The sequence below is a fragment of the Streptomyces sp. NPDC014861 genome (assembly GCF_043081625.1).
Classification (GTDB): Bacteria; Actinomycetota; Actinomycetes; order Streptomycetales; family Streptomycetaceae; genus Streptomyces.
In genome coordinates this window covers 492,933-607,785 of the sequence record NZ_JBIBWV010000001.1, presented here as the reverse complement: position 1 = coordinate 607,785, position 114,853 = coordinate 492,933, and the positions used below count along the sequence as shown (strand labels likewise).

The following is a 114,853-nucleotide window of genomic DNA, read 5'->3' as shown; positions in this document are numbered from 1 at the left end:
CGCGGCGAGCACACCCACGGCGAGACCCCCCTCCCCTTCCCCGGCGACGGCCCCCGCGCCGTGCGCCGGCACTCCGTCCGCGGCCAGATCCTTGACGCCCTGCGCACCGCCCTCGTCGCCGGCGAGCTGCGCCCCGGAGAGGTGTACTCCGCGCCCGCCCTCGGCGAGCGCTTCGGCGTCTCCGCCACCCCCGTCCGCGAGGCCATGCAGCGCCTCGCCGTCGAGGGCGCCGTCGAGGTCGTCCCCAACCGGGGCTTCCGCGTCGTCGTCCGCACCCCCCGCGAGCTCGCCGAGCTGGCCGAGGTCCGGGCGCTGATCGAGGTCCCCGTCATGCTCCGGCTGGCCCGCACCGTCCCGGCCGCCCGCTGGGCCGGGCTCCGCCCGCTCGCCGAGGCCACCGGCGCCGCCGCCGCCCGCGGCGACCGCGCCCACTACGCCGAGACCGACCGCGCCTTCCACCGCGCCGTCCTCGCCCTCGCCGGCAACGAGCAGCTCCTGGCCGTCGCCGACGACCTCCACCGCCGCTCCCAGTGGCCCCTCCTCAGCGCCCCGGTCCCGCGCCACGCGGACCTCGTCGCGGACGCCGCCGAGCACAGCGCCCTCCTGGACGCCCTCGCCGCGCAGGACCTCCCGGTCGTCGAGGCCCTCGTGCGCGAGCACTTCACGGGCGCGAACGGAGAGGTGTGAGCCTCCGCTAGGCTGGGTTGATCATGTCAATCCACCGAGTCACAGGGGGACTTCGGATGAGGACAGGTTTACGTGCCACGGCCGTCGCGGCGGCGCTGCTGATCGGCCTGACGGGATGCGCGGGCGACGCCCTCGACGCCCTCGACGAGGCCACGGGCGAGGGCGACAACATCTCGCTCGACGCGACCGGGCTGTCCCGCGCGCTGCCGCGCGACACCGACGTAGGTGACGCGTTCCAGGGCAGCGCGCCGGTCACGGCCCAGGGCGCCGAGGCGGTCGAGCTCTGCACCGGGCGGACGGACGCGCCCTGCGAGGGCGTCACGCTCGGCGGACTGCGGGAGACCGTGGCGGGCGGCTCCTCCGACCAGCGGATCGACTACCTGCTCTTCGTCTTCGGTTCGCAGGAGCAGGCCACCACCCACGTGGAGAAGATGACGGCCGGCTGGAAGAAGGCCGACGTCCAGAAGAAGCGCTCCGTGAAGCCGCTGACCTTCGACAGCGGCGCCGACACCACCGAGGCGTTCACCTACAGCGATCCGGAGGGGACCAACGTCTACATGCGTGTCGGCTCGGTCGTCTCCTACGTCGCGGGCAGCCGCGTCTCCGCCGAGAAGGCGCAGGAGGCGGCGAAGATGCAGGCCGACCGGATCAGGACCATCGCGGCGGGCCACGACCCGAAGAAGTGACCCCCGTCCCGGGGGGACCGGACCCGTGACGGGACGGTCTCCCCGGGCTCCGCGCCCACTAAGGTCGTGGTCGACAGTCGCCCGTACCGCGCCGCCGTGAGGTTGCCCCATGCCGTCCGCGACCCCGTCCCCGGCGGACGGACGCCGACCTTCCCCCACGGGTACGCATCCCGGGGCCGCCGCCCTGCTCGGCTGGCTCACCGACCCCGACGCCCCCCGCCTGTGCCTGGTCACCGGCGCCCCGGGCAGCGGCAAGACCGCCCTGCTCGGCTGGCTCGCCGCCCACGGGACCCGGGCCCGGCGCGGCCGGCGGCGCACCGACCGGATCCTCGTCCCGCTCGCCGGGCAGAGCGCCCTCGGCACGGCCTGGACGCTGGCGAACCGGCTGGGCGTGGTCGCCAGGACACCGGCCGACCTCGGCCACGCGCTCGCCACCAGCGAGGCCCGCCGCACCGGCCGGACCGTGCTGCTCCTCACCGATCTGCACGCCGCCGCCGAACCGGACGCCGTCACCGAGCTGCTCGCCGGACTCGCCGAGGTCGGGCGGATCCGGCTCGTCGTGGAGACCCGTACCGGCACCCGGCCGCCGCGCGCCGCCCGTACCACCGTGGTCGACCTCGACGGGGAGGGGAGCCCGGAGCCCGCGCGGGCGGTCCCGCCGCTCCCCGACCTCTCCGATCCCGTCGCCGTCTGCGCCGCCGACCCCCTCCTCGTCACCACCGGCTACACCACCGCCTCCGCCGACGACCACGGCGGGCTGCGCGACGCCTGGCTGCGGGCCGGGCAGGCGCTGTGCGCGGCGGACGGACCGGCTGACCGGGCGCTGGTGCTGCTCACTGCGCTCGGCGACGGGGCCGACCCCCGGCTGCGGCCCGCCCTCACCGCACGGGCGGCGCCGGCGGCGTGGCGGGTGCGGTGGGCCCGGCACCGGGGCGACGTCTCCCCACCGTGGCCCGGCCCGGTCGCCGTGCTCGGCGCCACGGCCGGCGGGCCCTCGGCCGAGCTCGTGCTCGTCGGCGACCGCACGGGCACGGTCCGGCTGCTGCGGGAGGCGGACGCCTCCGGCGAGGGGCGGCTCGCCCACCGGGTCGGCGGCCGGATCACCGCCCTCGCGCCCACCGCCGACGGGACGGTGCTGCTGCTCGACGAGCGCGGCCGGCTGCACACCGTACGGGGCACGGCGCCCCGCCCGCCGTATCTGGAGCGGCTCACCGAGGCTGTCTCCACCACCCTCTCCCGGCACCCCGGCACGGCGCTCGCGGCCATCGCGGGCTCCGTGGTGGTGGGGGACCGGCTCGGCTCGGTCCACGCCTTCGGCGTCAACGGCCTCCACCAGGCCGCCTCGCACAGCGGCCGGGTCACCGCCGTGACAGCCGTCGAGTCGGAGGCGCCGTTCGTCTGCTCGGGCGGCGCCGACGGGACCGTACGGCTCTGGACACCGGGGCGGGCGCCGGTCCCCGAACCGCTGGCGGAGCGCCCGTCGCCCGTCGTCGCCCTGCACGCCGCCCCGGCCCCCGGCGGCCCGCTGGTCGCGGCCGCCTGGGCCGACGGACGGGTCGAGCTGATCCCGGCCGAGGGAGGCCGGCGGCTCGCCTTCCGGCCGGGCCCGGCGGTCCGCGCCGTCGCGGTCACGGCCACCGGTGCCCTCCTCGTCGGAACGGACGAGAGCCTCATCTGCCTGGAGCCGAGGGGCGAGTGAGGGTGCGTCATCCCTCGATCGGCAGGTGACCGAGCGTCACCGTGGCCTGCGGGGGCGCCTGTCGGTCACATGGCCGTCCGGGGTGTCAACTGCCCCGCCAGCCACGTCGGTACGCCGCCGAGGAGGCGGAAGAGGCGCCGGGCCTCGGCGCGCAGCCGGCCCGCCTCCGGCTCCGTCTCTGTGTCGGCCAGGGCCGTGAGCGCCGGGGCCGTCCCCACCAGATAGCCCAACTCCTCCCGGATCCGGAGCGATTCGGCGAAGCCGTGCCGGGCCTCCGCCAGCTCGCCCTCGCGCAGCGCGAGACCGGCGAGATGGCGCCAGGTGGAGGAGAGCAGCAGCGAGTCGCCCTGCGCGGTGGCACCGGCGTGCGCGCGGCGGTACGCGGCCCGGGCCGCCTGCGGGGAGTCGCCCAGGTTCTGGGCGATCAGCCCGCGCCGGTAGTCCAGGAGCGGCCGGCCCGCCTCCGAGGGGGCGATGAGGGCGGCCGCGCGGCCCAGCGCCATCCGGGCCTCGTCGGCGCGGTCCCTGACCCCCAACAGGGTGGAGGCGTAAGCGAGATAGCCACGTTCGCAGGCCGCCGCCCCGCGCTCCTCGTCGCTGCTCGCGACCGCCTCGGCGGCGCGCAGCGCCTCCTCGGCCTCGGCCCAGCCCTGTTCGGTGTAGAGGCAGCGCTCGATCAGCAGCGCGGCCCGTTCGAGCGCGGCGGCCGGTTCGTGGGCCCGGGGGGCGAGCAGCGCCGCCGCGTCGGCCCAGCAGCCGCGTGAGCGGAGCCGCCACACGGCGGTCTCCACCGGAGTCTCCTTGCCGTGGGCGGGGGACGGGCTTCCGCCGCCCCCTGATTCGGAACCAGACATGGCGGTGTCCGCCACATTGCCCTCCCCGAGCGCGCCATCGAGCTGTTGAGTAGGACGGCATCTCAGCACGAACGGCCGCACCCGGCCAAGGGGTCGGGTGAAAAATTTCACAAAGCCGCGGGACGCGCGTGACGCCCCGCCGGGACCGGGTCCGACGGGGCGTCAGGGGGCGCCGAGGCCCGTGATCACGGGGGTGATCAGGGAGAGGCGTGGTGCGGCGGCCCCCGCCGGAGGGGCGGACCCGGGGGCCCGCCGCCACTCCTCCGGACTCAACCGAAGGAGTGAATTCCGCACCGGGGGGCGGCCGCGTCAGCTCATCCGCAGGGCCAGGAAGAAGTCGAGCTTGTCCTCCAGACGGGACAGATCGCGGCCCGTCAGCTGCTCGATCCGGCCCACCCGGTAACGCAGCGTGTTCACGTGCAGGTGCAGCCGCGTCGCACAGCGCGTCCAGGAGCCGTCGCAGTCCAGGAACGCCTCCAGGGTCGGGATCAGCTCCGCCCGGTGGCGCCGGTCGTAGTCCCGCAGCGGGTCGAGCAGCCGGGCCGTGAAGGCGCGCCGCACGTCGTCCGGGACGAACGGCAGCAGCAGGACGTGCGAGGCCAGCTCGTGGTGCCCGGCCGCGCAGACCCGGCCCGGGCGGGCGGCGGCGACCCGGCGGGCGTGCCGGGCCTCCTCCAGGGCGCCGCGCAGCCCCTCGGCCGAGTGCACGGCGGCGCTGACGCCCAGCGTGAGCCGCCCGTCGTCGGCGAGGCCGGCCGAGAGCGGAGCGCGTACCGCCGCGAGCAGGGCGTCGGCGTGCAGGCCCAGGGCGGTCGCCGGGCCGTCGTCCTCGCTCTCCGGCAGCGGCCCGGCCGCCAGCGGCACCAGGGCGATGGCCTCGTCGCCGGTGTGGGCCACCGCGATGCGGTCGGCGGACTCGGCGCCGACGGTCGACGGGTCGACCAGGATCTCCTCCAGGAGCGCCTGGGTGACCGGTCCCGGCTCCACCGGAGACTGCCCGCCCTCCTGGTCCCACTCGACGCGGGCGACGACGACCTGCCAGTGCGGGGCGGCGCCGAGGCCGGGCAGCAGCACCGGGGCGGCGACCCGGAGGCGGGCCGCGATCTCGGCGGGAGCAGCGCCCGTCTGGACCAGCTCCAGGACCTCCTGGGCGAGCCGGCGCCGGACCGTGCGGGCCGCGTCGCGCCGGTCGCGCTCGACGGAGATCAGCTGGGTGACGCCCTGGAGCAGGTCGAGACGGGCGGCGGGCCAGTCCCCGGCGTCCGCCTCGACGGCGAGCAGCCAGTCGGACAGGACGGTCTCGCGGACGTCCCGGGAGGCGGGGGCCGCGGCCCGGCCGGTGTTCCGGATCGGGAAGAGCGAGTACGCGGTGCCCTGGGCGGTCAGCCGGTGCGGGCCGCGCCGGCCGGTCCGGGTGGCCGCCAGGTGCTCGCCCGCCAGTCCGGCCGCGAGGGCCGGGTCCAGCGGGTCGCCGGCGCCCGCGATCTGCCGCCCGGTGGGGGAGAGGACCCAGGCGCGCAGGTCCAGGTCGGAGCCGAGCAGGTCGAGCACGGCCTCCGGGCCGCCACCCGCCGGTCCGGAGGTCATCAGACGCCTGTGGCGATCGACGACGGCCGCCAGGTCGCCGGCGCGCTCGCCGGACACCTGTCGAACGACATGTTCCGTGATCGTCGCGAACGCAACGGATTCGTTGACCGCGAACAGCGGCAGCCGGTGGCGTGAACACGCCTGTACGAGATCGTCGGGGATGTCGCCCAGCTCGGCCTCCCCGGCCGCGAGCGCGGCGACCCCGGCCTGGCTGAGGATCCGGACGAAAGGCTCCGCCTCCGCCGAGTCCCCCAGCCAGGCCAGCCCGGTGAGGACCAGCTCGCCGCCGGAGAGGTAACGGCTGGGATCCTTGAGGTCTGTGGTCATCACGCCACGGACCGTGCGGTCCAGCTCGTCCTCGCCGCCCAGCAGGCGCAGCCCGAGCGCGTCGTTCTCCAGCAGTGCGCGCAGCCGCATGGTGTCGCCGCCGTTCCTTCAAGTGGGTGGTGGGGTTGTCGCGTATTCGACGGGTGGGGTCGATCAGGTGGTCACGCCGTTTCCAGGGGGAAACGGCGAGGTGTCCGCCGACCGTCTTTCGTTCGAATCTACAAGACGTGCCGGGGCACCGGCCAACTCCTTCATGTTTTCGGTTACTGCACACGGGCCGGGCTGGCTTGTGTACTAGGCCACACACCGCGTGAACAGGACATGAACACCGAAGTCGAGGGCCGAACGTCCCCCAGGGCCCAGACGTCCGACCCCCGATCACCAGAATCACTAGAAGAGAGCCACCATGGACTTCCTTCGCCCCGCCAGCTGGGAGGAGGCGCTCGCCGCCAAGGCAGAGCACCCCACGGCCGTGCCCATCGCCGGCGGTACCGACGTCATGGTCGAGATCAACTTCGACCACCGGCGCCCCGAGTACCTGCTGGACCTGAACCGCATCGAGCTGCTGCGCGAGTGGGAGGTCGGCGAGGAGAACGTCCGACTCGGCGCTTCCGTTCCGTACACGCAGATCATGGAGAACCTGCGGACCGAGCTGCCCGGCCTGGCGCTCGCGTCCCACACGGTCGCCTCCCCCCAGATCCGCAACCGGGGCGGCGTCGGCGGCAACCTCGGCACCGCCTCCCCGGCCGGTGACGCCCACCCCGCCCTCCTCGCCGCCGGCGCCGAGGTCGAGGTCGAGTCGGTCCGAGGCAGCCGCTTCATCCCGATCGACGAGTTCTACACCGGCGTGAAGCGCAACGCGCTCCAGCCCGACGAGCTCATCAAGACCGTCCACATCAAGAAGGCGGACGGCCCCCAGCAGTACTCCAAGGTCGGCACCCGCAACGCGATGGTCATCGCCGTCTGCGCCTTCGGCCTGGCGCTCCACCCGGAGACCCGGACCGTGCGCACCGGCATCGGCTCCGCCGCGCCGACCCCGATCCGCGCCAAGGAGGCCGAGGCCTTCCTGAACGCGGCTCTGGAGGAGGGCGGCTTCTGGGACAACGGCAAGATCATCACCCCCGCGATCGCCAAGCAGTTCGCCGACCTCTGCTCGGCCGCCGCCAACCCGATCGACGACGTCCGCGGCACCGCCAAGTACCGCCGCCACGCCGTCGGCATCATGGCTCGCCGCCAGCTCGGCTGGACGTGGGAGCAGTACCGCGGCGCCGGCCGCACGCTTGAGGGAGCTGCATAACCATGCGCGTGAATTTCACGGTCAACGGTCGTCCGCAGGAAGCCGACGACGTCTGGGAGGGCGAGTCCCTTCTCTACGTGCTCCGCGAGCGCATGGGCCTGCCGGGCTCCAAGAACGCCTGCGAGCAGGGCGAGTGCGGCTCCTGCACCGTCCGTCTCGACGGCGTGCCGGTCTGCTCCTGTCTGGTCGCCGCCGGCCAGGTCGAGGGCCGCGAGGTCGTCACGGTCGAGGGCCTCGCCGAGTTCGCCAAGGACCGCGCCGAGCACGGCGGTTGCGCCTCCGGCGCCTGCGGCACCACGCTCGACCAGGCCAAGCGCTGGGAGGCGAAGCCCACCCAGGACTCGCAGACCGGCGAGGGCGTCGAACTGAGCCCGATCCAGCAGGCGTTCATCGACGCCGGCGCCGTCCAGTGCGGCTTCTGCACCCCGGGTCTGCTGATCGCCGCGGACGAGCTCCTGGAGCGCCAGAGCGACCCGTCCGACCAGGACATCCGTGAGGCCCTCTCCGGCAACCTGTGCCGCTGCACGGGCTACGAGAAGATCCTCGACGCGGTCCGCCTCGCGGCCGCCCGTCAGGGAGAGGCGGTCTGACCATGGCTCAGAACACGCGCACCGCTCCGGCGGGCACGCCGACCAACGTCACCCAGAAGCACACCAAGGGCGGCATCGGCGAGTCCACCCTCCGCCCCGACGGCACCCTCAAGGTCACCGGCGAGTTCGCGTACTCCTCGGACATGTGGCACGAGGACATGCTCTGGGGCCAGACGCTCCGCTCCACCGTCGCGCACGCCGAGATCGTCTCCATCGACATCTCCGAGGCGCTCGCGATGTCCGGCGTGTACGCCGTCCTCACGTACGACGACCTGCCGACCGAGGTGAAGAACTACGGTCTGGAGATCCAGGACACCCCCGTCCTGGCCCACGGCCGGGTCCGCCACCACGGCGAGCCGGTGGCCCTGATCGCCGCCGACCACCCGGAGACCGCCCGCCGGGCGGCCGCCAAGGTCAAGATCGAGTACAGGGAACTGCCGGTCGTCACCGACGAGGCCTCCGCCCTCGCCCCCGACGCCCCGCTGATCCACGAGGGCCGCGACGACCACCACTCCGGTCACGTCCCGCACCCGAACATCGTGCACCGCCAGCCGATCATCCGCGGCGACGTGGCGGAGGCCCGCAAGCGCGCCGACGTCATCGTCGAGGGCGAGTACGTCTTCGGCATGCAGGACCAGGCCTTCCTCGGCCCGGAGTCCGGCCTCGCCGTGCCGTCCGAGGACGGCGGTGTCGACCTGTACGTCGCCACCCAGTGGCTGCACTCGGACCTCAAGCAGATCGCCCCGGTCCTCGGCCTGCCCGAGGAGAAGGTCCGCATGACGCTCTCCGGCGTCGGCGGTGCCTTCGGCGGCCGCGAGGACCTGTCGATGCAGATCCACGCCTGCCTCCTGGCGCTCCGCACCGGCAAGCCGGTCAAGATCGTCTACAACCGCTTCGAGTCCTTCTTCGGCCACGTGCACCGCCACCCGGCGAAGCTGCACTACGAGCACGGCGCCACCAAGGACGGCAAGCTCACCCACCTCAAGGCCCGGATCGTCCTCGACGGCGGCGCCTACGCCTCGGCCTCCCCGGCCGTGGTCGGCAACGCTTCCTCGCTCGGCGCCGGCCCGTACGTGATCGACGACGTCGAGATCGAGGCCGTCGCGCTGTACACCAACAACCCGCCCTGCGGCGCCATGCGCGGCTTCGGCGCGGTCCAGGCGTGCTTCGCCTACGAGGCCCAGATGGACAAGCTCGCGGCCAAGCTCGGCATGGACCCGGTGGAGTTCCGCCGGCTCAACGCCATGGAGCAGGGCACGATCATGCCGACCGGCCAGGTCGTGGACTCCCCGGCCCCGGTCTCCGAGCTGCTGCGCCGGGTCAAGGCCCGCCCGCTCCCGCCGGAGCAGCAGTGGCTCGCCGCAGGTGAGCAGGCGGACGTCCGGGCGCTCCCGGGCGGTCTGTCCAACACCACGCACGGCGAGGGCGTCGTCCGCGGTGTCGGCTACGCCGTCGGCATCAAGAACGTCGGCTTCTCCGAGGGCTTCGACGACTACTCCACCGCCCGCGTGCGCCTGGAGGTCATCAACGGCGAGACCGTCGCGATGGTCCACACGGCCATGGCCGAGGTCGGCCAGGGCGGTGTCACCGTCCACGCCCAGATCGCCCGTACGGAGCTGGGCGTCACCCAGGTGACCATCCACCCTGCCGACACCCAGGTCGGCTCCGCCGGCTCGACGTCCGCCTCCCGGCAGACGTACATGACCGGTGGCGCGGTGAAGAACACCTGCGAGAAGGTGCGCGAGGCCGTCCTGGAGATCGGCCGCCGCAAGTTCGGCTCGTACCACCCCGCGTGGGCCACCGCCGAACTGCTCCTGGAGAACGGCAAGGTCGTCACCGACGGCGGCGAGGTCCTCGCGGACCTGGCCGACGTCCTGGAGGGCGAGGCCGTGGACCAGGAGCACGAGTTCCGGCACCGCCCGACCGTCCCGTTCGACCTGGTCACCGGCCAGGGCGACGGCCACGTCCAGTACACCTTCGCCGCGCACCGCGCGGTGGTGGAGGTGGACACCGAGCTCGGCCTCGTGAAGGTCATCGAGCTCGCGACCGCCCAGGACGTGGGCACGGCGCTCAACATGCTCTCCGTCGTCGGCCAGATCCAGGGTGGCACCACCCAGGGCCTGGGCGTCGCGGTGATGGAAGAGATCATCGTGGACCCGAAGACCGCGAAGGTGCGCAACCCCTCCTTCACGGACTACCTGATCCCGACGATCCTCGACACGCCGACCATCCCGGTCGACGTACTCGAACTGGCCGACCCCAACGCGCCGTACGGCCTGCGGGGACTCGGCGAGGCCCCGACCCTGTCGTCCACCCCGGCCGTCCTCGCGGCGATCCGGAACGCGACCGGCCTGGAGCTGAACAAGACGCCGGTCCGCCCCGAGGCGCTCACCGGCACCCTGTAGGACCCTCCGGGCGGTGTGTGCCTTCCCAGGAACGTCACACCTTCCCCGCCCGCACCGCCCGGAGTCGTACCCCCCCCGCAGTACCGAAGTACCCGCAGTACCGAAGTACCCGCAGTACCCCGCAGTACCGAAGTACCTGCAGTACCGCACCACCCCGTTCGTCTCGGGCCGTCCCCCGGGTCGTGCAGCCAACGCAATATCCCAAATCCCGCAGCTTCAACGTCAGAGCTTCCGAAGTCTGATGCGGGTGCCCCTTTGAACCTTGGGAGTAGGCCCCATGACCCAGTCGTCTGTGGAGCCCAAGACCGCCGCGGAAGACGCGGGCTCCGGCTCGCGCAACCCCGCCGGACGTTCTTGGCTCGACCGGTACTTTCACATCTCGGAGAGAGGATCCTCCGTCAGCACGGAGATCCGCGGTGGCGTCACCACCTTCATGGCGATGGCGTACATCCTCCTGCTCAACCCGATCCTCCTCGGGGGGCCGGACGTCGACAAGAACGTCCTCGCCTCCTCGGCCGTCATCACCGCGACCGCCCTCGCGGCGGCGGTGACCACCCTGCTGATGGGCTTCGTCGGCAAGGTGCCGCTCGTCCTCGCGGCCGGCCTCAGCGTCTCCGGTGTGCTCGCCACCCAGGTGGTGCCGCAGATGACCTGGGCACAGGCCATGGGCATGTGCGTGGTCTACGGTCTGGTGATCTGTCTCCTGGTCGTCACCGGCCTCCGCGAGATGATCATGAACGCCATCCCGCTGCCGCTCAAGCACGGCATCACCATCGGCATCGGCCTCTTCATCGCGCTCATCGGCTTCAACAAGGCCGGCTTCGTCGGCGCCGGCCCGCAGTTCGGCCCGCCCGTCACCATGGGCTCCGGCGGCGAACTCGTCGGCTGGCCCGTCCTGATCTTCGCGGTCACCCTGCTCGCGATCTTCGCCCTCCAGGCCCGCAAGGTCCCGGGCGCGATCCTCATCGGCATCGTCGGCGGCACGATCATCTCGCTGATCGTCAACGCGGTCGCGGACATCCCGGCCAAGGGCGCGGGCGCCTGGGCCAACGGCGCGCCCGAGCTCAAGGGCGGCGCGGTCTCCGCCCCCGACTTCTCGATCTTCGGCGACGTCGACTTCGGCGGCTGGGGCGACGTCGGCTACATCACCGTCGGCGTGATCGTCTTCACCCTGGTGCTCGCCGGCTTCTTCGACGCCATGGCCACCATCATCGGCGTCGGCACCGAGGCCAACCTGGCCGACGACAAGGGCCGCATGCCCGGTCTGTCCAAGGCCCTCTTCATCGACGGCGCGGGCGGCGCGATCGGCGGCGTCTCCGGCGCCTCCGGCCAGACCGTCTTCGTGGAGTCCGCCACCGGCGTCGGCGAGGGTGCCCGTACCGGCTTCTCCTCGGTGATCACCGGCCTGTTCTTCGCGGCCTGCCTCTTCTTCACCCCGATCACCCAGATCGTGCCCCGCGAGGTCGGCTCCGCCGCCCTGGTCGTCATCGGCGCGATGATGATGATGAACGCCAAGCACGTGAACTGGGGCGACAGCTCCGTCGCCATCCCGGTCTTCCTGACCGTGGTGCTGATGCCGTTCACCTACAGCATCACCCCGGGCGTCGCGGCCGGCGTCATCGCCTACACCGTCATCAAGGTGGCGCAGGGCAAGGCCCGCGAGGTCGGCGCGTTCATGTGGTGCCTGACCGCGATCTTCATCGTGTTCTTCGCCCTTCACCCGATCGAGGGATGGCTGGGAGTCAGCTGACGCCCGACCGCCCTCCCCTCACACCGCCTAGGAGACCGACATGCTGGACATCGCCGAAGAGCTGCACCGGTGGGTCGAGCAGGGACGCGACTTCGCCGTGGCCACCGTGGTGGCCGTCGGCGGCAGCGCGCCCCGCCAGCCCGGCGCCGCCCTCGCCGTCGACAGCGAGGGCACCGCGATCGGCTCGGTCTCCGGCGGGTGCGTGGAGGGCGCGGTGTACGAGCTGTGCCAGACGGCGCTCGACGACGGCGAGGTCGTCGTCGAACGCTTCGGCTACAGCGACGAGGACGCCTTCGCGGTCGGCCTGACCTGCGGCGGCATCATCGACATCCTCGTCACGCCGGTCCGCGGCGGGGTCTTCCCCGCCGCCCTGGCCGCCGCCGTCTCGGGGGAGGCGGCGGCCCTCGCCCGGATCGTCTCCGGCCCCGGCGAGCTGCTCGGCCAGGCGCTCCTGGTCCACCCGGACGGCTCGTACGAGGGCAAGCTCGGCGGCCACCCCGAGCTGGACCGCACCGCGGCCGCCGAGGCCCGCGCCCTGCTGGACGCAGGCCGCACCGGCACGGTGGAGATCGGCGAGGACGGCAGCCGCTGCGGACAGCCGCTGACCCTGCTCGTGGAGTCCTCCGTCCCCGCCCCCCGCATGATCGTCTTCGGTGCCATCGACTTCGCCTCCGCCCTCGTCCGGGTCGGCAAGTTCCTCGGCTACCACGTCACCGTCTGCGACGCCCGGCCCGTCTTCGCGACGAAGCTCCGCTTCCCCGAGGCCGACGAGATCGTCGTCGAGTGGCCCCACCGCTACCTGGAGTCGACCGAGGTCGACGCCCGGACCGTGCTCTGCGTCCTCACCCACGACGCCAAGTTCGACGTCCCCCTCCTCCGGGCCGCGCTGCGGCTCCCCGTCGCCTACATCGGCGCGATGGGCTCCCGCCGCACCCACGAGGACCGCAACAAGCGCCTCCGCGAGGTCGGCGTCACCGAACTCGAACTCGCCCGGCTGCGCTCCCCGATCGGCCTCGACCTCGGCGCCCGCACGCCGGAGGAGACGGCCCTGTCGATCGGCGCGGAGATCGTCGCCAACCGGCGGGGCGGCAGCGGCGCCTCGCTCACCGGCGCCCACACGCCCATCCACCACGACGGCCCGGACAGCCCGCTCGCGGGCCGCATCGGCTCCGTGGCCTGACCCCGGCCGGTCCCTCCACGGCGACGGCCCCCACGTCCTGGAGGACGTGGGGGCCGTCGCCGTCGCCGTCCCGGTCAGTGGGCCGTGCGGTCCCGGACCGTCTCCGTCCAGGCGGGGGGCTCCTCGGCGGGCGCCGGGTCCTCGCGGCGCCCGCCGCGGGCGAAGAAGTCGGCCAGCGGGAGGATCGCCGCGCCGACCGTGACCGCGTCGGGTCCCAGCGTGCCGAGGCCCAGGGTGACGCGCGCGGCGGGGTACGCCAGGGCGTACGCGCGCGCGTGGCGCTCGACCTCCGCCAGGAAGCGGGTGCCGAGGAGGAGTCCGGCCCAGCCGCCGACGAGGATCCGCTCCGGCTGGAAGAGGTTGATCAGGTCCGCGAAACCGGCGCCCAGGTACTCGGCGGTCTCCGCCAGGACGGCGACCGCCGCCGCGTCCGGCTCCCCGCCGTCGGAGGGGTGCGCGGCGGCCGTCATCGCCGCGAGGGCCGCCTCCTCGCCCGCGCCGGCCGGCGGCTCGCCGCCCGCCTCCCGCCACCGTTCGAGCAGCGCCTCGGCACCGGCGTACGCCTCCAGGCAGCCCAGGGCGCCGCAGCGGCACCGCCGCCCCCGGACCTGCACCTTCAGATGGCCCCATTCGAGCGCCCGGCCGGGCGCGGGCGGATCGGTGGTGACACAGGCGCCGACGCCGGAGCCGAAGAGGACCACGACCGCGCTGCTCGCGCCCCGGCCCGCGCCGAACCACATCTCGGCCTGGCCGAGCGTCTTGGCGCCGTTGTCGATCCGGTACGGGACCTCCGCCGGCAGCTCGACCGCCTCGCGCAGCAGCCGCTCCAGCGGCACCGCGTCCCAGCCGACCGTCTGGCCGTGCACCAGGGCGCCGCCCCCGGCCGGGTGCTCGACGATGCCGGGGACGCCCACGCCCACGCCGAGCAGGGCCTCCGCAGGGACGTCCGCCGTGCGCAGCACCTCCGCGATGCCCTCGCGGATGTGGTCGACGACGATCCCGACCTCGTACCGCTCGGCGCCCTCCGCGGCGGGGGCCAGCGGGCGCTCGGTGCGGGCGAGCTCGGTGAGGGTGAGGTCGAAGAGCTCGATCCGGATCCGGGTCTCCCCGACGTCCACCCCGATCATGCGGCCGCTGGCGGGGGCGACGCGCAGCAGGATCCGGGGGCGGCCGCCGGCCGAGTCGACGCTGCCGGCCTCCTCGACCAGGCCCTCGGCGACCAGCTCCGCGACCACGTTGCTGATGGAACCGGAGCTGAGCCCGGTCGCCGGACCGAGCGAGAAGCGGCTCATGGGGCCGTCGAAGTAGAGCCGCCGGAGGACCGCGGTGCGGTTCTCGCGCCGCAGGTCCCGCACGGTCCGGCCGTTCGGTCTGGTCACTGGGGCCCCTCGCGGTAGTGGTCCATCGGGCGGAGGTGGGTCATTCCGGGGCCGCCTCAGACCCGGCGGAGCCCGCTGAGCAGCAGCTCGGCCAGCTGGTCGTACGCCTCGGCGTCCGCGAGGCCGGTGGCCGACGCCACCTGCCGCCGCTGGATGCGGACCATGACGGAGGCGATGACGTCGGCGGCGAAGGCCACGTGGACCTCCCGGAAGACGCCCGCGCTGACGCCCTCCTCGATGATCTCCTTCACCCGTCCGGCGGCGGCCCGGGTGTTCCGCTCGTACACCTCGGCGGCCGGCTCGAAGGCGGCCACGTCGTCGAAGAACTGCGGCGAGACCGGCGCCAGCTCGGCGGAGACGGCCCGCAGATAGGCGGAGAGCCGCTCGGCGGGCCCGCTCGCGGCGGCGAGGACCGCCTCGACCCGGGCGGTGGCGCGCCGGAAGAAGTGCACGACGGCCGCCCGGACCAGCTGCTCCTTGCTGTCGGCCAGGCCGTACAGGGTGCGCTTGGAGCAGTGCAGCCGCGCGGCGAGGTCGTCCAGGGTCAGCCGGGCGAAGCCCTCGCCGACGAGCAGGGCGACCAGGTCCTCGAAGAGGGCGGAGCGGCGCGCCGCGCCCCGGCCCGTGAGCTTCGGGGCGTCGGCGGCGGAGGTCTCGATCACCCGCACAGTATGCCGGGCCGTCCGCGCGGAGGGAGGACGTCCGTTCGTGAGTGCGCTATTTTTAGCGGTACTGGAGTACCCGTCCAAGTACCACTTTGCGCGCCGATGGAGTCGCCATGGATGTCGACCGCCTGCTTCCCACCCCCGAGGCGGCGGACCTCATCGCCCTCACCCGCGAGATCGCCGACAACGAGCTCTCGACGCGGGTGGACGAGCACGAGGCCGCCGAGACCTATCCCGAGGGTCTCTTCGCCACGCTCGGCCGGGCCGGCCTCCTCGGCCTCGCCTACCCCGAGGAGTACGGCGGCGGAGGCCAGCCGTACGAGGTCTACCTCCAGGTCCTGGAGGAGCTGGCGGCCCGCTGGGCGGCCGTCGCGGTCGCCACCAGCGTCCACACGCTGGCCTGCCACCCGCTGTACGCCTTCGGCACCGACGCGCAGAAGGAGCGCTGGCTCCCGTCGATGCTGGAGGGCCGGCTCGTCGGCGGCTACAGCCTCTCCGAGCCGCAGGCCGGCTCGGACGCGGCCGCCCTCGCCTGCAAGGCGGAGCGCCAGGAGGACGGCGGCGGCTACCGGATCACCGGCACCAAGGCGTGGATCACCCACGGCGGCAAGGCCGGCTTCTACGCCCTCTTCGCCCGCACCGCCCCCGGCGGCCACGGCATCTCCTGCTTCCTCGCCCCCGGCGAGACCGACGGCCTCTCCTTCGGCGCCCCCGAGCGCAAGATGGGCCTCCAGGCGGTCCCCACCACCTCCGCCTACTGGGACGGCGCCCTCCTCGGGGAGGACCGGCTCATCGGCACCGAGGGCCAGGGCCTCCAGATCGCCTTCAGCGCCCTCGACAACGGCCGCCTCGGCATCGCCGCCTGCGCCACCGGCCTCGCCCAGGCCGCCCTGGACGCCGCCGTCGACTACGCCAACGAGCGCACCACCTTCGGCCGCCGGATCGTCGACCACCAGGGCCTCGGCTTCCTCCTCGCCGACATGGCCGCCGCCGTCGACGCGGCCCGCGCCACCTACCTGGACGCGGCCCGCCGCCGCGACCTCGGCCGCCCCTTCAGCCGCCAGGCCAGCGCCGCGAAGCTGATCGCCACGGACACGGCCATGAAGGTCACCACGGACGCCGTCCAGGTCCTCGGCGGCTACGGCTACACCCGCGACTTCCCCGTCGAGCGCTACATGCGCGAGGCGAAGATCATGCAGATCTTCGAGGGCACGAACCAGATCCAGCGGCTGGTGATCAGCCGGGGGCTCGCGCGTCCGGAGGCGTAGCGGGCGGGGAGGCGGCGGTCAGGAGCCGTTCAGGTAGGCGGTGAGGGCAGGGTCGGGGGAGTAGCGCACCCCGGCGTACCGGCGCAGGCCCTCGTCCAGGCGGCGGAGGGCCGGGCGGGGATCCTCCGAGGCGTCGAAGTCGAGCCTCATGAGACCGTCCCGCTCGCTCTTCCCGGTGAAGCCGACGGGGACGGCCAGGCCCGCGCGGGGGCGGACGGTCGCGGCCAGCTGCCAGCGACGCCCCTCCCGGGAACCAGCCTTCTCGGGCCGGATCGTGACGTGGGTGACGTCCGGCCACCGCAAGGACCAGCGCCGGTCCTGGAACCGGCAGTGAAGGTGATCGGCGGTCAGCACGACGGTCCGCCGCAGGGGCGGCACGCCGGACAGGACGGCGCCCGCGAGCAGGAAGACGAGCGCGCCGATCGCGGCGGTGAGGGCGGTGGTGGGCCAGGGGACGAAGAAGGCCAGGAGGATCGCGCCGGGCACGGCGGCGAGCGCGCCGGCGCCCGCGAGGCAGCCGCCCGTGTTCTCCCGGCGGCTCGGCGTCTCCAGCAGGCCCGAGCTCACCACCACCGTCTGGAGAGCCGCCGCCTTCGGGACCCGGGCCGGATCGGGGGCCTTCGCCGTCTTCGGGACCCTCGCCGCCGCTGCCGCGCGATCGACGGCGCGGGGCCGGGGCCGGGGCTCGGGTGTCGCGGTGCCCGGGCTGAGCAGGTCCAGGATCCGGGAGGCGGACGGGCGGCGCTGCGGAGCCTTCTCCAGGCACGCGGCGACGAGTCCCCTGAGGCCCGGGGGAACGCCGTCGAGCGCCGGGCGGTCATGGACGACCCGGTAGAGCAGCGCGGGCGCGGAGCCCTCGCCGAAGGGGGCACGGCCGGTGGCCGCGTACACCAGGACCGCGCCCAGCGCGAAGACGTCGCTCGGCGGGCCCACGTGTTTGCCCGAGGCCTGCTCCGGGCTCATGTAGCCAGGGGTCCCGACCACCAGGCCGGTGCCCGTGAGGGCGGTGGCGCCCTCGACCGCCTTCGAGATGCCGAAGTCGATCACGCGCGGGCCCGTGCCGGTGACCAGGATGTTCGACGGCTTCAGGTCGCGGTGGACCAGACCGGCCCGGTGGACCGCCTCCAGCGCCTCCGCGAGACCGGCCGCCAGGGAGCGCACCTCCGGCTCGGGAAGCGCACCCCGGCCGCGTACGAGCACCGCCAGGTCGGGCGCGTCGATGTAGTCGCTGGCCACCCAGGGGACGGCCCCCTCCGGATCGGCGTCCACGATCGGGGCCGTCCAGAAGCCGCCGATCGTCCTGGCCGCCGCCACCTCGCGGCGGAACCGCTCCCGGAAGCCCGGGTCGGCGGCGATCTGGGGGCGGATCACCTTGACGGCGAGCCGCCGACCGCTGCGGGACACGGCGAGGAAGACCTGTCCCATCCCGCCCTCGCCGAGCCGCGCCGAGAGGCGGTACGGGCCGATCGACGTGGGATCCTCCGGCTGCAACTCCTGCACGGTGCCCCCGAATTCGTGTGCCTGAAGGGGTGATCCTTCCAGAGGGGCGCGGGCTCGGGCCAGTCCGGGCCGGACCTCCGTGCGCGGGGGCGCCGGGGGATCCCGAGGTGATTTCGTTTTGAACAAGTTGGGGCGTATGCTCGAGGAGCCACCCCGGTTCGCCTGTGTTCCCCCGTTTCAGGCGGACCGGGGTCCGGCGTTCTCGGAGGCTACTTCTCCAGGGCCGCCACGCCCGCGCGGGCGAACTTCTCGTCGAGGTCGCCCGAGGGCGCGCCCGCCACGCCGATGCCCGCGACCGGGGCGCCCGCCGCGGTGACCGGGGTGCCGCCGCCGAGGAAGAGGGTGCCGGGGATGTCCTTCAGGTTCGGGGCCCGGTCCAGGCGCCCGGCGAGGACCGAGGTCGGGGCGTTCCACGCCACGGCCGTGAACGCCTTCCGCTCCGCCGACCCGTAGGACTGCGGGCCCGCGCCGTCGCCGCGGAGGGTGACGAGCGTGTTGCCGTCGCGGTCGACGACGGCGACGGTGACGCGCTGGTGCTCCGCCTCGGCCGCGTCCAGCGCCGCCCTGGCCGCCTTCGTCGCCGCGGCGATCGTCAGACGGTCGGCGGAGGCCGTGTGCACGGTCGCGGCCTCGGTGACGGCCGCCGGGGCGGCGGCCCGCTCACCGCCGGCGCTCGCGGAGTAGGCGCCGACCCCCGCCACGCCGAGGGCGACGATCGCGCCGCCGGTCGCCAGACGGGTCCGGTGGGCCTTCTTCACGTGCTTCATAGGGCTGTCGCTCCAGGGGTCGGGGGGCGAAGATCGACTGACGCCCCATCCTCCGGCCGGTACCGGGCGCGGACCGTCGGCGCACCGGCTGCGGGCCGCGGGCGGATCGGCGGACGCCGGGGTCCACCGATCGGATGACCCCCGTCCCTCCACCGGCTCGTAGCGGGTTCTATGGTGAGCGGCGCAGACCGCGCGGACCGCGTGGTCCCCCGCGGGGACGCGCCCCCGGCCCGGCGGCCAACCCGCCGGCAGGGTCACCCGCACGACACGAACGAGGAGTTCCATGGACATCGCCGGCTCCGCCGCTCTCGTCACCGGCGCCGCTTCCGGGCTCGGCGCCGCCACCGCCGCCGCGCTCGCCGCCCGGGGCGCCACGGTCTACGGGCTCGACCTGGAGAAGGCCGTCGCCGCCGCCGGGGAACTCCCCGAGGGCGTGCGGCTGATCGCCGCCGACGTGACCGACGAGGACCAGGTCCGCGCCGCGCTCGCGGAGGCCGACGCCGACGGCGCCGAGCTGCGGCTCGCCGTGAACTGCGCGGGCATCGCCCCCTCGGCACGCGTCCTGGGCCGCAAGGGCCCGCACGACCTGGACCTGTTCCGCGCCGTCGTGGACGTCAATCTCATCGGGACGTTCAACGTGATGCGGCTCGCCGCCGAGGCCATCGCCCGGCACGAGCCCGACGCGCACGGGCAGCGCGGTCTCGTCGTCAACACCGCCTCGATCGCCGCCTTCGAGGGCCAGGTCGGGCAGATCGCCTACGCCGCCTCCAAGGCGGGCGTGGCCGGCATGACCATCACGGCCGCCCGCGACCTCGCCCAGTTCGGCATCCGGGTCGTCACCGTGGCCCCCGGCATCGTGGACACCCCGATGATGGCCGGCTTCAGCGAGGAGATCCGGGCCGGGCTCGCCGCGAGCGTGACCTTCCCGCAGCGCCTCGCCCGGCCGGAGGAGTACGCCCGCCTGATCACGATGGTCGCCGAGCACGACTACCTCAACGGCGAGACGATCCGGATGGACGGCGCCCTGCGGATGGCAGCCCGCTGACCCCCGCCCCCGGGGCCGTTCGCCGACCCCCGCCCCCGGGGCCGCCCGCTGACCCTCGGGGCCGGCCGCTGCCCCCCGGGGCGCCTGGGGCCCGTCGTAGCGCACTCGGTGCCGGAGAATTCCGGCACCGAGTGCCGCGCGAGGGCGCCACCGGTGTTAGGTTCGTGCCATGGCAGCAGCGGCGACGAACCCCCGGACCACCCCGAAGCCCGCGATGCGGGACTCCCTCATCGCCGCGGCCTTCCAGCTCTTCCTGGAGCGGGGCTACGAGCAGACCACCGTCGACGACATCGTCACGCTCGCCGGCGTCGGACGGCGCTCCTTCTTCCGCTACTTCCCGTCGAAGGAGGACGTGGTCTTCCCCGACCACGAGCAGTGCCTCGACGACATGACCCGCTTCCTCGCCGCGAGCGCCGACACCGACGACCCCATGGCCCGGGTCTGCGACGCCGCCCGCCTGGTCCTGCGGATGTACGCGGAGAACCCGACCTTCTCCGTCCAGCGCTACCGGCTCACCCGTGAGGTCGCCGGACTGCGCACGTACGAGCTCTCCGTCGTCTGGCGGTACGAGAAGACCCTCGGCGACCACCTGCGCGCCCGCTGGGCCGACCGCAGGGACGGCACCCTGCGCGCCAACGTGGCCGCCGCGGCCGTCGTCGCCGCCCACAACCACGCCCTGCGGCACTGGCTGCGCTCGGGGGGCGAGGGCGACCCGCTGGAGGAGGTCGACCGCGCCCTGGAGTTCGTCCGGGCCGCCTGGAGCCCCGACGCGGTCCCGGGCGTCCCCGGCGAGGCCGTCGCCGACGAGGTCGACGACGTGGTCGTGGTCATCACCAAGCGGTCCACGCCGATGTGGCGCGTGGTGCGCGAGGTCGAGTCGAGCCTCGGCGAGAGCTGAGGGGCGGGAGGACACTCCCGGAACACGAAGGGTTCTCAGTATCTCGATTTGAGGGAACTCAGGTCTTTCTTTGCTGGCACTGAGTGCCATATCTTGGGCTCCATGCACGGTCGAGCCGCCGAGTGCGAGGAGAAGGCATCGTGTTCCACACGGGACTGAGGAACCCCGGCGCCGTCCGGACCGAGGAATCGGCCGAGGGCACCGATCTCTACTTCCAGCGCTGCGCCTGGTGCCACACCACCACCTTCCAGCGCCTGCTCTGTCCGACCTGCGGGTCGACCGAGCTGGCGCCCCAGCTCAGCGAGGGCGAGGGTGTGATCACCGTCCGCCGCGCCCACACCGCCGCGGATGCGGACCTCTGGCCGGTGCACATGGCCGAGGGCTTCGTCGTCCGCTGCCGGGTCGACGGGCCGCCGCACGCCGTGCGCCCGGGCGTCCGGGTCAGGCTCGCGAGCGCCGCGGACACCGGGCGCAGGCCGGTCGTCCGGCTCTGCGAGGAGGTCGCGCTGGACGGCTGGATCTGAGCCGCGAGGGAAGGCCGAAAGGGGGTGGCACAGAGTGCCACCCCCTTCGCCGTGTCCGGATGTCCGGCCGCGTCAGCGGGTGCCGATCTCCTCGGTGAGCTGCGGCAGCACCTCGAAGAGGTCGCCGACCACGCCGTAGTCGACCAGGTCGAAGATCGGGGCCTCGGGGTCCTTGTTGACCGCGACGATCGTCTTCGACGTCTGCATGCCGGCCCGGTGCTGGATCGCGCCGGAGATGCCCGCCGCGACGTACAGCTGCGGCGAGACCTGCTTGCCGGTCTGGCCGACCTGGTTGGAGTGCGGGTACCAGCCGGCGTCGACGGCGGCGCGGGAGGCGCCGACGGCCGCGCCGAGCGAGTCGGCCAGCTTCTCGACGACCTCGAAGCCCTCGGCGGCGCCGACACCGCGCCCGCCGGAGACCACGATCGCGGACTCGGTCAGCTCCGGGCGGCCGGTGGAGACGCGCGCGGTGCGGGAGACGACCTTCGCCGCGTTGCCGGTGAAGGCGACGGTGACGTTCTCGACCGTGCCGGCGGCCGGGGCGGCCTCCGGGGCGGCGGAGTTCGGCTTGACGGTGATGACCGGAACGCCGTGCGAGACGCGGGACCGCACCTGGTACGAGGCGGCGAAGACCGACTGCGTGGCGATCGGGCCCTCGGCGCCGGCCTCCAGCTCGACGGCGTCGGTGATGAGGCCGGAGCCGAGGCGGAGCGCGACGCGGGCCGCGATCTCCTTGCCCTCGCCGGAGGAGGTCACCAGGACGGCGGCCACCTCCTTCTCCCGCGCGATCTGCGCGAGCGCGTCGACCTTGGGGACGACGAGCTGCTCGGTGAACTCGGCGCCGTCCGCCACGTAGACGGTGGCCGCGCCGTACTCGGCGGCGGTGGCGGCGACGGAGGCGGCGGCCTCGCCGGCTCCGAGGACGACCGCGGTCGGCTCGCCCAGCCGGCGGGCCAGGGTGAGCAGTTCGAGGGCCGGCTTGCGGACCGCACCGTCGGCGTGGTCCACGAGGACCAGGATCTCAGCCATGGTTCCTTGCTCCTGAAGTGGGGTGACGGACGGTCAGATGAACTTCTGCGAGGCGAGGAAGGCGGCCAGCTGCTTACCGCCGTCACCGTCCTCGTTCGTGACGATCGTGCCCTGGGTGCGGGCCGGGCGGGCGTCCGCCGACTCGACCAGGGTCCAGGAGCCGGCCAGGCCGACCTCGTCCTCGTCGAGCTCCAGGTCGTCGAGCTCCAGCTCCTCGACCGGCTTCTTCTTGGCGGCCATGATCCCCTTGAAGGAGGGGTAACGGGCCTCGCCGGACTGGTCGGTGACCGAGACGACGGCCGGCAGCGGGGCCTGAACGAGCTCGGTGGCGGCGTCGCCGTCCCGGCGGCCCTTCACGAGCTCGCCCTCCACCGAGACCTCGGAGAGCAGCGTCGCCTGGGGCAGGTTCAGCCGCTCGGCCAGCAGCGCGGGCAGCACGCCCATGGTGCCGTCGGTCGAGGCCATGCCGCAGACGACCAGGTCGAAGCCGGTCTTCTCCAGCGCCTTGGCGAGGATCGCGGAGGTGGCGATGACGTCGGAGCCGTGGATGGCCTCGTCGTTGACGTGGACGGCCTTGTCGGCGCCCATCGACAGCGCCTTGCGCAGGGCGTCCTTGGCGTCGTCCGGGCCGACGGTGACGACGGTCACCTCGGCGTCGTCGGCCTCCTCGGAGATCCGCAGGGCCTGCTCGACCGCGTACTCGTCGAGCTCCGACAGCAGCCCGTCGACCTCGTCGCGGTCCACGGTCAGGTCGTCGGCGAAACCGCGGTCGCCGGTCGCGTCGGGCACGTACTTCACACAGACGGCGATCCTCAGGGTCACGGCCTGTCTCCTTTCGGTGAAAGCGGTCGGTTACGGGAGGTTGCGGGCCATGACGATGCGCTGGATCTGGTTGGTGCCTTCGTAGATCTGGGTGATCTTGGCGTCGCGCATCATGCGTTCGACGGGGTAGTCGCGGGTGTAGCCGTAGCCGCCGAGGAGCTGGACGGCGTCGATGGTGACCTCCATGGCGATGTCGGAGGCGAAGCACTTGGCGGCGGCGCCGAAGAAGGTGAGGTCCTGCTTGTCGGCTCCGGCGGTGACGCGTTCGGAGCGGGCGGCGGCGGCGTAGGTGAGCTGGCGGGCGGCCTCCAGCTTCATCGCCATGTCGGCGAGCATGAACTGCACGCCCTGGAAGTCGGCGATCGGCTTGCCGAACTGCTTGCGCTCGGTGACGTAGCCCTTGGCGTAGTCCAGGGCGCCCTGGGCGATGCCGAGGGCCTGGGCGGCGATGGTGACGCGGGTGTGGTCGAGGGTCTTCATCGCGGTGGCGAAGCCGGTGCCCTCGGCGCCGATCATGCGGCTCGCGGGGATGCGGACGTTGTCGAGGTAGACCTCGCGGGTGGGGGAGCCCTTGATGCCGAGCTTCTTCTCCGGGGCGCCGAAGGAGACGCCCTCGTCGGACTTCTCCACGACGAAGGCGCTGATGCCCCTGGAGCGCTTGTCGGGGTCGGTGACGGCCATGACCGTGTAGTACTCGGAGACGCCGGCGTTGGTGATCCACCGCTTGACACCGTCGAGGACCCAGAAGTCGCCGTCGCGGACCGCGCGGGTCTTCATGCCGGCCGCGTCGGAGCCGGCGTCGGGCTCGGACAGGGCGTAGGAGAACATCGCCTGGCCGGCGGCGAGCGGGGCGAGGTACTTCGCCTTCAGCTCCTCCGAGCCGGACAGGACCACCGGGAGCGAGCCCAGCTTGTTGACGGCCGGGATCAGCGAGGACGCGCCGCAGACCCGGGCGACCTCCTCGATCACGATCACGGTGGCCAGCGCGTCCGCGCCCGCGCCGCCATAGGCCTCCGGGACGTGGACCGCGTGCAGGTCGTTGGCGACCAGCGCGTCCAGGGCCTCCTGCGGGAAACGCCCCTCCTCGTCCACCGCCGCCGCGAACGGGGCGATCTTCGCCTCCGCCAGCGCACGCACCGACTCCCGGAGCATCTCGTGCTCCTCGGAGGTCCGGTACAGGTCGAAGTCCTTGCCCATGGTCTTGAGCTCCCTGGAAATGCTGGTGGCACCGGGCGTACGGGGCCTGGCTTGTGGCACCCGGAATCGGCTACGGCACCGCGTATGGCACTGAGTACCCTCAGCAAAACACACTCAGTGCCATGACGCCAGAGCGCCCCGACGGCAGACTGCCGTCGGGGCGCTCAACAAGACCGCGCGGTTGGTTTCCGCTAACTCTCCGCGTCCGCGGCGTCGGCCTCCTCGTGACGCCGCCGGGCCTCCTCGTACTCGACCGCCAGGAGCTTCGCGCGCTGCTGGGACATGTCGAGGCCGGTCAGGACCGCGGGCGTGCTGATGCTCGGCAGGACGTGCTGGAGCAGGACGACGACACGGCGCGTGAGGTCTTCCCGCCCGCAAACCACCTGGGACATGGTCTGGATGCCGGCGAACGCGCCGGAGAAGAGCTCGGCGGTGTCCACCACGTTGACGTGCGGCAGGATCTCGCCCCGCGCCTTGGCCGCCGTGAGGGCCTCGGCGACCTGATCCACCCACGCCTGGAACGGCGCCGCCCGGTCCACGCCCGTGGCGCCGCTGTCGAGGGCGAGCGCCACGCTCGCCTGGACCAGGGGGTCGCTCTGGAGACGGTGGGCCAGGAGGAAGCCCTGGTCCACCAGCTCCTGGAGCTTCATGTCCTGCGGGGTCAGGGGCTCGTCGAGCAGTTGGGCGTTCAGGACGCCGAGGGCAAGATCTTCCTTGGAAGCAAAGTGGAAATAGAGGGCCCCTTTGGTCACTCCGGCGCGCGTGAGGATTTCTCCGATCGTCGCCCGCTCGTAACCGCGCTCCGCGAAGACGGCCGCGGCCGAATCGAGAATGATCCGCCGGGTCCTGATCGCACGCGCTTGCTGCGCCAAAGTGACTCCTGCTGTCTCGCTGTCCGTGCTCACCCTGTGACGTGAAGCATTGAAAAGAAAACCGTACTGTACGTATTCTACGCGCGACCTAACTCGGCGGACCTCGACGGGCAATGCAAGGGGAGTCATGGATCGGAACGTTCAAGGGTTGTCAACTCCGGTCCCCGCACAGTTCGTTCACCGAGCCGACCCCGCCGACATTCTTCCCACCGGTTGGAGCCGAACCGCGGAGAACCGATTCTCCGTGACGGCCCGCTGGCCTGCCGCACACCCCTTCTTCGTACCGCAGACGGGCGAACTGCACGACCCCCTGCTCGTCGCCGAGACCATGAGACAGGCAACCATGCTGGTCTGCCATGCGGAATTCGGGGTACCCGAGGACGATCAGTTCGTCATGTGGGACCTTTCCTACGACGCCGTGGCCGAGGAACTGACCCGTGACGAGCGTCCGGCCGAGATATCCGTCGACCTCCTCTGCTCGGACATACGGACCCGGGGACGCGGCCTGCGCGAGATGCGCACCTCGCTCGTCCTCAGCCGCGACGGCCACCGGCTCGCCACCGGCGGCGGCGGCATCAACTGCACCTCCGCCCCCGCGTACCGCCGGATGCGGGGCGCCCGCATCGCCGGGATCGGCAACCCGGTGCCCCTCCTGCCCGCCCTGCCGCCGCACCTCGTCGGCCGCGAGCGCGAGAAGGACGTCGTGCTCGCCCCCGGCGACGCGCCGGGACGCTGGCGGCTCCGGGTGGACACCACCCACCCCACCCTCTTCCGGCGCGCCAACGACCACGTCCCCGGGATGCTGCTCCTCGAAGCCGCCCGCCAGGCCGCGGTGGCCGCGGCGGGCGACGACGCGCTGCTGCCCGTCAGCCTCGACGCCCGCTTCCACCGCTACGTGGAGCTGGACGAACCCTGCTGGATCGAGGCCGAGGTCCTGACCGGCTTCGACCGGGACGCCTCCACCGTGCAGATCCTCGCCCACCAGGGCGGTGAAGCGGTCCTCGACTGCACCCTCACCTCGCCGCGGCGCGTCAGGGCAGGGGTCGCCGCCGCCTACGCCCTCCGCGCCGGCTGACCTCGCGGCCCCGCCCGCCCCGCCGCGCCCCACCCGCACGAACCGGAAGAACCCATGGGAACCCGCATCCTCGTCACCGGCGCCACCGGCTTCATCGGCGGCCGGGTCGCCGCCGCGGCCGCCGCGCACCCGGACCTCGACCACGTCCGCCTGCTCGTCCGCCGCGCCGACACGCCCGACACGGTCCACCCCGGCGGCGCGTCCGCCGGGCCCGTCGTCGAGACCGTCCGCGGTGACCTCCGGGATCCCGACGCGCTGCGCCGGGCCTGCGACGGGGTCGACGCCGTGATCCACTGCGCCTCCGCGATCGGCGGCGCCGAGGACCTGCTCCAGGCCGTCAACGAACATGGCGCCCGCGACCTCGTCGACGCCGCCCGGCGCGCCGGCGCCACCAGGATCGTCTCCCTCAGCACCGCCTCCGTCCACGGCCGCGGCCCCTTCCGCGCCGCCGACCCCGACCGCCTCCCGCTCGCGCCCGGGTCGGCGACCAGCAGGACCCGGGCCGCCGGCGAGCGGTACGTCCTGGACGCCGGCGGCACCGTGCTGCGCCCCCACCTCGTCTACGGCACGGGCGACCGGATGGTCGTCCCCGGCGTGCTGACCCTGCTCGCCGCCCTGCCGGGACCGCTCACCGGCGACGGCTCGCTGCACTCGATGGTCGAGGTGGAGAGCCTGGCCGGCGCCCTGCTGGGCGCCGCGCTCTCCCCGTCGACCAGGCCGGGCGCGTACTGCGTCGCCCACCCCGACCCGGTCTCCGACGCCGAACTCCTCGCCGCCGTCGAGCCGCTGCTCCCGCCGTCGGTACGCGACTCCCGGGGCCCCGCCGTGGAGCTCGCCGAGGCCCGCGCGCTGCTCGCCGGGAACCCGGTCGCCGCCCACCACCTGGAGTTGTTCGGCGTCGACCACTGGTTCGCCGACGACCGGCCCTGGACCGACTTCGGCCGCGGCCCGGGCCCCGGTTTCACCGCGGCGTTCCCCCGCCATCTCCCCTGGTACCGGGAGCTGCTCGCCGTACGCGGCTGAGCCCCGACACCCCACCATCCCCACCCGCGGCACGAGGCAGGACGCACCACCATGGCAGGACTGGCAGGCAGGACGGCGATCGTCACCGGCGCGAGCCGCGGCATCGGACGGGGGATCGCCGAGCGGCTGGGCCGCGACGGCGCCCTCGTCGCCGTCCACTACGGTAGCGACGCCACCGCCGCCGCCGCGACCGTCGCCGCCGTCGAGCGGGAGGGCGGCCGGGCCTTCGCCTTCCGCGCGGAACTGGACCGCCCCGACGCCGTCGACCTCTTCTACGCCGCACTCGACCGGGGCCTCGCGGCCGCCGGCGCGGGGCCGGAGGTCGACATCCTGGTCAACAACGCGGGCGCCAGCGGCTCCGGCCGGCTCCACCAGCTCACCCCCGAGGTCTTCGACCGGCTCTTCGCGGTCAACGTGAAAGCCCCGCTCTTCCTCGTCCAGCGGGGACTCGACCGCTTCCGCGACGGCGGCCGGATCGTCAACATCTCCTCGCTGACCTCCCGGAACGCCTACCCGGAGTCCGTCACGTACGCCATGACCAAGGGCGCCGTCGACACCATGACCCTGGCCCTCGCCAAGGAGCTCGGGCCGCGCGGGATCACCGTGAACACCGTCGCTCCCGGCTTCGTCGCCACCGACATGAACGCCCGCCTCCGGACCACCCCCGAGGCGGCCGCCGCGCTCGCCGCGCACGCCGTCCTCGGCCGGATCGGCACCCCCGGGGACATCGCCGACGTCGTCGCCTTCCTCGTCTCCGACGACGCCCGCTGGATCACCGGCCAGTACCTGGAGGCCGGCGGAGGAGCGGGTCTGTGAGGCGGCGCCCCGCCCACCGGGCCTGATCGGGCGGACCCCTCCCGCGCGGGCGGTCGGTCGTCGCGCTACAGCCAGCCGTTGCGGCGGAAGCCCCGGTGGATGACGAAGCAGGCCACCGCGATCACGCCGAGGACCAGCGGATAGCCGTAGGTCCACCGCAACTCCGGCATGTGGTCGAAGTTCATGCCGTACATCCCGCACACCATGGTCGGCACCGCGACGATCGCCGCCCACGCGGTGATCTTCCGCATGTCCTCGTTCTGCGCGACCGTGACCTGTGCCAGATGCGCCTGGAGCACCGAGTCCAGCAGGGCGTCGTACGAGGCGACCTGCTCGGTCACCCGGGCGAGGTGGTCGGTGACGTCCCGGAAGTACGTCCGGATCTCCGGGTCGACCAGCGGCATGGGCCGGGTGGCGAGCGCCGTGAGGGGACGGGCGAGCGGGGCGACCGCCCGGCGCAGTTCGAGCAGTTCCCGCTTGAGCTGGTAGATCCGGCCGGCGTCGCCGCGGCCCGCCTGCCCGGAGAAGACCGTGTTCTCGATCGAGTCGAGGTCGGTCTGCACCGCGTCCGCGACCGCCAGGTAGTCGTCCACCACGTGGTCCGCCATCGCGTGCAGCACGGCCGACGGGCCCTTGGCCAGCTGCTCGGGCAGCGCCTCCAGCGCCTCGCGCAGCGGTCCGAGGGAGCCGTGCCCGCCGTGCCGGATGGTGATCACGAAGTCGGGCCCGACGAAGGCCATCAGCTCGCCGGTGTCCACCACCTCGCTGGTCGCGGTCAGCTCCTCGTGCTCGACGTACCGGACCGTCTTCAGGACGGCGAACAGCACCCCGTCGTACTCCTCGACCTTGGGCCGCTGATGGGCGTGGACGGCGTCCTCGACGGCCAGCGGGTGCAGCCCGAAGAGCTCGGCCAGGACCGTCAGCTCCTTCTCCGCCGGCTCGTGCAGCCCGATCCACACGAAGCCGTCCCCGCTCCGGCGCACGTGCCGCAGGGCGTCCTCGGCGCTCGTGCCCCGGACCGTCCGCCGCACCCCGTCGCCGTACACGACGCAGTTCACGACCGCGCTGCCGAGCGGTGAGCGGGCCGGGTGGCTCAGGTCCACCCTCCGCCGGTAGGTCCGGCGGACGGCGGTGCGCAGGCGCTGCATGACGGACACGGTGGTACTCCTTCGGCAGACCGGGAGCCAGTGTGCCACCCGCCCCGGGCCGGAGGTCAGTCCCCGGGGCGGGGGTCAGCGGGCCGCCGGGGGCGCGCCGAGGACCCGGTCCAGGTACGGGTTGGAGAGGACGCCGGAGGGGTCGAGGCGGTCCCGGAGGGCCACGAAGTCGTCGAAGCGCTCGTAGCGGGGGCGCAGCTCGGCCGCGCCGAGGTCGTGCATCTTGCCCCAGTGCGGACGGCCGCCGTAGGAGCCGAGGATCCTCTGGCAGGCGTCGAAGTACCGGCGGTACGGCATCCGGTGGTACTGGTGGAAGGCGATGTAGCAGCTCTCCCGGCCCTGCGCGGTGGAGAGCCAGATGTCGTCGGCGGCCGTGAAGCGGACCTCCAGCGGGAAGGACACCGGCTCGCCCTGGGCGTCGATCCAGGCCCGCAGCTCCCGCAGCGCCTCGGCCGCGTGCGCGCGGGGGATCGCGAACTCGCCCTCGTGGAAACGGACATCGCGCACCGAGGCGAAGATCCGGTACGCGTGGTCGGTCCAGGTCCTGGACGACATGGCGCGCGCGGCGAAGCGGGTGATCGGCGGCACCAGGCGCGGTACGCGGGTGCCGAGCCGGTTCAGGGCCTCGAAGCCCGGTCCGCTGACGGCCTCGTCGAGCCGCCGGGAGAGGGCGCCGATGGGGGAGAGGGGCGCGTCACCGGGCAGCCGGCGGAAGCGGCGGGTGAGGGTGGTCTCGCTGTGCGGGAACCAGAAGAACTCGAAGTGATCGTTCTCCGCGACGAGTTCGTCGATGCGGGCGAGGGTCTCGGCGACGGGCGCCGAGGTGTCCCGGGCGTGCAGGGCGTAGAGCGGGACGGTCTGGAGGGTGACCTTGGTGATGACGCCGAGCGCCCCGAGACCGACCCGGGCCGCGGCGAACAGCTCGGGCCGCTCGGTCGGCGAACAGACCGTCACCGAGCCGTCGGCCAGGACGAGTTCGAGTGCCCGCACCTGTGTGGCGATGCCGCCGAAGCGGACGCCGGAGCCGTGGGTGCCGGTGGAGATCGCGCCGGAGATCGTCTGCCGGTCGATGTCGCCCATGTTCTCCAGGGCGAGGCCGTACGAGGCGAGCAGCGGGTTCAGCTTCCACAGCGGCATGCCGGCGCCGACGGTGACGAGCCCGGTCTCCGGGTCCACCGCGTCCACGGCGTCGAGCCGGTCGAGGCGGAGCTGGACGTCCGGGGCGACCGCGACGCCGCTGAAGGAGTGCCCGGAACCGACCGCCTTGACCCGCAGGCCGTCCCGAACCGCGTCCTTCACGGCCGCGGCGACGTCCTCGGTCCGCGCCGGGCGCAGCACCCGGCGGGGGCGGGCCTCCTCGTTGCCGGCCCAGTTGCGCCACACGCCGCCGTTCTCGCTGCCGCTCATGCCGGGCGTCCCTTCGGGCCGGTGTTCCTGTACGTCGGAGGGGGAGAGGGGCGGTTACCGCCGGTTCTCGCTGTCCGGAAGGGTGGACTTGGTCAACCGTCCAAGTCAAGGGTCCTGGAGTCTTGACTTGGACGGACGACCAAGAGACGGTGACGGCGTCGCCACCGGTCCCCGCGGGGTCCGCGTCCGCACCCGGCGCGGCCACCGGATCCGGGGCGGCCACGGTTCCGGCGGGGCCCTGAGTTCCGGCAGGGCCCACGGTTCCGGCGGGGCCCACGGTTCCGGCGGGTTCCGTGGCTCCACCGAGGTCCGCTCTCGGCACAGGTCCGCTCTGTGCGAAGGTCCGCTCCCCGCGCGGGTCCACGTCCCGTACAGGTCCCCCTCCCGGAGGCCGCGTCCCGGAGGGCCGCGTCCCGCAGAGGTCCACGAAAGGCCGCCCACCATGGCAAGCGCCCGCCCCGACGCCGCAGCCGTCGTGTCCACCGCGTCCGCCCCGCGCCCCGCGGGCTTCGCCGACCTGGAGAAGGCGACGGCCGGCCTCCAGCCGCCCTTCGCCGTCGTGGACCTCGGCGCGCTGCGCGCCAACGCCGCGCAGATGGCCCGCCGCGCCGGCGGCAAGCCGATCCGGCTCGCCAGCAAGTCGCTTCGCTGCCGCGCCCTCATCGACGACGTCCTGGCCCGCCCGGGCTTCGCCGGCGTCCTCGCCTTCACCCTCCCCGAGGCGCTCTGGCTCGCCTCCCACGACCCCCGCGCGGACGTCCTCGTCGGCTACCCGACCGCCGACACCGACGCGCTCCGCCGCCTCGCCGCCGACGAGGACGCGGCCGCCCGCGTCACCGTGATGATCGACTCCCTCGAACAGCTCGACCTGCTCCGTGCGGCCATCGGCGCCTCGGGCCCTCCGGTCCGCGTCTGCCTCGACCTCGACGCGTCCCTCCGCCTGCTCGGCGGCCGCGTCCACCTCGGCATGCGCCGCTCGCCCCTGCACGCCCCCGCCGAGGCGGCGGCGCTGGCCCGCGCCGTCGTCGCCCGCCCCCGGCTGCGGCTGGTCGGCGTGATGGCGTACGAGGGGCAGATCGCCGGCGTCGGCGACGACCAGCCGACCCAGGCACGCCCGATGCGCACCGCCGTCCGCGCGGTCCAGCGGCTCTCGGCCCGCGAGCTGCGCGCCCGCCGGGCCGCCGTGGTCGGCGCCGTCCGCGAGGTCGCCCCGCTGGAGTTCGTCAACGGCGGCGGCACCGGCAGTCTGGAGACCACCTCCGCCGAGCCCGCCGTCACCGAGCTCGGCGCGGGATCAGGGCTCTACGCCCCCGCCCTCTTCGACCACTACCGGGGCTTCAGCCCGCTGCCCGCCGCCTTCTTCGCGCTCGCGGTGGTCCGCCGCCCCGCTCCTGGCCATGTCACCGTCCTCGGCGGCGGCTGGACCGCGTCCGGGGCCCCCGGCCAGGACCGGCTGCCCGTGCCCGTCCATCCGGCGGGGCTGCGGATGCTCGGCTCCGAGGGGGCGGGCGAGGTCCAGACCCCGCTCGTGGGACCCGCCGCCGACACCCTCCGCTTCGGCGACCGCGTCTGGTTCCGGCACGCCAAGGCCGGAGAGCTCTGCGAGCGCGTCGACACCCTCCACCTCGTCGAGCACGACCGGGTGGTGGACGAGGTCCCCACCTACCGGGGCGAGGGCATGGCCTTCCTGTGACCGCCGACCGCCCTGCGATACGTTGCCCCGGCCCGCCGTCCGCCCGTCCGGCCCGCAGCCCGCCCCGACGGGTCCGCCACCCGCCCCGACCGGTCCCCGCACGCCGGACCGTTCCGCTCAGCCCGCTCAGCCCGCCCGACCGGTCCCGCCCGACGTACGGGTCCCGCCCGTCCCGTCCGCCCCGCACGTCCGTCCCGTCCGCCCGGTCCGGCCCCGCCCGCCGACCGGTCCCGCCCCCGAGGAGCCCGTCCCATGCCCCGACTCTCCGCCGGTGAGCGCCGCGAGCAGCTGGCCGAGGCGGCGATCCGGGTCATGATCCGCGACGGCGTCGCCGAGACCACCACCCGGGCCGTGGTCGCCGAGGCGGGGGTGCCGCTCGGCGCCTTCCACTACTGCTTCCGCTCCAAGGAGGAGCTGTTCCAGACCGTCATCGAGCGGATCATGGAGCGGAACCTCCCGCCGGCCGACCTCGCCCACCCCGAGGGCGCCACCCCCTTCGAGAAGGTCCGCGCGATCCTCCACGCGTACTGGGAGCAGGTCCGCGCCCGCCCGGACGAGCATCTGGTGACGTACGAGGTCACCCAGTACGCGCTCCGCCGGCCCGGCCTCGCTGACCTGGCCCGCCGCCAGTACCGGCACTACCTGGACGTGAACCGCGCCCACCTGGAGTCGATGGCCCGGGCGGCCGGCCTCGCCTGGACCGTGGACCTCGCGGTCCTCGCCCGCCACGGCCTCGGCGTCCTCGACGGCCTCACCCTCACCTGGCTGATCGACCGCGACGACGCGCAGGCCCTGGCCGCCCTGGACGAGTACGCCCGCTACCTCGCCTCGGTCGCCGAGCCCCTGCCCACCCCGTAGCCCACCGCGCCGTCGGCGCAGAGGTGGGCCTGTACGGACGTGCCAGGCCGAGGCCGAGGCCTGGTACGGCACCTGGCAGCACGATCCGTCCGGCCCGTTCGTCATGGTGCTCCGCCTCCACGGCCCCGACCCGGCCGTCCTCGACGGCCGCTGGAGCCTCCCGCCGCTCAGCGTCGGCACCGGGACGGACGGCTGAGGGGAAGGGGCGAGGGGGCAGGGGCCGGCGGCCCCCGGTGGAGGGGGCGGGGCAAGGGCCGACGGTCCCTGGTGGAGGGGGCCGGGCAAGGGCCGACGGCCCCCGGTGGAGGGGGCCGGGCAGGGTCAGCGGTTCTCGGCGGAGGGCCGGGTCTCCTTGACGGTGTAGGTGACCGCCGGCTCGCGAGGCGCGTCGCCCGCCTTCATCTCGCGTGCCTCCGCCTTGAGGATGCGGGCGGCCTTGCCGGCGTTGCGGGCCAGCTCCGGCAGCTTCCTCGCGCCGACCACCAGGGCGACGACGACCAGCAGGATCGCGATCTCGCTCATACCGAACACGGGGACTCTCCTGGCGGGGGACGGGACGGTGGTCCGACCCGCGTCAATCTACAGGGGCGTAGAAGGACCGGGTAGGGTCACCCCCCGAACGATGAACGACGTCCGGACGGTCCGGGCGAGCGGCCGGGAACGGCGAGGGGGACGACGGATGAAGAAGCGGGACGGCGGGGAGCCGGAGCCCACCGGGGCCGCCGCGCGCCGGCGCGGCCAGGGCGAGCTGGAGACCCAGGTCCTCGCGGCGGTGCGGGCCGCGGGCCGGCCGGTCACCGCCGGCGCGGTGCGGGAGGGGCTCGGCGGCGGGCTCGCGTACACCACCGTCATCACCATCCTCACCCGCCTCCACGCCAAGGGGGCCGTCGCCCGCGAACGTGCCGGCCGGTCCTTCGAGTGGACCGCCGTGGCCGACGAGGCCGGACTCGCCGCCCTCCGGATGCGCAGGCTGCTCGACGGCGAGGGCGACCGGGAGGCCGTCCTCACCCGCTTCGTCACCACCCTCCCTGCCTCCGACGAGCAACTCCTCCGGGAGCTGCTGGCCCGCGCCGAGGAAGGGGCGGAAGACGGGGAAGAGGGAGAGAACCGGGCGGGGGAGGGCTGACACCGTGGGCGTCCTCGTCTTCCTGCCGCTCGTCCTGCCGCTGACCGCGTGGCCCGTCGCCCGGCTCGCCGAGCACCACCTGCACCCGCGCACCGCGACCCGGCTGCTCACCGCCGTCGCCGCCCTGCTCGCCGTGTGCAGCACCCTCTGCCTCGCTCTCCTCATGGTCGTCGGCACCGCCCAGCTGCCCGGCAACCCGCTCCCGGACGGCTGGTCGGACCCGGAGGTGCGGGCCGCCGTGCCGTACGACGAGTTCGCGGGCCGGGCGGCGATCCCCGCGCTCCTCGCGGTGGTCGGGGTCTGCGGCCGGGTGCTGCTGCGCCACCGGAGCGTCCGCAGGCGGGCCGCCCGCGCGCTCGCCGGGCTGCCGGACCGCCCGGTCGCGGTGCTGCCGGACCCGGTCCCGTACGCGTACGCCCTCCCGGTCCCGGCCGGGCGCGACCGGGGGAAGGTCGTGGTCAGCCGGGGCATGCTCGCCCGGCTGGGCTCCGCGGAACGGCGGGCGCTCTTCGCCCACGAGCGGGCGCATCTGACGGGCCGGCACGACCGGCTGCTGCTCGCCGCCCGGCTGGCCGCCGCCGCCAATCCGTTCCTGCGGCCGCTGCGTACGGCCGTCACGTACTCGGCCGAGCGGTGGGCGGACGAGGAGGCGGCGGTACGGGTCGGCAGCCGGCGCGTGGTCGCGCGGGCCATCGGACGGGCGGCGCTGGCCTCCGGCGGCGCGGGCCCCGCGACCCTGCCGGCCTTCGCCGTCGCCGGTCCGGTGCCGCGTCGGGTGGCCGCCCTCCTCGCACCGCCGCCCCCGGCGCCGCGCGCCTGGCCGCCGGTCTTCACCGCCGTCGGTCTGGCCCTGTGGGGCGCCGTGATGGGCGCCGCCGCCTCGGCCCTCGCCTCGGCGAACTCGGCGGTGACGCTCTTCGCGGTACTCAGGGCGGCGACGCCGCTCTAGGCGAGGGCGGCCCCCCTGGGGGTCGGACCCGAAGCGTCTCGGGGGTCGGATCCGGCCGGGCCCGGGGGACGGATCCGTGTCTCGAAGGCCGGGTCCCGGGTGCCTCGGGGTCGGACCCGGAGTGCCTCGGGTCCGGATCCGGCCGGGCCCGGCGGGCGGGTTCGCCCCCCGCCTGTCGGATCCGGGGCGTCTCAGACGTCGAACTCGTGCGGGGGCAGGCCCAGGGCGAAGCACGCCTCGCGGACGACGGCCCGCTCGGTCGCGTCGAAGTGCCCGTCGGCGCCGCCGATGACGATGCCGATCTGGACGACGGCGCGGGCCTCGGCCGGCTTCTTCTTCGCCTTCGCGATCTCCTGGAGGACGGCGACCTTCCCGAAGTCGAAGTCGGTGGCGAGCCGGTCGAGCTGGGTGTCGAAGCGCCGCTGGAGGTCGGCCGCGTCGAAGTTCCGCAGCACCTCGTTGGCGGCGATCAGCTGGGCCACGCGGCTCCGCTCGGCCGGGTCCACGGTGCCGTCCGCCGCCGCGACCAGCGCGCACATCGCCATGCTCGCGTCCCGGAAGGCGCCGCTGGTCAGTTCGTTCTTCCGTGCGGTCAGCTGGGTCTGCATGGTCGAGGCGGACTCCCTGATCCGGTCCCACAGCGCCATCGTCGGCTCACACTCCCTCGGCCGGACTACTCCGGTATCGAACTTCTACAGTGCTGTAGAAGTTACCAGCCCGAAAAGGGAAGGCGAGGGCCGGGGGAGCGCTGTTAGGGTCGGCCGCATGTGCTCCGTCATCCAGAACTTCCGGGCGATCCGGCTCCGTTCCGCGCGCTGACCGCGGTTCCGGCCCTTCACACACCGCGGCGCGCCCGTATCCACGCGCGCCCGCCTCACCACGCGCCCGCGCCCCTGCGCGCCGTCGCGTCCGCCGGTCCCGAGGTCCCCCGCGTCCACCGTTCGCCTCAGGATGACGAGGATCTCTCCCATGCGCTCAGACCAGCGCCAGCGCCCCACGTTCGTGTTCGTGCACGGCGGCTCCAGCAACGCCCGTGCCTGGACCCCGCTCCGCAACGAGCTGGCCCTGCGCGGCCACCGCTCGTACGCCGTCGACCTCCCCGGCCACGGCGACGCGGCCGGCGGCCCCGCCGCCTACCACCACCAGACCCAGGACCGCACGGCCCTGCTCCACGAGACCTCCCCGATGCACGGGGTCACCCTCGCCGACAACGCCGAGCACGTCGTGGGCGTCCTCCGGCGGCTCGCCGGGCACGGCCCGGTCGTCCTCGCCGGCAACAGCCTCGGCGGCCTCACCCTCACCGCCGTCGTCAACGCCGCCCCGGACCTCGTCCACCGGGTCGTCTACCTCTCCGCGCTCTGCCTCGCCGACCCCGCCCAGCTCACCGAGCCGTGGGACGTCGTCGACGACGGCCTGCTCGAAGCCGCGGTGGCCAGGATCGCCGTCCCCTACGAGGCGCCCGGCGACCCCGGCGTCGTCCGGCTCGACTGGCGGCGCGCCCACACCGACCCGGAGGCGTTCGCCGTGCTGAAGGAGGCCGTCATGGCCGACGCCTCCGACGCCCTCTTCCGCCACTTCCTCGACTCGCTCGACGCGGACGAGAACCACGGCGTCATGGAACCGGCCGCGCTCGTCCGCCCCGAGGCGTGGCGCCGGGTGCCCCACACCTACGTCCGCCTCGCCGCCGACCGCAGCCTGACCCCGGCGGTCCAGGACTTCATGATCCGCAAGGCGGACGAACTCACCCCCGACCACCCCTTCGACGTCCACACCCTGCCCACCTCGCACGTCGGGTACGTGAGCCGGCCCGCACTCTTCGCCGACCTCCTCACCCGACTGACCTGACCCGACCCGACCCGACCCGCCCAGATCAGACCCGCCCCACCCCGCCCCGACCAGATCAGACCTGACCCGATCCGACCCGATCCGGCCTCTTCGCTCGTGGACCGGTCCGGGGCGACCCGCGCCGAGGCCGAGCGATCGGACGCGGGCCGGCCCGGCGGGGCCTGATCCGGGGCCTGGTCCGGGGCCTGGTCCGGGGCCTGGTCCGGTCGGGCGCCCGGTGGCCGCCGTACTCCCACGGCGGTCGCCGGGGCGCCCGGCCGCGTCACCCGATGGTGTGCACTCTCCCCATGCGCCGGGGGCGTACGCCTCGGCAGTGGTCCGGAGGGTGCGCGCCCGCTCCCTACACTCCGCGCTCATGTCGCTCTGGCTGCTCAACCACTTCAGCTCTCTCACCCTCGCCGTCGTCCTCGTCGGCGGCACCGTCGCGCTCGCCGTCGCCGGCAGCGTGCTGCTCCGCCGCCGCCACCCGTCGCTCGCCGAGGGGGAGCACAACGACATGGTCGGTGTGACCCTGGGGATGTTCGGCGCGATCTACGGAATCATCCTCGCCTTCGTCATCGTCACCCTCTGGACCCAGCTGGAGAGCACCCAGACCATCGTCGCCGCCGAGGCCACCGACGTGGCCCTCATCGCCCGTGACGCCGCCGCGTTCCCGCCCGCCGTCCGCGCCGACCTCGACGCCGCCCTGAGCGACTACGTCCACGCCGTCGTCGAACAGCAGTGGCCGCTGATGCGCGAGGGCCGCCCGCAGTACGGAGCCACCGAGAACAGCCTCGTCGAGGCCTTCGACGTGCTCCAGGCGTACGACCCGAAGTCCCCGCGCGAGGAGGTCTTCTACGAGGAGGCCGTCGCCCACCTCAACGACGTGGCCGCGCAGCGCCGCGCCCGGGTCACCATGGCCGAACAGGAACTCCCGCCGCTCCTCCAGGTCCTGGCCTTCGGCGGCGCGCTCGTCCTCCTCCCGCTGACCTTTCTGTACGGGATGCGGAGGCTGCGGATCCAGGTGCTCTTCGTCGCCTCGGTCGCCGGACTCATCGGCTTCAGCCTGCTGCTCGTCCTCGTCCTCGACCGCCCCTTCGCCGGCGAGCTGAGCGTGAGCCCCGCCCCGTACAAGGAGGGCGCGCTGGCCCGCTACTGGGCTCCGTGAACCACCCGTCCGGGTGCCGTCGGGTGGCCGGAGTCACGCCCGTGCCGTCCCATGGCGGAGAACGTCCGCGGCGGGGAGACCGCCCGGCCGGGGCGAGGCGGGGCGGGAGGGCGCGATGGCGTGGAAGAACCGGCTGCGGGAGCTCCGCGCCGGTGCCGAGCGACGCTTCCCGGTCCTGACCGAGGTGACCGAACGGCTCGTCGGCGGCAGTCTCCTCGACGCGGGCACCCGGCTCGCGGCCCAGGCGTTCCTCGCCGCCGTCCCGCTGCTCTTCGCCCTCGCCGCCTTCGCCCCCACCCCCGTACGCGACCAGCTCCGCGAGTCCCTGCGGGCCATGTTCGGCCTCACCGGCCCCGCCGACCAGGAGCTCCAGCAGGTCTTCGACCAGGCCACCCCCGACGGGGTCCGGGAGACCACCGGCGCCGTGGGCGCCCTCGTCGCGCTCGTCTCCGCCACCAGCTTCAGCCGCGCCATGGCCCGCGTCTGCGAACGCGCTTGGGGCCTGCCCAAGGCGGGCACCCGGATCGCCGCCTGGCGGTGGGCGGTGTGGCTGCTCGCCCTCGTCGTCGTCGTGCTCCTCCAGGCGCCGATCCGGGACGGCTTCGGCGCCGGCGCCTGGCTCGGCGTCCCCCTGTTCTTCCTCGTCGCCACCGGCGTCTGGCTGTGGACCCAGCACCTCCTCCTCGCCAACCGCGTCCCCTGGCTGCCGCTGCTCCCCGGCGCCCTGCTCGGTGCCACCACCTCCACCGCGCTCGGGATCACCGCCCGCTTCTACATGCCCGCCGCGCTCAACCGGGCCCTCGCCGAGTACGGGGCCCTCGGCCTGGTCCTCACCCTGCTGTCCTGGCTCATCGTGGTCTGCGCCGCGCTGACCTTCGCCTTCACCATCGGGGCCGTCCTCGCCCACGAGCCCACCCTCAGCCGCCTTCTCGGCACCGACCGGATCCGCCCGGCGGGCCCCCGGGCCGACGGTGAGGCCGACCGCACCTGACGGGGCTTCGGGGCTCTGGGGCTTCGCTTCGGGGGCCGACGGTCGCACCTGGCGGGATCTCGTACGGGGAGCCCGACGGTCGCACCTGGCGGGATCTCGTACGGGGAGCCCGACGGTCGCACCTGACGGGGCCTCGCATCGGGGAGCCCGACGGCCACACCTGACGGGGCCTCGCACGGAGGGGCCGGCCGCACCTGACGGGGCCTCGTACGGAGGATGCCGACCGCACCTGACGGGTGAGCCCGCGACCTGACCGGCCCAACCAGGGGCTTCACGAGTGGTGGACCGCCCGAGCCGCTCCGAGACTCCCGGCATGACCAACCACACGAACCGTGCCCGTGCGCACCGCCGAGGGCGCGCCGGGACGACGGGCCTCGCCTGTGCCGTGGCGCTCGCCACCGTGCCCGTGCTGATGCTCGGACCGGGCGCCGCCCCCGCGGCCGCCGCCCCCCTCCCCGGCGGCCTCGGCCCCTGCGTCTCCGCGGCGCCGCCGGGGGATCCCACGACCTGCCCGTCCCCCTTCCCGCCGATCGACAACGACCCGATCAAGGGCCGGGACAACGCGATCAACATCTACGTCGGCGAGGACTACCTCGTCCGCGGCCGGGCCGCCGAGGCGGAGGGCAGGATCGTCGTCCTCGACGCCTTCGACATGAACAAGCCCGCGGGCGGTGTCTACAACATCGGAGAGGTCGGCGTCGGCTCCAAGGTGCCGCCGGCCGTGGGCGCGGACTGGCTGACCACGGGCGGCGACATCACCGTCGCCACCGGCCAGCGGCTGCTGGCCGAGGACGGGGTCGTCCGCCACGCGGGCACCGTCACCGGCGACGTCGAGGCCACCCTCGTCCAGGACGACGACGCCGCCGCCCCGTACACCGCGCTCCGCGACCAGCTGACCGCCGCGAGCCAGTGCTACGCGCGCGTGGACGGCGCCCCGCGCACGCCCACCGGCACCGCCGTCAACGAGGGCGGGCAGACCCTCTTCACCGGCGACGGCACCTCCCCGCTCCAGATCTTCAACGTCGACTTCGACATGGAGGGCCCGAACGACGGGCAGCAGGGCATCGTCTTCGCGAACATCCCGGCCGGCGCGACGATCCTCGTCAACGTCACCGGCGACAGCCGCACCCTGCGCACCTACAGCGGCGGCATCGCCGACACCGACGACCCGCTCAACGCCTACCGCGAGCGGCTGCTGTGGAACTTCCCCGACGCGACCACGGTCGACCTCGCCGGCACCGGCCAGTTCCAGGGCAGCTTCCTCATCGGCAACCAGGCGTCCACCACGACCGTCAGCCTGCCCGGCATCAACGGCCGCTTCTTCACCACCGGCTCCCTCACCCACACCAGCCTCGGTGAGAGCGGTGGCCAGGAGTTCCACGCCTACCCCTTCACCGGGGACCTCCCGAACTGCGACACCCCCCAGGACGTCACCGGTGACGTGACGGTCGTCAAGACGGACGCCGAGACCGGCGACCCGCTGGCGGGCGCGACCTTCCGCCTGTGGGAGGAGACGAACGGCGTCGACGGCCTCCAGACCGACGGGGCCGACCCGGACACCGCGGTCGGCACGCCGTGCGTGACCGGCGCCGACGGCGAGTGCACGCGGACGGTGGAGACGGGGACGTACTACTGGCAGGAGACCGACGCGCCGGACGGGTACGACCTGCCGGCGAACCCGGTCTTCGGGCCGCTGGTGCTGACCGAGGAGAACGCGTCGGCGGGTGTGAGCGTCGAGGCGGACAACACGGCCACGCCCGTGCCGCCGGTCACCGGTGAGGTGCGGGTGGTGAAGACCGACGCGGAGAGCGGAGCGCCGCTGGCGGGCGCGACCTTCCGCCTGTGGGAGGAGACGAACGGCGTCGACGGTCTCCAGACCGGTGGCGCCGACCCGGACACGGCGGTCGGCACGCCGTGCGTGACCGGCGCGGAGGGCGTCTGCGAGCGGACGGTGGAGACCGGCACGTACTACTGGCAGGAGACCCAGGCGCCGGACGGGTACGACCTGCCGGCGAACCCGGTCTTCGGGCCGCTCGTCCTGACCGAGGAGAACGCGCAGGCGGGCGTCACCGCCGAGGCGGACAACTCCCGCACGCCGATCCCGCCCGGGACCGGGTCGGTGCGTCTGATCAAGACCGACGCCGGAAGCGGGATGCCGCTGGGCGGCGCCACCTTCGAGCTGTGGGAGGAGACGAACGGGGTCGCCGGGCTGCAGACCGCGGGCGCCGAGCCCGACACGCGGGTCGGTACGCCCTGCACCACCAGCTTCGCCGGCCTCTGCGGCTTCGGCGAGCTCGACCACGGCACGTACTACCTGCGGGAGACGGCCGCACCCGACGGATACGAGCTGCCGGCCGACCCGGTCAGCGGGCCGTACGTGGTGAGCGCCGAGCAGGAGGCCGTCTTCGTCATGCTGGACAACGAGCGGGGCGACGGCCCCGGCCCGGGCCCGGACCCCTGTGAGCCGAAGGGCTACGGCGACGAGGGCTACGGCGACGAGGGTTACGGCGACGAGTGCCCCGACGCCGCGCGGAGGCACGCCACCGTCTGAGAGCGGTGACCCGAGGGGCGGACGGCGCGAGGAGCGCCGTCCGCCCCTCGGTCCGTCAGGCCCCGCCCGGCCGCCCCGGCACGCGGGCGGTGCTGTCACCGGGGACGAGCGCGGGCAGCAGCAGCCGGGGGCGCGGGACGGGCCGCGCGGCGGAGGCGGCGGCGCCGAGGGCGAGGTCGACGGCCTGCCGGGCCATCTCGCGCTTGGGGAGGACCACGCTGGTGAGCGCCGTGCCGGAGAGCAGGCCGGCCGGGGTGTCGTCGTGCGCGACCACGGAGAGGTCGTCCGGGACGGTACGGCCCAGGGCGCGGGCGGCCTCCACGGCCGCGACCGCGAGGACGTCGTGGGTGGCGAAGAGCGCCGTCGCCCCCGGGTGGGCCCGCAGCGCGTCGAGCGCCGCCACCAGGCCTCCCCGGAAGGTGGGTTCGGCGGCCGTCCGCACGGCGTCGTCCGGCAGCGGGATGCCGTCCTCGCGGAAGGCCCGGCGGAAGCCGGCCGTGCGGACGGTGTGCGCGGGGCTGGCGAGGACGAGGGCCCGCTCGTGCCCGAGCGCCCGCAGGTGCCGGCCCGCGAGGTGCCCGCCGTGCTCGTAGTCGACCGTCACCACCGGGAAGCCGTCCGGCAGCGCGGCCTCCCAGGCGCACAGCACCACCGGGAAGCGGGCGTCCGCGAGGAGCGGCAGATGGCCGGTGAGCCCCTGGTCGCCCGCGATCAGGAGGGCGTCCACGGAGCGGCTGGCCAGCGCGGCGAGATGGCGGCGGGCCCGCTCCCCGTCGAGCCGCGTGGTGCAGAGCAGCAGCCGGTGGCCTCGCTCCTCCAGGGCGTCCTCGACCTCCTCGACCACGTCCGCGTAGAACGGCGCGGAGACCGTCGGCACGAAGAGCCCCACGGTGCGGCTGCTGCCGGTGGCCAGCGAACGGGCCACCAGATTGGGGACGTAACCGAGTTCGGCGATGGCGGCGCGGACGCGCGCCTCGGTGGCCGGGCGCACGGCGACCCGTCCGGTGACCACGTTCGAGACGGTCTGCTTGGTGACGCCGGCCCGCTCCGCCACGTCCTGCATGGTGACCATGACGCCGCCCCCGTCGTCCCCGCCCGCCGATCACGCCCGCCCCGCAACGTAACCGGGCCCCCACCTGCGGTCAAGGCGCCGACGGCGGCCCGCCGACGCGGTCCTGTCGCCCAACTCCCTTGCGGGGAAAGGGAACCGGCGGAGCCGGGGCTCTTGTTTTACCGGTCAAATGCACTCTAGGGTCCGTGCCACCAGCGGCCCGACTCCTCCACCCCAGGGAGTACTCGTGCACCTCTCGCGCAACGGATTCGTGAGCACGCTCGTCGCGGCGCTCCTCGCCGCGACCGGAGGCGGCGCCCTCGCCGCCGCCCCGCCGGCCGAGGCCGGACCCGTCCCCACACCCGCGTCCGCCACCGCCACCTACACGGTCACCGTCGGCACCAAGGGGGCGTGGAACCGTCCCGACGACACCCCGGCCAGCCCCTACACCGACAAGGACGGCACCTTCTACTACCAGCAGGCCCACGCGCTCTACGGGGCGAGCGACCCCCGCAGGTGGACCTTCTACACCGGCACCGACTTCGACACCGCCAACCGCTCCGCCGCGATCAGCGACGCCGTGAACCCGGCCGACCCCGCCGACCGCAACAACGACACCACCTCGCGCTGCAACAACAGCCCCACCGGCGTGAAGTCCACCGCAGCGCCCGCCGGAAGCGGCTACGCCCACCGCAACTACTGCGACCTGACCGGGATGTGGGTCGATCCGGACACCGGCGACTGGTACGGCCTCGTCCACAACGAGTTCACCCCGCAGCCCTTCGCCGACGGCATCCACTACGACGGCATCGACTACGCGGTCTCCACCGACCAGGGCCGGACCTGGAAGATCAAGGACCACGTCATCACCTCGCCGTACAGCACGGACCGCGGCGACACCGCCGCCTTCCCGCAGCAGACGTACCACTACGGCACCGGCGACCCCCGGCTCTTCGTGGACACCGCCTCCGGCTGGTTCTACGTCTTCTACGGCTCCCGGATCGTCAACAAGGGCGGCGGCTGGGCCGCCTTCTACGGGCACGTCGCCCGTGCCCCCATCTCCCAGAAGATGGCGCCCGGTTCGTGGCGCAAGTGGTACGACGGCGCCTGGACCCAGCCCGGCGTCGGCGGCCGGGAGTCGACCATGGTCCCGGTCGGCGCGGGCAGCACCACCGGCTACGTGCCGAAGGGGAAGGAGTACGACCCCGCCCACGCCGGCTCGGTGAGTCAGCAGGTCGCCGCCGGGCTGACCCCCGCCACCTCCCCGCTCTTCGTCATGGACATCACCTACAACGCCTACCTCGGCCTGTACATCGGCGAGCCGCAGGCCGTCGACCAGAGCGGCGACGCCCCGCAGGAGATCTACGCCACCACCGACCTGACCACCCAGAAGTGGTTCCGGCTCGGCGACACCGGCGGCTACCGGACCGCGTCCTGGTACCGCTGGTTCCTCGACGCCGGCAACCGCACCGGCTCCGGCATCGTCGGCAAGGACTTCCGTGCCTACTGCTCCTTCGGCTGCTCGGGCGGCGCGAGCGCCGAGTACGTCAACCTGAGCATCGGCACGAACGCGCCCGCGGCCCCCGTCGACACCGGCCGGGCCTACCGCGTCTCCGCCGCGGACGGCCGCGTCCTCGCCCAGGTCCCCGGCGGCTCCGCCACCACCTCCACGGCCGCGGCGACCGGTTCGACGCTGGAGCACTGGACCTTCACCGCCAAGGGCGACGGCTCCTACCGCATCGCCAACGCCTCCACCGGCGGACTCCTCGGCGTCGCCTCGACCGCGCCCGCCACGCGCGCGTGGGGCACGAAACCGACCGTGACCGCGGCGACCCCCGGCACCGGCCAGGACTGGTTCGTGGTCCCCGGAGCCTCCGCCGCCGACAACACCCCCACCGGGACGGTCAAGCTGGTCAACCGCTACAGCGGCCTCGTCCTCGCCCTCTCCGCCACCTCCTCGCGCGCCGCCGAGACCACCCCGGCCCGCAGCTGGACCGACACCACCGGCTCCCCGGTCGGCGCCGGCCGCACCGCCGCCGAGCAGACCCTGGGCCTCACCCCGGTCGGCGACGCCCCCCGGACCGTCACCCTCACCACCGGCGGCAAGGCCCTCGACAACCCCGACCACAGCACGGCGGACGGCACCGCGCTCGTCACCTGGACCCCGAACGCCGGCGCCAACCAGAAGTGGACCCTCACCCCGCGCGCCGACGGCGGCCACGAGCTCCGCAACAACGCCTCGGGGAAATGCGCCGACATCGAGAACGGCTCCACCGCCGCCGGTGCCCGCGTCATCCAGTGGACCTGCCACGGCGGCGCCAACCAGCGCTGGACGCTCACCCGGCTCCCCGACGGCACCTCCACCGTCACCTCCGTGCGCAGCGGCCTCCTCCTGACGGCCGCCTCCACGGGGAACGGAGCACGCGTCACCCAGCAGCCGGACACGGGGAGCGCCCTCCAGCGCTGGACGGTCGGCTGAGGCGGGCGTCCGAGGCGTCCGAGGCGTCCGAGGCGGCTGAGGCATTCGGTTCGCGCGGCCGGTTCGCGCGGTCGGTACGCGCGGCCGGTTCGCGCGCGGCCGGAGGGCGGCGGGTCTCCTTCCCGTCACCCTCCGGCCGCGCGCCGTCCAGGCCCCGGACACGGGGGTCGCCCCCGGTTCGGGCTCCGCCGCCGCCTCCGCCGGACTGGCCGATTCCGGTGGGGTGGACGCGGGGCGGCGACTTGGCCGGGTGGTCGCCGGGTAGAGCGTCGGGGACCCACCCCCGGCGCCGCCCACGCCGGGGGTCCGTTCTGTGTCCGGGAGGAATCGATGGAAGACGCCCTGTACGGAGTTGCCGCCGAGCCCGGGGACCGGCTCCGGGCCGGACGGCTCTGCGTGCCGGTCCGGTGGGGCACGCGCGCCTGCGTGCCCCGGCTGTTCCGCACGCCGTTCGGGGACAGGACCGCCGTCGGGTTCAGCGGACCGGCCCGGCTGAGGGAGGTCCTGGGGGCCGCCCAGCCGTGGATCGTCCTGGCGGAACCGGCGCTGCGCGCGCTGGTCGAGCCCCTGGGCGTCCGCGACCTGCGGATCGACCCCGCCCGTCTCCCCGGCCCCGCGGTTCCGGCGCCTGTCTCCGCCCCGGCGGTTCCCTCGACGGGTCCCTCCCCGGCGGTCCCCGAGACCGTTCCCGCGCCGGCGCGCTGAGAGCGCCGCCGGACAGGCCCGGCGCGAATGGCGAGGAACGACTGATGACCGGGCCCCCGCCGATCCGCTACCGTACCCGCGGGTAACGGGCGGGTGGCCGCTCCGTACCGCGTGAGGGGGGACCGCCGTGGAACGGCAGTGGAGCCTGGAGGAGAGCACGGACGTGGACGCCCCGCCGGCGCGCGTCTACGCCTGGGTGTCGGACCTGCGGAACATGGGGCGCTGGAGCCCGGAATGCCGCTACGTGTGGGTGCCGCGGACTCCCTCGCGCGTCGGTACCCGGTTCGTCGGGTTCAACCGGCGCGGGCCCTTCGCCTGGCCGACCTTCGGGCGGGTGGTCCGGGCCGTCCCGGGCCGCGAGTTCGTCTTCGACATCGACGTCCTCGGACTTCCCATCGCCCGCTGGGGGTACCGGTTCGAGCCGAACGGCGAGGGGACGCGGCTCACCGAGTTCTGGGAGGACCTGCGGACCGGGGGCCGCCGGGCCAAGGTCGCCGAGCTGCTCGGAACCGTCTTCGCCGGCACGAACACCGCCCGGCGCGTCGCCGTGAACCGCGCCGGCATGCGCACCACCCTGAGCCGCATCGCCCGCACGGCGGCCACCGAGCCCGCGCCTCCGGGGCGCTGAGGCCGACCGCGGTCCGCGCCCCCGCCTCAGGGTCGCTGAAGCCTGCTGCGGTCAGCGCCCGCGCCTCCGGGGAGCTGAGGCCCGCCGCGGTCCGCGCCCGTACCGGCGTCGCTCAGCCGCGCAGGGTCCGGTCCAGCCGACGGAACGCGAGCATGAGGGCGAGGACGCCCAGCGTCAGCAGGTAGACGGCCGGGATCAGCAGTTCCACGCCGAACTCGCCCAGTGAGGGCTGCCGGATGAGCTCGATGCTCTGGTACAGCGGCAGGCATTCCACCAGCAGCTGGACCGGCCGGGGGTAGACCTCCAGCGGGTAGAAGGTGGTGGCGAACAGGAACATCGGCAGCATGGCCAACTGGATGTACTGGAAGTCCTGCCAGTCCCGCAGAAAGGTCACCACGGCCAGGCCCAGCGCGGCGAAGGCGAACCCGACGAGGAGCGCGCCCGGCAGGACGAGCAGCACCAGCGGACTGTGCACCAGGCCGAAGAGGGTCACGGTCACGAGGAACCCGACCGCCACCAGCGCACCGCGCAGCAGGGCCCAGCAGACTTCGCCCAGTGCCACCTCGCGCACCGTCATCGGCGTCGTCAGGATCGACTCGTAGGTGTGGTTCGTCCTCAGCTTGCCGAACAGGTTGAACGTCGTCTCGTTCATCGCGCCGTTCATCGCCGTGGTGGCGAGCAGGGCGGGAGCGACGAACTCCGCGTAGGGCACGGCCGTGTCGGCGAGGCCCGGTACGCCGCCGACCAGCCCGCCGATGCCGACGCCGAAGGCGAGGAGATAGAGCACCGGCTCGAAGATCTCGGCCACGAGGAGCAGCCAGCTGTGCCGGTAGATCATCAGATTGCGCTCCACCATCGCCAGGACGCCTCCGGAGCGCGGGGCCGGAGCGGAACGGGTGGAGAGGTGCGGGCCCAGCACGGCCGACATGGGATCCCTGCCTTTCAGGGGTGAGTGCTGGTGGTCAGGAGTGCAGGTGCCGCCGATAGGTGCGCCGGCCGAGCAGCAGCCCGACGGCGGCCAGCACGGCCAGGTAGGCGACGTGGACGGCGGTGCCCGCCGCGGTGCCGGTGCCGAGCGCGGCCGTACGGCACAGCTCGACCCCGTGCCAGAGCGGCGTCGCCTGCACCACCGGCTGGAGCCAGCCGGGCAGTTGCGACAGCGGGAAGAAGGTGCCGGAGAACATGAACATCGGCATCACGCCGAACCGGAGGACCGCGAGCACCGTCGGCTGGCGCTTCGCGGTCACCGCCCACGCGGCGGACGGCGTGGCGAACGCGGCTCCGACCAGCAGCGTCGCCGCCACCACGAGCGGGGCCCGGAGCGCGTCGACGGCACCGAAGGCCGCCGCCACCGCCGTGAAGGCCGTGGCGGAGAGCGCCACCTTGAAAAGGTTGAACAGCAGGTGCCCGTAGTAGATGTCGACGGGCGACAGCGGTGTGGCACTCGCCGCCCGGTAGTGCCCCCCGGGCTGCGTCGACTGGTGGACGGGGTGGGCCGAGTCGATGTAGGCGGTCTGCATGGCGGAGGCGGCGAGCAGGCCCGGAGTGAGGAAGGCCAGGTACGACAGGCCGCCGAGGCCCGCACCGCTGTTCTGGTTGACGAGGGTGCCCAGTCCCGCGCCGATGCCGGTCAGGAACAGCAGCGGGTTGGCCATGTTCAGCACCACGGTGCCGCGCCAGGTGCGGCGGTAGCGGTGCAGCCAGTACGCGAACTCGCGCAGAGCGGGCGGGACGGTGCGGGCACGACCGGGTGGGGCGAAGGAGCGGGAGGCATGCGTGGTCATCGGTACTCTCCGTGGCGGCGCCTGGACGGTGGGCGGGGGCGGCGGCGCGTCAGTCGACCAGGCTGCGGCCCGTCAGGGTGAGGAAGACGTCCTCCAGACCGGCCCTGCGGGTCAGTGCGGTCAGCGGGACGACGCCGCGCGCGTGGGCGCCCGCCAAGGTGGCCTCCGCCTCGTCGGTGTAGAGGAGGAGGCGGTCGGGCAGTTCCTCGATCCGCTCCACCAGGCCGCGCGCCCTGTCGGTCATGGCCTCGCGCTCGCCCGGGCCGAAGCGCAGTTCGAGCACCTCCCGGGTGCAGTACCGCTCGATCAGTCCGGCGGGCGAGCCCTCGGCGACGATCAGCCCCCCGTCCATCACCACGAGCCGGTCGCACAACTGCTCGGCCTCGTCCATGTAGTGGGTGGTGAGGATGAGCGTGATGCCGTCGTCCTTGAGCCGGAACAGGCGCTCCCAGAGCAGGTGGCGTGCTTGCGGGTCGAGGCCCGTGGTGGGCTCGTCCAGGAGCACGATCTCGGGTTCGTTGATGAGCGCCCTGGCTATCGTCAGGCGTCGCCGCATGCCGCCGGACAGCGCCTCGACCCGCTCGTCCGCCTTGTCGGTCAGCCGTGCGAAGTCGAGGAGTTCCGCGGCGCGCCGCCGGATCTCGGCCTTCGGCAGTCCGAAGTAGCGCCCGTAGATCAGCAGGTTCTCCCTGACCGTCAGTTCGACGTCCACGGTGTCGTCCTGCGGGACCACGCCGATCCGGGCGCGGATCCGGGCGCCCTCGGTCCGCGCGTCGAGCCCGAGCACCTCCAGGCTCCCGCCGGTGGCCGGCGAGGTGCACGCGATCATGCGCATGGTCGAGGACTTCCCGGCGCCGTTGGCGCCCAGGATCCCGAAGGCCTCCCCGGGCCGGACCGCGAAGTCGATGCCGGCGACGGCGGTGAACCCCTCGCCGCGAGCCGCCTCGTAGCGCTTGCGCAGTCCCTCCGCGCGGATCAGCGGGGCCGGTCCCGGCGCCGCGCTCCCCGGCTGAGGGGTGGTCTCGGTGGTCCGGGTGGTCTCAGGCATGCCGGGTTCCCTGCGGGTGGCGTCGGAAACGGTCGACGAGTTCGCCGACCGGGGTGCCGGGGTGCTGGGCCGCCCGCACCATCAACTGCTCCAGATCCCGCAGGAAGTCGCCGGCGGAGGCGGGCAGGAAACGCGGGTCCGTGCACAGGGTCAGCGCGCAGGACTCGCGCAGTCCGTCGAGGAAGAGGAAGAACTTGGCCCCGGACTGCTGTCCTTCGCTGTCCGGAACGACCAGACGGGTGTGGAGCAGGGCCTCCTCCAGCTGCTCGGGCAGCTTCGAGGCGTCGATCGGGGGCGCCGGGGCGTTGCGCTCCTCGGCGCTGAACCGGATGTCGTTGAAGAAGCAGTAGCCGCCGGGGTCGATGCCGCGACGGCGGGCGATCTCCTCCAGCTGCTCCTCCATCCTGACCGGGCAGGCCTCGGCGTGCCGGTAGGCGTTCAACGCGGTGCGGGCGGCACGGGCGAGGAACTGCTCGGCGGACTCGTCGGCGAGCGGCAGGCGGACGATCGCGTTCTGGTTGAAGGCCCCCACCAGCTCCTCGTCCTCGGGCTTGAAGCGGGTCGACACGATGACCCGCAGCGCGGCCTCGGGCTCACCGAGGTAGGAGGCCAGCAGCAGCGCGGTCGAACCGAGGAGCGCCGTGGCCGTGTTGCAGCGGCCGCGTCCCGCGAGCGCGTGGGCGGCCAGCGCCAGGGCGGGGGAGTCGAGGTGCGCCCAGTCCCGGTCGGTCTGCTCCGGTGTCGAGGTGGTCGCCAGCATGCTCGCGGGCACCGTGCTCGCCTGGCGCGCCCAGTAGTCCAGCGTGCGTCTCTCGCGCCGGCCGCCGGCTTCGGACGCCTCGAACCCGGCCCGGTCGACGGGCTGCCGGGAGGGCTCGGGCAGTGTCGCGGCGCCGTCCGGGCCCGCGGCGAGCAGGGCACGCAGTTCGTCCATGACGATCTGGAAACTCCAGCCGTCGACCGCCAGGTGGCTCGCGGCGAGCACCACGGCGGCCGGCGCGCCCGCGCGCAGTCCGATCGCCGCACGCACCGGCAGTCCGGCGGTGTTGTCGAAGGCGCCCGCCCGGACGCGCTCGGCGAGCGGGGCGACGGCCTCCGCGAGGTCTCCCGGTCCGAGCTCGGAGAGCAGGAACCCGATCTCGCCCGAGGCCGCGACGTGCTGCGCCGGGGCGCCGTCCTGGTCGGCGTAGGTCGTCCGCAGCGACTCGTGCCGCTCCACGAGCAGCCGGACCATGTCGCACACCTGGGCCGCGGTGGCGGAACCGACGGGTGCCCAGCCGACCTGGTTCAGCGAGTCGTCGTCGGGCGGCAGTCGGCGGATCACCTCCCAGATGGCGCGTTGACCCCAGGTCATGGGCCCGGTACGGGGGTGGCCCCCGTGGAACCGCACGCGGGCGGTCGTTGGGTCTGTCACCGATCCTCATCCCCTTTGTCCTGCTCGCCGGAGCGTCCCGCCCCGAGCGGGCTCAAGAATGGCGTGAAGCAGAGATATTTCTCAACAGTCTCAGCTGAATTTTTTGACATGTGGACGCTGTAGATCTGATGGCGTCGAGAGCTTGCGCAGGTCGCGGTCCTCCCGTCGCTCCCTTTTGGGTAATTTCCTCCATGAATCCCCGCAGTGGTGCGCGTACGCCAGGGGGCGATCGGGTGCGAGGGATTCGTAAGAGCGATTCACAGCCATCTTGATTTTGCTGGATTCCATGCATAGTTTGCATCCCGCTGGATGTCGGCACCCGTCACCGGGGCCGCACTCCAGGCCGCACGCAGGGCTGCATCCCCAAGGAATCGAGGAGCAGATCACGATGGAAGTCCGTGCAAAACCGCTCTGGACACGGATGGCGGTCGACTCGGCGGGGGGCGGATGGCCGCCCGCCCTCACGCCCGACGCAGGACTGCGTACCGCCCTGGCCGTGCTCGACCTGGGCATGGTCGGTACGGACGGCTCACGCCGGGCAGTGCCCTCGGCCGGCGCCTCGTACCCCTACGAGTGCTACATCCTGACCAGGGACGACGCCGGCACGACCGGCCTCCACCAGGTCGACCCGGGCCGCCGGCACTGCCAGCTGCTCAGCCGAGGGCCCCGGATCGACGAGGCGCTCCGCCAAGCGGCGCTCGCCGTCCCCGAGGACGGCGCGGTCATCGTGCTGGCCACCCGACCCTGGCTGTCCATGCGGAAGTACGGCGACCGGGGCTACCTCTACACCCAGCTGGACACCGCCCACCTGCACATGAACCTCGCGCTGGCGGCCGACAGCCTCGGAGCGGGCATCGCGCTGCGCCGGCGCCCGCAGGGCTTAGAGCCTCTGGTCAGCGAGTACGGCGAATGCGCGGAGGCGCACTCGACGCTGGCCGTCACCGCGGTGCCGACCGGCGACGTCCCCGGCGCCGAACCGCCCGGCTGGGTGGTGCGCGACGCCCGCGCCGGCCGGCCCGCCTCGCTGCGCCGGCAGCCGCACTGGCTGGAGCGGCTCTGCTGGGAGTCGCTCGTCAACGACCCCGCGGGCGCGCCGGCTCGCCCGCCCTGCACGGCCGTCCCGCCACCGACGGCCCCGCGGCGCGGAGACAGGGCGCCCCTCGTACCGCGGACGGCGTTCCACGACCGTCGGTCCGCCACCGGGTTCGCCCCCGGCACCCTTCTCGCGCGGGACGTGCTGTCCACCGTCGACCGCGCCCTCTCCGTCCTCGGCGACGTGCTCCCCGACGCGGAAGCGCCGCCCCGGGCCACCCTGGTCCTGCGCCAGGAGGAGCCCCCGGAGGCCGAGGCCACCGGTCCGGCCGGCCCGGACGTACGGTGGCTGCCCGAGCTGTCCGACGCGTCGGTGGCCGAGGCGTTCATGGCCCAACGCCACCTGGCCGCCGCGTCGGCGGTCCTGCTGCTGCACGCACCCACCGCCTCGCTCATCGACGAGGCGGGCGGCTCGCAGCTCTGGACGGTGCTCCACCACGCCGGGGCGCTGGCCCAACTGGTCTATCTGGAGGCGGCCCGGCGCGGCCTCGCGGTCACGGGCGTCGGCGGATTCGACAGCGAGCGATGGCGGCGACTGGCCGGCCTGCCCGCCGACCACGACGTGGTGTACGCGGTCGCCATGGGCGTGGACACACCGGACGCCCAGAAGCTCGACCGCCTCTCGGTCGCCTACGCGCAGAACGAGCGCTCATGACCCTCGCCGCCGTATTCACCCGCTGCGCCGAGCGGTACGCGGACCGTCCGGCACTGTCCGGTCCCGACTCCTCGGTCGACCACCGCGCCCTGCACGAGCGGAGCTCCCGCGCCGCCGCGTGGCTCAGCGGCGTCCGGGCCGTGGACGACCGCCCCCGGATCGGTCTGGCCGCGCGCAACAGCACCACCTGGGTGACCGCCTACCTCGGCGTCCTCCACGCCGGGGCGGTGCCGTTCCTCATCGACGCCTCGGCCAGTGACAGCGAACTGGAACGGATCCACGAGGACTGCTCGCTCGACCTGCTGCTCCACGACCGCGGCACGGCGGGCGACGCGATCCCCGCGCTGCCGGGCCTGACCGCCACGCGCCTCCGTACCGCCGAGCGCCGTCACCCGCTGCACCCCGACACCGAGGTCTGCCGCTTCACCTCGGGCACCACCGGCCGGCCCAACTGCCTGGAGTTCTCCGGCCGGGCGGTGCGCGCGGCGGCGGAGAACTGGGCGGTGGGCACCGCCATGACCGCCGACGACCGCGTCCTGTGCTGCGCGGGGCTGTCCAACGGACTGGCCTTCAACACCTCCCTCCTGTCCAGCTTCCTGGTCGGCGCCCGGCTGCTCCTGTCGCACGGGCTGCCGACCAGCGGCCGGATCCGCCGGCTCGTCGCCGAAGCCCGACCCACGCGGCTGGTCGCCTTCCCGGCCCTCTACGACTCCTTCGTCCGCACCGGCGGGGGCCGCGCCGACTTCGCCTCCGTCCGCGTCGCCATCTCCTCCGGGGCTCCGCTGCGCGCGGACACCAAGGAGCGCTTCACCGAACTGACCGGGGTCCCGATCGGCAACTACTACGGCGTCGCCGAGGCCGGACCGCTGACCTGGTCCACCGCCACCTCGGCGCGGAGCCTGGGCCGCCCGCTGCCCGGCGTGGACATCCGGACCCGGGGGACCGTCGACGGCGACGGGGCCGTCCATGTGCGCAGCGCCTCGATGGCCACCCGCTACCTCAACGCCCCCGGCCTGCTGGAGAGCCGGATCGACGGTGGCGGCCACTACAGCACGGGGGACCGCGGGCGCCTGGAGGCCGGAGAACTGGTGCTCACCGGCCGCTCCCACCGGATGATCAACGTGGGCGGCCGGAAGGTCGACCCGGTCGAGGTCGGCGACGTCGTCAGCGCCGTGCCCGGCGTGGAGCGGGCCGTGGTCCTCGAAGTGCCCGATCAGCACGGCGAGCCCGCCGTGGCCGCCGTACTCGTCCTGCGCGAAGGGCTCGGCGCCGACGAGGTCCGCCTGCGCGTCCGCGACAGGCTGCCCGCCCACAAGGTCCCCACGCTGATCCGGGTCGTCGACGCCATCCCCACCACGGTGATCGGCAAGCCGGTGCTCCACGAACTGCGCAGCCTCTTCGACGCGGGCTCCCCCTGAGCCCGTCGCCCACCCCTCCACCCCGGCCACACCTCCACCCGCTATCCCCTCCACCCCGCGCTCCCCGGCACCCCGCCGGGGCATCCGCGGCCGGCGGCGACGTCCGCCGGCCCCGTCCCGAGGAGTCAGTCATGTCCGCCGGCCCGCAGCTGATACGTGAGGGCGTGCTCCGCCTGATCATCTCGTCCCACGAAGGCGACATCAGCGTCTCGGACATCGAGGCGCACGGAGGTGTGCTGGAAGCCGTCAACTACACCTCCCTCTCCTACATCCGCCTCCTCGACGCCATCGAGAACGAGTTCGGCGTCTTCCTGGACGCCGACGAGGGCGCCGAGGCGCTCGGCACGGTGGACGGCATCTCCGCCGCCGTCCTGGCCGAGCTCGGTTCCGATGCCGGCTGACGCGGCGCCGGCCGGCCCCCCGCACGACGACCCGCCCCTCACCGTGGGCGTCGTCGGGGCGGGGCGGCTCGGCGGAGCGCTGCTGGAGGCGTGCGCGGACGCGCGCGTCCCCGTGAGCCTGCGGGCACGGGCCCGTACCGGCTGGACCGTCGCGTCCGTGCCCGACGTCCTCGTCGACGCCGGCGCCCCCGAGGGCTTCCCCGAGGTCGCCGCGTACTGCCTGCGGTACGAGGTGCCGCTGGTCGAGTGCGTCTCCCCCCTGCGGCCGCTGCACGCGGGCCTGCTCGACGAGGTCGCCGCCGCGGTGCCCGTGCTCGAAGCCGTCAACCTCTCGTTCGGCAGCTACCTCCAGCGCAGGCTGGCCGCCCTGGTCGCCGGCGTCCACCACTCCACGGCCCCCCACGTGGACGTCCTGGACCGTCACCCGGTCCGCAAGACGGCGCGGGTCAGCGCGACGGCCGAACGGCTCGCCACGGCGTGGACGGACGCCGGCGGCCGGCCGGAGGCGACGCTGGGACTCCGCCGCGGCGGCCCGGAGGTCAGTGAGCACGCGATCACCTGGACCTGGGGCACCGACGAGGCCCTCACCGTCCACCACCAGGTGACCTCTCTGCGCGCGGTGGCCCGTACGGCCCTGGCCCTCGCCCGGCGTCTGCCGGGGAGTCCGCCCGGCCTGATCGCCGTGGACGACTTCTTCCAGGACCTGTCGACGAGCCCCGGTGACGACCACCCCATGAGAGAGGCCCTCCGATGACACGCAGGCTGGCCAACCAGCTCGCCCTGGGCGGGCGGATGCTCTCCCTCGACGGCCACGACGACTTCAACCAAGGACAGATATCGGCCAGGATCCCCGGCGCGGACACCTTCCTGATCAAGAACGCGCTCTGCGGATTCGACGAGGTCAGGCCGGAGGACACCGTCACCGCGACGGTGGACCACACACAGCGGGCCCCCCGCGCGGCGCCCCCCGAACTCCCGCTCCATCAGGCGATCTACCGGGCCAGGCCGGACGTCAACGGCATCGTGCACAGCCATGCCCCGTACACCCTGCTGTTCGGTGCCTGCGACCTCGAACTGCGCCCGCTCTCCCATGAGGGCTCCTACTTCGTCGACGCGACCGGCCTCTTCACCACCACCAGCAACACGGTGCTCGACATCGCCACCGGCGACCGGATCGCGAAGGAACTCGGGGACACCGGCCGCGCCGTGTTCCTGCGCAACCACGGCGGGGTGATCGTCGGCAAGAGCGTGCGCCACGCCGCGATCTTCGCGCAGGTGCTGGAACGCGCCTGCCGCCTCCAACTCGCCGCGCACTCCACGGGACTGCGATTCCACCACTCCAGTCCCGAGGACGTCCGGCTCAAGCAGGACTTCATCTACGCCGACCTGTCCGTGCGCTCCTACTGGGACCACGCGGTGCGCCGGGCCGTACGACGGTGGCCCGAGGCCGAGCAGTGGCTGCCGGCCTGATCCCCGCCGGCTTCACCGGCCGGCCGGTCGTGCGCCCCCTCGCGCACGGCGACGCCAGGACGGTGACGCTGCTGGGCCGCGTCGACGAGGCGAACCCCCGGACCACCGCGGGGGTGTACGACGACCCGCAGGCGCCGCCCGCGCCGTCCGCCGCGCGCCGCGGGGAATTCCTCGCGGGCCGGACCCTGGTGCGCCTGGCCGTGGCCGAGCTGACCGGTGCCCCGGTCGACGAGGTGCGGATCGGCACCCGGGGCGGCGGGCGGCCGATCTGCCTGAGCGCCCGGGAGGTGGACGTCAGCATCTCGCACAGCGCCGGCCGGATCGCCGTGACGGCCGCCCACGGCTGCGAGGTGGGCATCGACATCCAGATCCCCGTCCCGGTGAGTGCCGGCCTGCTGCTCCGCTACGGCGTGGCCGGATCCGGGACCGTCCCTCCGGCCGCCCCCGGGCACCGACGGGACGGCCGCGACCCCGCCGCGCCCGCCCCCGGATGGCCCGCCGCCGCCCCCGGATGGCCCGCCCCCGACCGCGGAGTGCCCGCCCCCGACCCCGGAGCGCCCGTCGCCGACCCCGGCCACGACCAGCGGCGAGTCCGGACCGCCGACGCGTTCCACGCGTTCGCCGACGCCTGGACCGTGCGCGAGGCGTGCGCGAAGACGCTGGGCCTGCGGGTCGGCGCCGACCTCTGGCGCATCCCGGTGCCCCCGCGAGCACGGCGGGGCGACTGGGAGGGCGCGCACTGGTACCGCCTGCCCCCCTTCCAGGGCTGCCCCGTGGCGCTCGCGCTGCGACCGCGCTCCCGGGACGCCGGACCCCGCTCCCGCCCGGGCGACGCCCGCCCCCTCGCCCCGGCACCCCCGAAGAACCGACGAAGCACGAACCGACCCCCGTGAGGACGCCGCCATGCCCGCCACCGCACCCACCCGCCACCCCCGGCCCACCGGACCCGCCTGGACGGAGGAGGCACTCGACCTGCTCGACCTCGTGAGGCAGCTGGCCGGAGCCGAACTCGACCCCAGGGTGGAGCGGTTCGAGGCCGAGGGGACCTTCCCCCGCGAGGTGCTGAGGACGCTCGGCCGGGCCGGACTGCTCGGACTGCCCTACCCGCAGCGGTACGGCGGAGGGGGCCAGCCCCACGAGGTGTACCTCACCGTGCTGGAGACCCTGGCCCGGCACTGGCTGGGAGTCGCCCAGTCGGTCAACATCCACGTGCTCTCCTGCTACGGCCTGGCCGCCTTCGGCACCGAGGAGCAGCGGGCCGCCTGGCTCCCGGACATGCTGGGGGGCGAACTCCTCGGCGCCAACTGCATCTCGGAGGCGGAGGCCGGCTCCGACATCTCGGCCCTGCGGACGACGGCCACCCCGCGAGAGCGGAACTACGTCGTGAACGGCGTCAAGTCCTGGGTCAGCCACGCGGGCGCCGCCGACTACTACAACGTGTTCTGCCGCACCGGGGGCGACGGGGTGCGCGGCCTGTCCCTGCTGCTGGCGCCCGCGGACACACCGGGGATCCACCCGCAGGCCCCCGAGCGCAAGATGGGGGTCCGCTCCTCGCCGACCGCCCAGATCGTCTTCGACGAGGCGGAGATCGCCCAGGACCGGCGGATCGGCAGGCCCGGCAAGGGCTTCCTGATCGCGACCGGCCTGTTCGACCGGGGGCGCCTCGGTATCGCCGCCTGCGCGGTGGGCCTCGCCCAGGCCGCGCTCGACTACGCCGTCGCCTACGCGAAGACCCGGCGGCAGTTCGGGAAGCCGATCATCTCCTTCCAGGGGATCGGCTTCATGCTCGCCGACATGGCGACCCAGGTCACCGCCGCCCGCGCCCTGCTGCTGGACGCGGCCCGCCGGCTGGACGCCGGCGGACACTCCTCGGCCGCCGCCGCGAAGGCCAAGCTCTTCGCCACCGACACGGCGATGCGGGTGACCATTGACGCGGTCCAGGTCCTGGGCGGGTACGGATACGTGACCGACCACCCGACGGAACGCTGGATGCGCGAGGCCAAGCTGCTCCAGCTCATCGAGGGCACGAACCAGATCCAGCGCCTGGTGATCTCGACCTCGCTGTGACCGGCGCCCCACGGGTGACGACCGCGGCGGCGGCAGCGGCCACGGAGGGACGCCGCCGGGCCCCCGGTCCCGCCGCGCCCGGCAGCGGCGAGCCGGCCGTGCCGCCGGACCGCTTCCGGCGCGCGGCGCGGGGGCGGGCACCGCCGTGCCGCTGAGCCCCCGCGTACCCGGCCGGTCCTTCGAGACCGGCGCCCAGCAGCCGCCACCGCTTCCGGACACCCACAGGAGACCCGCATGCCGCTCCCCCCGCTGGCGCGACCCGCCACCGACCTGCCCACCGGAGAACCGCACCGCCAGGCACACCAGATGATCCTCGCCGGACACGGCTCGGAGGGGCAGCGCCGCCTCGCCGCGGGCCGGGTCCTGGTCGTCGGCGCCGACGAGATCGGCGCGCCGGTCATCGCCCATCTCGCCGACGCCGGTGTGGGGACGATCGGCGTCGCCGACGGCTCGCCCACGGAGCCGTGGGACCGCTACCTCGGACTCCCGGACGAGGAACCGGCGGACCGCGCCGCGGCCTGGGCCCGCGCGCTCGGGCGCACCCATCCCGCGGTGCGCACCGTGGCGGAGAGCTGGTTCGAGCTGCCCCGCGCGCGCGGACTGGTCCGGGACTACGACCTCGTGGTGTGCGCGGGGGAGGATCCGGCCCGATGTCAGCTCGTCGACGACGTCTGCGCCGAGGCCGGGATCCCCTTCGTGTGGGGCTCCATGGGGGCCACCGGGGGGCGCGTGTCGGTCTTCTGGGACCGGCACGGACCGGGCATCAGGGATCTGTTCCCGACGCCTCCCGTCCCCTACTTCCGCGGCGTGTCCGGCGCGCTGAAGGTGGTCGGCGCCTGGCTGGGGGTCGCGCTGGCCACCGAGGCGGTGAAACTGCTCACCGGCCGGGGCGAGCCGCTGGTCGGCCGGGTGATGGAGTACGACGCCCTGGGCGGCGTGTGCGCGACGGTACCGCTGCGCCCGCGGGAGCGTGTCGCGCGCCCGGCCGAGCCCACCGCCGCCGAGCCCTTCTTCGGCCTGCTCTCGCCCGCGGCGACCGAGGCCGCGCGGGAGTCCACGATCTCCGTCGAGCAGCTGAGGGAACTGCTCGACGCGGACGCGCCGGTGCACCTGGTCGACGTCCGTGAGCCGGACGAGTACGCCTTCGCCCACCTGCCGGGTTCGGTGCTCGTGCCGCAGGGGGAGTTCCTGCACGGTGACGCGGCGGCGCGGCTGCCCACGGACCGCAGGACCGTGCTGCTGTGCCGGGCCGGCATCCGCTCCGCCGAGGTCCTGGCCGTGGTCAAGCGCAGCGGCCACCACGACGCGGTCCACCTGGGCGGGGGCATCCTCTCCTGGGCGGAGCGGATCGACCCGGAGATGCCCACGTACTGAGGGGGCCGCACCCAGACATTACGGCCAGTCGTGCGAGCGATGTCAAGTATGTGAAGCAATTTCTCAACAGACTGAGGAAAAATTCGACGACTGGCGAGTCGTGGTAGTGGCTCGCCGGTCGGTCGGTCCCGGTCGTCGTCCGGGGCCTCCGAGGGAGGCGTGGGGTGGGGTCGACGCCTTCCCGGTCCGGCCGTGCCGTCGGGGCCGTCGGCGGCGGATTTCCAGGTCGCCCGGGGCGTGAGGTGGTGGTCGCGCGTCATCGAGGGGTACGGGGGTGCCGTCGACGGCTCCGTGGGGCGGCCCCGTCAGGGTCCGGCAGTCCAGCACCCTCGTGACACAGTCGTAATCATGCAAACTTGGGTCGAAATCTTGCGTAGCCCTGTTCCGCGTCCTAGTGTGACGCTCCGATCAGGGCATTGCCCTGGGGACCACCTCGGAGGAGCCGTAATGAAGCCCCGCAACCTCGCGATCTTTCTGATCACTTCAGGTCTTGTCCTGTCAGCCACGGCTTGCGGTGGTGACTCGGACACCGGAGCCAAGGGGGACGTCACCATCACCGTGGCGTGTCAGCCGGCGAAGACGGCACCCAACCAGCGCAAGGCGTGGGACGACGACGTCAAGGCGTTCGAGAAGGCGCACCCGGGCGTCAAGGTCAAGAGCACGGACCAGCAGCCGTGCTTCGACCCGAAGACCTTCGCCGCGAAGCTGGCCGGCGGCCAGATGGAGACGGTCTTCATGGCCCCCGTCACCAATTACGCCGACGTCATGACCAAGGGACAGGCGAAGGACATCACCGCGTCCACGGGGCTCGTGAAGAACTTCGGGGACATCCGCCAGGACGTCCGGGACATGCTCACCAAGGACGGCAAGATCTACGGCGTCCCCAACGTCAGCTACTCCGTCGGGCTGGTCTACAACCGTCAGCTCTTCGAGAAGGCGGGCCTCGACCCCAACTCCCCGCCGAAGACCTGGGACGAGGTCCGCGCGGCGGCCAAGAAGATCGCCGATCTGGGCAACGGCCACGTCGGATACGGGGAGTACGGCGGCGGCAACGTCGGCGGCTGGCACTTCGCGCAGTCCATCTTCAGCCGCGGCGGCGAGATGGTCGTGGACGGCAAGGCGGCCTTCAACAGCGCCGAGGGCAAGGCGGTCCTGCAGACGCTGCACGACATGCGCTGGAAGGACGACAGCGTCGGCAAGAAGGTGCTGATCGGCTGGGAGGCGCTGATGCAGCAGATGGCGGCCGGCAAGACGGGCATGATGCTCGGCGCCCCGGACGTCGTCACCGACCTGGTGCAGAAGTTCCAGGGCAGCAAGGACCAGTACGGCATCGCCCCCATCCCCGAGGGCAAGGCGTCGCTCAGCGGCGGCGAGGCCTACATGATCAACCCGAAGGCGAGCGCCGCCGAGACCGAGGCCGGCCTCCAGTGGATCGACTTCCAGTTCAACACGCCGGGCAAGGGCCGTCACGACTACGCGCGCGGCAAGGCCAACGGCGAGGCCGTGGGCGTGCCGAACAACGACTACATGGGCGACTCGCCCACGGGCAAGGAGATCGGCAAGCTCCGCGCGGAGAACGCGGTCCTGCCGGTCGAGTACTACCAGCCCTACGTCGACGGGGTGAAGAGCGTCGAGATCAAGCTGGAGCCGGCGAAGGCGCAGGAGCTCTACGCGGTGCTGGACGTGCCCATGTCCGCGGTTCTGACCCGTGAGGACGCCGACATCGACAAGCTGCTCGCCGACGCCGAGGGCAAGGCGAACACGATTCTGGCGAAGAGCTGACCGTCGTGGTACGGGTGCCGCCTCCGTCTCCGGCGGAGCGCGGCACCCCGACCCGCGGCGCGGAACGGGAGATCACCATGGACACACCCACCGTGCAGGCGAAGCGGCCCCCGAAGCCGCGGCGCCGGCCACCCGCACATCCCTCACGTCGGAGAAGGACCCTTCGCACCAACATCACCGCCTACGGGTTCCTGTGCGCGGCCCTGTTCTGCTTCGCGCTCTTCGCCTGGTGGCCGATCATCCGGCAGGTCGTGCTCAGCTTCCAGGAGACGAACCTGGTGGACGAGCCCACGTGGGTGGGCCTGGACAACTTCCGCTCGGTGGTGGAGGACCCGGCGTTCGGCCAGGCGTGGAAGAACACCTTCGCCTTCACCTTCCTCGCCCTGCTGTGCGGCTACGTGATCCCCTTCGCGGTGGCGATCGTCCTCAACGAACTGCGGCACGCGCGCGGATACCTGCGCTTCGTCGTGTACCTGCCGGTGATGCTGCCCCCGATCGTCTCGGTGCTGCTCTTCCGCTGGTTCTACGATCCCGGCCCCGGCCTCTTCAACCAGCTGCTCGACTTCGTCGGCCTGCCGGGCCTGTCCTGGCTGGACTCCACGGACACCGCCCTGATCTCCCTGGTCATCGTCTCCACCTGGATGAACATGGGATCCGGCGTCCTGATCTACCTCGCCGCGCTCCAGAGCATCCCCGGTGACCTCTACGAGGCGGCCGAGCTCGACGGAGCCGGCATCTTCCGGCGGATCTGGAACGTCACGATCCCGCAGACCCGGCTGATCCTGCTGCTCATGCTCATGCTCCAGGTCGTCGCCACCATGCAGGTGTTCATCGAGCCCTACATGCTCACCGGCGGAGGACCGGAGAACGCGACGGTCACCGTCGCCTTCCTGATGTACCAGTACGCCTTCGTCTACGGCGGCAACTACGGCGCCGGCAGCGCGCTCGGCGTCATGCTCATGATCGTTCTCCTTGCGGTCGCCGCGGTCCAGCTCAGGCTGACCCGCGACGAGAAGAGGTAGTCCCGTGGCCAACACCGTTGATCTGAAAGCCCACCCGGAGAACGCGGGGGAGACCCCCGAGGGGACGCCGAAGGCCGCGCCCCGCCCGCGCGAGCGGCGTCGCGCCCACTGGGCCGAAGGCCACTCCCGCACCATCGTTTCGCCCCTGGAGCTCAAGTCCCGCTGGGGATCGCGGATCTACTGGACGGTGCTCGCCGCCGTCCTGACCGTCTTCACCCTCGTGTTCGTCTTCCCGCTGTACTGGATGGTCACGGGAGCGATGAAGACGGGCGAGGAGATCGCCCAGATGCCGCCGACCCTGTGGCCGGAGGACCCCGACTTCTCGGTGTTCGCGGACGCGTGGGAGCTCTTCGACGTCGGGCTGCTCCTGGAGAACACGCTCTTCTACGCGGTCGGCGCCTGGCTGTTCGCCCTGGCGGTGGACGTGACGGCCGCGTACGCGCTGTCCAAACTGCGCCCGATGTTCGGCAACGTGATCCTCGCGGCCATGTTCGCGACCCTGATGATCCCGCCGATCGTCGTCATGATCCCGGCGTACATCACCGTCACGGACGTGCCGCTCTTCGGGTGGAACCTGCTCAACACGCCCTGGGCGATCTGGTTCCCGGTGGCGGCCAACGGGTTCAACATCTTCCTGCTCAAGCGCTTCTTCGACTCGATCCCAGACGAGATCCTCGAAGCGGCGGAGATCGACGGGGTGCCACCGTGGCGCGTGCTCGTCTCGATCATCCTGCCGATCTCGCGGCCCATCCTCGGCGTGGTGTCCATCTTCACCATCGTGCTGGTGTTCAAGGACTTCGTCTGGCCGCTGCTCGTGCTGCCGGACAGCGAGAAGATGACGATCAGCGTCGGCCTCTCCCAGACCGCGGGACAGGTGACGCAGAACCAGATCATGGCCGGTCTGGTCATGGCGAGCATCCCGATGATCATCGTGTTCGTCTTCTTCCAGCGGAGCATCATGGCGGGCCTCACCGCCGGCAGCCTCAAGGGCTGACCCGCGCCCCTCACTTCCCCCGGTTCACCACCCACACGCCTCCGCCGCCGGCCGGCATTCCATGCCCCGTCCCGGCCGGCGGCGGAGTCCCACCTGCCCGAAAGGACCTCCCGTGGCAGCCGTGCACCCCTCCCGCATCCAAGATTGGTGGCGTGACGCCGTCATCTACCAGGTCTATCCCCGCAGCTTCGCGGACGGCGACGGGGACGGCACGGGCGACCTCGCGGGTGTCCGAGCCAACCTGCCCTACCTCAGCCAACTGGGCGTGGACGCCGTCTGGTTCACCCCCTGGTACCTCTCGCCGCTCGTCGACGGCGGCTACGACGTGGCCGACTACCGCACCATCGACCCGGCCTTCGGCACCCTCGACGACGCCGAGAAGCTGATCGCCGAGGCCGCCGGGCACGGCATCAAGGTCATCGTCGACATCGTGCCCAACCACGTCTCCGACCAGCACGCCTGGTTCCGGGCCGCCCTCGCCGCCGGGCCCGGCAGCCCCGAGCGCGAGCGCTTCCACTTCCGTCCCGGCCGCGGCGAGCACGGCGAACTCCCGCCGAACAACTGGCCCTCGCAGTTCGCCGGCGACACCTGGACGCGGGTGCCCGACGGGGAGTGGTACCTGCACCTGTTCACCCCCGAACAGCCCGACCTCAACTGGAACCACCCCGACGTCCGCCGCGAACACGAGGACGTGCTGCGCTTCTGGTTCGAGCGCGGCGTCGCCGGCGTCCGTATCGACTCCGCCGCCCTGCTCACCAAACACCCGGACCTGCCCGACTTCACCGAGGGCGTCGACCCCCACCCCTACCTCGACCAGGACGAGATCCACGACGTCTACCGCGCCTGGCGGGCCATCGCCGACGAGTACGGCGGCGTCTTCGTCGGCGAGGTCTGGCTCCCCGACTCCGAGCGCTTCGCCCGCTACCTGCGCCCCGACGAACTGCACACCGCCTTCAACTTCAACTTCCTCGCCTGCCCCTGGGACCCGGACTCCCTGCGCCGCACCATCGACGACACCCTCGCCGAGCACGCCCCCGTCCACGCCCCCGCCACCTGGGTGCTCTGCAACCACGACGTGACCCGCACCGCGACCCGCTACGGCCGCGAGGACACCGGCTTCGACTTCGCCAAGAAGCGCTTCGGCACCCCCACCGACCAGGACCTCGGCACCCGCCGGGCCCGCGCGGCGGCCCTGCTGACCCTCGCCCTGCCCGGCTCGGTCTACCTCTACCAGGGCGAGGAACTCGGCCTCCCCGAGGCCGACATCCCCCGCGACCGCATCCAGGACCCCATGCACTTCCGCTCCGGTGGCACCGACCCGGGCCGCGACGGCTGCCGCGTCCCCCTGCCGTGGAAGGCCGAAGCGCCTTCCTTCGGCTTCGGCACCCTGCCCGGCGCGGAGCCCTGGCTCCCGCAGCCCGCCGACTGGGCCCGCTACGCCGTCGACCGGCAGGGGGCCGACGCCGACTCCATGCTCACCCTCTACCGCACCGCGCTCGGACTGCGCCGCAGCCTCCCCGACCTCGGCGACGGACCGATGCGCTGGCTCCCCGCGGGGGAGAGCGTCCTCGCCTTCGCCCGCGAGCACGGTCTGACCTGCGTCGTCAACCTCTCGCCCGCCCCCGTCGAACTCCCCGCCCACTCCGCGCTCCTGCTCGCGAGCGGTCCCCTCGACCCCACCGGCACCCTTCCCCCGGACACCGCCGCCTGGCTCCAGAGCTGACCCCCCCGGGCCGCTCCGACGGCGGCGCCCGCGCACGAGCGTCGCGGCGGCCCGGGAAAAGACCCCATCGTGCGGCCGAGGCCGCTCAGCGCCGACTCCGTCGGCCGCGCCGCACGATGGCCGAGGCCGGGACCCTGACCCCGGCCGCGACGGAAGTCCCGCTCCCGTTCCGTGGGGGGCCGGGAGCGGGACTTCCGTGCGTGCGGCTCGACCCCCGCTCGCAGACGACGCCCCCTCCGCCCGCCGCGGTGACGCCCGTCCGCCGCGGCTCCACCCCGTCCGAGAAGCGAGCTCAGATGATCCCCAGCCGCGTCCGTCCGCGCGTGCGCGCCGGTGCCAGAGCCACCGCCGTCGCCTGCGCGCTCCTCTGCCTCGGTCAGGCGGCCGTCACCACGACGGCCACCGCCGCCCCGGCACCCGGTCCGGTCCTGCCCGTCCTCACCCGCGCCGGCCTCGATCCGGCGCTCGTGGCGGGGCGCGGCGCGGACGTCGCCTTCGACGAGCAGGAGGCGGAGAACGCCCGCACCACCGGCACCGTCATCGGCCCGGACCGCACCCCGTACACCCTCCCCTCGGAGGCGTCCGGCCGGAAGGCGGTCCGGCTCGTCCCCGGCCAGTACGTCGAGTTCACCCTGCCCCGCGCGGCGAACGCGCTGACCGTCCGCTACAGCATCCCGGACGCGGCCGGGGGCGGCGGCATCACCGCGCCCCTGGACGTCACCGTCGACGGCCGCCACCGCAAGACGATGACGCTGACCTCGCAGTACTCCTGGCTCTACAACCAGTACCCCTTCACCAACGACCCCGGCGCCGACCTGCTGCACCCGGACTGGTGGCTCGCCGAGTGCGCCTGCGTCCCCGCCGCCACCACGCCGGCGCCCACCTTCGACAAGCCCTTCCGGCCCACCCACTTCTACGACGAGCAGCGCCTGCGCCTCGGCAAGACCTTCCGGGCGGGGGAGAAGGTACGGCTCACGGTGCCGGCCGGCAGCCCCGCCGCCTGGACCATGATCGACCTCCTCGACACCGAACTCGTCGCCCCGCCGCACGTCGAGCGCGGCGGGGTCGACGTACGGCTCCTGGGCGCCGACCCCACCGGCCGCCGGGACGCCGCCCCCGCGATCGAGCGGGCCATCGCCCTCGCCCGCCGCCTGGACCGGCCCGTCTACCTGCCGCCGGGCACCTTCCGTGTCGACCGGCACATCGAGGTCGACGACATCACGATCGTCGGCGCCGGCAACTGGCACACCGTGCTCAAGGGCCGCCAGGTCACCCTCGCCGAACCCGCGCCGGACGGCTCCCGCCACACCGGCGTCGGCCTCTACGGCAAGCCGGCCTCCGAGGGCGGCAGCCGCGACGTCCACCTGCGGGGCTTCGCCGTCGAGGGCGACGTCCGCGAACGGATCGACACCGACCAGGTCAACGCCATCGGCGGCGCCATGAGCGACTCCTCCGTCGACAGCCTCTACCTGCACCACACCAAGGTCGGCCTCTGGTTCGACGGCCCCATGCGGAACGTCCGGGTCACGAACAACATCATCACCGACCAGATCGCCGACGCCCTCAACTTCCACACCGGCGTCACCGATTCGCTCGTCCGGAACAACTTCGTCCGCAACACCGGCGACGACGGCATCGCCCTCTGGTCGGAGAAGACCGCCGACGCCCGCAACACCGTCGACCGCAACACCGTGCAGTCACCCACCCTCGCCAACGGCATCGCCGTCTACGGCGGCGAGGACACCACCGTCAGCCGCAACCTCGTCGCCGACCCCGTCCGCGAGGGCAGCGGCCTCCACGCCGGCGCGCGCTTCGGCGCCGAACCCTTCACCGGGACCCTCCGCTTCACCGACAACACCACCGTCCGCGCCGGCACCCTCGACCTCAACTGGAAGATCGGCCTCGGCGCCCTCTGGCTCTACGCCCTCGACGGCTCGATCGACGCCGACGTGCGGGTCACCGGGGACCACTACCTCGACTCCACGCACAACGCGATCATGCTCGTCAGCGAGTACGGGGTGAAGGACCGCTACGGCATCCCCTCGGTCCACTTCGAGGACGTCCGTGTCGACGGCGCCGGGAACTCCGTCCTCAGCGCCCGGACGAAGGGCTCCGCCACCTTCGAGAACGTCGACGCCCGCAACATCGGGGCCGTCGGCGTCAACAACTGCGGCTCCTTCAACTTCCCCGCCACCGGCTCGGAGTTCACCCTCGCCGACCGGGGAGGCAACGACGGCGGCTGGCTGGCCCCCTGGCTGCTGCCGAACACCATCACCTGTGACGACCGCCCGCCGGTCGTCACGCCGCCGGCGCCCACCCCTTGGCCCTGACCCGCCCCTGACGCGCACGGCTCTCTCCCGGGCGGAGGAGCCGTGAGCGGGGGGAGGAGCCGTGCGCGGGAGGCGGCCAGAGAGTTGTGCGGCTCTCGATCGTTTTGCGTCAAGAAGCACATCCGAGTGAGCAAGACGGCGTAATCGGCTTGCATGGTTTGCGCTACACTTGCGTGTATGACGCGACGACTTGCTCTGGTGGCGAAGAAGGTGGGGGTCAGCGAGGCCACGGTGAGCCGTGTCCTCAACGGCAAGCCCGGGGTCTCGGAGACGACCCGGCAGTCCGTGCTGACGGCGCTCGACGTGCTCGGCTACGAACGGCCGACGCAGCTGCGCGGGGAGAGGGCGAGGCTCGTCGGCCTGGTCCTTCCCGAACTCCAGAACCCCATCTTCCCGGCGTTCGCCGAGGTCATCGGCGGTGCGCTCGCCCAGCAGGGGCTCACCCCGGTCCTGTGCACGCAGACCAAGGGCGGCGTCTCCGAGGCCGACTACGTGGAACTCCTGCTCCAGCAGCACGTCTCCGGCGTCGTCTTCGCCGGCGGGCTCTTCGCGCAGGCCGACGCCGCGCACGAGCACTACTACCGGCTGGCCGAGCGCAACATCCCGGTCGTCCTGATCAACGCCTCCATCGAGGGACTCGACTTCCCCTGCGTCTCCTGCGACGACGCCGTCGCCATCGAGCAGGCGTGGCGCCACCTCGCCTCGCTGGGGCACGAGCGGATCGGGCTCGTGCTCGGACCCGAGGACCACGTGCCCTCGCGGCGCAAGCTGGAGGCCGCCCACGTGGCCGCCGCGGCGGCCGGCACGGAGTGGAACGACGCCTTCGTGGAGCGGTCGATCTTCTCCCTGGAGGGCGGTCAGGCCGCCGCCTCGCGGCTCCTGGACCGGGGCATCACCGGCATCGTCTGCGGCAGCGACCCGCTGGCGCTGGGCGCGATCAGGGCCGCCAGGCGGCGCGGCCTGTCGGTTCCCGCCGACGTGTCGGTCGTGGGCTTCGACGACTCCGCGTTCATGACGTGCACGGAACCGCCGCTGTCGACGGTGCGGCAGCCCATCGAGGCCATGGGGCGCGCCGCGGTCGACCTCCTGATCACGCAGGTCCAGGGGACCCAGCACCACTCCGGGGAACTGCTCTTCGAGCCCGAGCTCGTGGTCCGCGGCTCTACGGCTCCGCCGCCGGCTTCCTGAACCCCGCTTCGGACCCGAACTCACACGATTCTTCCGGGACTTGCCGTCCGATAACTGAATGATTCCTGCCCAACGGCACCGGTGTCCCCGCCTCTGGCGGCGTCGACATCGGTGCCGTTGGCGTTTCCGGCCCATCCGCTGCCGGAGATCGAACGAGAACCGTTGACAAAGTCGTCATCCAGTAGAAACCTTGCGGGCTGACAGCGTAAATGAGCCACAGAGCAACTCAAGAACCCGGCTAGCTGTCATCCGATCCTTGTCAGAGCCATGTTGGGCTCTTGGCGCGTGATCCTGCCGAGCTCCTCGAGCTTCCCTGTGTGTCCGCCGGTGAGTGCTCTGCGGACAGGGGGGACAGGTCACGAACCCTGCCCGCATGCGGAGAGGTCACCATGAGAGGCACACACCCGAGCAGGCGGCTGGGGGTCGGTCTGCTGACAGCGGGCCTGATCTCCGTAGGCCTGCTCCCCGTCCCCGCGCAGGCCGCGGCGGACACCAACCTCGCGCTCGGCCGAGCCGCGACGGCCGGCGGCGTCAACGGCGGCTACCCGGCGTCCAACGTCACCGACGGAAGCCAACAGTCCTACTGGGAAGGCCCCTTGGGCACCTTCCCGCAGTGGGTGCAGGTCGACCTGGGCACCCAGGTGGACCTCGACCGGCTCGCGCTCAAGCTGCCCACCGGCTGGGAGGCGCGCAACCAGTCCCTCGCCGTCCTCGGCAGCGCCGACGGCACCGCGTTCAGCACCCTCGCCGCCGCCCAGGCACGCGCGTTCAACCCCTCCGCCGCCAACACGGTGAACATCGACCTGCCGGCGGCCACCGCCCGCTTCGTCCGCGTCCAGGTGGGGAACAACTCCGGCTGGAACGCCGCCCAGCTCTCCGAGCTGGAGGTCTACGGCGAGACCGGCGGCGGCGAGGACCCGGGCGACCCGCCCCCGGTCACCGGCACCAACCTGGCCCGCAACAAGCCCATCGAGGCCACCTCCACCACCCAGAACTACGCGGCCGGCAACGCCAACGACGACAGCACGTCCACCTACTGGGAGTCCGCCGGCTTCCCCGCCTCGCTCACCGTCAAGCTGGGCTCCGACGCGGACGTCACCGGCGTCGTCGTCAAGCTGAACCCGGACCCGGCCTGGGGCCCGCGCACCCAGTCCTTCGAAGTGCTCGGCCGGGCCTCGGCCGCCTCGGGCTTCACCACCCTGAAGGCGCGCGCCGACTACGCCTTCAACCCCGCGTCGGGCCAGAACACCGTCACCATCCCGGTGACCGGCAAGGTCTCCGACCTCCGCCTCACCGGCTTCTCCAACAACGGCGCCCCCGGCACGCAGGTCGCGGAGATCCAGGTCCTCGGCACGGCCGCCCCGGCCCCCGACTTCGTGGTCAACGAGCTCACCTGGGAGCCGGCCACCCCGTCCGAGGCCGACGACGTGACCGCCAAGGTGACGGTCCGCAACGCCGGCACGGCGGCGGCCCCCGCCACGACGGTGAACGTCAGCGCCGAGGGCACCGTCGCGGGCTCCGCCGGGGTCCCCGCGCTCGCCGCCGGCCAGTCGACCACCGTGAACGTCCCCATCGGCAAGCGCCCGATGGGCGCCTACACGGTCTCGGCGGCCGTCGACCCGACCGACACGGTCCCCGAGCTCGACAACGGCAACAACAGCCGTACCGCCACGGCCAAGTTGAACGTCACGCAGACCCCGGGCCCCGACCTGACGGTCACCGGCGTCACCCCCAACCCGGGCACCCCCGCGGTCGGCGCGCCCGTCTCCTTCACGGTCGCCGTCAAGAACCGCGGCACCTCCGCCGTACCGGCCGGCAGCGTCACGCGGCTCACGGTCGGCTCCACCACCCTGAACGGCACGACCCCGGCCATCGCCGCGGGGGGCACGGCCGACGTCGCGCTGACCGGCACCTGGACGGCCACCGACGGCGGCGTCACGCTGACCGCCACCGCCGATGCCACGGGCACCGTCACCGAGACCAACGAGAACAACAACGTCTTCTCCCGCTCCATGGTCGTGGGACGCGGCGCGGCCGTGCCCTACACGGAGTACGAGGCCGAGGACGCCGCCTACCGCGGCACCCTCCTCCAGACCGACTCCACCCGTCCGTTCGGCCACACCAACTTCGCCAGCGAGTCCTCCGGCCGCGAGTCGGTGCGCCTCAACACCCAGGGTGACTACGTGGAGTTCACCTCCACGAACGCCGCCAACTCGATCGTCGTGCGGAACTCGATCCCGGACGCCCCGGGCGGCGGCGGCCAGGAGGCCACGCTGAGCCTCTACGCCGACGGCCAGTTCGTGCGCAAGCTGACGCTCTCCTCCAAGCACAGCTGGCTGTACGGCACCACCGACCAGCCGGAGGGGCTCGTCAACACCCCGGGCGGCGACGCGCGGCGGCTCTTCGACGAGTCCAACGCCCTGCTGACCCAGTCCTACCCGGCCGGCACCAAGTTCCGCCTCCAGCGCGACGCCGGTGACTCCGCCGCCTTCTACGTCGTCGACCTGATCGACCTGGAGCAGGTCGCCGCGCCGGCCGCGAAGCCCGCGGAGTGCGTCTCGATCACCCAGTACGGGGCCGTGCCCAACGACGGCATCGACGACACCGACGCCCTCCAGCGCGCCGTCACCGCGGACCAGAAGGGCGAGATCCCCTGCGTCTGGATCCCGGCCGGACAGTGGCGCCAGGAGCAGAAGATCCTCACCGACGACCCGCTGAACCGGGGCATGCACAACCAGGTCGGCATCCGTGACGTCACGATCCGCGGCGCCGGCATGTGGCACTCCCAGCTCTACACGCTGACCCCGCCGCACCTCGCCAACGGGATCAACCACCCGCACGAGGGCAACTTCGGCTTCGACATCGACGACAACACCAAGATCTCGGACATCGCGATCTTCGGCTCCGGCACCATCCGCGGCAACAACGCCCAGGAAGAGGGCGGTGTCGGCCTCAACGGGCGCTTCGGCAAGAACACGAAGATCAGCAACGTCTGGATCGAGCACGCCAACGTCGGCGTCTGGGCGGGCCGCGACTACACCAACATCCCCGAGCTGTGGGGACCGGGCGACGGCCTGGAGTTCACCGGCATGCGCATCCGCAACACCTACGCGGACGGCATCAACTTCGCCAACGGCACCCGCAACTCCACCGTCTACAACTCGTCCTTCCGCAACACCGGTGACGACGCGCTCGCCGTCTGGGCCAGCAAGTACGTCAAGGACCCCTCGGTGGACGTGGGCCACGACAACCACTTCCGCAACAACACCGTCCAGCTGCCCTGGCGGGCCAACGGCATCGCCATCTACGGCGGCCACGGCAACACCATCGAGAACAACGTCATCTCCGACACCATGAACTACCCGGGGATCATGCTGGCGACCGACCACGACCCGCTGCCCTTCTCCGGGCAGACCCTGATCGCCAACAACGCCCTGCACCGCACCGGCGGCGCCTTCTGGAACGAGGACCAGGAGTTCGGCGCGATCACCCTCTTCGCGCAGGGCCCCGACATCCCCGGCGTCACCATCCGGGACACCGACATCCACGACTCGACCTACGACGGCATCCAGTTCAAGACCGGCGGCGGCTCCATGCCGAACGTCAAGGTCACGAACGTGACGATCGACAAGTCGCGCAACGGCTGCGGAATCCTCGCGATGGGCGGCGCGCGCGGCAGCGCCACGCTGACGAACGTCACCATCACGAACTCCGCCAAGGGCGACGTCTGCGCGCAGCCCGGCACGCAGTTCGTCATCAACCAGGGCTGACGCCCTGACACCGGCGGGGACGCCCGGCACCGCGTCCGGGCGTCCCCGCCGCACCTCCCGCCATCCACGAAGCGAGGAACGATGCGTACCCCCACCTGGAGATCACGGTGCCTGAGCGCCGCGATCGCGACGAGCATGCTGGCTCTGGGCGGCCCCCTGGTCGCCGCCCACGCCGCCGGCGGCCCCAACATCGCGCTCGGCGACGCCGCCTCGGCCGGCAGCGCCCAGCCCGGCTACGGCGCCGGCAACATCACCGACGGCAACCAGGGCACGTACTGGGAGAGCGCCGGCGGCTCCCTGCCCCAGTGGGTGCAGGCCGACCTCGGCACCACCACCCGCGTCGACGAGGTGGTCCTGAAGCTGCCCGCCGGCTGGGAGACCCGCAACCAGACCCTGTCCCTCCAGGGCAGCGCCGACGGCACCAGCTTCACCACCCTCAAGGCCTCCGCCACCTACACCTTCAGCCCCGGAGCGGCCAACACCGTCACCGTCGCCTTCCCGGCCACGCTGACCCGCTTCGTCCGGGTGAACGTCACCGCCAACACCGGCTGGCAGGCCGCCCAGCTCTCCGAGCTGGAGGTGCACGCGGCCGAGGGCTCCTCCGCCAACCTCGCCGCCGGCAGGACGCTCACCGCGAGCAGCCACACCGAGGTGTACGCCGCTCCCAACGCCAACGACGGCAACCGGGCCAGCTACTGGGAGAGCAGCAACGGCGCGCTGCCGCAGTGGCTCCAGGCCGACCTCGGCGCGTCGGTGGCGGTGAACCGGGTCGTCCTGAAGCTGCCGGCCGGCTGGGGCGCCCGCAGCCAGACCCTGAAGATCCAGGGCAGCGCCGACGGCACCTCCTTCACCGACCTGTCGGCCTCCCGGGCGTACGCCTTCGACGCGGGCAACGACAACACCGCGACGATCAGCCTGGACTCCACCACCACCCGGTACGTGCGGGTCCTGGTCACGGCGAACACCGTCCAGCCCGCCGCCCAGATAGCGGAGCTGGAGGTGTACGGCCCGCAGACCGGCGACACCCAGGCGCCGTCCGCCCCCGCGAACCTGGCCTACACCCAGCCCGCGACCGGGCAGATCAAGCTCACCTGGAACGCTTCCACCGACAACGTGGGCGTCTCCGGCTACGACATCTACGCCGACAACGTCCTGCTGACCTCCGTCGCGGGCGACGTCACGACCTTCACCGACACCCGGCCGGCCGACCAGACCGTCTCCTACCGGGTCCGGGCCAAGGACGCGGCCGGCAACCAGTCCGGCGACAGCAACACCGTCACCCGCACCGGCGACGGCGGCGACACCCAGGCCCCCACCGCCCCCGCGAACCTCGGCCTCACCGAGCCCGCGAGCGGCCAGGTGAAGCTGACCTGGACGGCCGCCACCGACAACCGGGGCGTCACCGCCTACGACGTCTACGCGAACAACGTCCTGCGGGGCAGCGTCGCGGGCGGCGTCACCACCTACACCGACACCCAGCCGGCGAGCGCCACCGTCACCTACCACGTGGTCGCCAAGGACGCGGCGGGCAACACCTCCGTCGCCTCCAACAGCGTCACCCGCAACGGCAGCGGCGGCACCGGCTCCAACCTCTCCGTCGGCAAGCCGATCGAGGCGTCCTCGACCATGGGCGGCTTCACCGCGGTCAACGCCAACGACAACGACACCGCCACCTACTGGGAGGGCGGGGGCGGCGCCTACCCCCAGACCCTCACCGTGAAGCTCGGCGCCAACGCCGACCTCGACAGGCTGGTGCTGAAGCTCAACCCGGCCCAGGCGTGGCAGGCCCGCAGCCAGACCATCGAGGTCCTCGGCCGCGAGCAGAGCGCCACCGGCTTCACCAGCAAGCTGGCGGCGAAGAGCTACTCCTTCGACCCGGCGAGCGCCAACACCGTCACCATCCCCCTGACCGCGCGCCTGGCCGACGTCCAGCTCCGGTTCACCGCCAACACCGGCGCCCCCGGCGGCCAGCTCGCGGAGTTCCAGGCCATCGGCGTCCCCGCGCCCAACCCGGACCTGACCGTCACCGGCCTCACCGCGACGCCCGCCGCGCCCGAGGAGGACGACGAGATCACCGTCTCCGCCGTCGTGCGGAACGAGGGCGCCGCTCCCGCGGCGGCCAGCAAGGTCGCCGTCCGGCTCGGCGGCACCAAGGTCGCGACCGGACAGGTCCCGGCGCTCGCCGCGGGCGCCCAGGCCACCGTCCCCGTCTCGATCGGCGCGCGCGCCGCGGGCTCGTACGACCTCAGCGCGGTCGCGGACGACGCGGCCGAGGTCCTGGAGCAGAACGAGACCAACAACACCTACACCCGGCCCACCGCGCTCGTCGTCAAGCCGGTCGCCAGCTCCGACCTGCTCGCCACCTCGGTGACGACCAGCCCGTCGAGCCCGACCGCCGGCGATGCCGTGACCTTCAAGGTCGCGGTGAAGAACCAGGGCACGGAACCGACCGCGTCCGGCGACCGCGCCGTCACGCTGGAACTCGTCGACGCGCAGGGCGGCGTGGTCAAGACGCTGACGGCCCCGCAGAGCGGTGTCCTGGCCGCCAGCGCCTCGACCGTCGTGAGCCTCGGCACCTGGACGGCCGTCAACGGCTCCTACACCGTCAGGACGGTCATCGCGGCCGACGCCAACGAACTGCCGGTCAAGCGCGAGAACAACACCCAGTCGCAGCCACTGTTCGTCGGACGCGGCGCGAACATGCCGTACACGATGTACGAGGCGGAGGACGGCACCGCCGGCGGCGGCGCCACCGTGGCCGGCCCCAACCGCACCGTCGGCGACATCGCGGGAGAGGCCTCCGGCCGCAAGGCCGTCACCCTCGACGCGACCGGTGAGTACGTCGAGTTCACCACCCGCGCGGCCACCAACACCCTCGTCACCCGCTTCTCCATCCCGGACGCCCCGGGCGGCGGCGGCATCAACTCGACCATCAACGTCTACGTCGACGGGGTGTTCAAGAAGGCCCTGCCGCTCACCTCGAAGTACGCCTGGCTGTACGGCGCCGAGGCCGGCCCCGGCAACGACCCGGGCTCCGGCGCACCGCGCCACATCTACGACGAGGCGAACCTGATGTTCGGGGAGACCATCCCCGCGGGCAGCAGGATCCGTCTCCAGAAGGACGCCGCGAACTCGGCCGCCCACTACGCGATCGACTTCGTCAACCTGGAGCAGGTCGCCCCGGTCGCGAACCCGGACCCGGCCACGTACACCGTGCCGGCCGGCTTCACCCACCAGGACGTGCAGAACGCCCTCGACAAGGTCCGCATGGACACCACGGGCAAGCTCGTCGGCGTCTACCTCCCCGCGGGCGACTACCAGACCTCCAGCAAGTTCCAGGTCTACGGCAAGGCGGTCAAGGTCGTCGGCGCCGGCCCGTGGTTCACCAAGTTCCACGCGCCGACCACGCAGGACAACACCGACATCGGCTTCCGCGCCGAGGCCACCGCGAACGGCTCGCTCTTCAAGGGCTTCGCCTACTTCGGCAACTACGTCACGCGCATCGACGGACCGGGCAAGGTCTTCGACTTCGCGAACGTCGCCGACGTCGTCATCGACGACATCTGGAACGAGCACATGGTCTGCCTCTACTGGGGCGCCAACACCGACCGGGTCACCATCAAGAACTCGCGCATCCGCAACATGTTCGCCGACGGCGTCAACATGACCAACGGGTCGACGGACAACCACGTCGTCAACAACGACGCCCGGGCCACCGGTGACGACAGCTTCGCGCTGTTCTCCGCGATCGACGCCGGCGGCGCCGACATGAAGAACAACGTCTACGAGAACCTCACCACCACCCTGACCTGGCGGGCGGCCGGCGTGGCCGTCTACGGCGGCTACGGCAACACCTTCCGCAACATCCACATCGCCGACACCCTGGTCTACTCCGGCATCACCATCTCGTCGCTGGACTTCGGCTACCCGATGAACGGCTTCGGGACCGTCCCGACCAACTTCGAGAACATCTCGATCATCCGGTCCGGCGGCCACTTCTGGGGCAGCCAGACCTTCCCCGGCATCTGGATCTTCTCCGCCTCGAAGGTCTTCCAGGGGATCCGGGTCAGCCACGTCGACATCGTCGACCCCACCTACAGCGGCATCATGTTCCAGACCAAGTACACCGGCTCCCAGCCCGAGAACCCGGTGAAGGACACCGTCTTCACCGACATCTCGATCACCGGTGCGCGCAAGTCCGGCGACGCCTTCGACGCGAAGTCCGGCTTCGGCCTCTGGGCCAACGAGATGCCCGAGCCCGGCCAGGGACCGGCCGTCGGCGAGGTCACCTTCAACTGCCTGCGCCTGCGGGACAACGCCCAGGACATCCGGAACACCACGTCCACCTTCAAGATCAACATCAACCCCTGCTGATCCCGCCCCGCCTCACGGCGGCAGCGACGGCGCCCACCGCGACCGGCGGTGGGCGCCGCCGCGCTCCAGCACGGCCCGCCCGAAGGGAACCACCGATGAAGAACGCCCCGCTCCGCCGCGGGCATCACGCCGTCGCCGTCCTCGTGGCCTGCTCGCTCACCGCCTGCGGAGGGGGAGGCTGGGGCTCGGAGGACACCGGCTCCTCCGATCCGAGCACCGTGCTCAACCCGAGGACGAAGGTGACGATCACCATCGACTGCATGCCGCCGGCCACGAGGGAGGCGGAGGTGAAGGAGTGGAAGGAGGACGTCGCCGCGTTCAACAGGACGTATCCGAACGTGACCGTCGAGGGCCTGTCCACCCCCGATCAGTGCATGGAGCCCTCGCGCTTCACCACGATGCTCAAGGCCAAGTCGCAGCCCGACGTCTTCTTCACCTACTTCACCGACCTGCCCCAGGTCCTCGCGGAGAACGGCGCCGAGGACATCTCCGCGTACGTGAACCCCTGGTCGGTGCCCCTGCTCCAGGACATCAACCCCGACGTCCTCGACTCCCTCAGGCACCGGGGCAGGCTGTACGGGCTGCCGACGAGCAACTACACGATGGGCCTGCTGATCAACCGCGAGCTCTTCGAGCGGGCCGGCCTCGACCCCGACGCCCCACCGCGCACCTGGGACGAGGTCCGCGCCGCCGCCAGGAAGATCGCCGCCCTCGGCGACGGCATCGCCGGCTTCGGCGAGTACAGCGCCGGCAACACCGGCGGCTGGCACTTCACCGCCCAGATGTACAGCCTCGGCGGCGACGTCGTCGACGCGAGCGGCATCAAGGCCGCCTTCAACAGCGACCTGGGCAGGCAGGTCGCGGAGAACCTCCACGCCATGCGCTGGGAGGACGGCTCCATGGGCGACACCCAGCTGCTGAAATGGGGCGACCTCCAGAAGCGGATCGCCGCCGACAAGCTGGGCATGTTCCTCGCCGCACCCGACGACATCACCTACATGGTCCAGCAACTCGGCGCCAGATACGAGAACTTCGGCATGGGACCGATCCCCGGCGGCAGGAACACCCTCGCCGGCGGCAACAACTACATGGTCAGACAGGGCATCTCGCCCGACAAGATCAAGGCCGCGATCGCCTGGCTGAACTTCAAGAACCTCACCGTCGGCAAGGGCCAGTTCGACTGGGCCCGCACCAAGGCCGACGGCCTGCCGGTCGGCATCCCGCAGCCCAACCTCTGGCTGAACGAGTCCAAGACCAAGGACGACGCCGCCCGCCTGGCGAACGCCACCATGCCCGTCGCCAACTTCAAGACCTTCATGGACAACCCCGTCCCCGGCAAGGCCGAGCCGCCGAGGGCCCAGGAGGTCTACAAGGTCCTCGACGACGTCATGGCCGGCATCCTCACCGACGAGGACGCCGACGTCGACCAGCTCCTCTCGACCGCGGAGGCCCAGGTCAACGACCTCCTCGCCGACCAGTGAGAGCACCACCGGCGACCGGCCGCGCGGGCATGCCGACCGGACACGCGGACGGAGGAGTGCGGCCGGGGAGGGGTGGGCGGCGCGCGCGGGCGGCGCGGTCGCCGCACGCTCCCCGCCGCCGGGGGCAAGAGGACGGAAACCGTCCCCGACGCCTTGTAGCGTCCCCCGCATGGACTCCCTTCCCCCGCTCTCGCGCCGAGCCCTGGGCCGAGCCACCCTCGCCCGCCAGCTGCTGCTCCAGCACTCCCCGCTCGGGCCCGAGGAAGCCGTACGCCATCTCGTCGGACTCCAGGCGCAGAACACCAAACCGCCGTACTACGCCCTCGCCGCCCGCCTCGACGGCTTCCGGCCCGAGGAACTGTCCGCGCTCATGGAGTCCCGGACCGTCGCCCGGATCGTCACCCTGCGCTCCACCGTCCACACCCACACCGCCCGCGACGCCGTCGCCCTGCGCGCCCTCGCCCAGCCGGGCCCGATCGACCGCGAGCTCGGCATGTTCCGCAAGGGGCTCGCCGGCGTCGACCTCGACCGGCTCGCCGCCCTCGCACGCGAGCTCGTCGAGGCGGAGCCCCGTACCCCCAAGCAACTCCGCGAACACCTCCTCCAGGAGTGGCCGGAGGCCGACCCGCAGGCCCTGACCGTCGCCGCCCGCTGCCTGCTGCCGCTCGTCCAGGTCACCCCGCGCGGACTGTGGGGGAGGAGCGGCCAGGTCGCACTCACCACCACCGACGTGTGGTTCGAGGGCGCGGCGGACGGGGACGCCGACCTCGACGAGACCGTGCTGCGCTACCTCGGCGCCTTCGGACCCGCCTCCGTGAAGGACATGCAGACCTGGTGCGGACTGACCCGGCTGCGGCCCGCGTTCGAGCGGCTGCGACCCCGCCTGCTCGCCCTCCGGGACGAGGACGGCACCGAACTCTTCGACCTGCCCGACGCGCCCCGCCCGGACGAGTCCGTCCCCGCCCCGCCCCGCTTCCTGCCCGAGTTCGACAACCTGCTGCTCTCGCACGCCGACCGGCGCAGGATCGTCCCCGACGAGCACCGGGCCCGCACCTGGACCGGCAACCAGTCCCACCGCGTCTTCCTCCTCGACGGCCTCCTCGCCGGACTCTGGTTCCTGGAGGAGGCCAAGGGGCGCGTCACGCTGACCGTCGAGCCCTTCGTCCGGCTCACCCGCGCCGACCGGACCGCCCTCACCGCCGAGGCCGAACGGACCCTCCGCCTCACCGCCCCCGCCGACGGCGCCTACGACCTGGTCCTCCGCACCGACGGATGAGAGGGCACCCCGCATGAGCCGCGCCGAGGCCGAGGCGTGGCTCGCCGGGGCGGCGCAGCCCTCCGGACGGGACATCGGCGACGAGCGACTCGCCGCGCTGCCGCGCCCGGCGCCCCGCCCCTCGCCGAGACCGGGGGCTCCTGCTCCACCCCACCGAACCCCACCGCCCCGGCGTCGGCGTCCGCGAGGCCGTCAGCCCCGCGCGCGGCCCGACGCGGAGGTCGGCACGCTCTCCCCTACGGCAGCGCCCCCGCCCGCCGCGCCGCCACCACCGCCTCCAGGCGGGTGTGCGCCCCCAGCTTCCGCATCGCCGAGCGCAGATAGCCCTTGACCGTCTCCGGGCGCAGCCCGAGCCGCTGCGCCGCCACGGCGTTCGTCGCCCCGGAGGCGACCGCCGCCAGGACGTCCGTCTCGCGCGGCGTCAGCGCCACGCCCCCGACCGGGCCCGGCCGCCCCGCCGCCGACTCCAGCCGCCCGCACACGGCGAGCAGCCGGGTCCGCAGCTCCTCGTCGGCCACCCGCGGGGCGAGGGCCCGCAGCTCCCCGTGGGCCTGCCGCACCTCCTCCCACGACGGCCCCGCCGCCGCCGGCTCCACCGGCCGGCTCACCTCGTCCCGTACGGCCAGTGCCTGCTCGGCCAGCCGGCGCGCCTCGTCCCGTACGGCCAGCGCCTGCTCCACGTCCCGGGCCGCCGCCACCGCCGCGTCGAAGACCCGCTCGCCGAGCGGCAGCGCGTCCCGCAGCGCCCCGTACAGCACCCCGCGCACCTGCCGCCGGACGATCACCGGCACCGCGATCACCGACCGCAGGCCCTCCGCCGACACCGGGAGGTCGTACTCGTGGGTGATGTGCCGGGCCACCGGGTAGTCGGTGACCGCGCACGGCCGGGCCAGCGCCACGCACTTGCCGCCGAGGCCGTTGCCGGGGGAGACCGCCAGGCCCCGGAGCGCCGGGGTGACCGCCCCGTGCAGCTCGGCGATCCGCAGCGGCCGGCCGCCTTCCACCAGGCCGCCGAAGACCACCGGCAGCCCGCTGCCGCGCCGCAGCCGCAGCAGCGCCGTCCGCAGCTCCACCGCCTCGATCCGCTCGGACACGGAAGAACGTCCCTTCCCCCGCGCCTTCACCCCCGAACGGGGGTAGTGAGACCCGGGTCACCGATTACACGATGGGCGGGACCGGTCCCGCAACGAGGAGGACACATGACGGCCACCAGCGCGACGGAGGAGTTCCGGACCGCCCGGGACTTCCTGCTCCGGCACCGCGAGGACTACACGGCGGCCCGCGACGGCTTCGCCTGGCCCCGCCCCGACCGGTTCAACTGGGCGCTGGAGTGGTTCGACGTCATCGCCGAGGGCAACGACCGCACCGCCCTGCACATCGTGGAGGAGGACGGCTCGGAGACGAAGGTGAGCTTCGCGGAGATGTCCGCCCGCTCGAACCGGGTCGCGAGCTGGCTGCGCGCCCGGGGCGTCCGCGCCGGGGACCGGATCATCGTGATGCTGGGCAATCAGACCGAGCTGTGGGAGACCATGCTCGCCGCGATGAAGCTGCGCGCCGTCGTCATCCCCGCCACCCCGCTCCTCGGCCCCGCCGACCTGCGCGACCGCGTCGAGCGCGGCCGGGCCCGGCACGTCATCGCGCGCGCCGAGGACACCGGGAAGTTCGCCGAGGTGCCCGGCGACTACACCCGCATCTCGGTCGGCGGCGACGGGGCGAACTGGCTGGGCTACGAGCACGCCTCCCACGAGTCCGACGTCTTCGAGCCCGACGGCGCCACCCTCGCCGACGACACCCTGATGCTGTACTTCACCTCCGGCACCACCGCCCGCCCCAAGCTCGTGGAGCACACCCACACCTCCTACCCGGTCGGGCACCTGGCGACGATGTACTGGATCGGGCTCCGCCCCGGGGACGTGCACCTCAACATCTCCTCGCCCGGCTGGGCCAAGCACGCCTGGTCCAACCTCTTCGCCCCCTGGAACGCGGAGGCGACCGTCTTCATCCACAACTACACGCGCTTCGACGCGGGCCGGCTCATGGACGAGATGGAACGCCACGGCGTCACCTCCTTCTGCGCCCCGCCGACCGTGTGGCGGATGCTCATCCAGTCCGACCTCGGCCGGCTCGCCACCCCGCCGCGCGAGGTCGTCGCCGCCGGAGAGCCGTTGAACCCCGAGGTCATCGAGGCGGTCCGGCGCGGCTGGGGGGTCACCGTCCGCGACGGCTTCGGGCAGACCGAGACCGCCGTCCAGGTCTCCAACAGTCCCGGCCAGAAGCTCAAGGAGGGCTCCATGGGCCGTCCGAGCCCCGGCTACACGGTCACACTGGTCGACCCGGTCACGGGCCGCGCGGACGTCGAGGAGGGCGAGATCTGCCTCGACCTCTCCGCCCACCCGGTGGGCCTGATGAGCGGATACCACGGCGACCCCGAGAAGACGGCGGAGGCGATGGCCGGCGGCTACTACCGCACCGGCGACATCGGCAGCCGCGACGAGGACGGCTACCTCCACTACGTGGGCCGGTCCGACGACGTCTTCAAGGCGTCCGACTACAAGATCAGTCCCTTCGAGCTGGAGAGCGCCCTCCTCGAACACGAGGCCGTCGCCGAGGCGGCCGTCGTCCCCGCGCCCGACCCCCTGCGCCTCGCCGTCCCGAAGGCGTACGTCGTCCTCGCCGAGGGCTTCCCGCCCGACGCGGAGACGGCACGGTCCCTCTTCGCCCACTCGAAGGCCGTCCTCGCCCCGTACAAGCGGGTCCGCCGCCTGGAGTTCGCCGAGCTGCCGAAGACGGTCTCCGGCAAGATCCGCCGGGTCGAGCTGCGCCGCCTCACCGCCGAAGGCACCCCCACCGGACCGGAGTTCACCGAAGGAGACCTCGCATGACGGGACCGACGCCCACGGCCGGCACCAGCCGTACGGAGCTCTCCCACGCGCAGGGGGCCGCGGACCCCCCGCTCCTCGGCGACACCATCGGCGCCGATCTCGACCGGGCCGTCGCCGCCTGGCCCGACCGCGAGGCCCTCGTGGACGTCGCCGGCGGACGCCGCTGGACCTACGCCCAGTTCGGAGCCGAGGTCGACCGGATCGCGGGCGCGCTGCTCGGCAGCGGTGTCCGCAAGGGCGACCGGGTGGGTATCTGGGCGGTCAACTGCCCCGAGTGGGTCCTGGTCCAGTACGCCACCGCCCGCGTAGGCGCCGTCATGGTCACCATCAACCCCGCCTACCGCGCGCACGAACTCGCCTACGTGCTCCGCCAGTCGGGGGTCTCCCTGCTCCTCGCCTCGCTCACCCACAGGACCAGCGACTACCGGTCGATGGTCGAGGAGGTCAGGGGCGAGTGCCCGGAGCTGCGGGAGGCGGTGTACTTCGGCGACCCGAGCTGGGAGGAGTTCGCCGCCCGCCCGTCCGGAGGGCTCGTCCCCGAGCCGCTCTCCGCCGACGAGCCGGTGAACATCCAGTACACCTCGGGCACCACCGGCTTCCCCAAGGGCGCCACGCTCTCGCACCACAACATCCTCAACAACGGTTACTTCGTGGGCGAGATGATCGCCTACACCGAGCAGGACCGGATCTGCGTGCCGGTTCCGTTCTATCACTGCTTCGGCATGGTGATGGGAAATCTCGCGGCCACCTCGCACGGTGCCTGCATCGTCGTCCCGGCCCCCTCCTTCGACCCGGCCGCGACCCTCCGCGCCGTCCAGGAGGAGCGCTGCACCTCCCTCTACGGCGTGCCGACGATGTTCATCGCGGAACTGAACCTCCCGGACTTCGCCGCGTACGACCTCTCCTCGCTGCGCACCGGCATCATGGCGGGCTCGCCGTGTCCGGTGGAGGTGATGAAGCGGGTGGTCGCCGAGATGAACATGGCGGAGGTGTCGATCTGCTACGGCATGACCGAGACCTCGCCGGTCTCCACCCAGACCCGCCGCGACGACGACCTGGAGCGGCGGACCGGCACGGTCGGGCGGGTCCTGCCGCACGTCGAGGTGAAGGTGGTCGACCCGGCGACCGGCCTGACGGTGGAGCGCGGCACCGCGGGTGAGCTGTGCACGCGCGGCTACAGCGTGATGCTCGGGTACTGGGACGAGCCGGCGAGGACCGCAGAGGTCGTCGACGCGGGCGGCTGGATGCACACCGGGGACCTCGCGGTGATGCGCGAGGACGGGTACGTCCAGATCGTCGGCCGGATCAAGGACATGATCATCCGCGGCGGCGAGAACGTGTACCCGCGTGAGATCGAGGAGTTCCTCCACGCGCACCCGAAGGTCGCCGACGTGCAGGTCGTGGGCGTCCCCGACGAGCGGTACGGCGAGGAGATCCTGGCCTGCGTGATCCCCCGGGACCCGGCCGACCCGCCCACCCTCGACGAACTCGCCGCCTTCTGCCGCGACCGCCTCGCCCACTACAAGGTCCCGCGCCGGGTCGAGATCCTCGCCGATTTCCCGATGACGGTGAGCGGCAAGGTCCGCAAGGTGGAGCTGAGGGAGCGGTACGCGACCCCGGCCTAGGCAGCCTGTCGTCACACTCCCGTCCGCCAGGCGACGCCAGGCCTAGCCCACCGGCTTCCTCGCCAGTTCGCGGCGCATGCAGACGCGGGGCCAGGCCGCCAGGCCGTGGGCGGCCTCGGCGCGGCTGATGGCGCGCAGGCCGGCGGTGAGGTCCGGGTCGGTCTCGGCGAGAAGGCGGAAGCCGAGGCGGGTGTAGTACGGGGCGTTCCACGGCACTTCGGTGAAGGTCGTCAGGGTCAGGGCGGACAGGCCCTCCGCCCGGGCGGCCTCCGCCAGGTGCTCGATCAGCGCCCGGCCGACGCCCCGGCGGGCCGCTTCGGGGTGCACGGAGACCTGCTCGATGTGCGCGGCGCCGTCCACGGTGTCCGCGAGGAGGTACGCGACGGGCCGGTCGGCCCCGTCGACCGCGACCCAGGCCCGGCCCGCCGCCCGGTACCCCTCCAGGACGTCCAGCGGGAGGGGTTCGTCGTCGGCGACGGCCGTCATGCCGAGGGTGCGGAAGGGTTCGCCCGCCGCGCGCTCGATGGACTGGAGCAGCGGGAGTTCGGCCGGTGCGGCCGCTCGGATGCGCATACGCCAGTATGCGCCCGGCCCGGCGGGGGCCGGAGGCGAGGCGGTCCCGGCCCGGCTCGTACGGCCCGCCGGATCCGGCCCGGCGCGTGCCGTCAGCCGGGACCCAACAGGCCCCCGTCGCGGGAGAACCGGGGCAGGAACAGGGCCAGCGCCGGGTCGCCGTACAGCGCCACGTACAGCAGGACGAGCCGTCCGTCCGCCACCTCGTGCCGGTGCTCCGGCAGCGGGTGCCGCTCCCGCAGCTCGGCCAGGAGCCGGCGGGCGGTGCGGGTCGCGGGCGGCAGCCGCAGGAGGGCGAGGGCGGCGAGGAGGACGGGGACGCCCGGGGCCAGGACGGGCAGGAGCCCCGGCGCGTCCCCGGCGGCGGCCGCCGCGAGGAGTCCGGCCGCGAGCGTCGCCGGCGCCGCGGCCAGGAGGAGCCGGGCCGAGCGGTGCCGCCCCGGCGGGCGCAGCAGTCCCGCCCGTCCCAGCTCGGCCCGCAGCCCGTCCACGGCCCGCCGCACGTCGGGGCGCAGGGCCAGGGCGCGCAGGCCGAGGGCGTTGCGGAGCGAGCGGTGGACGCCGAGCCGTACGGGGTCGCGGGTCCGGCCGGGCCCGCCATTGGCCCGAACCGTACGTTTGCGTCCGGCCGCGACCGCGCCGTGCTGGTGCAGCGCCACCAGCGCGACGGTCACCGCCGCCCGGCGTCCGCCGCGCAGCAGGGCCAGCGCCTCCGGACCGGGCGGCGCCCCCGCCGGACCCGTACCGAGGCCCGGCCGTCCGGCGCGCAGCAGTACCGCCGCCGCGAGCAGTTCGACCCAGGCGGCCACGACCGCCGTCACCCACCACCACGTCCCCGTCCCCATCCCGTCCACCCCCATGGTGTTTCTGCCCGGGGGAGCGTGATCATCACGCGTGGATGGCCGGATCCGTTCGCTCGAAGGGCGAGGTTCGGTTCAGACGGCGCCGCCCGAGGTGAGTTCGTCGGCGGCGTTGTTCACGGGCTGCGGGGTGCCGGTGAGATCGAGGACGAAGAGCGGCAGCCCTATCTCGGCGGCGCGGGACCGCGCCTCGGGGGTGTAGCCGGCGAGCGAGAAGAAGATGCCGACGGCGGAGGCGCCGAGTCCGTTCAGCCACAGGCACTCGACGGCCCGCAGCCCGGCCGGCCGGGTGCTGGGGTCGACCTGGGCGACGAGCCCGGGCCCGCGCAGGTCCACGCCGGCGGAGTGCCGGTCGTCCGGCTGCACGATCTCCCGGAATCCGAGCCAGCGCAGGTAGGTGGCGGCCGCGGCGACCGCGTCCGACGCCGTCCGGATCGTCACCGGCCGGAAGGCGCCCCGGGCGGGGGCGGGCCGCGGGGCCGTCGGCGGCAGCGGGATGTGGGCGGGGTAGCGCTCGGCGAAGGACCGCGGCGGGTTCCCGAACCAGTCGGTGACGGGCGGGGCGGGCGCCGGGCCGCCGCGGGAGCCCTCCGGCTCCCGGTCCTCCCGCCCGTCCTCGCGTCGGTCCTCCCGCCCGTCCACCTGCGGATCCTCCTGCGGGGCGCCCTCCGGGACCTCCTCCGAGGTGTCCGGCCCGCTCTCCTCCCGGACCGGCTCCCGGGTCTCCTCCTCCGGGTCGTGTTCGCCCCGGCCCTCCGGGTCCCAGGGCTCCTCGTACCCGCCGCCCTCCCCGTGCCGGGCCCCTTCGCCCTCCGCCTCCCCGTCCTCCGCTTCCGCCTCCGCGTCCTCCGCCTCCGCCTCCTCGTTCCCGACCCGCCCGTCGGGGACGGCGAGGAGGCCGGCCGGGTCGGCGGCGGGCCCGGGGCCGGCGGAGTCGTCCGCCGCGGACGTCAAAGGGCCGTGCCGCTCGGAGCCGTACCCCTCCTCCCGCTCGCCCTCCGGTGCGGCGGGCACGGTCCCGGCCCCCGCCGTCTCCTCCGTCAGCGGTGCCACCGGGACCCGCAGCACCGCCCCGCAGGCACAGCCCAGCTCCGGCGTCGGCCACTGGTCCTCGCGGCCGCAGGCGCGGCACCGCACGGTGACCCACTCGTCGAGCCAGGTCCGGTGCCGGACCGACTCGGCGGTCGCGTCCGGGATCAGGCGCGGGGCGACCGGGCTCCCGCAGGGGCAGGGGTAGACGGGCGCCGCGTACGTATGGCTCCGCCGGCATTCCGGGCAGTGCACCGCTACCGAGTCACCCACTCCGAACCCCCTCTTCCCGTGCACGTCATCGTCCACCAATCCGGCCTCGCCGGGGTGCGACTTCGGCCACCGGGGAGGGCCCGCGGGTGCCCGTCTGGTGGGACCTCCCTTGACGACTTCCCGACCCCCACCTACATTGCTTCCATATAGCAGAACAGTTTTTCCGCATTACGGAAACAGGACCGGGCGGCCCGCCCGGCACCTGCGACCGACCGGCCGAGCAGGAGCACTCCCATGCCTCGTATGACCGCCGCCGCAGCGGCCGTTGAGATCCTCAAGCGCGAAGGCGTCACCAACGCGTTCGGCGTGCCGGGCGCGGCGATCAACCCCTTCTACCGCGAGCTCAAGAACGTCGGCGGCATCAGCCACACGCTGGCCCGCCACGTCGAGGGCGCCTCCCACATGGCCGAGGGCTACACCCGCGCCAAGGCCGGCAACATCGGCGTCTGCATCGGTACCTCCGGCCCCGCCGGCACCGACATGATCACCGGCCTGTACTCGGCGATCGCCGACTCCATCCCGATCCTCTGCATCACCGGCCAGGCTCCGGTCTCGAAGCTCCACAAGGAGGACTTCCAGGCCGTCGACATCGCCTCGATCGCCAAGCCCGTCACCAAGGCCGCCACCACGGTCCTGGAGGCCGCGCAGGTCCCCGGTGTCTTCCAGCAGGCCTTCCACCTGATGCGCTCCGGCCGTCCCGGCCCGGTCCTCATCGACCTGCCGATCGACGTCCAGCTGACCGAGATCGAGTTCGACCCGGAGACCTACGAGCCGCTGCCGGTCTACAAGCCGCAGGCCACCCGCGCCCAGGCCGAGAAGGCGCTGAGCTTCCTCCTGGAGGCCGAGCGCCCGCTGATCGTCGCCGGCGGCGGCATCATCAACGCCGACGCCTCCGACCTCCTGGTCGAGTTCGCCGAGCTGACCGGCATCCCGGTCATCTCCACCCTCATGGGCTGGGGCACCATCCCGGACGACCACGAGCTCGCCGCCGGCATGGTCGGCGTCCAGACCGCGCACCGCTACGGCAACGCGACCTTCCTGGAGTCCGACACCGTCATCGGCATCGGCAACCGCTGGGCCAACCGCCACACCGGCTACAACATGGACGCCTACACGGCCGGCCGGAAGTTCGTCCACGTCGACATCGAGCCCACCCAGATCGGCAAGATCTTCGCCCCGGACTACGGTGTCGCCTCCGACGCCAAGGTCGCGCTGGAGCTCTTCGTCGAGATCGCCAAGGAGTGGAAGGCCGAGGGCAAGCTCCCCGACTTCACCGCCTGGGCCGCCTCCGCGCAGGACCGCAAGGCCACCCTCCAGCGCCGCACGCACTTCGACGACATCCCGATGAAGCCGCAGCGCGTCTACGAGGAGATGAACAAGGCCTTCGGCCCGGACACCCGGTACGTCACCACCATCGGCCTCTCCCAGATCGCCGCCGCGCAGTTCCTGCACGTCTACAAGCCGCGCCACTGGATCAACTGCGGCCAGGCCGGCCCGCTCGGCTGGACCATCCCGGCCGCCATCGGCGCCGCGACCGCCGACCCGGAGACCCCGGTCGTCGCGCTCTCCGGCGACTACGACTTCCAGTTCATGATCGAGGAGCTGGCGGTCGCCGCCCAGCACAAGGTCCCCTACGTCCACGTCCTGGTGAACAACGCCTACCTGGGCCTGATCCGCCAGGCGCAGGGCAACCTGGGCATCAACTTCGAGGTCAACCTCGAGTTCGAGAACATCAACACCCCCGAGCTCGGCGTCTACGGCGTCGACCACGTCAAGGTCGCCGAGGGCCTCGGCGTCAAGGCGATCCGCGTCGAGGACCCGGCCAAGCTGGGCGAGGCGCTGGAGCAGGCCAAGAAGATGGCCGTCGAGTTCCAGGTCCCGGTCGTCGTCGAGGCGATCCTGGAGCGCATCACCAACATAGCCATGAGCAAGACCGTCGACATGAGCGACGTCACCGAGTTCGAGGCCCTGGCCACCGAGCCGGGCCACGCGCCGACCGCGATCAAGCCGCTCGCGGTCTGACCGACCGGACCCGCCCGCACCCGTCGTCCACGTCGACGGGTGCGGGCGGCTCCGCACCGGGGCCCCATCCCCGACACGACGTGCCCGGCAGGCTCCATCCGGCCGGGCACGTCGCCGTCGTTCCCCGGACGGGCCCCGCGGCGCTCGCCGTTCTGCCGGGGCCGGGCGGCTCGTACACTCACGAGGATGGAGGACCCCACGGCCACCGGAACCCGCCCGTCGCCCGCTGGAGCCGGGGGCCGTCCGGCGCCTGCCGGAATCGGGTCAGGTCCGGCGCCTGCCGGAATCGGGTCTCGTCCGGCGCCCGCCGGAGTCGCGTCAGGTCCGGCGCCCGCCGGAACCGGGTCCCGTCCGGCGCCCGCCGGAACCGGGTCCCGTCCGGCGCCCGCCGGAAGCGAGGCCCGACCGGACCCCGCCGGAACCAGGGCTCGACCGGATTCCGCCGGAATTCTGGCCCGTCCGGCGCCCGCCCTGCGGGAGTATGTCGACGCGTACGTCGGCTTCGACCTCCGCGGGCTCCCGGCGGGGGTGCACCGCGGCCCGCCGAGCCGCGCGCTCACCGCGGTCATCAGCCTGTCGGACCCGCTGGAGGTGGCGGCGGACGCCGACGACGGGTCGCCGGTCACCCGGTACGGCAGCGTGGCCGGCGGTCTGATGTGCCGGTCCGTCGCGATCCACCACGACGGACGCCAGTACGGCCTCCAGGTGTCGCTGACCCCTCTCGGGGCCCGGGCCGTCTACGGCATGCCCGCGGCCGAACTCGCCCACCGCCTGGTCCCCCTCGACGGGCTTCTCGGAGCGCACGCCGCCGAGTTGGCCGACCGGGTCCGCTCGGCGCCGACCTGGGCGGCGCGGTTCGCCGCGCTGGACGCGTCGCTCCTGAGCGCGGTCGGCCGAGCCGCCGGCGGCGCTCGCGGCGACGACGTGCGCGGGGTGCGCGGGATGCGACCCGAGGTGGCCGAGGCGTGGCGCCGCCTCGTCGCCGCGCGGGGACGCGTCCAGGTCGGCGCGGTCGCCGCGGAGCTCGGCTGGAGCCGCCGCCACCTCACCGAACGGTTCCGCGGCGAGGTGGGCCTGTCGCCGAAGACCTTCGCCCGGGTCCTGCGCTTCGAGCACGCGCACGAACTGGCCGCGGTGGGCGCCCCGCTCCCCTGGAGTGACGTGGCGGCCCGCACCGGCTACGCCGACCAGGCCCATCTCGTCCGGGAATGGCGCGAGTTCACGGGCCGGACGCCGACGGCCTGGCGTCGCGGCGAAGTCCTCCTCGGAGCCGGGTAGCCGCCGGCGCCGACCGTCCGCCCCTCGCGCCGGCTCCTCTTCCCATTTCTTCAAGACCGCCCGACCGCCGTCGAGGACGATCGTCGGCATGAGACTCGTGAATCACGAACGTCATGCCCTCGACCTGCGGACCACCCCCGTGCACCTCGGACGGGGATCGACGGCGAAGTCCGTCGAGGGCTTCGCCTGGGACCCGGAGGTGCTCCGGGCCTACAGCGCCGCGGTCGCGGCGGACGGCGCCGACGGCCGGATGGTGATGATCTTCGACGGCGAGGGGCCCGGCGACCACTGGGAGAGCCACCCCGCGGGCGACGAACTGGTCGTCTGCCTCAGCGGGTCCGTGACGGTCGTCCGCGCCGTGGACGGCCGGCTCGAACACGTCCCGCTCGGGCCGGGCGAGGCCACCGTCAACCCCGCCGGGGCGTGGCACGCGGTCGACATGGAAGGGCCGGCGTCGATCCTGTCCGTCACCGCGACCCTCGGCACCGACCACCGTCCCCGGACCGACACCCCGCCGACCGGACCCGCCGCCGTGCCCGGCCCGGGGGAGGCGCCGTGACGATCCGTGTCGCGTGCCTCGGTGACAGCATCACCCGCGCGCAGTTCAGCGTCGACTACCTGGACCTCCTCGAACGCCGCCGCCCTCCGGGGGACCTGCGGCTCGCCCGGTTCGGCGTCAACGGAGACTACGCCCACAACCTCCTTCAGCGCCTCGACGCGGTCGTCGCGGACCCGCCCGACGTGATCACCGTGCTGATCGGGACCAACGACGCCCGGGCGAGCCTCGCCGGCTACCCCGTCGAGCAGGCCATGAAGCGCAAGCGGCTCCCGGAACGCCCGTCGGCCGGCTGGTTCCAGCAGTGCCTCGGAGCCGTCGTCGCACGGCTGAAGGCGGAGACCGACGCGACGATCGCCCTGTTGTCGCTCCCGGTCCTCGGCCAGCGGCTCGACGGAGCGGCGGCGCGGGCATCGCGGGCGTACAGCCGGATGATCGCCGAGGTCGCCGCCGCCGACGGGGTGGCCCACCTGCCGCTCCACGAACGCCAGGTCGAGGAACTGCGCCGGGCGGACCCGCCGCCGACCCCGTACCGGGAGGCCACGCCCGCGGCGGTCATCGGCGTCCTCGCCCAGCGGGCGGTGCTGCGCCGCGGCCTCGACACGATCTCGCGGCGGCGCGGTCTCGTGCTCACGACCGACCACATCCACCAGAACAGCCGCGGCGCCGCGCTGATCGCCGAGGTCATCGACGCCGGCCTGCCGCCCCGGTCCGGCTAGCCGCACCTGTGCCCGCCCGTCGGTCAGGTCCAGGTCCAGGTCCAGGTTCGGGTGAGGAAGGCGGCCACCAGCGGGGCGATGTCGGGGAGGTGGTCCTCCAGCGTGTCCCATGCCCCTCGGCGCGAAGACGCAGCAGTCCTCACCTCGCCGCGGCTGACGTGTCAAGGGTGCGAGGTAGCGTGAGGGCATGGCCGACGTCGCTCGGCTGACCCTGGAGGGGGACCGCCTCCCGGGAGAGGTCCACGACGGAGCACCGGCCCGTGCGTGGACCGAGGAGAGGAGACCGTCATGCCCGCCGTGACCCGCCTGGTCACCCACGTCGAACTCGACGCGGAACACACCACCGAACGGCAGTTGAGCGTGTCGGCCCGGCTGGAGGCCGAACTCTCCGACGGGCGCGCCCTGGCCCTCCTCGACGACCGGGGCTGGAGCGTGAGCGGGCCCGCGGACCTCCGCGCCTTCCTGACGCCCGCCTCCGTCGAGGACGACGCCCGGACCGTCGTCGGCCCCGACGAACCCTTCGGCGACCAGACGCCGGAACAGGCCGCCGCCGCCCACTGGCGCGCGCTCGCCGACCGCCTCGCCCGCCGGGGCGTCGCCGCCGACCCGACGGCCCTCGCCGCCCTCCCGCACGCCGTCGTCCTCGGTGAACACCTCCGCGTTTGGGCGGGGTTCGACGCGGACTAGGCCGGGCCCCGGCGTCGAGACCGGTCCGTCCACGCGGCCGTACGAGCACCGCGCCGGTCTCCGTGACGGGACTTCGAGGCGGCGGCAGCACGTCGGCCCGGGCCGGACGGCCCCGCTCCCTCCAGGCGCTGCCGGCGGCCCCGTACCTGCTTCTCGTGGTCGGCACGGGGCTGCCGGTGGCGGTGACGGTGGCGGCGGCCGTCGCGGTGGGCTCGGTCGCCGTCACCGCCGCCCTCACCGCGGGGCTGTCGAGCGCTGCACCACGGTCTCCTCGCACGGGCCGTCGGCGAACAGCTTGAGCGCCTCCATCTCGTCCTTGTCGACCGTGAGGCCCCAGCGCAGCTTGGTGCCGACCCACTCGCCGACGTAGCGGCAGTAGGCGGCGTTCCCGTCCGGCACCCACTCGGCCGGGTCCTGGGTGCCCTTGGCCTTCTGGCTGCGGGCGGTGACGGCGACCAGGGTGGCCGCGGCTCCCTGGTCGTTGGCGAACCGGGCCCGCCGGGCGGGCGTCCAGCCGGAGGCGCCCGAGGCCCACGCCTCCGCCAGGGGGACGAGGTGGTCGACGCGGAGCAGCGCCGGGTCGGTGACGGTCTGGCCGTCGTAGTACGAGGTCCACCTGCCGCCGGTCAGCGCGCAGGCGGCGCCGGTGGCGGGCGCCTCGACGGCCTCCGTGAGCAGCACCTCGGCGCGGGTGTCGCAGTCGTCGGCGGTGTCGAGTCCCTTGTCCCAGTGGGCGAAGGCGGATTCCGCGTACCCCTGGGAGTCCTCGGTGGCCTCGGTCAGCTCGGCGAGCGCGTCCGGGAAGAGCTGGACGCCGGCGGAGGCGGCGGGCGCGGGGGCGGCGAGCGGGGACAGGACGAGGGCGAGCGGGACGAGCCCGCGCATCAGGTTCTTGATCACGTACTGCTGGATAGCGCCGGGACCGGGGCGCACGGGCGGCGAATCGCGGTGCGCTCCCCCGAGCGGGTGCGGATCTTCACCGCAGAAACGATGCGCTGGTACCGGCGTGCGGGACGACGAGAAGAGCGCGGAACCAGGGACCGTAAACCTGGTTCCGCGCTCTCGTCTGGTGACCGCCCGACGGCACGAGGCTGGCGCGACAGGACGTTCGCACCGCCGGGCGGAGTCTGTGTGCTCCCCTGTGCGGGGAGGGCGTTGGGACCGCGGCGGCTCCGGCGGACGCTTCGGCCGGTCCCTTCCTTCAGGTCTGGAAGGGGGGCCTGGCGTCCTGGCCACCGCACTGGCTCGGAGCCGCCGCGGTCCTCACGCTGTCCATGAACACCGACCACCCCTCATCCGGGCCGGTGTTCCGGACGGCGTACGACATTGACCTCCCGTCAGATGTCGTACGCGGTCTGGGAATTCGAGAGGATCAGTCCTCGCGCAGGGCGCGGACGGCCTCTTCGACGCGCTTGCCGTAGTCGGCGTCGGCGGCGGCGAAGTGGGCGAGGTTCTTCTCGATGACGTCCTCGCGGGACACCTGGGAGAGACCGCCGGCGATGTTGGCGACCAGACGGGTCTTCTCCTCCTCCGACATCAGGCGGTAGAGCTCGCCGGCCTGGAAGAAGTCGTCGTCCTTGGTGTGCTGCGGGGCGGCGTGCGTGCCGGTCCAGCCGTGGATCGCGAGCGGCGCGGAGAGCGGCGTCTCGGTCTGGGCCGGGCCCTGGTACGAGTTGGGCTCGTAGTTCTTGTCGTGGCGCGAGCCGTTGCGGGTGGCCATGGCGCCGTCCCGGCCGTAGTTCTCGGCGACGGTCGCCTTGGGGGCGTTCACCGGGAGCTGGGTGTGGTTGACGCCGAGGCGGTAGCGGTGGGCGTCCGCGTAGGCGAAGAGGCGGCCCTGGAGCATCTTGTCCGGCGACGGGCCGATGCCCGGGACGAAGTTGTTCGGGGAGAACGCGGCCTGCTCGACCTCGGCGAAGACGTTGTCCGGGTTGCGGTCGAGGACCATCCGGCCGACGCGCTGGAGCGGGTAGTCGGCGTGCGGCCACACCTTGGTGAGGTCGAACGGGTTGAAGCGGTACTCGGCGGCCTCGGCGGCCGGCATGACCTGCACGTACAGGTTCCAGGACGGGCTCACACCGCGCTCGATGGCCTGGAGCAGGTCCGTCTGGTGCGAGTTGGCGTCCGAGCCGACGACCTCGGCGGCCTGCTCGGCGGAGAGGGAGCGGATGCCCTGGTTCGTCTTGAAGTGGTACTTGACGAAGAAGGCCTCGCCCGCCTCGTTGGTCCACTGGTAGGTGTGCGAGCCGTAGCCGTTCATGTGACGGTACGAGGCCGGGATGCCGCGGTCGCCCATGAGCCAGGTGATCTGGTGGGTGGCCTCGGGGGCGTGCGCCCAGAAGTCCCAGACGTTGTCCGCCTCCTGCTTGCCCGTGAAGGGGTCGCGCTTCTGGGAGTGGATGAAGTCGGGGAACTTGATCGGGTCCTTGATGAAGAACACCGGGGTGTTGTTGCCGACGAGGTCGTAGTTGCCCTCGGCGGTGTAGAACTTCACCGCGAAGCCGCGCGGGTCGCGGACCGCGTCCGCGCCGCCGAGCGAGTCGGCCACGGTGGAGAAGCGGATGAAGAGCTCCGTCTTCCGGCCCACCTCGGAGAGGAAGTCGGCCTTCGTGAAGCCGGTGACGTCGTCGGTCACCTCGAAGTAGCCGTACGCGCCGGAGCCGCGGGCGTGCACCACGCGCTCCGGGATGCGCTCCCGGTTGAAGCGCGCGAGCTTCTCCAGCAGGTGCTGGTCCTGGAGGAGGAGAGGGCCGCCGACGCCGGCGGTGGCGGAGTTCTGGTTGTCGGCGACGGGGGCGCCGGACTCGGTCGTAAGCACGCGCTGCGTCATTTGTCGGGGCGGCCTTTCCGTACAGGATCCTGCTGACGATGCGGTGGAGCGTAAATTCGCTCGGAACACCGCGTCAACAGTTTGTTGAAAAAGAAGTGTGGTGTTCCGGTCGGCGGCGGCGCCTGGGCGCGACAGGACAGGTGTCAGCACCGCCGCCGACCGGAAATCTGGGGCCCCGCCGAGGCGGGGCGCCGGCTCAGACCTGCGCGCCGGAGAGGCGCTCGACGGCGCGGAGCAGGGCCGAGTGGTCCAGGCCGCCGTCACCCTGCGCGCGCAGCGAGGCGACGAGCTGGGCGACCACGGCGCCGACCGGGAGGGCCGCGCCGACGTTGCGGGCGGCGTCGGTCACGATGCCCATGTCCTTGTGGTGCAGGTCGATCCGGAAGCCGGGCTTGAAGTCCCGGTTCAGGAAGTTGTCCTTCTTGCGGGTCAGCACGGTCGAGCCGGCCAGACCGCCGTTGAGGACGTCGAGGGCGGCCTGGAGGTTCACGCCGGACTTCTCCAGGAAGACCACGGCCTCGGCGCACGCCTGGATGTTCACGGCGACGATGAGCTGGTTGGCCGCCTTGACCGTCTGGCCGGAGCCGTGCGGGCCGCAGAGGACGATGGTCTTGCCGAGGGCCTCAAGGATCGGGAGCGCCTCGTCGAAGTCGGCCTGCTCGCCGCCGACCATGATGGAGAGCACGGCCTCGATGGCGCCGGCCTCGCCGCCGGAGACGGGGGCGTCGATGACGCGGATGCCCTTCTCCTTGGCGTTCTTGGCCAGGTCGACGGAGGTCTGGGGGGTGATCGACGACATGTCGATGATCAGCGCGCCCTGCTTGGCGTTCTCCAGGATGCCCTCGGGGCCGTAGGAGATGGCCTCGACCTGCGGGGAGGCGGGCACCATCGTGATGACGACGTCGGCGTCCTTGACGGCGTCCGCGATGGAGCCGGCCGAGGTGCCGCCGGCCTTCGCCAGACGGTCCAGCTTGTCCTGCTCCAGGGTGAAGCCGGTGACCGAGTAGCCGGCCTTGATCAGGTTCTCGGACATGGGGGAGCCCATGATGCCGAGGCCGATCCACGCGATCTTCGGAAGGTTGCTGCTCATGAGGGTGCCTCTCAAAACAAGGTCGTACGGGGAGGGGGCCTGCGTCAGCGGGCCGGGCGGGCCTCTGCGGCGAGCCATTCGAAGGACGCGGCGGCGTCGGCGGCCTTGTACTCCAGGCCGACCCAGCCGTCGTAACCGGCCTTCTTCAGCTCGTCGAGCAGCTGCTCCAGGGGGAGCTCGCCGGTGCCCGGGGCGCCGCGGCCCGGCTTGTCCGCGATCTGGACGTGACCGGTCTTCGCCGCGTACTCGGCGATGACGGCGCTGACGTCCTCGCCGTTCATGGCCAGGTGGTAGATGTCGAGGAGGAACTTGGCGTTGCCGAGCCCGGTGGCCTCGTTCACCTTGTCGACGACCTCGATCGCGGAGGGGGCGCTCACCAGCGGGTAGAGCGGCGACTCCGGCTTGTTCAGGGTCTCGATCAGCAGGATCGCGCCGACGCGGTCGGCGGCGCGGGCGGCCAGGACCAGGTTCTCCAGGGCGAGGGCGTCCTGGACCTCCGGGTCGACGCCCTCGACGCGGTTGCCGTAGAGCGCGTTGAGCGCCTTGCAGCCGACCGAGGCGGCGAAGTCCGCGGCGACGTCGATGTTGGCCTTGAAGCGGTCGGACTCCTCGCCCGGGACCGAGACCGCGCCGCGGTCCGGGCCGGGGAGCTGTCCGGCGTAGAAGTTCAGGCCCACGAGCTGGGTGCCGGCGTCCTCGAGAGCCTTCTTGAGGGCGTCGAGCTCGCTCTGCTCGGGGGTGGCGGTGTCGATCCAGGGCCACCACAGCTCGACCGCGGTGAAGCCCGCCGCGGCGGCGGCCGCGGGGCGCTCCAGGAGCGGGAGTTCCGTGAAGAGGATCGACAGGTTCACATCGAAGCGCTGGTCCGTGTATCCCATGAGGGGTGGCGCTCCTTCCGTATTGCGGAAGTCATTTTCTGTCTGACGGAATGTTGCAAGTCCGTGGCGGTGCTTGTCAAGGGCCGACGCCGACTCCGGGGCTCCCCAGCTGCCCGAACGGCCCGTAGCGTGGGGGCATGGTGCGTTTGAGAGTGGAGTTCACGACCGAGCCGTTCGACCTCGACGAGGCGCCGGCCCACGCGGTCGTGGCCCGTGAGGTCATCCAGTCCGCAGAACTGGACGCCGTCGATGTCGGCCCCTTCGGCAACACCGCGGAAGGTGGCGCCGACGCCGTCCTCACCGCCGTCGACGAGCTGCTGCGCAAGGCGCTCGGTGCCGGTGCCACCCGGGTCTCGCTCCAGGTCAATGTGATCGGTGAGGGCGGGGAGGACGCGAAGTGACCGAGCATCCCTTGGCGGCGGCGGTGAAGCCGCTGGTCGACGCGATGGGCGCGCAGGTGCTGGAACCCGCGCAGGCCGCGGCCGACGACGTCCTGCTGTCCTGGGACGGGGAGGACGTCCTCGCCGTACGGCTGCCGCAGCTGTCGGACTCCCTGGACCACATCCTCGCGGCGATGGAGCGGCGGCACGGGATGCCGCTGTCGGAACTCGACCGCAGATCCAAGCAGGAGGTGGTCCGGGTGCTGGAGGCGCGCGGGGCCTTCTCCGTGCGGCACGGGGTGGAGACGGTGGCGGGGGCACTGGGTGTCAGCCGCTTCACGGTCTACAACTACCTGAACCGGGAGACCGCCCTGAACAGGGAAAAAGGCACCGAGAACGCCTAGTTGATCAAGGCTGGCCACAAGCCGTCGTCCGCATGTCGGGACGACGGCTTTTGTGTCACCGAGTTTTCAACAAAGTGTTGACGTCGTGTTGCCGAGGGCGTTAGCTATCCGCAGCCCGTCCGACGCACAGCGAAAAACAGCCACGGAGGCTTCCCGTGACTTCAGGTACGACACCGGGCCTCACCCGGTTCAACACCTCGGCGGACAGCGAGGCTCTCGCCGCGCTCCACGAGGTGTGCTCCAGTTCGGCGTGGGGGAGCAAGCTTCTCGCCCAGCGCCCGTACACCACCGCCGAAGCCCTCTTCCTCGCCAGTGACGCCGCCATGGCCGAGCTGACCGCCGAGGACCTGGCCGAGGCGATGGCGGGCCACCCGCCGATCGGTCGTCCGAAGGAAGGGGATGCCACCTCCACCCGCGAGCAGAGCGGGATGGCCGGCTCCTCCGCCGAGCTCAAGGCCGAGATGCTCGAACTGAACCTGGCCTACCAGGACCGTTTCGGCCACGTCTTCCTCATCTGCGCCACCGGCAGGACCGGCGAGCAGATGCGCGACGCGGTCAAGGACCGGATCGGCAACTCGCCCGAGCAGGAGCGCGAGATCGTCCGCGCAGAACTGGGCAAGATCAACCGCATCCGGCTCACCCGTCTCGTAGAGGAAGAGAGCGCCGCATGAGCACCGACACCACGGCCTCGGTGTCCACCCACATCCTGGACACCAGCATCGGACGCCCCGCGGAGGGCGTGGCGATCACCCTCGCCGCCCGCGCCGGCTCCGACGCCGCCTGGGTCGCGCTCGGCGGCTCGGCCACCGACGCCGACGGACGGTGCAAGGACCTGCCGGCCCTGCCGGTCGGCACCACCCACGTACGCCTCGACTTCGAGACCGAGGCGTACTTCCTGAGCAAGCAGAACCAGCAAGCCGAGGCGCAGCAGGACGCCCCCGCGAATCGGGACAGCGGTCCGGAGGGTGCTTTCTTCCCGGAGGTGGCGATCACGTTCGCCGTCAAGCCGGGCGAGCACTACCACGTACCGCTGCTGCTCAACCCGTTCGGCTACTCCGTTTACCGAGGGAGCTAGCAGACATGCCCACGATTCTCGGCCAGAACCAGTACGGCAAAGCAGAGAACCGCGTCGTCAAGATCACGCGGGACGGCGCCACCCACCACATCAAGGACCTCAACGTCTCCGTCGCCCTCTCCGGCGACCTGAGCGACGTCCACCTCACCGGCTCCAACGCCCACTGCCTCCCCACCGACACGACGAAGAACACCGTCTTCGCGTTCGCCAAGGAGTACGGCATCGAGTCCGCCGAGCAGTTCGGCATCCACCTCGCCCGCCACTTCGTGACGAGCCAGGAGCCGATCAAGCGGGCCCGGATCCGGATTGAGGAGTACTCCTGGGAGCGCATAGCCTCCTCGGACGCCAACTCCAAGTTCATCGGCGCCGCCGAGGTCAACCACTCCTTCGCCCGCAAGGGCCAGGAGACCCGCGTCACCCAGATCACCTACGACGGCGAGAAGTGGGAGGTCATCTCCGGCCTCAAGGACCTCGTCGTCATGAACTCCACCAACTCGGAGTTCTGGGGCTACATCAAGGACCAGTACACCACCCTCAAGGAGGCGTACGACCGCATCCTCGCGACCCAGGTGTCCGGCCGCTGGCGGTTCAACTGGACCGACGACGACCAGCGCATGCCCAACTGGGAGCGGTCCTACGAGCAGACCAAGAAGCACATGCTCGAGGCCTTCGCGGAGACCTACTCGTACTCCCTCCAGCAGACGCTGTACCAGATGGCCACGCGGATCATCAACCACCGCGCGGAGATCGACGAGGTGCGCTTCTCGCTCCCCAACAAGCACCACTTCCTGGTGGACCTGGAGCCCTTCGGGCTCAAGAACGACAACGAGGTCTACTACGCCGCGGACCGCATGTACGGCCTCATCGAGGCCACGGTCCTGCGTGACGGCGCCGAGGCGCTGATCCCGGTCGACATGACCAATCTCTGAGTGGCACCACATCTCTGAGCGGCACTGAGTGAACCGGCCCCCGCCCGCCCGCAGTCGGGCGGGGCCCGGCACCAGACCGGAGGGAACCCAGCATGGCACTGCCCGCAAAGGGGCCGGCGTCCGCCGAAGGCCCGTGTTCCACCCCGTCGACCACCGAGGCCCCTGCCCGGGCCGCCTGCCATCCGGTCGACGAGAAGCTCCCCGCCTCGCGGCTCGTCCCCGCGGCACTCCAGCACATCGCCGCCATGTACGCCGGCGTCGTCACCCCTCCGCTCATCATCGGCCAGGCCGTCGGCCTGGACGCGGCCGGGATGACCCGGCTCATCGCCGCCAGCCTCCTGATCGCCGGCTGCGCCACCATCCTCCAGACGCTCGGCGTCCGGAACTTCGCCGGCAACCGGCTCCCCTTCGTCAACGCCGCCTCCTCCGCGGGCATCGCCCCCATGCTGGCCATCGCCGAGACGAGCGCCCCGGGCCACGAGCTCCCCGCCATCTACGGCGCGGTGATGGTCGCCGGTGTCTTCTGCCTCGCCGTCGGCCCCTTCTTCGGCCGTCTGCTCCGCTTCTTCCCGCCGCTCGTCACCGGCGTCGTCATCACCCTGATCGGCGTCACCCTGATGCCGGTGCCCGTCAGCTGGGCCCAGGGCGGCGACAGGACCGCCGCCGACTTCGGCGCCATGAAGTACCTCGCGCTGGCCGGCTTCACCCTGGTCGTCGTCCTGATGTTCCAGCGCTTCGGCCGCGGCTTCCTCAAGCAGATCGCGCTGCTCCTCGGGCTCCTCATCGGCACCCTCGCCGCGATCCCCTTCGGGATGGCCGACTTCACCGCCCTGCGCGAGGCGCCCGTCGCCGCCCTGCCCACGCCCTTCGCCTTCGGCGCCCCCGAGTTCCAGCCCGCCGCGATCCTCTCCCTCTGCATCGTGATGCTGGTCCTGATGACCGAGTCCAGCGCCGGCATGCTCGCCCTCGGCGAGATCTGCGACCGGCCCAGCGACGGGAAGACCATCACCCGGGGCCTGCGCACCGACGGCATCGCCACCCTGATCGGCCCCGTCTTCGGCGGCTTCCCCACCTCCGCCTTCGCGCAGAACGTCGGCGTCGTCTCGCTCACCCGGGTCCGCTCCCGCTACGTGGTCGCCGTCGCCGGCGGCGCCCTCCTGGTGCTCGGCGCCTTCCCGGTCCTCGGCGCGGTCGTCTCCATGGTCCCGATGCCCGTCCTCGGCGGCGCCGGCATCGTCCTCTTCGGCTCCATCGCGGTCAGCGGCATCCGGACCCTCTCCGAGGCCGGACTCGACGACAGCTCCAACATCATCCTGGTGGCCGTCGCGCTCGGAGCGGGCATCATCCCGCTCGCCGCACCCACCTTCTACGCCGGATTCCCCGCCTGGGCGCAGACCGTGCTCGGCTCCGGCATCAGCGCCGGCGCGCTCGTAGCCGTCCTGCTGAATCTGTTCTTCCACCATCTCGGCACCCGGAGCCGTCACTCGGCCCCGGCACTCAAATCCTCCTAGGGTCCTGCCGTGCCCTCCCCCCACGAACCCGTCGTGGAGGGATCCCCACCCCCCTGGAATGAAGGAAGCACCGCCATGGCAGCACCTTCGGCAGCCCCCCAGCGCATCGTCATCGAGAACGCGGCCATCGCCACCGTCGACGCGCAGGACACCGAGTACGCCTCCGGCCACCTCGTCGTCGCCGGCAACCGGATCGAGTCCCTCGGTCCCGGCAGGGCGCCCGAGAACCTGGAGAACGTGGTCCGGCGGATCGACGCCACCGGTCACCTGATCACGCCGGGCCTGGTCAACACGCACCACCACTTCTACCAGTGGATCACCCGGGGGCTCGCGACCGACCACAACCTCTTCAACTGGCTGGTCGCGCTCTACCCGACCTGGGCCCGCATCGACGAGCAGATGGTGCGCGTCGCCGCCCAGGGTTCGCTGGCCATGATGGCCCGCGGCGGTGTCACCACCGCCATGGACCACCACTACGTCTTCCCGCAGGGCTCCGGCGACCTCTCCGGCGCCATCATCGGCGCCGCCTCCGAGATGGGCGTCCGCTTCACCCTGGCCCGCGGCTCCATGGACCGCAGCGAGAAGGACGGCGGCCTGCCGCCGGACTTCGCCGTCGAGACCACCGAGGGCGCGCTCGCCGCGACCGAGGAGACCGTCAAGAAGTTCCACGACGCCTCCTTCGACTCGATGACGCAGGTCGCCGTCGCCCCCTGCTCCCCCTTCTCCATCTCCACCGAGCTGCTCCGCGAGGGCGCCGCGCTCGGCCGCCGGCTCGGTGTGCGCATGCACACCCACGGCTCGGAGACCGTGGAGGAGGAGAAGTTCTGCCACGAGCTCTTCGGCATGGGCCCGACCGACTACTTCGAGTCGACCGGCTTCCTCGGCGAGGACGTGTGGATGGCGCACTGCGTCCACATGAACGACTCCGACATCGCCGCCTTCGCCCGCACGAAGACCGGTGTCGCCCACTGCCCGTCGTCCAACGCGCGCCTCGCCGCCGGCATCGCCCGCGTCCCCGACATGCTGAAGGCGGGCGTCCCGGTCGGCCTCGGCGTCGACGGCACCGCCTCCAACGAGTCCGGCGAGCTCCACACCGAGCTGCGCAACGCGCTGCTCATCAACCGCCTCGGTGCCCACCGCGAGGCCGCGCTCAACGCCCGCCAGGCCCTGCGCCTCGGCACCTTCGGCGGTGCGCAGGTCCTCGGCCGCGCCGACAACATCGGCTCCCTGGAGGCGGGCAAGCTCGCCGACTTCGTCCTCTGGAAGATCGACGGCCTCGGCCACTCGTCGATCGCCGACCCGGTCACCGCCGTCGTCTTCGGCGCGGCGGCCCCGGTCACCGCGTCCTTCGTCAACGGCAAGCAGATCGTCGAGAACAACCGACTGCTCACCGTCGACGAGGACACCATCGCGCGTGACGCGCGCACGGAGGCCCAGCGCCTGGCCCGCATCGCGGCCCAGGCCTGATCCTCCCCCCGGAGTCCGGTCGGGGGGGACGGCCCCCGACCGGTCGCCGCGGACCCGAGCGGGGTCCGCGGCAGCCCGACCGGGGGGCGGCGTACGCCAAGTCGTGCTCCGCCCCCCGGGACGGTGAACCAGGCCCGCACCCCCATCGGGCCCCGTCCCCGCGCCGCACCCCTTCCTCCGGCGCGCCGCACCACCTCGCACCGAGCCGCACCTCCTGCACTTCGCACCGCATCGCTCCGACTCCCTGACATCCGCGTCACCGCCGACGTGTAACCGACCGGAGGAACCGCCGTGGCCGACGAGCCCCAGGTTCGCCATGCACAAGACGCAGGCACCGCCCCGGAAGACCGGACCAAGCATCCGGTCGACGAGATCCTGCCCCCCCTGAAGATGTTCACCAGCGGCCTCCAGCACGTGGCCGCCATGTACGCGGGCGTGGTGGCCCCGCCGCTGATCGTCGGAGCGGCCGTCGGCCTCTCCGGCACCGAACTCACCTTCCTCACCGGAGCCAGCCTCTTCACGGCCGGCCTCGCCACCTTCCTCCAGACGCTCGGCTTCTGGAAGATCGGCGCCAAGCTCCCCTTCGTCAACGGCGTCACCTTCGCCGGTGTCGCCCCCATGCTGGCGATCGTCGACACGACGGACGACAAGGCCGACGCGCTGCCGATCATCTTCGGCGCGATCATCGTCGCCGGTCTGCTGGGCTTCCTCGCCGCTCCCTGGTTCTCGAGACTGGTGCGGTTCTTCCCGCCGGTCGTGACCGGCACCGTCATCACCCTGATAGGCGTCTCGCTGCTGCCGGTCGCCTTCGGCTGGGCCCAGGGGCCCAATCCGGCGGCCGAGGACTACGGTTCGGTGAAGTTCCTCGCCCTGGCCGGCATCACGCTCCTCGTGGTCCTGCTGCTGCGGCGCTTCACCCGCGGCTTCCTCAAGCAGATCGCCGTCCTCGTCGGCCTGGTCCTCGGCACGCTGATCGCCATACCCTTCGGCGTCACCGACTTCAGCGCGGTGGCGGAGGCGGACATCGTCGGCTTCCCGACGCCGTTCCACTTCGGCGCCCCGCAGTTCGCCCTCGCCGCGATCATCTCGATGTGCGTGGTCATGCTGGTCTCGATGACCGAGTCGACCGCCGACATGCTGGCGCTCGGCGAGATCGTCGAGAAGCCCGCCGACGAGAAGACGATCGCCGGCGGTCTGCGCGCCGACACCCTCGGCTCCGCGCTCAGCCCGCTCTTCAACGGCTTCATGTGCAGCGCCTTCGCCCAGAACGTCGGCCTGGTCGCCATGACCAAGATCCGCAGCCGATACGTCGTCGCCTGCGGCGGCGGTCTGCTGGTCCTGATGGGCCTCTCGCCCGTCATGGCCTCGCTGATCTCGGTCGTGCCCCGGCCGGTCCTCGGCGGCGCGGGCGTCGTCCTCTTCGGCTCGGTCGCCGCCAGCGGCATCCAGACCCTGGTCAAGGCCGGCCTGGAGAAGGACAACAACGTCCTCATCGTGGCGGTCTCGCTGGCCGTCGGCATCATCCCGATCACGGCGCCGGAGTTCTACCACGCCTTCCCGGAGACCGCGAAGATCATCCTGGACTCCGGCATCTCCACCGGCTGTGTCGCCGCCGTCCTGCTCAACGTGGTCTTCAACCACTTCGGCGGCCGCAAGGACGACGACGAGGTGACGGCGCCGATGGAGCCCGGCGAGGAGATCCGCACCGCCAAGACGGCCCACGCCCACTAGGGTCACGGCCGCGAGGGCCGGGCCCGCCAGGGCCCGCACCGCCCCGCGCCACAGCCGTCCCGCCCGCCCCGGGCCCCGCGCACCTCGCGGGGACCGGGGCGGCGGCGTGCCCGCCGCCCTCACGCCGACTCCAGCGCGATCCGCCGGGCGCACTCCCCGGCCAGCGCCGGATAGGCGGCGGCGATCGCCTCGTACAGCCTGCGCCGCAGCAGCCGCTCGGCCTCGCGGCGGCCGGTGTCGCCGTACAGCCCGTCGAGCAGCGTCTCGTACCGGGCCAGCGCCTGCCGCAGATAGCCCACCTGCCACCGGACGAGCGAACCGGCCGGCGCCGGGACCCCCCTCCGGCCCCCGGCCGCCGCCGCGCCGCGCGCGGCCATCAGGTGCCGGTGCCGGACCGCCCGCCGCTCCAGCTCGGCCGCCGGAAGCCGGGGCACCTCGATCGGCTCCGCCCGGACCGCCGCGAGCACGGCCGCCCGCCGGTTCACGGCGAGCACCCCCACGGTCGCGCTCCGGGGCGCCTCCACCAGGGCCGCGGAGGCCGCCGCGAACTCCGGCGTCCGCTCCACCGCCGCCACCCGCGCCAGCAGGTACAGCCGCACCGGCGCCGGAGCGTACCGGCGCGGATCGCGCCCCTGCACGTCCGGCAGCCCGAGCAGCTCCCGCACCATCGCGTCGGTCCAGCCGCGCCGCCGCACCCCGGCCGGCGACACGTACAGCGAACGGTCCGTCATGATCCCCCCAAGAATCGATTACGGAGAGTAATGATTCCAGTGAAGCGCACCCCTCTGACAACGCCCCCGCGCCACCCCCTTGCGAATCCCTCCCTCCGCATGCGATATAGGTCTGGACCTTTCCGACGGACGGAGGCCGACCCGTGCAACGCCCGCTCGCCGCAAGCCTGTTGACCAGTGCGATGCTCGTCTCGCTGGCCGCCTGCACGACCTCGCCGCCGAAGGACACCACCCCGCCAGGCGTTCCCACCGGCCTCACCGCCACCTCCGGCAGCGCCACCACCGTCCACGTCATGTGGGAGGCCGCCACCGACGACCGGGCCGTCACCGCCTACCAGGTCCTCCAGGACGGCCGGCAGGTCAAGGAGCTCCCCGCCGCCACCCTCATGACCGACGTCACCGGCCTCGCCCCCGGCACCCGCCACACCTTCGCCGTCCGCGCCCGCGACGCCGCCGGCAACACCTCGCCCGCCACCCCCGCCGTCGCCGCGACCACCCTCCGCGCCACCGCGGAGGACCGCCGGCCCCCCACCGCCCCCGGCACCCTGCGCGCCACCCCCGACGGCTCCGACGCCGCCGTCCTCACCTGGACCGCCTCCCGCGACGACACCCGCGTCACCGCCTACGACGTCCACCAGGCCGGTGTCCGCGTCCACACCGCCCCCGGCACCGCCACCACCGCCCGCGTCACCGGACTGCGCCCCGGCACCGCCTACTCCTTCACCCTCCGCGCCCGCGACGCCGCCGAGAACTCCTCCCCGGACAGCCCCGCCGCCGACCTCACCACCGCCCCCGCCCCCGGCGCGCCCCCCAACACCTCCCCGCTCGCCCTCGCCGCCACCTCCGCCCGCGGCGAGGTCACCCTCACCTGGACCCCGCCGAGGACCGGAGCCCCCGTCACCCACCACGAACTCCACATCGACGGACGCTTCGCCACCACCGTCGTCTGGGGCACCAGCCCGCCCCCCGGCCGGGCCGTCTACACCTTCCCCGCCCAGGCGAGCCCCGGCACCACCCTCACCCTCACCCTCCGCGCCCGCCTCCCCGACGGCACCTGGGGCGACTTCTCCGCGCCCCGCACGGTCACCGTCCGCTGAGAACCCCGCCGGGGGTGTCCCTCAGGCCGTTCCCGGCACCCCCGAACTACCCTGGAACCGTGGCCGAGACCGTTCTCACCAATACCGGGCTGGACCAGTTCCTGGCGCTCCTCGACGGCAGGCCGGAGCACCGCGACCCCGCCTTCCTGCGCGCCGCCGAAGCCGTGCTCGGACTGCTCGCGCTGCGCGGCGCCGACCGGACCGGGGGCCTGCCCGAGCCGGCGCCCGAGCTCGTCCGGCACCTGCTCGTCGAGGACCTGCCGGCCTTCGTCTACGCCCCGCCCGGCGACCTCGCCGCCTACCCCGCCGTCCTCGGCGCCCTCGCCGCCCGCTTCGACGGAGAGCTGCGGCAGCGCGTCGCCGCCGTCCTCGCCGAGGCCGGATCCGACTTCGAACGCGCCATGAACGACCCCGGCAACCTCACCTGGCACCGGTGGTACGCCTCGCTCCTGCGCACCGTCGGGGCGGACCTGGGCGACGCCGAGGACGTGCGGCGGCGGATCGGCGCCCTCGACGGCGCACCGCTCCCCGACGGAGTGCTCCGCGCCGACCTCATGGGGCGGACCGCGCTCGCCGACACCGTGCTCGCCGAGGCCGTCGCCCGCGCCTACGTCCGCGACGCCGAGGAGCCGCCCCCCGCCGGACCGCTCCTCACCGACCACGCCGTCGCCGCCGGCATCGGCCGGGTCACCGCCGCGCTCCTCGACCGCTGGACCGCCGCCGGCCTCGCCGACCAGCTCACCGGCGCCTACGCCCGCTACGCGCCCGGGCCCGACGACTTCCCCCACCTCGTCCTCGCCGACGCCCTCCTCGACGAGCACATGGACTACCACGGCGACCCCTCGATCCCGGTCCCGCCGCCCGTCGCCGTCCCGGGCACCCCCGGAGACGTCGAGCGGGACGCCGACGCGCTGCTCGCCGCCGTGGAGGAACTGGCCGAGGAGGAGTACGAGCCGTACGGCGGCGAGGCCCCCCACCTGCTGTACGCGCTCTACCAGCGCGGCTGCGCCGCCGACTCGGTCGCCCGCCGCGCCGCCGAGTACGAGGACTGGACCGTCGACCCCGCGCTGGAGGACGTCCCCGTCACCGTCCCGGAGGGCGTCACCGGCGGGTACGTCACGCCGCCCGTGCCCGACCTCGTCCGGCTGCTCGGCTCGCCCGGCATCGGCGAGGAGGACCGGGCCCGTCTGGAGGGCCCCGCCCGGGAACTCGCCGTCGTCGCCGACCGGCTCGCCGCCACCGGCCTCGTCCTGCGCTCCGGGGACGCCTTCGGCCTCACCCCGCGCGGCGCCGCCACCGTCCGCTACCTCCTGCGGGTCCGCCGGATCGCCGCCCCCACCGCCACCGAGGCCGCCGCCTGGACCGGGCGGGACGTGGTTGCCGCGGCCGCCCAGTGGCCCCACGCGCCCGCCGCGCGCGTGCTCGCCGACTGGCTGCACGCGCGCGGGGACACGGCCGACGCCTGGTCGGAGCTGCTGGCCGCGTTCGGCCCGGCCCATGCCCACGCCGCCGAAGGAGCCGACGTACGGGCCCTGTTCGGACTCCTCGACACCGCCGCCGCCCCGCCCGGCGCGCTGCGCGGCGCCCTGCGCGACCCGGTGATCGGCGCTGCGGCGCTCGACGCGCTCCGGGCGCGCGGCGAGGAGGCCGACGCCCTCCAGGTGCCGGTGTCGGCCCGCGCCCTGAGCCTTCTCGACCGGCTGCCCGCCAAGCGGGGGCCCCTGGAGTCCCGGCGGGCCGCCTTCGACGCGGCCGCCGCCGACTGGCCGGGCGGTTCGGCCGCCCTCGTCCGGGCGATGGCCGAGGCCGACCGGCGCGGCGCCGGACGCGTCCTCGGCCCGCTCGGCATCCGTCTGCCGTGAGGGGACCCGGGCCCCGCCCGGGTCGGCCCGCCGTGGGACACGTCCCCGACGGGCCCGGGCCGGCCGTGTTCCGGCGGGCGCGGTGGCCCGACGGGACCGTGTGGATCAGCGCCAGGCACCGCCCGAGCGCCTGCGGCCGTACGCGTCGGGTGCGTGGACTCCTGGTCCCGGTTGCCTCACGTCGCCCGTGGGGCGCCGGACACGGCACAGGGCCCGGGCCCCGGATCTGTGCGTTCTCCGGGGGCCGGACCCTGATGCGGTGGTGCGCTCGCGAGCGCGGAGGTGTCAGCCGACGAGCTGCTCGTACGCGGGGAGGGTGAGGAAGTCCGCGTAGTCCGCGTCGAGGGAGACGTGGAGGAGGAGGTCGTGGGCCTGCTGCCACTTGCCGGCGGCGAACGCCTCCTCGCCGATCTCGGCGCGGATGGCGGCCAGCTCCTCGGCGGCGACCTTGCGGGCCAGCTCCGGGGTGGCGGTCTCGCCGTTCTCGAAGACCACACCCGCGTTGATCCACTGCCAGATCTGGGAGCGGGAGATCTCGGCGGTGGCCGCGTCCTCCATCAGGTTGAAGATGGCGACGGCGCCGAGGCCGCGCAGCCACGCCTCGATGTAGCGGATGCCGACCTGGGCCGCGTTGCGCAGGCCGTCGTAGGTGGGCCGGGCGTCGAGCGAGTCGATGGCGATGAGGTCGCCGGGCGCCACGGAGACGTCCTCGCGCAGCCGGTCCTTCTGGTTGGGCTTCTCGCCGAGGACGGCGTCGAAGGAGGCCATGGCGATCGGGACGAGGTCGGGGTGGGCGACCCAGGAGCCGTCGAAGCCGTCGCCGGCCTCGCGGTCCTTGTCGGCCTTGACCTTCTCGAAGGCGACCTTGTTGACCTCGGCGTCCTTGCGGGACGGGATGAAGGCCGCCATGCCGCCGATGGCGTGCGCGCCGCGCTTGTGGCAGGTGCGGACGAGGAGTTCGGTGTACGCGCGCATGAACGGGGCCGTCATCGTGACCGCGTTGCGGTCCGGGAGGACGAACTTCTGCCCGCCGTCACGGAAGTTCTTCACGATGGAGAAGAGGTAGTCCCAGCGGCCCGCGTTGAGGCCGGCGGCGTGGTCGCGGAGCTCGTAGAGGATCTCCTCCATCTCGTACGCGGCCGTGATGGTCTCGATGAGGACCGTGGCGCGGACGGTCCCCTGCGGGATGCCGACGTACTCCTGGGCGAAGACGAAGATGTCGTTCCAGAGGCGGGCCTCCAGGTGCGACTCGGTCTTCGGCAGGTAGAAGTACGGGCCCTTGCCGAGGTCGATCAGGCGCTGCGCGTTGTGGAAGAAGTACAGGCCGAAGTCGACGAGCGCGCCGGGCACCGCGCGTCCCTCGAAGGCGAGGTGACGCTCCTCCAGGTGCCAGCCGCGGGGGCGCATGACGACCGTCGCCAGCTCGTCGGCGGGCCCCAGGGCGTACGACTTGCCGGTGCGGGCGTCGGTGAAGTCGATGTTCCGGGTGTACGCGTCGATCAGGTTGACCTGGCCGAGGACGACGTTCTCCCAGGTCGGGGCGGAGGCGTCCTCGAAGTCGGCGAGCCACACCTTCGCGCCGGAGTTGAGCGCGTTGATCGTCATCTTGCGGTCGGTCGGGCCGGTGATCTCGACACGGCGGTCGTTCAGGGCCGCCGGGGCCGGCGCGACCTTCCAGGAGTCGTCGGCGCGGATCGCGGCGGTCTCCGGCAGGAAGTCGAGCGTCGAGGTGCGGGCGATCTCGGCGCGCCGCTCGGCGCGGCGGGCCAGGAGCTCGTCCCGGCGCGGGGTGAACCGGCGGTGGAGCTCGGCGACGAAGGCGAGGGCCGCCTCCGTCAGCACCTCCTCCTGGCGCGGCAGGGGCTCGGCGTCGACGACGACCAGGGGGGACGGCGCTGGTGCGGACATGACCTGTCACTTCCTTCAGCGAACTACGCGGGCGTTGCCTGGCGGCCGCCGGGCGTCACGGACGGCACGGAGTGCCGCGGTTGCCGAGATACGGCCGCGAGCGCCGTCACAGGGGATCAGGCGCTTCTATGCAGTGGATATTAGTTTCCTCATGGTGGAAGTTCAATCGTTTGTTGATATCGAGATTCTTCGAGTCGACAGAAGATGGCTCCGGGTGCCAGCTCCTTCACTCCAGGTGCCCGCACCCGGCCCGCCTCATCCCTCCAGCCGGTGAAGGTCCGCCTCGGTGTCGATGTCGAAGGGCTCGGCCACGTCCGCGCACTCCACCAGCGCGACCGCGTCCCGGTGCGCCGCCAGGTACGCCCGCGCCCCCCGGTCGCCCTCCGCGCCCGCCGCGATCCCCGCCCACCGGTCCGCGCCGAACAGCACCGGATGCCCCCGCTCCCCGTCGTACGAGGCGGCCGCCAGCGCGTCCCGCGCCCCGTACGCCGCACGCACCCGGCCCACCGCCGCCGCCCCGATCCCCGGCTGGTCCACCAGCGAGACCAGGGCCGCGTCCACCCCGCGCGGATCCGCCGCCAGCGAGGCCAGACCGACCCGCAGCGACGAGCCCATGCCGTCCGCCCACTCCGGGTTCTCCACCACCACGCACCCCGGCAGTTCGGCCCGCTCCCTCACGAGCTCCGCCGACGCGCCGAGCACCACGTGCACCACCGCGCATCCGCCCTCGCGCAGCACCCGCACCGCGTGCTCGACCAGCGGCCGGCCCCGGTACGGCAGCAGGGCCTTCGGGCGCCCGCCGAGCCGACGCCCGCCGCCGGCGGCGAGCAGCAGCCCGGCCACGAGCGGCGGGGAGGAAGGGGAAGGAGAGGCTGTCTTCGTCATGGGACCTGCTTACCGCATGACACGGAATGACACGGTCGCATGAATGCGCCGCACGGCCTCTTCCCCGCCGGGCGGCCGAGGTGTTGACTGACCCCCACTCAGGGCGCCCGACCATCGCCCTGAGCCGGTGGGAACGGACGTCTCGGAGCGGGGGACCGTGTCGCGGAGCGTGGGGCAGAGGCGAGTGACCGGCGAGGCAGTGGACCCGAGGGTGACCGGACTGCGGTCCGCCGTGGCCCGCCTCCGGCGGGAACTGGCCGGACACCGGGTGGAGTTCGCCGACCGGGAGATCGCCGAGGACGAACTGGCCGCGCTCGACGCCATGGCCGTCAGCGGCGCCCCCGAGGTGTGGCGGCTGCGCCGCAGCCTCCTCCTCGTCGCCGGCTCCCTCGGCTCCGTCAGCGTCCTGTCCGAAGCCCTGACGGGAGTCCGGCACGCCGTCGAGCTCTTCGGCCCGCCCGCTCCGCCCCGCCGGCCCGGTTCCTGAGGTCGAGCTCTTCGGCCCGCCCGCCCCGCTGGCCCGGTCCCTGAGCAGGTCAGCGCCTGATCAGCCGCCGCTCCCGGGCCGCCGCCACGGCCGCCGTGCGCGAGTCCACGCCCAGCTTGGCGAAGACGTGGACCAGATGGGACTTGACCGTGGCCTGACTGAGGAAGAGGACCTTGCTGATCTGCTGGTTCGACAGGCCCTCGCCGACCAGCTGGAGCACCTCCAGCTCCCGCTTGGTCAGCGCCTCCGCCGGTGTCCGCATCCGGTCCATCAGCCGGTGCGCCACCGCCGGCGCCAGCGCCGACTGCCCGGCCGCCGCCGTCCGCACGGCCGCCGCCAGCTCCTCCGGCGGCGCGTCCTTCAGCAGATAGCCCGACGCGCCCGCCTCCACCGCCGCCAGGATGTCCGCGTCCGTGTCGTACGTCGTCAGCACCAGCACCCGCGGCCCGCCCGGCACCGCGGTGATCGCCGCGGTCGCCTCCGCGCCGTGCATCCCCGCACCGAACTGGAGGTCCATCAGCACCACGTCGACGCCCCCGGCCGCCGCCAGCTCCACCGCGCGCTCCGCCGTCGCCGCCTCGCCGGCCACGGTGAAGCCGGGCTCGGTGTCCAGGACCGCGCGCAGCCCCGCCCGTACCACCGGATGGTCGTCGGCCAGCAGCAGCCGGATCGTACCGGGAGCCGTCACCGGGCACCTCCCGCGGGGAGCGGGAGGGTGACCGCGACGGCCGTGCCCTGCCCGGGCGCCGACTCGACGGTGAGGGTGCCGCCCAGCGACTCGGCCCGCGAACGCGTCGCCGGCAGCCCGAACCCGCCGCCGTCGGCGGACGCCCGTACCGCCTCCGGCACGAAGCCCTTCCCGTCGTCCACCACGTCCAGCGCCACCGCGTCCTCCATGAACGACAGGGTGATCTCCGCCCGCTCCGCACCGGCGTGCCGCACCGTGTTCCCCAGCGCCGACTGCGCGATCCGCAGCAGCGCCACCTCGTACGGCGTCGGCAGCTCCACCGGCGTCCCGCTCACCGAGAAGCGTGCCCGCGGTCCCGCGCCCGGCTCGCACAGCCGCTCCAGCGCCGCCGCCAGCGAACCGTGCTCGAGATCCGGCGGCGTCAGCGCCCGCACGAACCGGCGCGCCTCCGCGAGGTTGTCCTGCGCCGCCCGGCGCGCCCGGTCGATGTGGCCGGCCGCCGGCGAATCCGCCGGCAGCGCCCGCTCGGCCGCCCGCAGCAGCAGCTGGATCGACGAGAGCCCCTGCGCGAGCGTGTCGTGGATCTCCCGGGCCAGCCGCTCCCGCTCGGCCAGTGTCCCCGCGTGCCGCTCCGCCGCCGCCAGCTCGGCCCGGGTGGTGATCAGTTCCTCGATCAGCCGCTGCCGCCGCTCGCTCTCCCGGTACAGCGCCTGGTAGCCGAGGACGGTCGCCACGGCCACCGCGCCGCCGAGCGGCGGGCCGATGAAGACGCCCGGATTCGGCGCGGCGCCGTGGCCCACGTACGAGAGGATCGCCGCGCCCGCCGTCAGCGCGACCGCCGGCAGCGACCAGCGCGCCGGCAGCAGGTGGAGCTGGAGGAAGTACAGCGGGAAGGCGATCCACAGCGCCTCCGGCGTCGCCCACAGCAGCGCCAGCCAGGAGAGCGCGAGGACGGCCAGCCAGCCGGCCGCGGCCGGCTGCGACCGCCGCACGACGGGGAGCAGGGCCCCGGCCGTGTAGACCGCGCCGGTCACTCCCGCGAGGACGGTGCCGGCGGGGGAGCCGGCGCGGACCGCCGCGAGGACGAGCAGCCCCGCCATGAGGAGGTGCAGGCAGAGGCGCAGGGCGCGGCGGACGGGAGTGAGGACGCGCGGGGCGGCCGGACGGGAGGAGAGGGGATCCATGACCCCACCAGCGTAGACAGCGGGCGGCCCGGCCGGGTCAATCGAAAGTTTGAATACGGAGCCATCCCCGGCGCGATGTCCGGCAGCGGGTCGGAACAGCAGGCTGGGCCCCATGTTCGTGGCATGGAGAGACCTGAGATTCGCCAAGGGGCGGTTCGCCCTCATGGGCACGGTGATCGTGCTGATCACCCTGCTCGTGGGGCTCCTTTCCGGGCTGACGGCCGGACTCGCGCGGGAGAACATCTCCGCGGTCACCGGCCTGCCCGCCGACCGGATCGCCTTCGCCGCCCCGCCGGACGGGCGGTCGGTCTCGTTCACCGACTCGACGGTCACGGAGAGGCAGTGGACCGCGTGGGCGGAGCGGCCCGGGGTGACCGGGGCGGCGCCGCTCGGCATCCGCACCCTGAACGGGGCCGCCGGCGACCGCACCGCCGCCGTCTCCGCCTTCGGTACGGAGCCGGGCGACGGCCTCGCCCCGGCGGCCGTCGCGCCGGGCCGGGCGGTCCTGTCCGAGTCGGCGGCGAAGGAGCTGGACGCGCGTCCCGGCGACGCGGTCCGGCTCGGCCCGCTGGACGTCACCGTCGCCGCGATCGCCGGGGACGCCTCGTACAGCCACACGCCCGTCGTGTGGACCTCGCTCGACGACTGGCAGCGGCTCGGGCACACCGGCACGACCACGGAGGAGCAGGCGACGGTGATCGCGCTGCGCGGGGACGCCGACTGGGCGGCGGGTGACGCGGCCGCGGGCACGCAGGCGCGGACGGTGGACGGCGCCCTCACCGCCATCGGCTCCTACCAGGCGGAGAACGGCTCCCTCCAGCTCATGCGGGGCTTCCTCTTCGTGATCTCCGCGCTCGTCATCGGGGCCTTCTTCACCGTCTGGACCATCCAGCGCGGCGGTGACGTCGCCGTCCTCAAGGCGCTCGGCGCCTCCACGTCCGGTCTGCTGCGCGACGCGCTGGGACAGGCGGTGCTGATGCTGGTGGCCGGGACGCTGCTGGGCACGGGGCTCGCCGTCGGCCTCGGCGCGCTGGTCAGCGGCGGCGACGTGCCCTTCGTGCTCGCGCCGCTGACCGTGCTCGGCCCGGCCGGCGTGATCATCGTGCTCGGCGCCGTCGGCTCCGCGCTATCCGTCCGGCGGATCACCGCCGTCGACCCCCTCACCGCGCTCGGGAGCGTCCGATGAGCCTCGCACTCGATGCCGTCACCCTCACCTACCCGGACGGTGACGGCCGCCTCACCGCGCTCGACGCCGTCTCCCTCACCGTCCCGCCGGGCCGGATGACCGCCGTCGTCGGCCCCTCCGGCTCCGGCAAGTCCAGCCTGCTCGCCGTCGCCGCGACCCTGGTGACGCCCGACCGGGGGCGGGTCGCCGTGGCCGGCACGGACACGGCGGGGCTCGACGCCGCGGGGCAGGCGGCGCTGCGCCGGACGTCGATCGGGATCGTCTTCCAGCAGCCGAACCTGCTGCCCTCGCTGACGGCGGCCGAACAGCTCCAGGTCATGGCGCACCTGTCGGGCCGCCGGCCGAGGTCGGTACGGGACCGGGCCATGGAGCTGCTCGACGCGGTCGGCCTCGCGGACCGGGCCGGCCGCCGGCCGCACCAGCTCTCCGGCGGGCAGCGGCAGCGGGTGAACATCGCGCGGGCGCTGATGAACGAGCCCGCGGTCCTGCTGGTCGACGAGCCCACGAGCGCGCTCGACCACGAGCGGGGGGCGGCGGTGGTCGCGCTGCTCGCCGCCCTGACCCGGGACCGGGGCACGGCGACGGTCCTCGTCACCCACGACCGCTCCCACCTGGCGGCGGCGGACCGGGTGGCGACGGTCGAGGACGGCCGCCTGACGGAGGAGCCCGCGGGGGCCCTCCTGGAGGGGCGTTCCCGGGAGGCCGTCGAGTAGGCGGCCGAGAAGCCGCCGAAACGCCGCGGCGGGGGGGGGGGGGGGGGGCGCCGGCGCCGCCCCCGCGCCGGCCCAACGCCGGGCGGGGTGGGGGCCCGCGGGCCCCCGGGGGCGGGCCGCC

Annotated in this window: 96 protein-coding genes (1 of these 96 running past the window's edge); 64 read left to right on the top strand and 32 right to left on the bottom strand. The window is 73.2% G+C overall.

Features of this window, described 5'->3' with window-relative positions; translation table 11 throughout:
• From ACF1BN_RS02620 to ACF1BN_RS02610, 3 genes are all read left to right on the top strand, one after another.
• Nucleotides 1–687, top strand: partial view of a GntR family transcriptional regulator gene (locus tag ACF1BN_RS02620; protein WP_392329747.1) — the 3' portion only. Its footprint begins 186 nt before the window's first position; only the last 687 of its 873 coding nucleotides appear in the window; the start codon falls outside the window, past its left edge; the stop codon is at nt 685–687.
• 56 nt (nt 688–743) lie between these two features.
• On the top strand, nt 744–1,373 hold the full coding sequence (locus tag ACF1BN_RS02615; RefSeq protein WP_392329746.1) for a hypothetical protein: 630 nt from the start codon (nt 744–746) through the stop codon (nt 1,371–1,373).
• A 109-nt stretch (nt 1,374–1,482) separates the two neighbouring features.
• A complete protein-coding gene (locus ACF1BN_RS02610; protein WP_392329745.1) occupies nt 1,483–3,072 on the top strand; it encodes a hypothetical protein in 1,590 nt (529 codons plus the stop codon).
• A 65-nt stretch (nt 3,073–3,137) separates the two neighbouring features.
• Here the strand turns inward: ACF1BN_RS02610 and ACF1BN_RS02605 are convergent, their stop codons facing one another.
• Nucleotides 3,138–3,941 carry a hypothetical protein gene (locus ACF1BN_RS02605; RefSeq protein WP_392329744.1) on the bottom strand — a complete coding sequence of 268 codons (804 nt, stop codon included), beginning with the start codon at nt 3,939–3,941 and terminating at the stop codon, nt 3,138–3,140.
• Between the two features lie 294 nt (nt 3,942–4,235).
• Nucleotides 4,236–5,930 carry a PucR family transcriptional regulator gene (locus ACF1BN_RS02600; protein ID WP_392329743.1) on the bottom strand — a complete coding sequence of 565 codons (1,695 nt, stop codon included), beginning with the start codon at nt 5,928–5,930 and terminating at the stop codon, nt 4,236–4,238.
• 316 nt (nt 5,931–6,246) lie between these two features.
• Between ACF1BN_RS02600 and ACF1BN_RS02595 the strand changes: the two genes are divergently transcribed.
• The 5 genes from ACF1BN_RS02595 (at nt 6,247) to ACF1BN_RS02575 (ending at nt 13,062) form a co-directional block, all read left to right on the top strand.
• Nucleotides 6,247–7,137, top strand: coding sequence for an FAD binding domain-containing protein (locus tag ACF1BN_RS02595; RefSeq protein ID WP_392329742.1), 891 nt, complete (start codon nt 6,247–6,249; stop codon nt 7,135–7,137).
• 2 nt (nt 7,138–7,139) lie between these two features.
• Entirely contained in the window at nt 7,140–7,727 is a 588-nt protein-coding gene (locus tag ACF1BN_RS02590; RefSeq protein ID WP_392329741.1) for a (2Fe-2S)-binding protein, read from the top strand.
• Nucleotides 7,728–7,729: 2 nt separating this feature from the next.
• A complete protein-coding gene (gene pucD / locus ACF1BN_RS02585) occupies nt 7,730–10,132 on the top strand; it encodes a xanthine dehydrogenase subunit D (protein ID WP_392329740.1) in 2,403 nt (800 codons plus the stop codon).
• A gap of 277 nt (nt 10,133–10,409) precedes the next feature.
• The gene (locus ACF1BN_RS02580) at nt 10,410–11,882 is read left to right on the top strand and encodes an NCS2 family permease (protein ID WP_392329739.1); all 1,473 of its coding nucleotides are present in this window, start codon (nt 10,410–10,412) and stop codon (nt 11,880–11,882) included.
• 40 nt (nt 11,883–11,922) lie between these two features.
• Complete coding sequence (locus ACF1BN_RS02575) at nt 11,923–13,062, top strand: XdhC family protein (protein WP_392329738.1); 1,140 nt, start codon at nt 11,923–11,925, stop codon at nt 13,060–13,062.
• Nucleotides 13,063–13,136: 74 nt separating this feature from the next.
• Here ACF1BN_RS02575 and ACF1BN_RS02570 read toward each other — a convergent pair whose 3' ends face one another.
• Together ACF1BN_RS02570 and ACF1BN_RS02565 are read right to left on the bottom strand one after the other, a co-directional pair.
• A complete protein-coding gene (locus ACF1BN_RS02570) occupies nt 13,137–14,441 on the bottom strand; it encodes an ROK family protein (protein ID WP_392329737.1) in 1,305 nt (434 codons plus the stop codon).
• A gap of 56 nt (nt 14,442–14,497) precedes the next feature.
• The gene (locus ACF1BN_RS02565) at nt 14,498–15,103 is read right to left on the bottom strand and encodes a TetR/AcrR family transcriptional regulator (protein ID WP_392329736.1); all 606 of its coding nucleotides are present in this window, start codon (nt 15,101–15,103) and stop codon (nt 14,498–14,500) included.
• 116 nt (nt 15,104–15,219) lie between these two features.
• On the opposite strand from ACF1BN_RS02565, the gene ACF1BN_RS02560 reads away from it, so the two are divergent.
• Nucleotides 15,220–16,374 carry an acyl-CoA dehydrogenase family protein gene (locus ACF1BN_RS02560; protein ID WP_392329735.1) on the top strand — a complete coding sequence of 385 codons (1,155 nt, stop codon included), beginning with the start codon at nt 15,220–15,222 and terminating at the stop codon, nt 16,372–16,374.
• A gap of 18 nt (nt 16,375–16,392) precedes the next feature.
• Here the strand turns inward: ACF1BN_RS02560 and ACF1BN_RS02555 are convergent, their stop codons facing one another.
• Nucleotides 16,393–17,874 (bottom strand): serine/threonine-protein kinase, encoded by a 1,482-nt coding sequence (locus tag ACF1BN_RS02555; RefSeq protein ID WP_392329734.1) that lies wholly within the window; start codon nt 17,872–17,874, stop codon nt 16,393–16,395.
• 209 nt (nt 17,875–18,083) lie between these two features.
• Nucleotides 18,084–18,641 carry a heme-binding protein gene (locus ACF1BN_RS02550; protein WP_392329733.1) on the bottom strand — a complete coding sequence of 186 codons (558 nt, stop codon included), beginning with the start codon at nt 18,639–18,641 and terminating at the stop codon, nt 18,084–18,086.
• 283 nt (nt 18,642–18,924) lie between these two features.
• Between ACF1BN_RS02550 and ACF1BN_RS02545 the strand changes: the two genes are divergently transcribed.
• The 3 genes from ACF1BN_RS02545 to ACF1BN_RS02535 all read left to right on the top strand — a co-directional run bounded on the left by ACF1BN_RS02545 (nt 18,925) and on the right by ACF1BN_RS02535 (nt 21,108).
• Nucleotides 18,925–19,686, top strand: a complete 762-nt coding sequence (locus ACF1BN_RS02545; protein ID WP_392329732.1) for an SDR family NAD(P)-dependent oxidoreductase — start codon at nt 18,925–18,927, stop codon at nt 19,684–19,686.
• 169 nt (nt 19,687–19,855) lie between these two features.
• On the top strand, nt 19,856–20,584 hold the full coding sequence (locus ACF1BN_RS02540; protein WP_392329731.1) for a TetR/AcrR family transcriptional regulator: 729 nt from the start codon (nt 19,856–19,858) through the stop codon (nt 20,582–20,584).
• Between the two features lie 140 nt (nt 20,585–20,724).
• On the top strand, nt 20,725–21,108 hold the full coding sequence (locus ACF1BN_RS02535) for a Zn-ribbon domain-containing OB-fold protein (RefSeq protein WP_392329730.1): 384 nt from the start codon (nt 20,725–20,727) through the stop codon (nt 21,106–21,108).
• A 72-nt stretch (nt 21,109–21,180) separates the two neighbouring features.
• On the opposite strand, the gene ACF1BN_RS02530 is transcribed toward ACF1BN_RS02535, so the two are convergent.
• The 4 genes from ACF1BN_RS02530 to ACF1BN_RS02515 all read right to left on the bottom strand — a co-directional run bounded on the left by ACF1BN_RS02530 (nt 21,181) and on the right by ACF1BN_RS02515 (nt 25,028).
• Entirely contained in the window at nt 21,181–22,137 is a 957-nt protein-coding gene (locus tag ACF1BN_RS02530; RefSeq protein ID WP_392329729.1) for an electron transfer flavoprotein subunit alpha/FixB family protein, read from the bottom strand.
• Nucleotides 22,138–22,170: 33 nt separating this feature from the next.
• Complete coding sequence (locus ACF1BN_RS02525) at nt 22,171–22,959, bottom strand: electron transfer flavoprotein subunit beta/FixA family protein (RefSeq protein ID WP_392329728.1); 789 nt, start codon at nt 22,957–22,959, stop codon at nt 22,171–22,173.
• A gap of 30 nt (nt 22,960–22,989) precedes the next feature.
• Nucleotides 22,990–24,156 (bottom strand): acyl-CoA dehydrogenase family protein, encoded by a 1,167-nt coding sequence (locus ACF1BN_RS02520; protein WP_392329727.1) that lies wholly within the window; start codon nt 24,154–24,156, stop codon nt 22,990–22,992.
• A gap of 191 nt (nt 24,157–24,347) precedes the next feature.
• A complete protein-coding gene (locus tag ACF1BN_RS02515) occupies nt 24,348–25,028 on the bottom strand; it encodes a ScbR family autoregulator-binding transcription factor (RefSeq protein WP_392329726.1) in 681 nt (226 codons plus the stop codon).
• A 127-nt stretch (nt 25,029–25,155) separates the two neighbouring features.
• Here ACF1BN_RS02515 and ACF1BN_RS02510 point away from each other — a divergent pair, with 127 nt between their 5' ends.
• From ACF1BN_RS02510 to ACF1BN_RS02500, 3 genes are read left to right on the top strand one after another with little or no spacing between them, the layout of a single operon-like run.
• A complete protein-coding gene (locus ACF1BN_RS02510; RefSeq protein ID WP_392329725.1) occupies nt 25,156–26,103 on the top strand; it encodes a ScbA/BarX family gamma-butyrolactone biosynthesis protein in 948 nt (315 codons plus the stop codon).
• Nucleotides 26,104–26,157: 54 nt separating this feature from the next.
• Nucleotides 26,158–27,126 carry an NAD-dependent epimerase/dehydratase family protein gene (locus tag ACF1BN_RS02505; RefSeq protein WP_392329724.1) on the top strand — a complete coding sequence of 323 codons (969 nt, stop codon included), beginning with the start codon at nt 26,158–26,160 and terminating at the stop codon, nt 27,124–27,126.
• Between the two features lie 51 nt (nt 27,127–27,177).
• Entirely contained in the window at nt 27,178–27,942 is a 765-nt protein-coding gene (locus tag ACF1BN_RS02500) for an SDR family NAD(P)-dependent oxidoreductase (RefSeq protein WP_392329723.1), read from the top strand.
• Between the two features lie 65 nt (nt 27,943–28,007).
• Here ACF1BN_RS02500 and corA read toward each other — a convergent pair whose 3' ends face one another.
• Both corA and ACF1BN_RS02490 read right to left on the bottom strand, forming a co-directional pair.
• A complete protein-coding gene (gene corA / locus ACF1BN_RS02495; RefSeq protein WP_392329979.1) occupies nt 28,008–29,090 on the bottom strand; it encodes a magnesium/cobalt transporter CorA in 1,083 nt (360 codons plus the stop codon).
• 84 nt (nt 29,091–29,174) lie between these two features.
• On the bottom strand, nt 29,175–30,506 hold the full coding sequence (locus tag ACF1BN_RS02490; RefSeq protein WP_392329722.1) for a D-arabinono-1,4-lactone oxidase: 1,332 nt from the start codon (nt 30,504–30,506) through the stop codon (nt 29,175–29,177).
• Nucleotides 30,507–30,948: 442 nt separating this feature from the next.
• Here ACF1BN_RS02490 and ACF1BN_RS02485 point away from each other — a divergent pair, with 442 nt between their 5' ends.
• A complete protein-coding gene (locus tag ACF1BN_RS02485) occupies nt 30,949–32,199 on the top strand; it encodes an amino acid deaminase/aldolase (RefSeq protein ID WP_392329721.1) in 1,251 nt (416 codons plus the stop codon).
• Between the two features lie 252 nt (nt 32,200–32,451).
• On the top strand, nt 32,452–33,057 hold the full coding sequence (locus ACF1BN_RS02480; protein ID WP_392329720.1) for a TetR/AcrR family transcriptional regulator: 606 nt from the start codon (nt 32,452–32,454) through the stop codon (nt 33,055–33,057).
• Between the two features lie 321 nt (nt 33,058–33,378).
• On the opposite strand, the gene ACF1BN_RS02475 is transcribed toward ACF1BN_RS02480, so the two are convergent.
• A complete protein-coding gene (locus ACF1BN_RS02475; RefSeq protein ID WP_392329978.1) occupies nt 33,379–33,579 on the bottom strand; it encodes a twin-arginine translocase TatA/TatE family subunit in 201 nt (66 codons plus the stop codon).
• A 157-nt stretch (nt 33,580–33,736) separates the two neighbouring features.
• Here ACF1BN_RS02475 and ACF1BN_RS02470 point away from each other — a divergent pair, with 157 nt between their 5' ends.
• Together ACF1BN_RS02470 and ACF1BN_RS02465 are read left to right on the top strand one after the other, a co-directional pair.
• Nucleotides 33,737–34,183 (top strand): BlaI/MecI/CopY family transcriptional regulator, encoded by a 447-nt coding sequence (locus tag ACF1BN_RS02470; protein ID WP_392329719.1) that lies wholly within the window; start codon nt 33,737–33,739, stop codon nt 34,181–34,183.
• 4 nt (nt 34,184–34,187) lie between these two features.
• Nucleotides 34,188–35,132, top strand: a complete 945-nt coding sequence (locus ACF1BN_RS02465; RefSeq protein WP_392329718.1) for a M56 family metallopeptidase — start codon at nt 34,188–34,190, stop codon at nt 35,130–35,132.
• Nucleotides 35,133–35,323: 191 nt separating this feature from the next.
• Here the strand turns inward: ACF1BN_RS02465 and ACF1BN_RS02460 are convergent, their stop codons facing one another.
• The gene (locus tag ACF1BN_RS02460; protein ID WP_392329717.1) at nt 35,324–35,779 is read right to left on the bottom strand and encodes a tellurite resistance TerB family protein; all 456 of its coding nucleotides are present in this window, start codon (nt 35,777–35,779) and stop codon (nt 35,324–35,326) included.
• Between the two features lie 322 nt (nt 35,780–36,101).
• Between ACF1BN_RS02460 and ACF1BN_RS02455 the strand changes: the two genes are divergently transcribed.
• The 4 genes from ACF1BN_RS02455 to ACF1BN_RS02440 all read left to right on the top strand — a co-directional run bounded on the left by ACF1BN_RS02455 (nt 36,102) and on the right by ACF1BN_RS02440 (nt 41,666).
• Entirely contained in the window at nt 36,102–36,977 is an 876-nt protein-coding gene (locus ACF1BN_RS02455; RefSeq protein WP_392329716.1) for an alpha/beta hydrolase, read from the top strand.
• A 355-nt stretch (nt 36,978–37,332) separates the two neighbouring features.
• Nucleotides 37,333–38,124 (top strand): DUF4239 domain-containing protein, encoded by a 792-nt coding sequence (locus ACF1BN_RS02450; RefSeq protein ID WP_392329715.1) that lies wholly within the window; start codon nt 37,333–37,335, stop codon nt 38,122–38,124.
• Nucleotides 38,125–38,239: 115 nt separating this feature from the next.
• On the top strand, nt 38,240–39,115 hold the full coding sequence (locus ACF1BN_RS02445; RefSeq protein WP_392329714.1) for a YhjD/YihY/BrkB family envelope integrity protein: 876 nt from the start codon (nt 38,240–38,242) through the stop codon (nt 39,113–39,115).
• A 313-nt stretch (nt 39,116–39,428) separates the two neighbouring features.
• Nucleotides 39,429–41,666, top strand: coding sequence for a choice-of-anchor A family protein (locus tag ACF1BN_RS02440; RefSeq protein WP_392329713.1), 2,238 nt, complete (start codon nt 39,429–39,431; stop codon nt 41,664–41,666).
• 55 nt (nt 41,667–41,721) lie between these two features.
• Here the strand turns inward: ACF1BN_RS02440 and ACF1BN_RS02435 are convergent, their stop codons facing one another.
• Nucleotides 41,722–42,738, bottom strand: coding sequence for a LacI family DNA-binding transcriptional regulator (locus ACF1BN_RS02435; RefSeq protein ID WP_392329712.1), 1,017 nt, complete (start codon nt 42,736–42,738; stop codon nt 41,722–41,724).
• 226 nt (nt 42,739–42,964) lie between these two features.
• Here ACF1BN_RS02435 and ACF1BN_RS02430 point away from each other — a divergent pair, with 226 nt between their 5' ends.
• From ACF1BN_RS02430 to ACF1BN_RS02420, 3 genes are all read left to right on the top strand, one after another.
• A complete protein-coding gene (locus ACF1BN_RS02430) occupies nt 42,965–45,196 on the top strand; it encodes an RICIN domain-containing protein (RefSeq protein ID WP_392329711.1) in 2,232 nt (743 codons plus the stop codon).
• A 330-nt stretch (nt 45,197–45,526) separates the two neighbouring features.
• Entirely contained in the window at nt 45,527–45,901 is a 375-nt protein-coding gene (locus ACF1BN_RS02425) for an SAV_915 family protein (protein WP_392329710.1), read from the top strand.
• Nucleotides 45,902–46,028: 127 nt separating this feature from the next.
• On the top strand, nt 46,029–46,529 hold the full coding sequence (locus tag ACF1BN_RS02420; protein WP_392329709.1) for an SRPBCC family protein: 501 nt from the start codon (nt 46,029–46,031) through the stop codon (nt 46,527–46,529).
• Nucleotides 46,530–46,641: 112 nt separating this feature from the next.
• On the opposite strand, the gene ACF1BN_RS02415 is transcribed toward ACF1BN_RS02420, so the two are convergent.
• From ACF1BN_RS02415 to ACF1BN_RS02400, 4 genes are read right to left on the bottom strand one after another with little or no spacing between them, the layout of a single operon-like run.
• A complete protein-coding gene (locus tag ACF1BN_RS02415) occupies nt 46,642–47,457 on the bottom strand; it encodes an ABC transporter permease (protein WP_392329708.1) in 816 nt (271 codons plus the stop codon).
• A 34-nt stretch (nt 47,458–47,491) separates the two neighbouring features.
• Nucleotides 47,492–48,313 (bottom strand): ABC transporter permease, encoded by an 822-nt coding sequence (locus ACF1BN_RS02410; protein WP_392329707.1) that lies wholly within the window; start codon nt 48,311–48,313, stop codon nt 47,492–47,494.
• 49 nt (nt 48,314–48,362) lie between these two features.
• Complete coding sequence (locus tag ACF1BN_RS02405; RefSeq protein WP_392329706.1) at nt 48,363–49,361, bottom strand: ABC transporter ATP-binding protein; 999 nt, start codon at nt 49,359–49,361, stop codon at nt 48,363–48,365.
• Nucleotides 49,354–50,715: a condensation domain-containing protein gene (locus ACF1BN_RS02400; RefSeq protein ID WP_392329705.1), complete on the bottom strand. Its 1,362-nt coding sequence runs from the start codon at nt 50,713–50,715 to the stop codon at nt 49,354–49,356. The genes ACF1BN_RS02405 and ACF1BN_RS02400 overlap by 8 nt, the downstream gene beginning before the upstream one ends.
• Before the next feature lie 448 nt (nt 50,716–51,163).
• Here ACF1BN_RS02400 and ACF1BN_RS02395 point away from each other — a divergent pair, with 448 nt between their 5' ends.
• From ACF1BN_RS02395 to ACF1BN_RS02310, 18 genes are all read left to right on the top strand, one after another.
• Nucleotides 51,164–52,522, top strand: coding sequence for a nitroreductase family protein (locus ACF1BN_RS02395; RefSeq protein ID WP_392329704.1), 1,359 nt, complete (start codon nt 51,164–51,166; stop codon nt 52,520–52,522).
• The gene (locus ACF1BN_RS02390; protein WP_392329703.1) at nt 52,519–53,940 is read left to right on the top strand and encodes a class I adenylate-forming enzyme family protein; all 1,422 of its coding nucleotides are present in this window, start codon (nt 52,519–52,521) and stop codon (nt 53,938–53,940) included. The genes ACF1BN_RS02395 and ACF1BN_RS02390 overlap by 4 nt, the downstream gene beginning before the upstream one ends.
• Before the next feature lie 131 nt (nt 53,941–54,071).
• A complete protein-coding gene (locus ACF1BN_RS02385) occupies nt 54,072–54,341 on the top strand; it encodes a hypothetical protein (protein WP_392329702.1) in 270 nt (89 codons plus the stop codon).
• Nucleotides 54,331–55,095: a hypothetical protein gene (locus ACF1BN_RS02380; protein WP_392329701.1), complete on the top strand. Its 765-nt coding sequence runs from the start codon at nt 54,331–54,333 to the stop codon at nt 55,093–55,095. The genes ACF1BN_RS02385 and ACF1BN_RS02380 overlap by 11 nt, the downstream gene beginning before the upstream one ends.
• Nucleotides 55,092–55,811, top strand: coding sequence for a class II aldolase/adducin family protein (locus ACF1BN_RS02375; RefSeq protein WP_392329700.1), 720 nt, complete (start codon nt 55,092–55,094; stop codon nt 55,809–55,811). The genes ACF1BN_RS02380 and ACF1BN_RS02375 overlap by 4 nt, the downstream gene beginning before the upstream one ends.
• The gene (locus ACF1BN_RS02370) at nt 55,796–56,704 is read left to right on the top strand and encodes a 4'-phosphopantetheinyl transferase family protein (RefSeq protein ID WP_392329699.1); all 909 of its coding nucleotides are present in this window, start codon (nt 55,796–55,798) and stop codon (nt 56,702–56,704) included. Before ACF1BN_RS02375 ends, ACF1BN_RS02370 begins: the two co-directional genes overlap by 16 nt.
• 10 nt (nt 56,705–56,714) lie before the next feature.
• Nucleotides 56,715–57,878 carry an acyl-CoA dehydrogenase family protein gene (locus tag ACF1BN_RS02365; protein ID WP_392329698.1) on the top strand — a complete coding sequence of 388 codons (1,164 nt, stop codon included), beginning with the start codon at nt 56,715–56,717 and terminating at the stop codon, nt 57,876–57,878.
• Between the two features lie 234 nt (nt 57,879–58,112).
• Nucleotides 58,113–59,252 carry a ThiF family adenylyltransferase gene (locus ACF1BN_RS02360; protein WP_392329697.1) on the top strand — a complete coding sequence of 380 codons (1,140 nt, stop codon included), beginning with the start codon at nt 58,113–58,115 and terminating at the stop codon, nt 59,250–59,252.
• 447 nt (nt 59,253–59,699) lie between these two features.
• Nucleotides 59,700–61,034, top strand: a complete 1,335-nt coding sequence (locus ACF1BN_RS02355) for an ABC transporter substrate-binding protein (protein ID WP_392329696.1) — start codon at nt 59,700–59,702, stop codon at nt 61,032–61,034.
• A 77-nt stretch (nt 61,035–61,111) separates the two neighbouring features.
• Nucleotides 61,112–62,056: a carbohydrate ABC transporter permease gene (locus ACF1BN_RS02350; RefSeq protein ID WP_392329695.1), complete on the top strand. Its 945-nt coding sequence runs from the start codon at nt 61,112–61,114 to the stop codon at nt 62,054–62,056.
• Nucleotides 62,057–62,189: 133 nt separating this feature from the next.
• On the top strand, nt 62,190–63,050 hold the full coding sequence (locus tag ACF1BN_RS02345) for a carbohydrate ABC transporter permease (protein ID WP_392329977.1): 861 nt from the start codon (nt 62,190–62,192) through the stop codon (nt 63,048–63,050).
• A 112-nt stretch (nt 63,051–63,162) separates the two neighbouring features.
• The gene (locus ACF1BN_RS02340; protein ID WP_392329694.1) at nt 63,163–64,773 is read left to right on the top strand and encodes a glycoside hydrolase family 13 protein; all 1,611 of its coding nucleotides are present in this window, start codon (nt 63,163–63,165) and stop codon (nt 64,771–64,773) included.
• Nucleotides 64,774–65,069: 296 nt separating this feature from the next.
• The gene (locus ACF1BN_RS02335; protein ID WP_392329693.1) at nt 65,070–67,103 is read left to right on the top strand and encodes a glycosyl hydrolase family 28-related protein; all 2,034 of its coding nucleotides are present in this window, start codon (nt 65,070–65,072) and stop codon (nt 67,101–67,103) included.
• Between the two features lie 177 nt (nt 67,104–67,280).
• Nucleotides 67,281–68,291 (top strand): LacI family DNA-binding transcriptional regulator, encoded by a 1,011-nt coding sequence (locus tag ACF1BN_RS02330; RefSeq protein WP_392329692.1) that lies wholly within the window; start codon nt 67,281–67,283, stop codon nt 68,289–68,291.
• 389 nt (nt 68,292–68,680) lie between these two features.
• A complete protein-coding gene (locus ACF1BN_RS02325; RefSeq protein ID WP_392329691.1) occupies nt 68,681–72,061 on the top strand; it encodes a CARDB domain-containing protein in 3,381 nt (1,126 codons plus the stop codon).
• A gap of 81 nt (nt 72,062–72,142) precedes the next feature.
• Entirely contained in the window at nt 72,143–76,435 is a 4,293-nt protein-coding gene (locus ACF1BN_RS02320; RefSeq protein WP_392329690.1) for a discoidin domain-containing protein, read from the top strand.
• Between the two features lie 95 nt (nt 76,436–76,530).
• Nucleotides 76,531–77,916 carry an ABC transporter substrate-binding protein gene (locus tag ACF1BN_RS02315; protein ID WP_392329689.1) on the top strand — a complete coding sequence of 462 codons (1,386 nt, stop codon included), beginning with the start codon at nt 76,531–76,533 and terminating at the stop codon, nt 77,914–77,916.
• Nucleotides 77,917–78,085: 169 nt separating this feature from the next.
• Nucleotides 78,086–79,192: a winged helix DNA-binding domain-containing protein gene (locus ACF1BN_RS02310; RefSeq protein WP_392329688.1), complete on the top strand. Its 1,107-nt coding sequence runs from the start codon at nt 78,086–78,088 to the stop codon at nt 79,190–79,192.
• Between the two features lie 236 nt (nt 79,193–79,428).
• On the opposite strand, the gene ACF1BN_RS02305 is transcribed toward ACF1BN_RS02310, so the two are convergent.
• Nucleotides 79,429–80,286, bottom strand: a complete 858-nt coding sequence (locus ACF1BN_RS02305) for a LuxR C-terminal-related transcriptional regulator (protein WP_392329687.1) — start codon at nt 80,284–80,286, stop codon at nt 79,429–79,431.
• A gap of 105 nt (nt 80,287–80,391) precedes the next feature.
• Here ACF1BN_RS02305 and ACF1BN_RS02300 point away from each other — a divergent pair, with 105 nt between their 5' ends.
• Nucleotides 80,392–82,074 (top strand): AMP-binding protein, encoded by a 1,683-nt coding sequence (locus ACF1BN_RS02300; protein ID WP_392329686.1) that lies wholly within the window; start codon nt 80,392–80,394, stop codon nt 82,072–82,074.
• The gene (locus ACF1BN_RS02295; protein WP_392329685.1) at nt 82,071–83,699 is read left to right on the top strand and encodes an AMP-binding protein; all 1,629 of its coding nucleotides are present in this window, start codon (nt 82,071–82,073) and stop codon (nt 83,697–83,699) included. Before ACF1BN_RS02300 ends, ACF1BN_RS02295 begins: the two co-directional genes overlap by 4 nt.
• A 42-nt stretch (nt 83,700–83,741) precedes the next feature.
• Here the strand turns inward: ACF1BN_RS02295 and ACF1BN_RS02290 are convergent, their stop codons facing one another.
• The 3 genes from ACF1BN_RS02290 to ACF1BN_RS02280 form a co-directional block, all read right to left on the bottom strand.
• Entirely contained in the window at nt 83,742–84,272 is a 531-nt protein-coding gene (locus tag ACF1BN_RS02290; protein WP_392329684.1) for a GNAT family N-acetyltransferase, read from the bottom strand.
• Nucleotides 84,273–84,364: 92 nt separating this feature from the next.
• Nucleotides 84,365–85,117, bottom strand: a complete 753-nt coding sequence (locus tag ACF1BN_RS02285; protein WP_392329683.1) for a TIGR04222 domain-containing membrane protein — start codon at nt 85,115–85,117, stop codon at nt 84,365–84,367.
• Between the two features lie 90 nt (nt 85,118–85,207).
• Nucleotides 85,208–85,774 (bottom strand): hypothetical protein, encoded by a 567-nt coding sequence (locus ACF1BN_RS02280; RefSeq protein WP_392329976.1) that lies wholly within the window; start codon nt 85,772–85,774, stop codon nt 85,208–85,210.
• An 894-nt stretch (nt 85,775–86,668) separates the two neighbouring features.
• Between ACF1BN_RS02280 and gcl the strand changes: the two genes are divergently transcribed.
• The 5 genes from gcl (at nt 86,669) to ACF1BN_RS02255 (ending at nt 91,696) form a co-directional block, all read left to right on the top strand.
• Nucleotides 86,669–88,456, top strand: coding sequence for a glyoxylate carboligase (gene gcl, locus ACF1BN_RS02275; protein ID WP_392329682.1), 1,788 nt, complete (start codon nt 86,669–86,671; stop codon nt 88,454–88,456).
• Between the two features lie 447 nt (nt 88,457–88,903).
• Nucleotides 88,904–89,734 carry a helix-turn-helix domain-containing protein gene (locus tag ACF1BN_RS02270; protein ID WP_392329975.1) on the top strand — a complete coding sequence of 277 codons (831 nt, stop codon included), beginning with the start codon at nt 88,904–88,906 and terminating at the stop codon, nt 89,732–89,734.
• Nucleotides 89,735–89,822: 88 nt separating this feature from the next.
• Nucleotides 89,823–90,293 (top strand): cupin domain-containing protein, encoded by a 471-nt coding sequence (locus ACF1BN_RS02265; RefSeq protein WP_392329681.1) that lies wholly within the window; start codon nt 89,823–89,825, stop codon nt 90,291–90,293.
• Nucleotides 90,290–91,009 carry an SGNH/GDSL hydrolase family protein gene (locus ACF1BN_RS02260; protein WP_392329680.1) on the top strand — a complete coding sequence of 240 codons (720 nt, stop codon included), beginning with the start codon at nt 90,290–90,292 and terminating at the stop codon, nt 91,007–91,009. Before ACF1BN_RS02265 ends, ACF1BN_RS02260 begins: the two co-directional genes overlap by 4 nt.
• Nucleotides 91,010–91,297: 288 nt before the next feature.
• Nucleotides 91,298–91,696: a hypothetical protein gene (locus ACF1BN_RS02255; RefSeq protein WP_392329679.1), complete on the top strand. Its 399-nt coding sequence runs from the start codon at nt 91,298–91,300 to the stop codon at nt 91,694–91,696.
• A gap of 234 nt (nt 91,697–91,930) precedes the next feature.
• Here the strand turns inward: ACF1BN_RS02255 and ACF1BN_RS02250 are convergent, their stop codons facing one another.
• From ACF1BN_RS02250 to ACF1BN_RS02235, 4 genes are all read right to left on the bottom strand, one after another.
• A complete protein-coding gene (locus ACF1BN_RS02250) occupies nt 91,931–92,596 on the bottom strand; it encodes an HNH endonuclease (RefSeq protein WP_392329678.1) in 666 nt (221 codons plus the stop codon).
• A 472-nt stretch (nt 92,597–93,068) separates the two neighbouring features.
• The gene (locus tag ACF1BN_RS02245; RefSeq protein ID WP_392329677.1) at nt 93,069–94,526 is read right to left on the bottom strand and encodes a catalase; all 1,458 of its coding nucleotides are present in this window, start codon (nt 94,524–94,526) and stop codon (nt 93,069–93,071) included.
• A 196-nt stretch (nt 94,527–94,722) separates the two neighbouring features.
• On the bottom strand, nt 94,723–95,616 hold the full coding sequence (locus tag ACF1BN_RS02240; RefSeq protein ID WP_392329676.1) for a 2-hydroxy-3-oxopropionate reductase: 894 nt from the start codon (nt 95,614–95,616) through the stop codon (nt 94,723–94,725).
• Between the two features lie 44 nt (nt 95,617–95,660).
• The gene (locus tag ACF1BN_RS02235; RefSeq protein WP_392329675.1) at nt 95,661–96,494 is read right to left on the bottom strand and encodes a TIM barrel protein; all 834 of its coding nucleotides are present in this window, start codon (nt 96,492–96,494) and stop codon (nt 95,661–95,663) included.
• Nucleotides 96,495–96,634: 140 nt separating this feature from the next.
• Here ACF1BN_RS02235 and ACF1BN_RS02230 point away from each other — a divergent pair, with 140 nt between their 5' ends.
• From ACF1BN_RS02230 to ACF1BN_RS02195, 8 genes are all read left to right on the top strand, one after another.
• Nucleotides 96,635–96,895 (top strand): hypothetical protein, encoded by a 261-nt coding sequence (locus ACF1BN_RS02230; protein WP_037881565.1) that lies wholly within the window; start codon nt 96,635–96,637, stop codon nt 96,893–96,895.
• 44 nt (nt 96,896–96,939) lie between these two features.
• Nucleotides 96,940–97,278, top strand: coding sequence for a helix-turn-helix domain-containing protein (locus ACF1BN_RS02225; RefSeq protein ID WP_392329974.1), 339 nt, complete (start codon nt 96,940–96,942; stop codon nt 97,276–97,278).
• A 155-nt stretch (nt 97,279–97,433) separates the two neighbouring features.
• The gene (uraD, locus tag ACF1BN_RS02220) at nt 97,434–97,949 is read left to right on the top strand and encodes a 2-oxo-4-hydroxy-4-carboxy-5-ureidoimidazoline decarboxylase (RefSeq protein WP_376602253.1); all 516 of its coding nucleotides are present in this window, start codon (nt 97,434–97,436) and stop codon (nt 97,947–97,949) included.
• Complete coding sequence (gene uraH / locus ACF1BN_RS02215; protein WP_392329674.1) at nt 97,946–98,353, top strand: hydroxyisourate hydrolase; 408 nt, start codon at nt 97,946–97,948, stop codon at nt 98,351–98,353. The genes uraD and uraH overlap by 4 nt, the downstream gene beginning before the upstream one ends.
• Before the next feature lie 5 nt (nt 98,354–98,358).
• The gene (pucL, locus tag ACF1BN_RS02210) at nt 98,359–99,282 is read left to right on the top strand and encodes a factor-independent urate hydroxylase (RefSeq protein ID WP_392329673.1); all 924 of its coding nucleotides are present in this window, start codon (nt 98,359–98,361) and stop codon (nt 99,280–99,282) included.
• 92 nt (nt 99,283–99,374) lie between these two features.
• Entirely contained in the window at nt 99,375–100,793 is a 1,419-nt protein-coding gene (locus ACF1BN_RS02205) for a nucleobase:cation symporter-2 family protein (RefSeq protein WP_392329672.1), read from the top strand.
• Between the two features lie 75 nt (nt 100,794–100,868).
• Nucleotides 100,869–102,260: an 8-oxoguanine deaminase gene (locus tag ACF1BN_RS02200; protein WP_392329671.1), complete on the top strand. Its 1,392-nt coding sequence runs from the start codon at nt 100,869–100,871 to the stop codon at nt 102,258–102,260.
• Between the two features lie 390 nt (nt 102,261–102,650).
• Entirely contained in the window at nt 102,651–103,991 is a 1,341-nt protein-coding gene (locus ACF1BN_RS02195; protein ID WP_392329973.1) for a nucleobase:cation symporter-2 family protein, read from the top strand.
• Nucleotides 103,992–104,110: 119 nt separating this feature from the next.
• On the opposite strand, the gene ACF1BN_RS02190 is transcribed toward ACF1BN_RS02195, so the two are convergent.
• Nucleotides 104,111–104,722, bottom strand: coding sequence for a hypothetical protein (locus ACF1BN_RS02190; protein WP_392329670.1), 612 nt, complete (start codon nt 104,720–104,722; stop codon nt 104,111–104,113).
• A gap of 143 nt (nt 104,723–104,865) precedes the next feature.
• On the opposite strand from ACF1BN_RS02190, the gene ACF1BN_RS02185 reads away from it, so the two are divergent.
• Both ACF1BN_RS02185 and ACF1BN_RS02180 read left to right on the top strand, forming a co-directional pair.
• The gene (locus tag ACF1BN_RS02185) at nt 104,866–105,819 is read left to right on the top strand and encodes a fibronectin type III domain-containing protein (RefSeq protein ID WP_392329669.1); all 954 of its coding nucleotides are present in this window, start codon (nt 104,866–104,868) and stop codon (nt 105,817–105,819) included.
• A 59-nt stretch (nt 105,820–105,878) separates the two neighbouring features.
• The gene (locus ACF1BN_RS02180; RefSeq protein ID WP_392329668.1) at nt 105,879–107,681 is read left to right on the top strand and encodes a hypothetical protein; all 1,803 of its coding nucleotides are present in this window, start codon (nt 105,879–105,881) and stop codon (nt 107,679–107,681) included.
• A 285-nt stretch (nt 107,682–107,966) separates the two neighbouring features.
• Here ACF1BN_RS02180 and aceB read toward each other — a convergent pair whose 3' ends face one another.
• Together aceB and ACF1BN_RS02170 are read right to left on the bottom strand one after the other, a co-directional pair.
• Complete coding sequence (aceB, locus tag ACF1BN_RS02175) at nt 107,967–109,589, bottom strand: malate synthase A (protein ID WP_392329667.1); 1,623 nt, start codon at nt 109,587–109,589, stop codon at nt 107,967–107,969.
• Nucleotides 109,590–109,844: 255 nt separating this feature from the next.
• Nucleotides 109,845–110,474, bottom strand: a complete 630-nt coding sequence (locus ACF1BN_RS02170; RefSeq protein WP_392329666.1) for an NTP transferase domain-containing protein — start codon at nt 110,472–110,474, stop codon at nt 109,845–109,847.
• 157 nt (nt 110,475–110,631) lie between these two features.
• Between ACF1BN_RS02170 and ACF1BN_RS02165 the strand changes: the two genes are divergently transcribed.
• Entirely contained in the window at nt 110,632–110,961 is a 330-nt protein-coding gene (locus tag ACF1BN_RS02165) for a DUF5955 family protein (protein WP_392329665.1), read from the top strand.
• Between the two features lie 49 nt (nt 110,962–111,010).
• On the opposite strand, the gene ACF1BN_RS02160 is transcribed toward ACF1BN_RS02165, so the two are convergent.
• Together ACF1BN_RS02160 and ACF1BN_RS02155 are read right to left on the bottom strand one after the other, a co-directional pair.
• Nucleotides 111,011–111,649 carry a response regulator gene (locus ACF1BN_RS02160; RefSeq protein ID WP_392329664.1) on the bottom strand — a complete coding sequence of 213 codons (639 nt, stop codon included), beginning with the start codon at nt 111,647–111,649 and terminating at the stop codon, nt 111,011–111,013.
• On the bottom strand, nt 111,646–112,833 hold the full coding sequence (locus ACF1BN_RS02155; RefSeq protein WP_392329663.1) for a sensor histidine kinase: 1,188 nt from the start codon (nt 112,831–112,833) through the stop codon (nt 111,646–111,648). Before ACF1BN_RS02155 ends, ACF1BN_RS02160 begins: the two co-directional genes overlap by 4 nt.
• A 112-nt stretch (nt 112,834–112,945) precedes the next feature.
• Between ACF1BN_RS02155 and ACF1BN_RS02150 the strand changes: the two genes are divergently transcribed.
• Entirely contained in the window at nt 112,946–114,019 is a 1,074-nt protein-coding gene (locus ACF1BN_RS02150) for an ABC transporter permease (RefSeq protein ID WP_392329662.1), read from the top strand.
• Nucleotides 114,016–114,732: an ABC transporter ATP-binding protein gene (locus tag ACF1BN_RS02145; RefSeq protein ID WP_392329661.1), complete on the top strand. Its 717-nt coding sequence runs from the start codon at nt 114,016–114,018 to the stop codon at nt 114,730–114,732. Before ACF1BN_RS02150 ends, ACF1BN_RS02145 begins: the two co-directional genes overlap by 4 nt.
• Nucleotides 114,733–114,853 lie beyond the last annotated feature (121 nt).

Excerpts from the sequence above, each read along its gene's own strand:
- ACF1BN_RS02615 (WP_392329746.1), top strand. The coding sequence starts at position 744 with ATGAGGACAGGTTTACGTGCCACGGCCGTCGCGGCGGCGCTGCTGATC.
- ACF1BN_RS02610 (WP_392329745.1), top strand. The coding sequence starts at position 1,483 with ATGCCGTCCGCGACCCCGTCCCCGGCGGACGGACGCCGACCTTCCCCC.
- ACF1BN_RS02600 (WP_392329743.1), bottom strand. The coding sequence starts at position 5,930 with ATGCGGCTGCGCGCACTGCTGGAGAACGACGCGCTCGGGCTGCGCCTG.
- ACF1BN_RS02595 (WP_392329742.1), top strand. The coding sequence starts at position 6,247 with ATGGACTTCCTTCGCCCCGCCAGCTGGGAGGAGGCGCTCGCCGCCAAG.
- ACF1BN_RS02590 (WP_392329741.1), top strand. The coding sequence starts at position 7,140 with ATGCGCGTGAATTTCACGGTCAACGGTCGTCCGCAGGAAGCCGACGAC.
- pucD (WP_392329740.1), top strand. The coding sequence starts at position 7,730 with ATGGCTCAGAACACGCGCACCGCTCCGGCGGGCACGCCGACCAACGTC.
- ACF1BN_RS02580 (WP_392329739.1), top strand. The coding sequence starts at position 10,410 with ATGACCCAGTCGTCTGTGGAGCCCAAGACCGCCGCGGAAGACGCGGGC.
- ACF1BN_RS02575 (WP_392329738.1), top strand. The coding sequence starts at position 11,923 with ATGCTGGACATCGCCGAAGAGCTGCACCGGTGGGTCGAGCAGGGACGC.
- ACF1BN_RS02560 (WP_392329735.1), top strand. The coding sequence starts at position 15,220 with ATGGATGTCGACCGCCTGCTTCCCACCCCCGAGGCGGCGGACCTCATC.
- ACF1BN_RS02550 (WP_392329733.1), bottom strand. The coding sequence starts at position 18,641 with ATGAAGCACGTGAAGAAGGCCCACCGGACCCGTCTGGCGACCGGCGGC.
- ACF1BN_RS02545 (WP_392329732.1), top strand. The coding sequence starts at position 18,925 with ATGGACATCGCCGGCTCCGCCGCTCTCGTCACCGGCGCCGCTTCCGGG.
- ACF1BN_RS02540 (WP_392329731.1), top strand. The coding sequence starts at position 19,856 with ATGGCAGCAGCGGCGACGAACCCCCGGACCACCCCGAAGCCCGCGATG.
- ACF1BN_RS02530 (WP_392329729.1), bottom strand. The coding sequence starts at position 22,137 with ATGGCTGAGATCCTGGTCCTCGTGGACCACGCCGACGGTGCGGTCCGC.
- ACF1BN_RS02520 (WP_392329727.1), bottom strand. The coding sequence starts at position 24,156 with ATGGGCAAGGACTTCGACCTGTACCGGACCTCCGAGGAGCACGAGATG.
- ACF1BN_RS02510 (WP_392329725.1), top strand. The coding sequence starts at position 25,156 with ATGGATCGGAACGTTCAAGGGTTGTCAACTCCGGTCCCCGCACAGTTC.
- ACF1BN_RS02505 (WP_392329724.1), top strand. The coding sequence starts at position 26,158 with ATGGGAACCCGCATCCTCGTCACCGGCGCCACCGGCTTCATCGGCGGC.
- ACF1BN_RS02500 (WP_392329723.1), top strand. The coding sequence starts at position 27,178 with ATGGCAGGACTGGCAGGCAGGACGGCGATCGTCACCGGCGCGAGCCGC.
- corA (WP_392329979.1), bottom strand. The coding sequence starts at position 29,090 with ATGCAGCGCCTGCGCACCGCCGTCCGCCGGACCTACCGGCGGAGGGTG.
- ACF1BN_RS02490 (WP_392329722.1), bottom strand. The coding sequence starts at position 30,506 with ATGAGCGGCAGCGAGAACGGCGGCGTGTGGCGCAACTGGGCCGGCAAC.
- ACF1BN_RS02485 (WP_392329721.1), top strand. The coding sequence starts at position 30,949 with ATGGCAAGCGCCCGCCCCGACGCCGCAGCCGTCGTGTCCACCGCGTCC.
- ACF1BN_RS02480 (WP_392329720.1), top strand. The coding sequence starts at position 32,452 with ATGCCCCGACTCTCCGCCGGTGAGCGCCGCGAGCAGCTGGCCGAGGCG.
- ACF1BN_RS02475 (WP_392329978.1), bottom strand. The coding sequence starts at position 33,579 with ATGAGCGAGATCGCGATCCTGCTGGTCGTCGTCGCCCTGGTGGTCGGC.
- ACF1BN_RS02470 (WP_392329719.1), top strand. The coding sequence starts at position 33,737 with ATGAAGAAGCGGGACGGCGGGGAGCCGGAGCCCACCGGGGCCGCCGCG.
- ACF1BN_RS02460 (WP_392329717.1), bottom strand. The coding sequence starts at position 35,779 with ATGGCGCTGTGGGACCGGATCAGGGAGTCCGCCTCGACCATGCAGACC.
- ACF1BN_RS02455 (WP_392329716.1), top strand. The coding sequence starts at position 36,102 with ATGCGCTCAGACCAGCGCCAGCGCCCCACGTTCGTGTTCGTGCACGGC.
- ACF1BN_RS02450 (WP_392329715.1), top strand. The coding sequence starts at position 37,333 with ATGTCGCTCTGGCTGCTCAACCACTTCAGCTCTCTCACCCTCGCCGTC.
- ACF1BN_RS02445 (WP_392329714.1), top strand. The coding sequence starts at position 38,240 with ATGGCGTGGAAGAACCGGCTGCGGGAGCTCCGCGCCGGTGCCGAGCGA.
- ACF1BN_RS02440 (WP_392329713.1), top strand. The coding sequence starts at position 39,429 with ATGACCAACCACACGAACCGTGCCCGTGCGCACCGCCGAGGGCGCGCC.
- ACF1BN_RS02435 (WP_392329712.1), bottom strand. The coding sequence starts at position 42,738 with ATGGTCACCATGCAGGACGTGGCGGAGCGGGCCGGCGTCACCAAGCAG.
- ACF1BN_RS02425 (WP_392329710.1), top strand. The coding sequence starts at position 45,527 with ATGGAAGACGCCCTGTACGGAGTTGCCGCCGAGCCCGGGGACCGGCTC.
- ACF1BN_RS02415 (WP_392329708.1), bottom strand. The coding sequence starts at position 47,457 with ATGTCGGCCGTGCTGGGCCCGCACCTCTCCACCCGTTCCGCTCCGGCC.
- ACF1BN_RS02410 (WP_392329707.1), bottom strand. The coding sequence starts at position 48,313 with ATGACCACGCATGCCTCCCGCTCCTTCGCCCCACCCGGTCGTGCCCGC.
- ACF1BN_RS02405 (WP_392329706.1), bottom strand. The coding sequence starts at position 49,361 with ATGCCTGAGACCACCCGGACCACCGAGACCACCCCTCAGCCGGGGAGC.
- ACF1BN_RS02400 (WP_392329705.1), bottom strand. The coding sequence starts at position 50,715 with ATGACCTGGGGTCAACGCGCCATCTGGGAGGTGATCCGCCGACTGCCG.
- ACF1BN_RS02395 (WP_392329704.1), top strand. The coding sequence starts at position 51,164 with ATGGAAGTCCGTGCAAAACCGCTCTGGACACGGATGGCGGTCGACTCG.
- ACF1BN_RS02390 (WP_392329703.1), top strand. The coding sequence starts at position 52,519 with ATGACCCTCGCCGCCGTATTCACCCGCTGCGCCGAGCGGTACGCGGAC.
- ACF1BN_RS02385 (WP_392329702.1), top strand. The coding sequence starts at position 54,072 with ATGTCCGCCGGCCCGCAGCTGATACGTGAGGGCGTGCTCCGCCTGATC.
- ACF1BN_RS02380 (WP_392329701.1), top strand. The coding sequence starts at position 54,331 with ATGCCGGCTGACGCGGCGCCGGCCGGCCCCCCGCACGACGACCCGCCC.
- ACF1BN_RS02375 (WP_392329700.1), top strand. The coding sequence starts at position 55,092 with ATGACACGCAGGCTGGCCAACCAGCTCGCCCTGGGCGGGCGGATGCTC.
- ACF1BN_RS02365 (WP_392329698.1), top strand. The coding sequence starts at position 56,715 with ATGCCCGCCACCGCACCCACCCGCCACCCCCGGCCCACCGGACCCGCC.
- ACF1BN_RS02360 (WP_392329697.1), top strand. The coding sequence starts at position 58,113 with ATGCCGCTCCCCCCGCTGGCGCGACCCGCCACCGACCTGCCCACCGGA.
- ACF1BN_RS02355 (WP_392329696.1), top strand. The coding sequence starts at position 59,700 with ATGAAGCCCCGCAACCTCGCGATCTTTCTGATCACTTCAGGTCTTGTC.
- ACF1BN_RS02350 (WP_392329695.1), top strand. The coding sequence starts at position 61,112 with ATGGACACACCCACCGTGCAGGCGAAGCGGCCCCCGAAGCCGCGGCGC.
- ACF1BN_RS02335 (WP_392329693.1), top strand. The coding sequence starts at position 65,070 with ATGATCCCCAGCCGCGTCCGTCCGCGCGTGCGCGCCGGTGCCAGAGCC.
- ACF1BN_RS02330 (WP_392329692.1), top strand. The coding sequence starts at position 67,281 with ATGACGCGACGACTTGCTCTGGTGGCGAAGAAGGTGGGGGTCAGCGAG.
- ACF1BN_RS02325 (WP_392329691.1), top strand. The coding sequence starts at position 68,681 with ATGAGAGGCACACACCCGAGCAGGCGGCTGGGGGTCGGTCTGCTGACA.
- ACF1BN_RS02320 (WP_392329690.1), top strand. The coding sequence starts at position 72,143 with ATGCGTACCCCCACCTGGAGATCACGGTGCCTGAGCGCCGCGATCGCG.
- ACF1BN_RS02315 (WP_392329689.1), top strand. The coding sequence starts at position 76,531 with ATGAAGAACGCCCCGCTCCGCCGCGGGCATCACGCCGTCGCCGTCCTC.
- ACF1BN_RS02310 (WP_392329688.1), top strand. The coding sequence starts at position 78,086 with ATGGACTCCCTTCCCCCGCTCTCGCGCCGAGCCCTGGGCCGAGCCACC.
- ACF1BN_RS02300 (WP_392329686.1), top strand. The coding sequence starts at position 80,392 with ATGACGGCCACCAGCGCGACGGAGGAGTTCCGGACCGCCCGGGACTTC.
- ACF1BN_RS02295 (WP_392329685.1), top strand. The coding sequence starts at position 82,071 with ATGACGGGACCGACGCCCACGGCCGGCACCAGCCGTACGGAGCTCTCC.
- ACF1BN_RS02290 (WP_392329684.1), bottom strand. The coding sequence starts at position 84,272 with ATGCGCATCCGAGCGGCCGCACCGGCCGAACTCCCGCTGCTCCAGTCC.
- ACF1BN_RS02285 (WP_392329683.1), bottom strand. The coding sequence starts at position 85,117 with ATGGGGACGGGGACGTGGTGGTGGGTGACGGCGGTCGTGGCCGCCTGG.
- gcl (WP_392329682.1), top strand. The coding sequence starts at position 86,669 with ATGCCTCGTATGACCGCCGCCGCAGCGGCCGTTGAGATCCTCAAGCGC.
- ACF1BN_RS02265 (WP_392329681.1), top strand. The coding sequence starts at position 89,823 with ATGAGACTCGTGAATCACGAACGTCATGCCCTCGACCTGCGGACCACC.
- ACF1BN_RS02255 (WP_392329679.1), top strand. The coding sequence starts at position 91,298 with ATGCCCGCCGTGACCCGCCTGGTCACCCACGTCGAACTCGACGCGGAA.
- ACF1BN_RS02245 (WP_392329677.1), bottom strand. The coding sequence starts at position 94,526 with ATGACGCAGCGCGTGCTTACGACCGAGTCCGGCGCCCCCGTCGCCGAC.
- ACF1BN_RS02240 (WP_392329676.1), bottom strand. The coding sequence starts at position 95,616 with ATGAGCAGCAACCTTCCGAAGATCGCGTGGATCGGCCTCGGCATCATG.
- ACF1BN_RS02235 (WP_392329675.1), bottom strand. The coding sequence starts at position 96,494 with ATGGGATACACGGACCAGCGCTTCGATGTGAACCTGTCGATCCTCTTC.
- ACF1BN_RS02225 (WP_392329974.1), top strand. The coding sequence starts at position 96,940 with ATGGGCGCGCAGGTGCTGGAACCCGCGCAGGCCGCGGCCGACGACGTC.
- uraH (WP_392329674.1), top strand. The coding sequence starts at position 97,946 with ATGAGCACCGACACCACGGCCTCGGTGTCCACCCACATCCTGGACACC.
- pucL (WP_392329673.1), top strand. The coding sequence starts at position 98,359 with ATGCCCACGATTCTCGGCCAGAACCAGTACGGCAAAGCAGAGAACCGC.
- ACF1BN_RS02205 (WP_392329672.1), top strand. The coding sequence starts at position 99,375 with ATGGCACTGCCCGCAAAGGGGCCGGCGTCCGCCGAAGGCCCGTGTTCC.
- ACF1BN_RS02200 (WP_392329671.1), top strand. The coding sequence starts at position 100,869 with ATGGCAGCACCTTCGGCAGCCCCCCAGCGCATCGTCATCGAGAACGCG.
- ACF1BN_RS02195 (WP_392329973.1), top strand. The coding sequence starts at position 102,651 with ATGTTCACCAGCGGCCTCCAGCACGTGGCCGCCATGTACGCGGGCGTG.
- ACF1BN_RS02190 (WP_392329670.1), bottom strand. The coding sequence starts at position 104,722 with ATGACGGACCGTTCGCTGTACGTGTCGCCGGCCGGGGTGCGGCGGCGC.
- aceB (WP_392329667.1), bottom strand. The coding sequence starts at position 109,589 with ATGTCCGCACCAGCGCCGTCCCCCCTGGTCGTCGTCGACGCCGAGCCC.
- ACF1BN_RS02170 (WP_392329666.1), bottom strand. The coding sequence starts at position 110,474 with ATGACGAAGACAGCCTCTCCTTCCCCTTCCTCCCCGCCGCTCGTGGCC.
- ACF1BN_RS02155 (WP_392329663.1), bottom strand. The coding sequence starts at position 112,833 with ATGGATCCCCTCTCCTCCCGTCCGGCCGCCCCGCGCGTCCTCACTCCC.
- ACF1BN_RS02150 (WP_392329662.1), top strand. The coding sequence starts at position 112,946 with ATGTTCGTGGCATGGAGAGACCTGAGATTCGCCAAGGGGCGGTTCGCC.
- ACF1BN_RS02145 (WP_392329661.1), top strand. The coding sequence starts at position 114,016 with ATGAGCCTCGCACTCGATGCCGTCACCCTCACCTACCCGGACGGTGAC.